Annotated in this window: 111 protein-coding genes and 1 pseudogene (1 of these 112 only partly in view); 76 read left to right on the top strand and 36 right to left on the bottom strand. The window is 71.7% G+C overall.

Going from position 1 to position 111,407, the window contains the following annotated elements:
* From coaE to ACI2L3_RS18710, 4 genes and pseudogenes are all read left to right on the top strand, one after another.
* A protein-coding gene (gene coaE / locus ACI2L3_RS18725; protein WP_404753445.1) for a dephospho-CoA kinase crosses the window boundary here: on the top strand, positions 1-267 show its final stretch. The gene continues 336 nt to the left of window position 1, outside the view; only the last 267 of its 603 coding nucleotides appear in the window; its start codon lies beyond the left edge, outside the window; it ends in the stop codon at positions 265-267.
* A gap of 162 nt (positions 268-429) precedes the next feature.
* Positions 430-816, top strand: coding sequence for a tetratricopeptide repeat protein (locus ACI2L3_RS18720; RefSeq protein WP_404753444.1), 387 nt, complete (start codon positions 430-432; stop codon positions 814-816).
* A gap of 95 nt (positions 817-911) precedes the next feature.
* Positions 912-1,746, top strand: a pseudogene (locus ACI2L3_RS18715) (SDR family oxidoreductase).
* Positions 1,743-2,822 (top strand): class I mannose-6-phosphate isomerase, encoded by a 1,080-nt coding sequence (locus tag ACI2L3_RS18710; RefSeq protein ID WP_404753443.1) that lies wholly within the window; start codon positions 1,743-1,745, stop codon positions 2,820-2,822. Before ACI2L3_RS18715 ends, ACI2L3_RS18710 begins: the two are co-directional and overlap by 4 nt.
* Here the strand turns inward: ACI2L3_RS18710 and ACI2L3_RS18705 are convergent.
* On the bottom strand, positions 2,777-3,058 hold the full coding sequence (locus ACI2L3_RS18705) for a DUF6343 family protein (protein ID WP_404753690.1): 282 nt from the start codon (positions 3,056-3,058) through the stop codon (positions 2,777-2,779). The genes ACI2L3_RS18710 and ACI2L3_RS18705 overlap by 46 nt on opposite strands.
* Before the next feature lie 129 nt (positions 3,059-3,187).
* On the opposite strand from ACI2L3_RS18705, the gene ACI2L3_RS18700 reads away from it, so the two are divergent.
* The 3 genes from ACI2L3_RS18700 to ACI2L3_RS18690 all read left to right on the top strand — a co-directional run bounded on the left by ACI2L3_RS18700 (position 3,188) and on the right by ACI2L3_RS18690 (position 5,415).
* On the top strand, positions 3,188-4,105 hold the full coding sequence (locus ACI2L3_RS18700) for an acyltransferase domain-containing protein (RefSeq protein WP_404753689.1): 918 nt from the start codon (positions 3,188-3,190) through the stop codon (positions 4,103-4,105).
* 43 nt (positions 4,106-4,148) lie between these two features.
* On the top strand, positions 4,149-4,853 hold the full coding sequence (locus tag ACI2L3_RS18695; protein WP_404753442.1) for a class I SAM-dependent methyltransferase: 705 nt from the start codon (positions 4,149-4,151) through the stop codon (positions 4,851-4,853).
* Between the two features lie 106 nt (positions 4,854-4,959).
* Complete coding sequence (locus ACI2L3_RS18690) at positions 4,960-5,415, top strand: DoxX family protein (RefSeq protein WP_404753441.1); 456 nt, start codon at positions 4,960-4,962, stop codon at positions 5,413-5,415.
* A gap of 37 nt (positions 5,416-5,452) precedes the next feature.
* Here the strand turns inward: ACI2L3_RS18690 and ACI2L3_RS18685 are convergent, their stop codons facing one another.
* On the bottom strand, positions 5,453-5,881 hold the full coding sequence (locus tag ACI2L3_RS18685; protein ID WP_404753440.1) for an RNA-binding S4 domain-containing protein: 429 nt from the start codon (positions 5,879-5,881) through the stop codon (positions 5,453-5,455).
* Between the two features lie 142 nt (positions 5,882-6,023).
* Here ACI2L3_RS18685 and ACI2L3_RS18680 point away from each other — a divergent pair, with 142 nt between their 5' ends.
* The 5 genes from ACI2L3_RS18680 (at position 6,024) to ACI2L3_RS18660 (ending at position 11,994) form a co-directional block, all read left to right on the top strand.
* Positions 6,024-7,385 carry a M20/M25/M40 family metallo-hydrolase gene (locus ACI2L3_RS18680; RefSeq protein ID WP_404753439.1) on the top strand — a complete coding sequence of 454 codons (1,362 nt, stop codon included), beginning with the start codon at positions 6,024-6,026 and terminating at the stop codon, positions 7,383-7,385.
* A 2-nt stretch (positions 7,386-7,387) separates the two neighbouring features.
* A complete protein-coding gene (locus ACI2L3_RS18675) occupies positions 7,388-8,926 on the top strand; it encodes a YfcC family protein (RefSeq protein ID WP_404753688.1) in 1,539 nt (512 codons plus the stop codon).
* 75 nt (positions 8,927-9,001) lie between these two features.
* Positions 9,002-9,745: a uracil-DNA glycosylase gene (locus ACI2L3_RS18670; protein ID WP_404753438.1), complete on the top strand. Its 744-nt coding sequence runs from the start codon at positions 9,002-9,004 to the stop codon at positions 9,743-9,745.
* Positions 9,746-9,769: 24 nt separating this feature from the next.
* Complete coding sequence (gene pip / locus ACI2L3_RS18665) at positions 9,770-10,723, top strand: prolyl aminopeptidase (RefSeq protein WP_404753437.1); 954 nt, start codon at positions 9,770-9,772, stop codon at positions 10,721-10,723.
* A gap of 257 nt (positions 10,724-10,980) precedes the next feature.
* Positions 10,981-11,994: a glycoside hydrolase family 6 protein gene (locus ACI2L3_RS18660; RefSeq protein ID WP_404753436.1), complete on the top strand. Its 1,014-nt coding sequence runs from the start codon at positions 10,981-10,983 to the stop codon at positions 11,992-11,994.
* 268 nt (positions 11,995-12,262) lie between these two features.
* Here ACI2L3_RS18660 and ACI2L3_RS18655 read toward each other — a convergent pair whose 3' ends face one another.
* Genes ACI2L3_RS18655 through ACI2L3_RS18640 form a run of 4 tightly spaced genes read right to left on the bottom strand, consistent with a single transcriptional unit; the run spans position 12,263 to position 16,102 of the window.
* Positions 12,263-12,718, bottom strand: coding sequence for a RidA family protein (locus tag ACI2L3_RS18655; RefSeq protein ID WP_404753435.1), 456 nt, complete (start codon positions 12,716-12,718; stop codon positions 12,263-12,265).
* A 46-nt stretch (positions 12,719-12,764) separates the two neighbouring features.
* Positions 12,765-13,829, bottom strand: coding sequence for a hypothetical protein (locus tag ACI2L3_RS18650; protein ID WP_404753434.1), 1,065 nt, complete (start codon positions 13,827-13,829; stop codon positions 12,765-12,767).
* Complete coding sequence (locus ACI2L3_RS18645; RefSeq protein WP_404753433.1) at positions 13,826-15,109, bottom strand: MFS transporter; 1,284 nt, start codon at positions 15,107-15,109, stop codon at positions 13,826-13,828. The genes ACI2L3_RS18650 and ACI2L3_RS18645 overlap by 4 nt, the downstream gene beginning before the upstream one ends.
* Before the next feature lie 15 nt (positions 15,110-15,124).
* Positions 15,125-16,102, bottom strand: a complete 978-nt coding sequence (locus ACI2L3_RS18640; RefSeq protein WP_404753432.1) for a metallophosphoesterase family protein — start codon at positions 16,100-16,102, stop codon at positions 15,125-15,127.
* Positions 16,103-16,395: 293 nt separating this feature from the next.
* Here ACI2L3_RS18640 and ACI2L3_RS18635 point away from each other — a divergent pair, with 293 nt between their 5' ends.
* Positions 16,396-19,419, top strand: a complete 3,024-nt coding sequence (locus ACI2L3_RS18635; RefSeq protein ID WP_404753687.1) for a DEAD/DEAH box helicase — start codon at positions 16,396-16,398, stop codon at positions 19,417-19,419.
* Entirely contained in the window at positions 19,416-20,807 is a 1,392-nt protein-coding gene (locus tag ACI2L3_RS18630; protein WP_404753431.1) for an SWIM zinc finger family protein, read from the top strand. The genes ACI2L3_RS18635 and ACI2L3_RS18630 overlap by 4 nt, the downstream gene beginning before the upstream one ends.
* 16 nt (positions 20,808-20,823) lie before the next feature.
* On the opposite strand, the gene ACI2L3_RS18625 is transcribed toward ACI2L3_RS18630, so the two are convergent.
* Entirely contained in the window at positions 20,824-21,411 is a 588-nt protein-coding gene (locus tag ACI2L3_RS18625) for a DUF4291 domain-containing protein (RefSeq protein WP_404753430.1), read from the bottom strand.
* A 95-nt stretch (positions 21,412-21,506) separates the two neighbouring features.
* On the opposite strand from ACI2L3_RS18625, the gene ACI2L3_RS18620 reads away from it, so the two are divergent.
* Positions 21,507-21,944, top strand: a complete 438-nt coding sequence (locus tag ACI2L3_RS18620) for a hypothetical protein (RefSeq protein WP_404753429.1) — start codon at positions 21,507-21,509, stop codon at positions 21,942-21,944.
* A gap of 43 nt (positions 21,945-21,987) precedes the next feature.
* On the opposite strand, the gene ACI2L3_RS18615 is transcribed toward ACI2L3_RS18620, so the two are convergent.
* From ACI2L3_RS18615 to ACI2L3_RS18605, 3 genes are all read right to left on the bottom strand, one after another.
* Entirely contained in the window at positions 21,988-22,479 is a 492-nt protein-coding gene (locus tag ACI2L3_RS18615) for a DUF3574 domain-containing protein (RefSeq protein ID WP_404753428.1), read from the bottom strand.
* 137 nt (positions 22,480-22,616) lie between these two features.
* Complete coding sequence (locus tag ACI2L3_RS18610) at positions 22,617-23,210, bottom strand: 2'-5' RNA ligase family protein (RefSeq protein WP_404753427.1); 594 nt, start codon at positions 23,208-23,210, stop codon at positions 22,617-22,619.
* On the bottom strand, positions 23,207-23,752 hold the full coding sequence (locus ACI2L3_RS18605; RefSeq protein ID WP_404753426.1) for an FABP family protein: 546 nt from the start codon (positions 23,750-23,752) through the stop codon (positions 23,207-23,209). The genes ACI2L3_RS18610 and ACI2L3_RS18605 overlap by 4 nt, the downstream gene beginning before the upstream one ends.
* Positions 23,753-23,924: 172 nt before the next feature.
* Between ACI2L3_RS18605 and ACI2L3_RS18600 the strand changes: the two genes are divergently transcribed.
* On the top strand, positions 23,925-24,980 hold the full coding sequence (locus tag ACI2L3_RS18600; RefSeq protein WP_404753686.1) for a phosphatidylinositol-specific phospholipase C domain-containing protein: 1,056 nt from the start codon (positions 23,925-23,927) through the stop codon (positions 24,978-24,980).
* Between the two features lie 39 nt (positions 24,981-25,019).
* Here the strand turns inward: ACI2L3_RS18600 and ACI2L3_RS18595 are convergent, their stop codons facing one another.
* Positions 25,020-26,024 carry an endonuclease/exonuclease/phosphatase family protein gene (locus ACI2L3_RS18595; RefSeq protein WP_404753425.1) on the bottom strand — a complete coding sequence of 335 codons (1,005 nt, stop codon included), beginning with the start codon at positions 26,022-26,024 and terminating at the stop codon, positions 25,020-25,022.
* Between the two features lie 117 nt (positions 26,025-26,141).
* Between ACI2L3_RS18595 and ACI2L3_RS18590 the strand changes: the two genes are divergently transcribed.
* The 3 genes from ACI2L3_RS18590 to ACI2L3_RS18580 all read left to right on the top strand — a co-directional run bounded on the left by ACI2L3_RS18590 (position 26,142) and on the right by ACI2L3_RS18580 (position 28,746).
* A complete protein-coding gene (locus ACI2L3_RS18590) occupies positions 26,142-27,569 on the top strand; it encodes an amidohydrolase (RefSeq protein ID WP_404753424.1) in 1,428 nt (475 codons plus the stop codon).
* 119 nt (positions 27,570-27,688) lie between these two features.
* Positions 27,689-28,372, top strand: coding sequence for a DUF899 domain-containing protein (locus ACI2L3_RS18585; RefSeq protein ID WP_404753423.1), 684 nt, complete (start codon positions 27,689-27,691; stop codon positions 28,370-28,372).
* Positions 28,373-28,554: 182 nt separating this feature from the next.
* Positions 28,555-28,746 carry a hypothetical protein gene (locus ACI2L3_RS18580; protein WP_404753422.1) on the top strand — a complete coding sequence of 64 codons (192 nt, stop codon included), beginning with the start codon at positions 28,555-28,557 and terminating at the stop codon, positions 28,744-28,746.
* Positions 28,747-28,778: 32 nt separating this feature from the next.
* Here the strand turns inward: ACI2L3_RS18580 and ACI2L3_RS18575 are convergent, their stop codons facing one another.
* On the bottom strand, positions 28,779-29,198 hold the full coding sequence (locus ACI2L3_RS18575) for a hypothetical protein (protein WP_404753421.1): 420 nt from the start codon (positions 29,196-29,198) through the stop codon (positions 28,779-28,781).
* 147 nt (positions 29,199-29,345) lie between these two features.
* Positions 29,346-29,825: an ATP-binding protein gene (locus ACI2L3_RS18570; protein WP_404753420.1), complete on the bottom strand. Its 480-nt coding sequence runs from the start codon at positions 29,823-29,825 to the stop codon at positions 29,346-29,348.
* Positions 29,826-29,983: 158 nt separating this feature from the next.
* Between ACI2L3_RS18570 and ACI2L3_RS18565 the strand changes: the two genes are divergently transcribed.
* The 3 genes from ACI2L3_RS18565 (at position 29,984) to ACI2L3_RS18555 (ending at position 32,004) form a co-directional block, all read left to right on the top strand.
* Positions 29,984-30,844, top strand: a complete 861-nt coding sequence (locus ACI2L3_RS18565) for a helix-turn-helix domain-containing protein (RefSeq protein ID WP_404753419.1) — start codon at positions 29,984-29,986, stop codon at positions 30,842-30,844.
* Between the two features lie 103 nt (positions 30,845-30,947).
* Entirely contained in the window at positions 30,948-31,163 is a 216-nt protein-coding gene (locus ACI2L3_RS18560) for a DUF397 domain-containing protein (protein ID WP_404753685.1), read from the top strand.
* Positions 31,164-31,206: 43 nt separating this feature from the next.
* A complete protein-coding gene (locus ACI2L3_RS18555) occupies positions 31,207-32,004 on the top strand; it encodes an SAM-dependent methyltransferase (protein WP_404753418.1) in 798 nt (265 codons plus the stop codon).
* 39 nt (positions 32,005-32,043) lie between these two features.
* On the opposite strand, the gene ACI2L3_RS18550 is transcribed toward ACI2L3_RS18555, so the two are convergent.
* Positions 32,044-32,523, bottom strand: coding sequence for a DUF1772 domain-containing protein (locus ACI2L3_RS18550; protein ID WP_404753417.1), 480 nt, complete (start codon positions 32,521-32,523; stop codon positions 32,044-32,046).
* A gap of 173 nt (positions 32,524-32,696) precedes the next feature.
* Positions 32,697-33,416: a DUF2293 domain-containing protein gene (locus ACI2L3_RS18545; RefSeq protein ID WP_404753416.1), complete on the bottom strand. Its 720-nt coding sequence runs from the start codon at positions 33,414-33,416 to the stop codon at positions 32,697-32,699.
* A gap of 76 nt (positions 33,417-33,492) precedes the next feature.
* Between ACI2L3_RS18545 and ACI2L3_RS18540 the strand changes: the two genes are divergently transcribed.
* The 3 genes from ACI2L3_RS18540 (at position 33,493) to ACI2L3_RS18530 (ending at position 35,169) form a co-directional block, all read left to right on the top strand.
* Entirely contained in the window at positions 33,493-34,125 is a 633-nt protein-coding gene (locus tag ACI2L3_RS18540; RefSeq protein ID WP_404753415.1) for a uridine kinase, read from the top strand.
* Positions 34,126-34,219: 94 nt separating this feature from the next.
* Complete coding sequence (locus ACI2L3_RS18535; protein ID WP_404753414.1) at positions 34,220-34,636, top strand: PPOX class F420-dependent oxidoreductase; 417 nt, start codon at positions 34,220-34,222, stop codon at positions 34,634-34,636.
* 113 nt (positions 34,637-34,749) lie between these two features.
* Positions 34,750-35,169, top strand: coding sequence for a CBS domain-containing protein (locus ACI2L3_RS18530; protein ID WP_404753413.1), 420 nt, complete (start codon positions 34,750-34,752; stop codon positions 35,167-35,169).
* Between the two features lie 30 nt (positions 35,170-35,199).
* Here ACI2L3_RS18530 and ACI2L3_RS18525 read toward each other — a convergent pair whose 3' ends face one another.
* A complete protein-coding gene (locus tag ACI2L3_RS18525) occupies positions 35,200-36,327 on the bottom strand; it encodes a magnesium and cobalt transport protein CorA (protein ID WP_404753684.1) in 1,128 nt (375 codons plus the stop codon).
* 164 nt (positions 36,328-36,491) lie between these two features.
* On the opposite strand from ACI2L3_RS18525, the gene ACI2L3_RS18520 reads away from it, so the two are divergent.
* Positions 36,492-37,340 carry a methyltransferase domain-containing protein gene (locus ACI2L3_RS18520; protein ID WP_404753412.1) on the top strand — a complete coding sequence of 283 codons (849 nt, stop codon included), beginning with the start codon at positions 36,492-36,494 and terminating at the stop codon, positions 37,338-37,340.
* Between the two features lie 71 nt (positions 37,341-37,411).
* Here the strand turns inward: ACI2L3_RS18520 and ACI2L3_RS18515 are convergent, their stop codons facing one another.
* Complete coding sequence (locus ACI2L3_RS18515; RefSeq protein WP_404753411.1) at positions 37,412-38,332, bottom strand: carbohydrate kinase family protein; 921 nt, start codon at positions 38,330-38,332, stop codon at positions 37,412-37,414.
* A 14-nt stretch (positions 38,333-38,346) separates the two neighbouring features.
* A complete protein-coding gene (locus ACI2L3_RS18510) occupies positions 38,347-39,252 on the bottom strand; it encodes a pseudouridine-5'-phosphate glycosidase (protein ID WP_404753410.1) in 906 nt (301 codons plus the stop codon).
* A 106-nt stretch (positions 39,253-39,358) separates the two neighbouring features.
* On the opposite strand from ACI2L3_RS18510, the gene ACI2L3_RS18505 reads away from it, so the two are divergent.
* The gene (locus ACI2L3_RS18505; protein ID WP_389712630.1) at positions 39,359-39,724 is read left to right on the top strand and encodes a cupin domain-containing protein; all 366 of its coding nucleotides are present in this window, start codon (positions 39,359-39,361) and stop codon (positions 39,722-39,724) included.
* A 22-nt stretch (positions 39,725-39,746) separates the two neighbouring features.
* On the opposite strand, the gene ACI2L3_RS18500 is transcribed toward ACI2L3_RS18505, so the two are convergent.
* The 3 genes from ACI2L3_RS18500 to ACI2L3_RS18490 all read right to left on the bottom strand — a co-directional run bounded on the left by ACI2L3_RS18500 (position 39,747) and on the right by ACI2L3_RS18490 (position 42,581).
* Complete coding sequence (locus tag ACI2L3_RS18500) at positions 39,747-41,009, bottom strand: MFS transporter (protein WP_404753409.1); 1,263 nt, start codon at positions 41,007-41,009, stop codon at positions 39,747-39,749.
* A 66-nt stretch (positions 41,010-41,075) separates the two neighbouring features.
* Complete coding sequence (locus ACI2L3_RS18495; RefSeq protein ID WP_404753408.1) at positions 41,076-41,630, bottom strand: methylated-DNA--[protein]-cysteine S-methyltransferase; 555 nt, start codon at positions 41,628-41,630, stop codon at positions 41,076-41,078.
* A 54-nt stretch (positions 41,631-41,684) separates the two neighbouring features.
* Complete coding sequence (locus ACI2L3_RS18490; protein ID WP_404753407.1) at positions 41,685-42,581, bottom strand: glycerophosphodiester phosphodiesterase; 897 nt, start codon at positions 42,579-42,581, stop codon at positions 41,685-41,687.
* Positions 42,582-42,855: 274 nt separating this feature from the next.
* On the opposite strand from ACI2L3_RS18490, the gene ACI2L3_RS18485 reads away from it, so the two are divergent.
* From ACI2L3_RS18485 to ACI2L3_RS18460, 6 genes are all read left to right on the top strand, one after another.
* Positions 42,856-43,740, top strand: coding sequence for an MHYT domain-containing protein (locus ACI2L3_RS18485; RefSeq protein WP_404753406.1), 885 nt, complete (start codon positions 42,856-42,858; stop codon positions 43,738-43,740).
* 84 nt (positions 43,741-43,824) lie between these two features.
* Entirely contained in the window at positions 43,825-45,969 is a 2,145-nt protein-coding gene (gene uvrB, locus ACI2L3_RS18480) for an excinuclease ABC subunit UvrB (protein WP_404753405.1), read from the top strand.
* A 155-nt stretch (positions 45,970-46,124) separates the two neighbouring features.
* Positions 46,125-46,703: a TerD family protein gene (locus tag ACI2L3_RS18475; RefSeq protein ID WP_398307474.1), complete on the top strand. Its 579-nt coding sequence runs from the start codon at positions 46,125-46,127 to the stop codon at positions 46,701-46,703.
* Between the two features lie 51 nt (positions 46,704-46,754).
* Positions 46,755-48,839, top strand: a complete 2,085-nt coding sequence (locus ACI2L3_RS18470; RefSeq protein WP_404753404.1) for a TerD family protein — start codon at positions 46,755-46,757, stop codon at positions 48,837-48,839.
* A 250-nt stretch (positions 48,840-49,089) separates the two neighbouring features.
* Complete coding sequence (locus ACI2L3_RS18465; protein ID WP_404753403.1) at positions 49,090-50,088, top strand: TerC family protein; 999 nt, start codon at positions 49,090-49,092, stop codon at positions 50,086-50,088.
* An 87-nt stretch (positions 50,089-50,175) separates the two neighbouring features.
* Entirely contained in the window at positions 50,176-51,276 is a 1,101-nt protein-coding gene (locus tag ACI2L3_RS18460; RefSeq protein ID WP_404753402.1) for a calcium:proton antiporter, read from the top strand.
* On the opposite strand, the gene ACI2L3_RS18455 is transcribed toward ACI2L3_RS18460, so the two are convergent.
* Entirely contained in the window at positions 51,266-52,534 is a 1,269-nt protein-coding gene (locus tag ACI2L3_RS18455) for an MFS transporter (RefSeq protein WP_404753683.1), read from the bottom strand. The two genes, ACI2L3_RS18460 and ACI2L3_RS18455, sit on opposite strands and share 11 nt — an antisense overlap.
* 153 nt (positions 52,535-52,687) lie before the next feature.
* On the opposite strand from ACI2L3_RS18455, the gene aroQ reads away from it, so the two are divergent.
* Complete coding sequence (gene aroQ / locus ACI2L3_RS18450) at positions 52,688-53,152, top strand: type II 3-dehydroquinate dehydratase (protein WP_404753401.1); 465 nt, start codon at positions 52,688-52,690, stop codon at positions 53,150-53,152.
* A 21-nt stretch (positions 53,153-53,173) separates the two neighbouring features.
* Here the strand turns inward: aroQ and ACI2L3_RS18445 are convergent, their stop codons facing one another.
* Both ACI2L3_RS18445 and ACI2L3_RS18440 read right to left on the bottom strand, forming a co-directional pair.
* Positions 53,174-53,830, bottom strand: a complete 657-nt coding sequence (locus tag ACI2L3_RS18445; RefSeq protein ID WP_404753400.1) for an MBL fold metallo-hydrolase — start codon at positions 53,828-53,830, stop codon at positions 53,174-53,176.
* 10 nt (positions 53,831-53,840) lie between these two features.
* Complete coding sequence (locus ACI2L3_RS18440; RefSeq protein WP_404753399.1) at positions 53,841-54,524, bottom strand: maleylpyruvate isomerase family mycothiol-dependent enzyme; 684 nt, start codon at positions 54,522-54,524, stop codon at positions 53,841-53,843.
* Between the two features lie 229 nt (positions 54,525-54,753).
* Between ACI2L3_RS18440 and uvrA the strand changes: the two genes are divergently transcribed.
* Entirely contained in the window at positions 54,754-57,831 is a 3,078-nt protein-coding gene (gene uvrA, locus ACI2L3_RS18435) for an excinuclease ABC subunit UvrA (RefSeq protein WP_404753398.1), read from the top strand.
* Between the two features lie 151 nt (positions 57,832-57,982).
* Complete coding sequence (locus ACI2L3_RS18430; RefSeq protein WP_404753397.1) at positions 57,983-58,834, top strand: crotonase/enoyl-CoA hydratase family protein; 852 nt, start codon at positions 57,983-57,985, stop codon at positions 58,832-58,834.
* Here ACI2L3_RS18430 and ACI2L3_RS18425 read toward each other — a convergent pair.
* Positions 58,782-59,711: a carbohydrate kinase gene (locus ACI2L3_RS18425; protein ID WP_404753396.1), complete on the bottom strand. Its 930-nt coding sequence runs from the start codon at positions 59,709-59,711 to the stop codon at positions 58,782-58,784. The two genes, ACI2L3_RS18430 and ACI2L3_RS18425, sit on opposite strands and share 53 nt — an antisense overlap.
* 176 nt (positions 59,712-59,887) lie before the next feature.
* On the opposite strand from ACI2L3_RS18425, the gene ACI2L3_RS18420 reads away from it, so the two are divergent.
* Positions 59,888-60,313 carry a Rieske 2Fe-2S domain-containing protein gene (locus ACI2L3_RS18420; protein ID WP_404753395.1) on the top strand — a complete coding sequence of 142 codons (426 nt, stop codon included), beginning with the start codon at positions 59,888-59,890 and terminating at the stop codon, positions 60,311-60,313.
* 13 nt (positions 60,314-60,326) lie between these two features.
* Here the strand turns inward: ACI2L3_RS18420 and ACI2L3_RS18415 are convergent, their stop codons facing one another.
* Positions 60,327-61,334 carry a hypothetical protein gene (locus tag ACI2L3_RS18415; RefSeq protein ID WP_404753394.1) on the bottom strand — a complete coding sequence of 336 codons (1,008 nt, stop codon included), beginning with the start codon at positions 61,332-61,334 and terminating at the stop codon, positions 60,327-60,329.
* Between the two features lie 226 nt (positions 61,335-61,560).
* On the opposite strand from ACI2L3_RS18415, the gene ACI2L3_RS18410 reads away from it, so the two are divergent.
* The 14 genes from ACI2L3_RS18410 (at position 61,561) to ACI2L3_RS18345 (ending at position 77,786) form a co-directional block, all read left to right on the top strand.
* On the top strand, positions 61,561-62,202 hold the full coding sequence (locus ACI2L3_RS18410; RefSeq protein ID WP_404753393.1) for a papain-like cysteine protease family protein: 642 nt from the start codon (positions 61,561-61,563) through the stop codon (positions 62,200-62,202).
* Positions 62,203-62,207: 5 nt separating this feature from the next.
* Positions 62,208-63,059, top strand: coding sequence for a hypothetical protein (locus ACI2L3_RS18405; RefSeq protein WP_404753392.1), 852 nt, complete (start codon positions 62,208-62,210; stop codon positions 63,057-63,059).
* A gap of 98 nt (positions 63,060-63,157) precedes the next feature.
* Positions 63,158-65,182, top strand: coding sequence for an excinuclease ABC subunit UvrC (gene uvrC / locus ACI2L3_RS18400; RefSeq protein ID WP_404753391.1), 2,025 nt, complete (start codon positions 63,158-63,160; stop codon positions 65,180-65,182).
* Positions 65,179-66,114: an RNase adapter RapZ gene (gene rapZ, locus ACI2L3_RS18395; RefSeq protein WP_404753390.1), complete on the top strand. Its 936-nt coding sequence runs from the start codon at positions 65,179-65,181 to the stop codon at positions 66,112-66,114. The genes uvrC and rapZ overlap by 4 nt, the downstream gene beginning before the upstream one ends.
* The gene (yvcK, locus tag ACI2L3_RS18390; protein ID WP_404753389.1) at positions 66,111-67,133 is read left to right on the top strand and encodes a uridine diphosphate-N-acetylglucosamine-binding protein YvcK; all 1,023 of its coding nucleotides are present in this window, start codon (positions 66,111-66,113) and stop codon (positions 67,131-67,133) included. The genes rapZ and yvcK overlap by 4 nt, the downstream gene beginning before the upstream one ends.
* On the top strand, positions 67,124-68,128 hold the full coding sequence (gene whiA, locus ACI2L3_RS18385) for a DNA-binding protein WhiA (protein WP_362995491.1): 1,005 nt from the start codon (positions 67,124-67,126) through the stop codon (positions 68,126-68,128). Before yvcK ends, whiA begins: the two co-directional genes overlap by 10 nt.
* A 169-nt stretch (positions 68,129-68,297) precedes the next feature.
* On the top strand, positions 68,298-71,255 hold the full coding sequence (locus tag ACI2L3_RS18380) for a M14 family zinc carboxypeptidase (RefSeq protein WP_404753388.1): 2,958 nt from the start codon (positions 68,298-68,300) through the stop codon (positions 71,253-71,255).
* Between the two features lie 189 nt (positions 71,256-71,444).
* Positions 71,445-72,455 (top strand): type I glyceraldehyde-3-phosphate dehydrogenase, encoded by a 1,011-nt coding sequence (gap, locus tag ACI2L3_RS18375; protein WP_404753387.1) that lies wholly within the window; start codon positions 71,445-71,447, stop codon positions 72,453-72,455.
* A 106-nt stretch (positions 72,456-72,561) separates the two neighbouring features.
* Positions 72,562-73,773 (top strand): phosphoglycerate kinase, encoded by a 1,212-nt coding sequence (locus tag ACI2L3_RS18370; protein ID WP_404753386.1) that lies wholly within the window; start codon positions 72,562-72,564, stop codon positions 73,771-73,773.
* Between the two features lie 6 nt (positions 73,774-73,779).
* Positions 73,780-74,556 carry a triose-phosphate isomerase gene (gene tpiA, locus ACI2L3_RS18365; protein ID WP_404753385.1) on the top strand — a complete coding sequence of 259 codons (777 nt, stop codon included), beginning with the start codon at positions 73,780-73,782 and terminating at the stop codon, positions 74,554-74,556.
* 101 nt (positions 74,557-74,657) lie between these two features.
* A complete protein-coding gene (gene secG / locus ACI2L3_RS18360) occupies positions 74,658-74,888 on the top strand; it encodes a preprotein translocase subunit SecG (RefSeq protein ID WP_055702100.1) in 231 nt (76 codons plus the stop codon).
* A 159-nt stretch (positions 74,889-75,047) separates the two neighbouring features.
* Positions 75,048-75,383 carry an RNA polymerase-binding protein RbpA gene (locus tag ACI2L3_RS18355; protein WP_003957010.1) on the top strand — a complete coding sequence of 112 codons (336 nt, stop codon included), beginning with the start codon at positions 75,048-75,050 and terminating at the stop codon, positions 75,381-75,383.
* Positions 75,384-75,551: 168 nt separating this feature from the next.
* Positions 75,552-77,204 carry a glucose-6-phosphate isomerase gene (pgi, locus tag ACI2L3_RS18350; RefSeq protein ID WP_404753384.1) on the top strand — a complete coding sequence of 551 codons (1,653 nt, stop codon included), beginning with the start codon at positions 75,552-75,554 and terminating at the stop codon, positions 77,202-77,204.
* A 318-nt stretch (positions 77,205-77,522) separates the two neighbouring features.
* Complete coding sequence (locus ACI2L3_RS18345; RefSeq protein ID WP_404753682.1) at positions 77,523-77,786, top strand: DUF2087 domain-containing protein; 264 nt, start codon at positions 77,523-77,525, stop codon at positions 77,784-77,786.
* Between the two features lie 52 nt (positions 77,787-77,838).
* On the opposite strand, the gene pgl is transcribed toward ACI2L3_RS18345, so the two are convergent.
* The 5 genes from pgl to tkt are packed head-to-tail and all read right to left on the bottom strand — an operon-like array spanning position 77,839 to position 84,431.
* Positions 77,839-78,618 (bottom strand): 6-phosphogluconolactonase, encoded by a 780-nt coding sequence (gene pgl / locus ACI2L3_RS18340; RefSeq protein ID WP_404753383.1) that lies wholly within the window; start codon positions 78,616-78,618, stop codon positions 77,839-77,841.
* Positions 78,615-79,664: a glucose-6-phosphate dehydrogenase assembly protein OpcA gene (gene opcA, locus ACI2L3_RS18335; RefSeq protein ID WP_404753382.1), complete on the bottom strand. Its 1,050-nt coding sequence runs from the start codon at positions 79,662-79,664 to the stop codon at positions 78,615-78,617. The genes pgl and opcA overlap by 4 nt, the downstream gene beginning before the upstream one ends.
* Positions 79,661-81,184 carry a glucose-6-phosphate dehydrogenase gene (gene zwf, locus ACI2L3_RS18330; RefSeq protein ID WP_404753381.1) on the bottom strand — a complete coding sequence of 508 codons (1,524 nt, stop codon included), beginning with the start codon at positions 81,182-81,184 and terminating at the stop codon, positions 79,661-79,663. Before zwf ends, opcA begins: the two co-directional genes overlap by 4 nt.
* Before the next feature lie 6 nt (positions 81,185-81,190).
* On the bottom strand, positions 81,191-82,309 hold the full coding sequence (tal, locus tag ACI2L3_RS18325) for a transaldolase (RefSeq protein ID WP_404753380.1): 1,119 nt from the start codon (positions 82,307-82,309) through the stop codon (positions 81,191-81,193).
* A 34-nt stretch (positions 82,310-82,343) separates the two neighbouring features.
* Positions 82,344-84,431 carry a transketolase gene (gene tkt / locus ACI2L3_RS18320; RefSeq protein ID WP_404753379.1) on the bottom strand — a complete coding sequence of 696 codons (2,088 nt, stop codon included), beginning with the start codon at positions 84,429-84,431 and terminating at the stop codon, positions 82,344-82,346.
* Between the two features lie 419 nt (positions 84,432-84,850).
* Here tkt and ACI2L3_RS18315 point away from each other — a divergent pair, with 419 nt between their 5' ends.
* From ACI2L3_RS18315 to ACI2L3_RS18305, 3 genes are all read left to right on the top strand, one after another.
* A complete protein-coding gene (locus ACI2L3_RS18315) occupies positions 84,851-85,804 on the top strand; it encodes a heme o synthase (RefSeq protein ID WP_404753681.1) in 954 nt (317 codons plus the stop codon).
* A gap of 78 nt (positions 85,805-85,882) precedes the next feature.
* Positions 85,883-86,230 (top strand): hypothetical protein, encoded by a 348-nt coding sequence (locus tag ACI2L3_RS18310; RefSeq protein WP_362995471.1) that lies wholly within the window; start codon positions 85,883-85,885, stop codon positions 86,228-86,230.
* A 101-nt stretch (positions 86,231-86,331) separates the two neighbouring features.
* Complete coding sequence (locus tag ACI2L3_RS18305) at positions 86,332-87,411, top strand: amidohydrolase family protein (protein ID WP_404753378.1); 1,080 nt, start codon at positions 86,332-86,334, stop codon at positions 87,409-87,411.
* A 10-nt stretch (positions 87,412-87,421) separates the two neighbouring features.
* Here the strand turns inward: ACI2L3_RS18305 and ACI2L3_RS18300 are convergent, their stop codons facing one another.
* The 3 genes from ACI2L3_RS18300 to ACI2L3_RS18290 all read right to left on the bottom strand — a co-directional run bounded on the left by ACI2L3_RS18300 (position 87,422) and on the right by ACI2L3_RS18290 (position 90,195).
* The gene (locus tag ACI2L3_RS18300; RefSeq protein WP_404753377.1) at positions 87,422-88,429 is read right to left on the bottom strand and encodes a heme A synthase; all 1,008 of its coding nucleotides are present in this window, start codon (positions 88,427-88,429) and stop codon (positions 87,422-87,424) included.
* 75 nt (positions 88,430-88,504) lie between these two features.
* A complete protein-coding gene (locus ACI2L3_RS18295) occupies positions 88,505-89,275 on the bottom strand; it encodes an ABC transporter permease (RefSeq protein WP_404753376.1) in 771 nt (256 codons plus the stop codon).
* Positions 89,272-90,195 (bottom strand): ABC transporter ATP-binding protein, encoded by a 924-nt coding sequence (locus ACI2L3_RS18290; protein ID WP_404753375.1) that lies wholly within the window; start codon positions 90,193-90,195, stop codon positions 89,272-89,274. Before ACI2L3_RS18290 ends, ACI2L3_RS18295 begins: the two co-directional genes overlap by 4 nt.
* Before the next feature lie 172 nt (positions 90,196-90,367).
* On the opposite strand from ACI2L3_RS18290, the gene ACI2L3_RS18285 reads away from it, so the two are divergent.
* The 10 genes from ACI2L3_RS18285 (at position 90,368) to ACI2L3_RS18240 (ending at position 97,950) form a co-directional block, all read left to right on the top strand.
* Complete coding sequence (locus tag ACI2L3_RS18285) at positions 90,368-91,114, top strand: helix-turn-helix transcriptional regulator (protein WP_404753374.1); 747 nt, start codon at positions 90,368-90,370, stop codon at positions 91,112-91,114.
* Positions 91,111-92,532, top strand: coding sequence for a Fe-S cluster assembly protein SufB (sufB, locus tag ACI2L3_RS18280; RefSeq protein ID WP_404753373.1), 1,422 nt, complete (start codon positions 91,111-91,113; stop codon positions 92,530-92,532). Before ACI2L3_RS18285 ends, sufB begins: the two co-directional genes overlap by 4 nt.
* 62 nt (positions 92,533-92,594) lie before the next feature.
* On the top strand, positions 92,595-93,776 hold the full coding sequence (gene sufD / locus ACI2L3_RS18275) for a Fe-S cluster assembly protein SufD (protein ID WP_404753372.1): 1,182 nt from the start codon (positions 92,595-92,597) through the stop codon (positions 93,774-93,776).
* The gene (locus tag ACI2L3_RS18270) at positions 93,773-94,117 is read left to right on the top strand and encodes a bifunctional 3-phenylpropionate/cinnamic acid dioxygenase ferredoxin subunit (RefSeq protein WP_404753371.1); all 345 of its coding nucleotides are present in this window, start codon (positions 93,773-93,775) and stop codon (positions 94,115-94,117) included. Before sufD ends, ACI2L3_RS18270 begins: the two co-directional genes overlap by 4 nt.
* Positions 94,118-94,124: 7 nt before the next feature.
* The gene (gene sufC / locus ACI2L3_RS18265; RefSeq protein WP_362995453.1) at positions 94,125-94,889 is read left to right on the top strand and encodes a Fe-S cluster assembly ATPase SufC; all 765 of its coding nucleotides are present in this window, start codon (positions 94,125-94,127) and stop codon (positions 94,887-94,889) included.
* Entirely contained in the window at positions 94,886-96,154 is a 1,269-nt protein-coding gene (locus ACI2L3_RS18260) for a cysteine desulfurase (protein WP_404753370.1), read from the top strand. The genes sufC and ACI2L3_RS18260 overlap by 4 nt, the downstream gene beginning before the upstream one ends.
* A gap of 15 nt (positions 96,155-96,169) precedes the next feature.
* A complete protein-coding gene (gene sufU / locus ACI2L3_RS18255) occupies positions 96,170-96,643 on the top strand; it encodes a Fe-S cluster assembly sulfur transfer protein SufU (RefSeq protein ID WP_369212507.1) in 474 nt (157 codons plus the stop codon).
* On the top strand, positions 96,640-96,978 hold the full coding sequence (locus ACI2L3_RS18250; RefSeq protein WP_030358830.1) for a metal-sulfur cluster assembly factor: 339 nt from the start codon (positions 96,640-96,642) through the stop codon (positions 96,976-96,978). Before sufU ends, ACI2L3_RS18250 begins: the two co-directional genes overlap by 4 nt.
* Positions 96,979-97,084: 106 nt before the next feature.
* Entirely contained in the window at positions 97,085-97,405 is a 321-nt protein-coding gene (locus ACI2L3_RS18245) for a DMT family transporter (RefSeq protein ID WP_404753369.1), read from the top strand.
* Positions 97,405-97,950 carry a TetR/AcrR family transcriptional regulator gene (locus tag ACI2L3_RS18240; RefSeq protein WP_404753368.1) on the top strand — a complete coding sequence of 182 codons (546 nt, stop codon included), beginning with the start codon at positions 97,405-97,407 and terminating at the stop codon, positions 97,948-97,950. The genes ACI2L3_RS18245 and ACI2L3_RS18240 overlap by 1 nt, the downstream gene beginning before the upstream one ends.
* 14 nt (positions 97,951-97,964) lie before the next feature.
* Here the strand turns inward: ACI2L3_RS18240 and ACI2L3_RS18235 are convergent, their stop codons facing one another.
* Positions 97,965-98,855, bottom strand: coding sequence for a winged helix-turn-helix transcriptional regulator (locus tag ACI2L3_RS18235; protein WP_404753367.1), 891 nt, complete (start codon positions 98,853-98,855; stop codon positions 97,965-97,967).
* A gap of 64 nt (positions 98,856-98,919) precedes the next feature.
* On the opposite strand from ACI2L3_RS18235, the gene ACI2L3_RS18230 reads away from it, so the two are divergent.
* The 11 genes from ACI2L3_RS18230 (at position 98,920) to ACI2L3_RS18180 (ending at position 107,691) form a co-directional block, all read left to right on the top strand.
* Positions 98,920-100,158: an MFS transporter gene (locus ACI2L3_RS18230; protein WP_404753366.1), complete on the top strand. Its 1,239-nt coding sequence runs from the start codon at positions 98,920-98,922 to the stop codon at positions 100,156-100,158.
* A gap of 9 nt (positions 100,159-100,167) precedes the next feature.
* Positions 100,168-101,157 carry a 2,3,4,5-tetrahydropyridine-2,6-dicarboxylate N-succinyltransferase gene (gene dapD / locus ACI2L3_RS18225; RefSeq protein WP_404753365.1) on the top strand — a complete coding sequence of 330 codons (990 nt, stop codon included), beginning with the start codon at positions 100,168-100,170 and terminating at the stop codon, positions 101,155-101,157.
* 25 nt (positions 101,158-101,182) lie between these two features.
* Positions 101,183-101,791, top strand: a complete 609-nt coding sequence (locus ACI2L3_RS18220) for a hypothetical protein (RefSeq protein WP_404753364.1) — start codon at positions 101,183-101,185, stop codon at positions 101,789-101,791.
* Between the two features lie 164 nt (positions 101,792-101,955).
* Positions 101,956-102,516, top strand: a complete 561-nt coding sequence (locus ACI2L3_RS18215) for a SigE family RNA polymerase sigma factor (RefSeq protein ID WP_404753680.1) — start codon at positions 101,956-101,958, stop codon at positions 102,514-102,516.
* Entirely contained in the window at positions 102,513-103,739 is a 1,227-nt protein-coding gene (locus ACI2L3_RS18210) for a WD40 repeat domain-containing protein (protein ID WP_404753363.1), read from the top strand. Before ACI2L3_RS18215 ends, ACI2L3_RS18210 begins: the two co-directional genes overlap by 4 nt.
* A gap of 73 nt (positions 103,740-103,812) precedes the next feature.
* Positions 103,813-104,235: a phage holin family protein gene (locus tag ACI2L3_RS18205; protein WP_404753362.1), complete on the top strand. Its 423-nt coding sequence runs from the start codon at positions 103,813-103,815 to the stop codon at positions 104,233-104,235.
* The gene (locus ACI2L3_RS18200) at positions 104,232-104,801 is read left to right on the top strand and encodes a DUF3618 domain-containing protein (RefSeq protein ID WP_404753361.1); all 570 of its coding nucleotides are present in this window, start codon (positions 104,232-104,234) and stop codon (positions 104,799-104,801) included. The genes ACI2L3_RS18205 and ACI2L3_RS18200 overlap by 4 nt, the downstream gene beginning before the upstream one ends.
* On the top strand, positions 104,798-105,064 hold the full coding sequence (locus tag ACI2L3_RS18195) for a DUF4235 domain-containing protein (protein ID WP_404753360.1): 267 nt from the start codon (positions 104,798-104,800) through the stop codon (positions 105,062-105,064). Before ACI2L3_RS18200 ends, ACI2L3_RS18195 begins: the two co-directional genes overlap by 4 nt.
* A 135-nt stretch (positions 105,065-105,199) precedes the next feature.
* The gene (locus ACI2L3_RS18190; RefSeq protein ID WP_404753359.1) at positions 105,200-105,997 is read left to right on the top strand and encodes an SGNH/GDSL hydrolase family protein; all 798 of its coding nucleotides are present in this window, start codon (positions 105,200-105,202) and stop codon (positions 105,995-105,997) included.
* A 72-nt stretch (positions 105,998-106,069) separates the two neighbouring features.
* The gene (locus tag ACI2L3_RS18185; protein ID WP_404753358.1) at positions 106,070-106,756 is read left to right on the top strand and encodes an antibiotic biosynthesis monooxygenase; all 687 of its coding nucleotides are present in this window, start codon (positions 106,070-106,072) and stop codon (positions 106,754-106,756) included.
* Positions 106,757-106,854: 98 nt separating this feature from the next.
* Positions 106,855-107,691: an SRPBCC domain-containing protein gene (locus tag ACI2L3_RS18180; protein WP_404753357.1), complete on the top strand. Its 837-nt coding sequence runs from the start codon at positions 106,855-106,857 to the stop codon at positions 107,689-107,691.
* Positions 107,692-107,707: 16 nt separating this feature from the next.
* On the opposite strand, the gene ACI2L3_RS18175 is transcribed toward ACI2L3_RS18180, so the two are convergent.
* Positions 107,708-109,582, bottom strand: coding sequence for an endonuclease/exonuclease/phosphatase family protein (locus ACI2L3_RS18175; RefSeq protein ID WP_404753356.1), 1,875 nt, complete (start codon positions 109,580-109,582; stop codon positions 107,708-107,710).
* Between the two features lie 220 nt (positions 109,583-109,802).
* Here ACI2L3_RS18175 and ACI2L3_RS18170 point away from each other — a divergent pair, with 220 nt between their 5' ends.
* Positions 109,803-111,269 (top strand): hypothetical protein, encoded by a 1,467-nt coding sequence (locus ACI2L3_RS18170; RefSeq protein WP_404753355.1) that lies wholly within the window; start codon positions 109,803-109,805, stop codon positions 111,267-111,269.
* The last annotated feature ends 138 nt before the right edge of the window (positions 111,270-111,407 follow it).

The raw sequence follows: 111,407 nt of genomic DNA, 5'->3' as shown, positions 1-111,407 counted from the left end.
CCGCTGCTCGCCGAGAACGGCCTCGCGCAGCTGTACGACGTCGTGGTCGTCGTCGACGCGAGCCCCGAGACCCAGCTGGACCGCCTGGTGCGGCTGCGCGGCATGAGCGAGGCGGACGCCCGCGCGCGGATGGCCGCGCAGGCGACCCGCGAGAAGCGCCTCGAGATCGCGGACATCGTGATCGACAACGACGGCCCGCTGGACGGGCTCGCGGAGCGGGTCGGTGAGGTCTGGGCGGACCTCGCACGCAGGGCAAGCGCCCCCTGAGGGGCGCGGGGAACTGCGCGAGCAACCGAAACCGAGCCGCACCCGGCGACGAACCGCCGAGGGCAGACGCGTCCGCGTCACAAGGGCCCCTGGGGGCGATGGTGCGGAATAGGCAGGGGTGCGGCGGGCGTTGACGCGGGGGAGCGAGGGAAGGAGCCCGGCGTGCCCGAAATTACTCCGGAGACTCATGTCATAGATTTCCGTGCGGCGGAGCAGCTTCTCGCCGCCCGGGATCCGCGCGGCGCGGTGAAGCTGCTCGACACCGTCATCGCCGCCCACCCCGAGAACACGGCGGCGCGCCTGCTGCGGGCGCGCGCCTTCTTCGCCGCCGCGCAACTGCGGGCGGCGGAGCTGGAGTTCAGCATCGTCCTGGAGCGCGAGCCGGACAACGCGTTCGCGCACTTCGCGCTCGCCCGCACCTACGAGCGCGGCGCGCGCCCCGACCAGGCGCGGCGCCACTTCCGGCTCGCGGCCGCCCTCGACCCGCAGCCGGAGTATCTGGCGGCGGCCCGCTTCGACGGCGACGCCGGCCCGGGCGGCGAGAAGTAAGGCCTCGAGCCATGGCCCTCTCGAATGGCGGGGCGGCCACCGGCAGGTGAGCATGTGTGGTGCGCAGAGTTCCGGCCTCGACTACGGGAGCCCTCATGTCCCAGCCGCGCCAGCAGCAGAGCCCGCCCGGCGTCACGTCCGAGATGACCCCGCGGCCCGACCACGGCGAGCAGAGCTACCGCGGGTCGGGCCGCCTTGCCGGCAAGGCCGCGGTCATCACCGGCGGGGACAGCGGGATCGGCCGCGCCGTGGCGATCGCGTACGCCCGGGAGGGCGCGGACGTGCTGATCTCCTACCTCGACGAGCACGAGGACGCGGCGGAGACGCGGCGGTGGGTGGTGGAGGCGGGCCGCGAGTGTGTGCTGGTGCCCGGTGACGTGGCGGATCCCGCGCACTGCCGGTCGATCATCGACAAGGCGGTGGGGACGTTCGGCCGCGTGGACGTGCTGGTCAGCAACGCCGCGTTCCAGATGACCCGCGACTCCATCGAGGACGTCCCCGACGAGGAGTGGGACCGGACGCTCGCGATCAACCTCAGCGCCTTCTTCCATCTGACCAAGGCCGCCGTCCCGCACATGGGGCCGGGTTCGGTGATCATCGGGAGCACCTCGGTGAACTCCGACGCCCCGCCGCCGCAGCTGCTCCCGTACAACGTCACCAAGGCGGGCATCGCGAACATGGTCGGCTCGCTGTCGCAGATGCTCGGCGCGCGCGGCATCCGCGCCAGTGGCGCCGGGACCGATCTGGACGCCGCTCATTCCGGCGACCGTGCCGCCGGAGCAGGTGGAGAGCTTCGGTTCGCAGGTCCCGCTCGGGCGGCCGGGACAGCCGGCGGAGCTGGCGCCGGTCTACGTCATGCTCGCCTCGGACGAGGCCAGCTACGTCTCCGGGGCCCGTATCGCGGTCACGGGTGGGCAGCCGATCCTGTGAGCGGTCGCGGCACCGCCCTGTATCCGCTGCGGCTGACCGTGACGGCCAAGCCGCTGGTGTTCGGCGGCCAGGCCATCGCCCGGCGGCTGGGCAAGGCGGGCATCCCGGACTGGAGCGTCGCCGAGACCTGGGAGTGCAGCGATGTCGAGGGTGCCCAGGCTGTCGTGGTCGACGGGCCGCTGGCCGGCCGGTCGCTGCGTGAGGTGACCACCGACCATCCGCGGGAGTTGATGGGCGCGGGGTGGTCGGGACAGTGCTTCCCCGTGCTGACCAAGTTCATCGACGCCACCGGCTCCCTGCCGGTGCATCTGCACGCGGACGACGAGACCGCCCGCCGCCTGGAGGGCGAGCGCAACGGCAAGACCGAGGCGTGGCACATCCTCGACGCCGCCCCGGGAGCGACCGCCCTGTGCGGCGTCAAGCGCGGAGTGACCCGTGCGGAGCTGTTCGCGGCGCTGGAGGCGCAGGACTTCGACGCCGTGCTGCGCCGCCTGCCGGTGCGTGCGGGGGAGACCATCTATGTGCCGGGCGGCACGCTGCACAGCTTCGGTCCGGACACCCTCGTCTATGAGATCGAACAGACATCCGACATTCAGCAGCACGCGATGCACTGGGACATGACGGACGGCTCGCCCGTGAGCGACGAGGAGTTCGGCGCCAACCTCGACATGCTGATGCGGCAGGTGAAACCGGAGAACAGACCGGAGTTCACCCCCGGCCTGCGCGTCCCCGTCGGCGACGGCGTCGAGCGCGTCTTCCTGTGCGCCAGTTCCTACTTCGCCCTGGAACGCTGGAGCGCCGGAACCGCCGAGCCGCTGCGGCACTCCTTCGCCACCGCGCAGATCCTGACCAACGTCGGCGCTCCGGTACGCGTCCGGGCGGGCGCCTGGACCGGCGACCTCGGCCGGGCCGAAACGCTCCTGCTGCCCGCCGTCTGCGGCGACGTGGAGATCGGCGGGCCGGCCGACGTCCTGTTCGGCTACCTGCCCGACCTCGACCGCGACGTCCGCGCCCCGCTGCTCGAAGCCGGCTACCCCTTGCGTCTCATCGACTCCCTCGGCTCGGGCGGATCGTAGGGCGGGACGTCCTTGCCCGGCTGATAGTGCGCGCCCTGCCGCATGCGGTGCACGACCCACGCCAGATCGGCGGCGATCACCACCAGCAGCACCCCGCACGCCACCGCCCACCCGGTCCGCCCGGCGAGGGCGAAGGCCGCGGTGCCGAAGGCCGCCCACACGAGGCCCCATACGCTGAACCAGAAGCGCATCCGCAGCGGACTGCGCGCGGTCACCGGTTCACTGCCTGTGCGCATCATGAGTGGTCATCTCCTCCTTTCCAGGATAAAGAGGGTGGGAACGTGCTGGAAGCGCTCAGGGCCGATGAAACGCTCGCCGCCTGGCTCGAGGAGTTGGAGAGCGCGGGGGAGCCGCCGGCCGAGGCGGTGCTGCCGGACGCCGACGACCTGCCGGAGGTGCTCCTCGACCTCGCCGTGCCCCACGAGGACATCAACCCCCTCGTGGCGCTCCGCGGCCGGCTGTGGGCCGACCCGGAGGCGCGGTGGCTGCTCGACCGCTGCGTGGCCGCCGTCGTACGCGACCTGGGGACGGTGGGCGGCGGCGGCCGCCTCCGGGCGCTGTCCGAGGGGTGCGGGGAACTCGGGCGCTGCTTCTATGTGTACGTCTACGTGGCGGCGCTGGACCACGTGCGCGCGTACCACCGCGACCGCGGCATCCCCGCCGACGTCTCCCGCCGCACCCTCGCCGACCTCGGCCGCCATATGGCGGTGCACCGCAGGGCGCGCGGCAGCGGCGGCCTCCTCGTACCGGAGTGGCACGCCCTGCACTTCCGCGGCGAGCTCTACCAGTTGGGACGGCTGCAGTTCCAGCGTGCCGTGCTGGGCGAGCGCATGGGCGGCGCGACAGCCGCGGCCGGGCACCCGGCGGGCCCGGGCGACCCCTGCCTGAACCTCCACATCACCGACTTCCGGGGGCCGTTGACGCCCGAGGCCTGCGACCGGTCGACAGCCCTGGCGCGGGAGTTCTTCGCGCGCCACTTCCCGGAGGAGCGTTATGAGACAGCCGTCTGCCACTCCTGGCTGCTCGACCCGCAGCTGAGGGACCACCTGCCCGCGGATTCGAACATCGTCCGCTTCCAGCGGCGATTCCGCCTCGCCGACGGCTACGAACCGCAGCCGGCGGACGACGACCCCGTCGCCTTCGTCTTCGGCGACCGAGACCTCCCCGTGTCCGGACTGCCCAGGCGGACCAGGGTCGAGCGGGCCGTCGGCGACCATCTGCGGGCGGGCGGCCACTGGTACGGCGGGCATGGCTGGTTCCCGCTGGGGGCGGCCCGGCGGTGACAGCGTCCGGGAACGGCGCCGTACCGGGCTTCGTTGGCCGGGCATGAGCCTGCAGATGCGTGAGGGATACGAGGGAACGGGACCCGGCGCGATCACGCCGGACGGCTGCGCGGTCGAGCTGTACACGCGCCTGTCCGTCGGGGACGAGCCCGACGTCATCGAGGACGCCGTGCCGGCGGGGGCGCACATTCTGGAGCTGGGCTGCGGCGCGGGCCGGGTGACCCGCCCGCTCCTGGAGCGCGGCTTCCGGGTGACGGCCGTCGACGAGTCCCCCGAGATGCTGGAGAAGGTCGCCGCGCTCGACGGCGGGGTGCGGACCGTGCGGAACCCCATCGAGGAGCTCGACCTCGACGAGAAGTTCCCCGTGGTGATGCTCGCCTCGTTCCTCGTGCACAACGGCGACACGGCGGTGCGCCGCCGCATGCTGCGGGCCTGCCGCAAGCACGTCACGGACCAGGGCTGCGTACTGATCCAGCGCGAGGGCGCGGACTACCACACGAACCTTCCGAGGGAGCGCGTCGACCCGAGTGGCTACACGATCCGGATCCTCTCGGCGGAGCCCGTCGGAGACGGCGTGAACGAGGTGCGCGCGGAGTACGTCTTCCAGGACGCCGTATGGACCCAGACGTTCCGCGCCAGACCACTCACCCCGGAACAGTTCGAGGAGGCTCTCGCGGAGGCGGACCTTAAGGTCGACAAATACCTCACGGAGGACGGTACTTGGGTGCGGGCGGTGCCGGCCGGCTGATCCGGTTCGGCCGACGTCGCGCGGAGCGATGATTTTTCCGCGGACGGCCGGTCTGTATCGGTGACAGCGCAACGGCCCAAAGGCCCGGCTCACCGAGGAGACCACGATGTCCGTCAGCACCGTCCGCGCCACGTCCCCGGCCACCCCGACCGCTCCGACCGCTCCGACCGCCACAGCCCCGCGCGGCCGAGGCGCCCGTATCACCCTGCGCACGCTGCAGGTGCTGCTCGGGGTGTTCTTCGGTGTCGCCAGCGGCGCGCCCAAGCTGATCGCGCACCCGACCGCCGTCGAGTCCTTCGACAAGCTCGGCTGGGGCGCGCCGGGGATGTACACCATCGGGGCGCTGGAACTGCTCGGCGGAGTCGCGCTGCTGCTCCCGCTGCTCTCCTCGGTCGCCGCCACCGCGTTCATCGGGCTGATGATCGGCGCGTTCATCGTGTCCGTCACCGCGCTCGGCGGTGAGAACGCGGCCACGCCGCTGATCCTGATCCTGCCGCTGGCGTGGATCGCGTGGGCGCGGCGCGCCGAGACGACGAAGCTGGTCGCCCGCGTACGGCGGTGACGTGCGGCCCGTGTGTCGGGCACCGCTGCGGAGAAGCCTACTTCGGGGTGCGCAGGCGTTCCATCTCGCGGCGGTCCCGCTTCGTGGGGCGGCCGGTGCCGCGGTCGCGGATGACCGCGGGGGCGACCGCCTCGCGGGGCGGCGGGGGCGGTGAGTTGTCGACGTAGCACTCGACGGCGACGGGCGCCCCGACGCGCTTACGGATGAGGCGCTTCACGATCACGATCCGCTCCCGGTTGCCCGCCTGCCGCAGGCGCACCTCGTCGCCGACGTGCACGCCGTGCGAGGGCTTGACGCGCTCGCCGTTGACCCGGACGTGGCCGCCCTTGCACGCGGCGCCGCCGGCCGAGCGGGTCTTGACGAGGCGGACCGACCAGATCCAGCTGTCGACGCGCACCGAGCCCTCGCCCGCCGAGCCGCCGCCCGGCGAACCGCCGCCCCCTGAAGCTGAAGTCTCCGAAGCCATGTGTCGACCTTAGCCCCGCTCCGGGGCGGCCTGCCCGGCTCCCGGCGAGCCGTCCGGAAACCGCTGAACCCGGACGCCGATAATCCGGACTAATCGCGGTAATCGGACCGAACGCGACGTACGACTCCCAGGGGTGCTGCTCATGACGTCTATCGAAGCCACCGTCGACTCTCTGATGGGCGGGCTGCGGGCCGACCTCGAACGGCTCGCCTCGATCCCCTCGATCGCGTTCCCCGGATACCCGCCCGAACCGGTCGAGGAGGCGCACGCCTTGGTGGCCGCGCTGCTGCGGGACGCCGGTGTCCCGCGCGTGGAGCGGCTCGACCTGCCGGACACCGCACCCGTGGTCCTCGGTGAGATCCCGCCGCCCGAGCCCGGCGCGCCGACCGTCCTGCTCTACGCCCACTACGACGTGCAGCCCCCGGGCGACGTGTCGCTGTGGAAGTCGCCGCCCTTCGAACCGACCCCGGTCGAGGGCGGCCTGCGCGCCTGCGGCATCGCGGACGACAAGGCCAACGTCATCGCCCACCTCGGCATGGTGCGGGCCTACGGCGGCCGCCCGCCGGTCGGCGTCAAGCTCGTCATCGAGGGGCAGGAGGAGTACGGCAGCGCCTTCGAGAGCCATCCGCCCACCGACCCGGAGCGGTTCGCCTGCGACGCCATGGTGATCGCCGACCACGGCAACATCCGCCCCGGCACCCCCACCCTCGCCACCGGCCTGCGCGGCGCCTGCGAAGTGGTGGCCGAGGTCCGCACCCTCGACGAGCCGCGCCACAGCGGGGAGTTCGGCGGCGCGGCACCCGACGCGCTGCTCGTACTGCTCAAGGCGCTCGGCACCCTCCACGACGTGCACGGGGACGTCGCGGTCGAGGGGCTGCGACGCGAGGACTGGACCGGCACGACGTACACGGAGGAGGAGTTCCGCTCCCTGGCGGGCGTGCGCGAGGGCGTGCCGCTGATCGGCAGCGGCAGCCTCGGCGAGCGGTTGTGGAGCGGACCCGCGATCACCGTGATCGGCCTGGACGCGCCGAGCGTCGACCACGGAGTGTCCGCCGTCGTGCCCTACGCCAGGGCCAGGCTGAACCTGCGCTGCCACCCCCGGCAGGACCCGAGGGAGGCCCAGGGCCGGCTGGTCGCCCACCTGCGCTCGCTCAAACCCTTCGGCATCCCGCTCACCGTCAGGCCCGGCGCGGCAGGGCCCGGCTACGAGGCCGCCACCGGCGGTCCCGCCTACCGCGCCGCACGCACCGCGCTGAAGGAGGCCTGGGGCACGGAGGCCTCGTACGTCGCGACCGGCGGCTCCATCCCGCTGGTCAACGGCCTCGCCAAGGCGGCGCCCGGCGCGGAGGTGCTGCTCTTCGGCGCCCAGGACAGCATGTGCAACCTGCACGCGCCGAACGAACGCGTCCTCTTCTCGGAGCTGCGCAACACCGTCGTCGCGCTGTGCGCCTTCGTACGGGAGTACGCGGCGGACTTCCGGCGGGCCGGAGGCGGCGCCGCGTGAGCATGACCGACGCGCCGGTCGGCGGCGACCCGGCCGAAGGGCCCGCCGGCGGGCGGGGAGAGCGGAAGTTGACCTTCCCCAGCGCGCTGACCGTCCTCGCGGTCGTCACCGTCGCCGTCTGGCTGCTCGCCTTCCTCGTCCCGTCGGGGCAGTACGACCGCGACGGGTCCGGCGCGCCCGTCGAGGGCACCTACCACCGCGTCGACTCCGGACAGTCCTTCGTCGACCGCCTCAACGACCTCTTCCTGTCGCCCGTCAACGGCCTCTACGGCATCCAGGACGAGAAGACGTCGCTGGTCGCGCCCGACAACGTGGGCGCGCTGTACGGCAGTGCGGGCGTCTTCCTGTTCGTGCTGGCCATCGGGGCGTTCATCACCGTCGTCTTCGCGACCGGCGCCCTCGACCGCGGCATCGGGCGCCTCGCGCACCGGCTGCGCGAGCGCGGGGCGCTGCTCATCGCCGGCGTCATGGCCGTCTTCTCCGTGCTCGGCACGGTCGAGGGCTTCGCCGAGGAGACGCTCGGCTTCTACGGCCTGATCGTGCCGCTGATGCTCGCCCTCGGTTACGACCGCATGACCGCCGTCGGTGTGATCATCCTCGGCGCGGGGGTCGGCGTGCTCTGCTCGACCGTGAACCCGTTCGCGACGGGCGTCGCCTCCTCCGCGGCCGGCATCTCCCTCGGCGACGGGATCGTGCTGCGCTTCCTCATGTGGTGCGTCCTGACGGGGGTCACGGTCGCGTACGTGATCCGGTACGCGACGCGCGTACGGAGGGATCCGGGGCGCTCGCTCTCCGGGTTCCTGCCGGGTGACCGCGAGCAGTCCGCCACCGAGGCGGCGGAGGTACCGGGGCTGACCGGGCTGCACAAGGCCGTGCTCGTCACCACCGCGCTCGTCTTCGCCTTCATGATCTTCTCGGTGGTGCCCTGGGCCGGCGCGCTCACGGGCAGGGCCGACGCGGAGCCGTACGGCTTCGAACTCGGCTGGTCCTTCCCGCAGCTGGCGGCCCTGTTCCTGTGCGCGGCCGTGCTCGTCGGGCTCGTCGCGCGCATGGGGGAGCAGCGGCTCAGCTCGACGATCATCCAGGGCGCGGCCGACTTCGTCTCGCCCGCCCTGGTCATCCTGCTCGCCCGCGGCGTCACGACGATCATGAACAATTCGAAGATCACGGACACCGTGCTGCACTCCATCGAAGGGGTGGTGAAGGGGACGTCGTCCGGGCTCTTCGCCGTCATCGTCTTCCTCGTGAACCTGCCGCTCGCCTTCCTGATCCCCTCCACCTCGGGCCACGCCACGCTCGCCATGCCGATCCTCGCCCCGCTCGCCGACTTCGCCGGCGTCCCGCGCGCGGTCGTCGTCACGGCCTGGCAGGCCGCCAGCGGCTGGATGAACCTGTGGGTGCCGACGACGGCGGTGACCATCGGCGGGGTGGCGCTCGCGAAGGTCGGCTACGACAGGTACCTGCGGTTCGTGTGGCCGCTGCTCGCCGTGCTGGCCGTACTGATCTGCGTTTTCGTGGGGCTCGGTGCCGCGCTGACCTGAGCGTTCGCGGGTAGGGGCACCAAGAGCGGCCTCCGTACGGTGGAGGACGCGGAGAGCAGGGAGGACGTGGAGGAGATGAGGGACACCGAGGGCGTGGACGGGCTGAGCGAACTGGACCGGCGGATCACCGGATGCCGCGCCTGCCCCCGCCTCGTCGACTGGCGCGAGGAGGTCGCCCGCACCAAGCGCGCGGCCTTCGCCGACTGGACGTACTGGGGGCGCCCGGTGCCCGGCTTCGGCCCGCACGACGCCTCTCTCCTGATCGTCGGCCTCGCGCCCGCCGCGCACGGCGCCAACCGCACCGGGCGGATGTTCACCGGCGACCGATCGGGCGAGTTCCTCTACCCGGCGCTGTACGACGTCGGCCTCGCCTCCCGCCCCACCGCCGAGAGCGCCGACGACGGCCTGACGCTGTACGGCACCCGCATCACCTCGCCCGTGCACTGCGCCCCGCCCGCCAACAAGCCCACCGTCGAGGAGCGCGACACCTGCCGCGCCTGGCTGGTGAGCGAGCTGAAGCTGCTCGCGCCCACCCTCAGGGCGGTGGTCGTGCTCGGCGGCTTCGGCTGGCAGGCCGCGCTGCCCGCCTTCGCGGCGGCGGGCTGGCAGGTGCCGAAGCCGCGCCCGGCCTTCGGGCACGGGGCGCACGTGCGGCTCGCGAGCGGCCACCCGGAGCTGGAGCCGCTCGACGTCTTCGGCTGCTTTCACGTCAGCCAGCGCAACACGTTCACCGGACGCCTCACGCCCGCGATGCTGCGGGAGGTGCTGCGCTCGGCCGCCTTCGAGGCGGGCCTGCACCCGGACGGCCCGGCGGAGTGAGAGGGAAGCCTCTAGGCTGCCCCGATGGGCCTCTATCCGGACATCGAACCCCACGACCACGGCATGCTCGACGTCGGTGACGGAAACCGCGTGTACTGGGAGATCTGCGGCAATCCGCACGGCAAGCCGGCCGTGGTCCTGCACGGCGGCCCCGGCTCCGGCTGCACGCCCTTCTTCCGCCGCTGCTTCGACCCCGACGCGTACCGGATCGTCCTGCTCGACCAGCGCGGCGCCGGCCGGTCCACGCCGCCCGCGAGCGACCCGGCCACCGACATGGGCGTGAACACGATCAAGCACCTGATGGGCGACCTGGAGCTGCTCCGCCGCCACCTGGGCATCGAGCGGTGGCTCGTGTGGGGTGTCTCGTTCGGTTCCGTGCTGGGCCTGCGGTACGCGCAGACGTACCCCGACCGGGTCTCGGAACTGGTCCTCACGGGCGTCGCCACCGGCAGCCGCGCCGAGGTGCGGCTCATGACACGCGGGCTCGGACGGATCTTCCCCGAGGCGTGGCAGGCGTTCCGCGACGGGGTGCCGGAGGAGGAGCGGGACGGCGATCTGGCCGCCGCCTACAACCGGCTCCTGGAGTCGCCCGACCCCGCCGTCCGGGCCGCCGCCGCGCGCGCGTGGACGGACTGGGAGACGGCGTTCGTGCCCGCGCCGCCGAGGTCCGTCCCCCGCTACGAGGACCCGGAGTTCCGGTTCCGCTTCGCGCGCACCGTCACGCACTACTTCGCCAACGACCACTGGCTGGGCGGCGACGAGGTCGTCCTGCGCGACGCGCCCTCCCTCGCGGGCATCCCGGGCGTACTGGTCCAGGGCAGCCTGGACTTCGGCAACCTGCTGGGCATCCCGTGGCGGCTCCAGCAGGCGTGGCCCGGCAGCGAGCTCGTCCTCGTGGACGAGGCGGGGCACAACGCGGGGGCGCCGGGCATCGCGGAGGAGCTGGTGGCGGCGACGGACCGGTTCCGTCAACCCTGAGCCGTCCCACCGGACGCGTCGATCCCCGTCGGAGTGATATTCCGGGTGAACCGCCGGAGACCGGGCCCCGGCCGGGGCGCGTCGACCGCACACTCCGGGAAAGCGCCGAGCACCGCCGGCGCCGGACCAGCCCGGATCACAGGAGGCGCCCGGTGTCCCGACAGTCCTTCCGCCGTTTCCTTCGCTTCCTTCCGCACCCCCGACGCACACCCCGACCCGCACCCCGACGCACACGTCGACGCGCGCTGTCCCGAACGATGCTCGCCGCGGCCCTGCTCCTGGGCGCGGCGACGGCCGGCGGCGTGGCGGCGTACGGCGCGAACCCCGCACCCGCGAACCCCGCAGATCCCACGAACCCCGCAGATCCCGCGGACTCCGCAGACCCCGTGGACCCGGTCGAGCCTGTCTTCTGGGTCGACCCGTACAGCGCCGCCGCCCGCCAGGTCACGGAGTGGCAGGCGGCGGGCCGCACCGAGGACGCCCGCCTCATCGAACGCATCGCGGGGCGCCCCCAGGCCGTCTGGCTCACCGACGAGGAGCCCGGCGCGGTCGTGCGCACCCACGTCGAGGCGGCGGCGATGGCGGAGCGCACCGCGGTCCTCGTCGCCTATTTCGTCCCGCACCGCGACTGCGGCTCGTACTCCGCGGGCGGCGCCCGCGACGCCGCGCACTACCGCCGGTGGATCGACGACTTCGCCACCGGGCTCGGCACCCGGGGCGCGTACGTGATCCTGGAACCGGACGCCGTCGCCCAGCTGGTCGCGGGCTGCCCGGAAGCCGACGCCGACGAGCGGTACGAGCTGCTCGCCCACGCGGTCCAGCGCCTCAAGCGCCAGCCGAACACCAAGGTGTACGTCGACGCGGGGAACGCCTCCTGGATCCCCGACGAGCAGCGCCTGGTCGCCCCGCTGCGCCGCGCCGGGATCGCCGAGGCCGACGGCTTCGCGCTGAACGTGTCCAACCACCAGACGGACCAGGTGAGTTCGGAGTACGGCCGCCGGCTCGCCGCGGCGCTCGGCGGCGACAAGCACTTCGTCATCGACAGCAGCCGCAACGGCAACGGCCCCTACTCGGGCAGCAAGCCCTGGTGCAATCCGCCGGGCCGCGCCCTCGGCACACCGCCCACCGCCCGCACCGGCGACCCCGCGCTCGACGCCTACCTGTGGATCAAGCGGCCCGGCGAGTCCGACGGGACATGCCGGGGCGGGCCGAAGGCGGGCCAGTGGTGGCCGGAGTACGCACTGGACCTGGCGCGCCGGTCCCGCGGCTAGGGCCTGTCCGGCGGATCAGGTCGCGGTGGGGTGGCGGCCACCCGTCGGTGCAGGTGAGCGGGGTCTGGTGCGTCGAGATGCAAGGCGGAGGAGGGCGGCAACGCGATGGGGGTGCCCCCTGCTCGAGCGGAGCCGAGAGCTCGGGGGAGTTGACAACCGACGACAACGCCGCAGGGTTGGGGTCTCCCCTGCTCGAGCGAAGCCGAGAGCTTGGGGAAGTGGCAGACCCCGCGCCCCGCGACATGATTCGCCGGACAGGCCCTAGCGGCTACTCCGGGGTGCCCGAGCCGTCGGGGACGACCGCGGTGGCGGTGATCTCCACGAGCTGGCCGGGGTAGCCGAGGCACGACGTGCCGAGCAGCGTCGAGGTGTGCGGGCCCGCGTGCAGGTCGGTGACGCGGACGACCTCCCACGCCTCGCTGAGCGCCGCGGTCTCGTCGCTGACCACGTACACCGTGCTGGCCACCACCTGCGACAGATCGCTGCCCACCGCGCGCAGTGCCTCGTCGAGGTTGGCGATGACCTGCTCGGTCTGGCGTGCGATGTCGCCTTCCCCGACGAGGTTCCCCTCGGGGTCGAGCGGGACGGAGCCCGCCATGAAGGCGAGCCGGGTGCCGGCTTCGACGACGGCGGCGTGGGCGTAGCCGGGGGGCGGGAAGAGGGTGGGTACGACGGTGCGGGTGGGGGTGGGGGTGGGGGTGGAGGTGCGTTCCGAGGTGGTCATGCCGAGATCGTGCGTGAGGTGGGTCGCGTACGCATCCGAATTTCCCTCAGCGCACCGCCGCCGGTGAACTTCCGCCCCGTACGCGCAACACGGGCTTGCCCGAGCCGTTCGCCGGGGTGGACCAGATGTCCTGTCTGCGGCCGTCCTCGCCCGGCAGGGCGTATGCGAGGGTGTCGTCGTCCAGCCAGGCGGCCTGGTCGTCGACGTTGCGCCGCTCGGCGAGGGGGCGCTCGCGCATCGTCCGCAGGTCGAGGACGTACAGGCGCCACGGGTCCTTGGTCCCCTTCCGCACCCGCTTCTTGAAGGCGATGCGGGTGTCGTCGGGGGAGAGCGAGGGGCACTCGACGTTCGAACGCAGGGCGGTCGCCGCCCACTTCTTCATGTCGCCGCGCACGAGGTACGTCCTGCCCTTCGTCGAGACGGTCGCGTAGAAGACGTTGTCGTCCTTGGTGAAGGTGACGCCCCAGTAGTTGACGTCGGGGGAGTGGTAGCGGCGGCCGTCGAGGATGAGGGGGATCTCCTCCATGTTCTTGATCAGGTAGCCGGTGCGGGTGTCCAGGATGGAGGTGCGGGTGGAGAAGGACGAGCCCGCGTAGGAGTCGCCGGTGGCGAACATCGTCCAGGACAGCATCCGGCCCGACGCGGAGACGCGGGCGCGGTTGGGGATCCCGGTGAGTGCGATACGTCGCTTCTCGCGGAGCCGGCCGTCGAGTACGACGGCGTACGACTTGGGTGGGATGCCGGACCGACGCTGGAGACACAGGCCGGTGCCGGCGGCGGCGTAGAAGCGCTCGCAGGAGGGGCCGCCGGTGGTGCGGGCGGCCTTGCCGGGCGTGAGGGTGCGGCCGGGCGAGGAGATGCGGCCTGGAGAGGGGACGCGGGCGACCCGGCCCGCGCCCGCCTCCCCCTCCGTACTGCGGAAGTAGAGGTTCCCCCGGTCGAGGCCGAACTCCGAGGCTGCGTCGGCCGATTGGGCGTCCTGCGCCGCGTGCAGGGTGTAGGCGACGGCGACGCCCGCGAGGACTGCGGCGGCGAGGGCGACCGCGACGATACGGGAGCGCAGGGACGGCGGGGAGCTGGGGGAGCCCGGGGGGACGGCGGGCGCGGTCATGGGGACCTCTCGGTAGAGGACTTCGGCTCGGTGGGGGACGTCGGTTCGGTGCGGATGAGCAGCGCCGCCGCCCCCGCCACGGCCACGGTCAGTGCGACGACCGCGCAGGTCAGCGCCGTGCTGACGCCCCACAGCGTCCAGGCGGCGCCGAAGCCGACGGCGGCGACGAGCCGGGCGAGCGCCTGGCCGGTCTGGAGCACGGCCATGCCGCCGGCCCTGCGTTCCGGTGGCACCACGGGCGTGGCGAGGGCCATCAGTACGCCGTCGGTGGCCGCGTAGAAGACGCCGAGCAGCAGCAGTACGCCGATGAGGAGGGGCCAGCCGTCGGTGGGCGCGAGCAGGAGGACGTAACCGCCGAGCAGCGCCACGTGCCCCGCGAGGAACGGCGCGCGGCGCCCGGTGCGGTCGGCGAGCCGCCCGGCGGGGACGGCGAGCAGCAGGTAGACGGCGGCGGAACCCAGCGGCAGCAGCGGGAACCACGAGACCGCGAAGTCGAGCCGCCGCTGGAGGAGGAGGTACAGGAACGCGTCGCCGATGGTGGCCGCGCCGAGCAGCGCGGCGGCGCCGAGGACGCGGCGGAAGGCGGGGACGCGCAGCAGGTCCAGCGCCCTGCCCCCGCGGGCGGTCTTCGGGGCCGCCATCCCGACGGGTTGTGCCCGGCCGGGCACGAACGCGACCAGCATCAGCACCCCGAGCAGCCCGAAGCAGAAGCTGACCACGAACACGGCGTCGTACGCGTCGGCGGTCGCCCACAGCAGCGCGAACGCGGCGAGCGGCCCGAGCAGCGCGCCCGTCGTGTCCATCGCCCGGTGCACACCGAAGGCGCGGCCCAGCGCGTCGGGCGGGCTGCTCAGCGAGATGAGCGCGTCGCGCGGCGCGGTGCGCACGCCCTTGCCGACGCGGTCGGCGGCGAGCGCCGCGCCGATCCCGGCGGTGGCGCCGCCCGCGAGCAGCAGCCCGAGCCGGGAGAGGGCGGAGAGCGCGTAGCCGCTGCCCGCGACCAGCTTGTGCCGCCCGCCGCGGTCGGCGGCGTACCCGCCGGCCAGCCGCACCAGCGCGGTCACCCCGTTGTAGAGGCCGTCGAGGAAGCCGAACTGGAGCGGCGAGAGGCCGAGCTGGAGGACGAAGTAGAGCGGAAGGACGGCGGTGACCATCTCCGAGGAGATGTCCGTGACCAGGCTGACCGCGCCGAGTGCGAGGACGGGCCCGGCGACGCGGCCGCGCCGGGCCCCGGACTTCTCCGAGGCCTTGGCGACCGCGTCGGTGGAGGCGAGGTACATGGGGGCTCGCTCGTCTCAGCGGCAGCTGTAGGACGGGCTGGTGTCCTTCGTCGAGCCGTCCGTGGCGACGAGGTTCCAGGAGAACCCGCTGTCGGTGAAGTTCAGCTTGACGACGCCGAAGGCCTTGGTGATCCGCTTCTGGCTGTTGGGCTGGACCTCCTCGATGTCGTACGGGTTGGCGCCGCCCATGCCGCCGAGCAGTTCGACGATGCCGTCGGGATCCGCCTTGCCGTCGGCGTTCTGCGGGGCGAACCGCTCGTAGTGGTGGTCGTGGCCGTTCATGACCAGCTCGGCCTTGTTCTTCTGAAGCAGCTTCCAGACCGGGCGGCTCACCGGGTCGTTGCCATGCCCTCCGGAGGAGAAGAGGGGGTGGTGCCAGTACGCGGCCACGCACTTCTTGGAGTTGGCGGCGAGGTCGTCCTTGAGCCAGTCGATCTGCTCGTCGTCGAAGCTGTTGGAGTCGAGCGCGATGAAATGCCAGTTGCCCTGGTCGAAGCTGTAGTAGCTCTTGCCGTCGGGGTAGGCGACGGAACCGAAGTAGGACTTGTAGCCCGCGAGCGCGCCCGCCGGGTCGTAGGTCTCGTGGTTGCCGGGGACGGGGCGGGTCTTGCTCTTGAAGGCGCCCCAGGATTTGTCGTAGTAGTTCTTGAAGTCCTTCAGGCGCGCGTCGTCGTACTGGTTGTCGCCCATGGTCATGACGAAGGACGGATTGATCTGCTTGACCAGGGCCGCGGTCTTGGGGTGCTTGCAGCTGCCGCTGCTCGCGGTGCACTGCTCGGCGATGTCACCCGCGGCGACCGCCGTGAAGGCTCCCGCCCTCGGCGCCGCTGCGGGGGAGGCGTCGGCCTCTTCGGCGGGCGACCACAGCAGCACGCCGCCGACGAGGGCGAGCGAGGCGCCGGTGGCGATGGGGATGCCCCAACGGGCTTTGCCTGTACGGGAGTTGCGCGTCTCGCTCGTGCGGGAGTTCATGGCGCGGGGGGTGGGCGGCATGTCCGTCTCCTCGGTTGGCGTGGGGGTGCCGGGCCGTCTCGGGGAATCCTGGCGATGCGGCATGTGCGCGTCAATGACTCGGGGCGATAATTGTTAGGAAAGTTTCCTTCCAGTGTTGCTGGGCGGTGTGGTCCGGGTCCCCGGGAGGCGGGTGCTCCGGCGTTGTCAGTGGTCTCGCCTAGGGTGGCGAGCACGGTGACAGGTGGCGTGAGCAGGGGCTGCGGAGGGAGGTGGCGGTGGCGGTGGTGACGACGACGGGGGCGGATGCGGGCGGGTCGGCGGCGGATGCGGACGTGTCGGCGCACGGTCACGCTCTCCTCGTACGGTCCTGTGCCGCCGTCTTCCTGCCGGCGGAGGTGCCCCGGGAGGGCCGGATCGCCTTCTGGCGGCCGGACGGCGGCGAGCTTCCGGGGGAGGGCCTCGGTACGCGTGGCGGCCCCGGCACGCGTGGGGACCTGGTCGTCGCCCGCAAGCACGGCAAGGGTGCCCGCACCCGCACCGTTCCCGCCCTGTTCCTGCCGGTCCGCGACGCCGTGCCGCTGCTGCTCCGCGCCGCGCGCCCGCATCCCGCCGCGGCGTGCTGGGCCGCGGCCGCCCGGCACGCGCTGCACCTGGCGGCGCGGGGCAGGCTGCTGCCCGGCCTGACGCCGGGGGACATGGACGCGTGGCGGGCGGGGCCGCTGGACGAGGGGGACGTCGCCCACCTGCGGGCCATCGCCGCGGCGCTGCCCGCCGAGGCGCACGCGGTGCCGTCGGCGGAGACCGGTCCGGGCACGGGCCCGCTGCACCTGCCGCAGCCGTTCGCCCTGCTCAGAGCCTTCGTCGACGCGGTGATCGACGTCCTGCCGCGCACCCCCGCGGCCGCGCACGCGGTCGGCGCCCCCTTCGCCGCGCACGAGCCGCAGCACTTGCCGGGTGCCCGCGAGTGGGCCGCCGAGGTCGCGGCGGGGATGGACGCCGGGGTCCGGGTGTCGCTCCGCCTCGACCTGCGGGCCCATGAGGTGTTCGACGGGGGCGAGTACTCCACGGGCGGCACGGACGGCACGGATGGCACCGGAGGCGGAGCGGACGATTCCGGTGACGGGGCCGGCGACTCCCGAGGCGCGGCGGACGGATCCACCGTCGGCGGGCAGCGCTCCGCGCCCGCCGCCAGGGACGGCTCCGGCGCGGCGGTCCCCCGGGCCGACGTCGCCAGCCCGGCCGCCGCCATCGTCCAGGTGCACAGCCTCGCCGACCCGGCGCTCGTGACGGACGTGCCCGGCCTCTGGGCGGGGACCGACCACTTCGGGCCGCGCGCCCGCGTGGACACGCTGCTCGCGCTGCGCCGCGCCGCCCGCGTGTGGCCGCCGCTCGGCAGGCTCCTGGAGCGGCCGCGCCCCGACGTGCTGCCGCTGAGCGAGGAGGAGTTGTACGACCTCCTGGGCGCGGCGGCAGGACGGCTCGCCGCGGCCGGAGTCGCCGTCCACTGGCCCAGGGAGCTCACCCGCGGCCTCACCGCCACCGCTGTCGTCCGCCCGGCCCCCGGCACCGCCGCCGACAACTTCGACTTCTTCAAGACCGAGAAACTCCTCGAATTCCGCTGGCAGGTGGCGTTCGGTGACCAGGAGGAGCCGCTGACCGACGCGGAGCTCGACGTGCTGGCGGAGGCGCACCGCCCGGTCGTCCGCCTCCGCGACCAGTGGGTCGTCGTCGATCCCGACATGGTCCGCAAGGCGCGCAAGCGGGACCTCGGCCTGCTCGACCCGGTCGACGCCCTGTCCGTCGCCCTCACCGGCACGGCCGAGGTGGACGGCGAGCAGGTGCCCGCCGTCCCCGTCGGCGCGCTGGCGAGGCTGCGCGAGCGCGTGACGGACGACCTCGACGCCATCGCCCAGCCCCCGGGCCTGCACGCGACCCTGCGGGACTACCAACTGCGCGGCCTCGCTTGGCTCGACCGCATGACGTCGCTGGGCCTCGGCGGCTGCCTCGCCGACGACATGGGACTCGGCAAGACGATCACGCTGATCGCCCTCCACCTCCACCGCCGGCACCCCGCGCCGACACTCGTCGTCTGCCCCGCGTCGCTGCTCGGCAACTGGCAGCGGGAGATCGAGCGGTTCGCGCCCGGCGTGCCGGTGCGCCGCTTCCACGGAGCGGGCCGCACCCTCGACGGCCTGGACGCCGACGGCGGCTTCGTCCTCACCACGTACGGCACGATGCGCACCAGCGCGCCCGAACTGGCCGAGCAGGCCTGGGGCCTGGTCGTCGCGGACGAGGCGCAGCACGTCAAGAACCCGCACGCGGCGACCGCGAAGGCGCTGCGCACGATCCCCGCACAGGCCAGGGTCGCGCTCACCGGCACCCCCGTCGAGAACAACCTCTCCGAGCTCTGGGCCCTGCTCGACTGGACGACGCCGGGGCTGCTCGGCCCCCTGAAGGCGTTCCGCGCCCGCCACGCGCGCCTCGTGGAGGGCGGCGAGACGGCCGAGAACGACGAGGCGCTGGAGCGCCTGGCCCGCCTTGTCCGCCCCTTCCTCCTGCGCCGCAAGAAGTCGGATCCGGGCATCGCCCCGGAGCTGCCGCCGAAGACGGAGACCGACCACCCGGTCACCCTCACCCGCGAACAGACCTCCCTCTACGAGGCGGTGGTGCGCGAGACGATGGCCCGCATCGAGGCCTCGGACGGCATGGCGCGCCGCGGCCTGGTCATGAAGCTGCTGATGGCGCTCAAGCAGATCTGCAACCACCCGGCGCAGTACCTGAAGGACGGCACCCTCACGACACGCGCGGGCCGCCCGCGCTCGGGCAAGCTGGAGCTGCTCGACGAACTGCTCGACACGATCCTCGCCGAGTCGGAGAGCGCCGGCGCGGTCCTGATCTTCACGCAGTACGTGCAGATGGCCCGCCTCCTCGAAGCGCATCTGGCCGCCCGCGGCATCCCCAGCCAGCTGCTGCACGGCGGCACCCCGGTCGCGCGCCGCGAGGAGATGGTGGACCGCTTCCAGTCGGGCGAGGTCCCGGTCTTCCTGCTCTCCCTGAAGGCGGCGGGCACCGGCCTCAACCTGACCCGGGCGGGCCACGTGATCCACTACGACCGCTGGTGGAACCCGGCGGTGGAGGAGCAGGCCACCGACCGCGCGTACCGCATCGGCCAGACCCAGCCCGTCCAGGTCCACCGCCTGGTCACCGAGGGCACCGTCGAGGACCGCATCGCCGAACTCCTCGCGGCGAAGCAGGCGTTGGCGGACGCGGTGCTCGGCGACGGCGGCGAGGTCGCGCTCACGGAACTGTCCGACGCGGAGCTCGCGGACCTCGTGGCGCTGAGGAGGACGGCATGAGACCGCGCGGCGGACCGCCCGGACACGGCGGCGGCCTGGGCCGGGCCAGCGGAATGAGCGAGACGAGCCGCATGGGCAGCGGCCGCGTCTTCCCCGCCCTGCCCGCCCACCCCGACCCCGCCGCCCCCTTCGCCACCTCGTGGTGGGGCAACGCGTGGCTCGAAGCGCTGGAGGGCAGCGCGCTGGACCAGGCCCGCCTGGCCCGCGGCCGTGCGTACGCGCGCGAGGGCGCCGTCGACACCATCACCGTCGCGCCGGGCCGCATCGTCGCGTACGTCCACGGCAGCCGCCCCCGCCCCTACCGCGCGGAGATCCGCCTGCGGACCATGCTTCCCGAGCACTGGGACCGCTTCCTCGACGCCGTCGCCACCGACCCCGCGCGCATCGCGGCGCTGCTCGACAAGGAGATGCCGCACGCCCTGGCCGACGCGGCGGTCCGGGCGGACGTCCCCCTGCTCCCCGGCGCACGCGAACTGGCCCCGTCCTGCACCTGCCCCGACCGGGGCCACCCCTGCAAGCACGCGGCCGCCCTCGCCTACCAGACGGCCCGCCTCCTGGACGCGGACCCCTTCGTCCTCCTGCTGCTGCGCGGCGGCGAGGAACAGGACCTCCTGGACGAACTGTCGCGCAGGAACGCCCGCAGGGGTGCGGCCGAGGCGGCCCGAGCGGCGGACGACCTCCCGGCGGACCAGCAGGGGCAGTGGGAGCGGCACGCCGACGACCCGGCACCACGGCCACCGGGCGGCCCCGTCCTGCCCGGCGTCCCGGCCCGGGAGGCCCTGGCCACGGAGTACCGCTCCCCGCTCCCCGCCCCCCTCGCCCCACCGCCGCACCCGGGCGAGCCCCCGGTCCTCCCTTCCCTCCCCGGCGCGCCGGACCCGACGGCGCTGGAGTTCCTGGTGACGGACGCGGCGGCCCGCGCCCACGCGTTCCTCACGACGGGCGCGGACCCCTTCACGGCCGCGTCCCCCTGGCACGACGCGGTCCGCCTCGCGGCCTCGCACCCCGGCCTCACCGGCCGCCGCACCTTCAGCCGCCAGTTCGCCGCACTGGCCAGGTCCGTGGGGAGCACCCCCGCGGACCTCACGCGGGCGGCGGCGGCCTGGCGCCAGGGCGGCGAGGAGGGCCTGACGGTCCTGGAAACCCCCTGGGACCCCCCGGCGGGCCCCTTCGACCGAGCCCGCGGCGCCCTCGCCGCGGCGGACCTCCCCCGCATGACGATCCACCGCAACCACCTCACGGACGCGGCCGGCACCCTCCAGCTCCGCTTCGGCCGGGACGGCCGCTGGTACCCGTACCGCAGCGAGCCGGGCGCGGACGACTGGTGGCCGGAGGGGGAGGCGGACGTGGATCCGGTGGGGGCGCTGGCGGCGGTGACGGAGACGTAGGGCAGGCCGGGGCCCGTCACGGACGCAGATGCGCCAGAAGGTCGTCGTCCACCGGGTACGGGCGCTCCGCAGGCAGCAGCCGGGAAGCCGCCGCCAGATCGTTCCCGTCCCGTACGAGGGCGTGGATCTCCCGTACGCGGTCGGTGACGTCCGTGATCGAGACCGTCCACTCGTCCGCGTACCGGCGGGACGCCTCGCCGGACAGGCCGAGTTGGAGGGAGCGGTGGGGGAGCGGGTTGAGGTGGAGGTCGCGTTCGGGGTCCCACTGGACGCGGGCGGGGGTCCGGCGCAGGGCGCGTTTCCAGGTGGCCCGGTCGGGGTGGAGGCCGCGGACGTAGTGGGAGAGGCACGCGTTGCGCAGTGCCCAGTCGAAGCCCTCGCGGGTGATCTCGACCGCCAGGACGGTCTCCTGGCCCTCCTTCGTGGCCCAGCCGCAGCGGTACATCATCCACAGGAAGGACGGTTTGATCCACGTCATGCGGTCCCGCTTCCAGGCGGCGGGAAAGCGTCCGGTGCGGGCGGCGGGGACACCGAGCTGCGGGGAGTACGCCTGGTAGACGGTGATGGTGGATTCGGTGTGCAGGGCGCGGATCTGGCGGTTCATGATGGACCAGCGTGCAGTCGGCGGCGGCGGAGCGCCAGCGAATTGTCGGTGCGGGGCGCTACGGTGAGGGCCTCTCGTTCGGACAAGGAGGCCTGGTGGACGCTGAGTTGACGGCGCTGGCGGCGGCGGGCGCGACGGCGCTCGTGCAGCAGATGGTCACCGAGAGCTGGGCCCAGGCGCGGGACCGGGTCGCCCGGTTCTTCGCGCGGGGCAGCGGCGAGGAGGACGCCCTCGCGGGCGAGCTGGAAGAGGCGCGGATCGAAGTCGTCGCCGCGCGGGGCGCCGAGGACGAGGCGACCGCGGCCGACGTGCAGGCGGAGTGGCGTTCCCGGCTCCGCCGCAGACTCGCGGCGGATCCCGAGGCGGCCGCCGAACTGCGCGCGCTGCTCGACGAGTTGGCCCCGGATCCCGATCCGTCGGCGGGGCGGGGCAGCGTCACGTACAACACCGTCCACGGCGGCGTGCACTACGGCACGACGATCCAGTCGGGATCCATCGGCACCCAGCACATCCACGGCAGCGACAACCGCTGAAACGGCACCGGCGGCCCCGTCGGCCCACCGCCGCACGCGTCCGTCAGAAGTCGACCCGCGTGCGCTCGTCCAGCCGCGCCACCGAGTCCTGCGCGAACGCCTTCTCGTAGTCGCTGCGGATCTCCTCGATCTGCGTGTCCCGCCTGCGCGCCTCGGTCGTCGGATAGAGCAGGATCAGTTCGTACGAACGCTCCCGCTCGATCCTGCCGTTGGAGTCGCGCCACTGCCCGCGCCCGTCCTGGATCGTCAGCCCGTCCGGGAAGCCCGGCGTGACCTCCTTGTCGATGAAGGCCATGAACTGCTTGTCGGTCACCGCGGGCCCGCCGTCGGGCCGTTCCGTGCCGAAGAAGAGCCGCGTCTCGGTGTAGGGCTTGCCGCGGGCGACGGTCGACGCGGCGGCCGAACCGGCGCTGCGCGTCGGACCGTCGTCGTCCAGCGAGGCGTACGCGGCGGGCGCGCCGACGGCCAGCACGGTGGTGGCGACGGCGGCCACGGCGAGCCGGGTGCCGGAGACGCGGGGGAAGGTGAGGGCCACGGGGCGTTCCCTTTCCGGGGAGGGGCGATCGTCCATAACGGCGGCACACCGTAGCGGACCCCGCCCGTCCGGTGCCCTTCATCCGGCGGTATGGCCTGATTGGCTCCCACCGGTTTCACGCTCGCGTGGCACGCCCGTCACAGAGCTCCCGTAGCTCCCGGTCCGCCCGTCCCCAGCCGGTACGTCGTGAGATCCCGCCAGCCCTCGCCCGGACCGTCCGTCACGATCAGATGGACGGTGTCCACGTGGCTGACGACCGGCAGTGCGGGAGCGAGCGTCGTCTCCAGGGCGTCGTAGGCCGCTTCGTAGGTGGCCGGGCCCTCGTGGTTCGCGACGGTGAGGTGGGGGTCGAGGGGTGGGGTGAAGATGCCGCGGTAGGGGACGGCCTCGGGCCAGCGGGTCGTGAGGGCGCGGGTGAGGGCGCGTACGGGGGTGTCGGGGGCCGGCGGGAGGTAGAGGACGCCGGGGTAGCGGCGGAACTCCCCGAACGTGAGCGTGAAGGGGGCGTGGGCGGCGAAGACGTCCGCCAGGTCCGCGCGGGTGGTCGCGGTGAAGCGGGACTCGTTGAGGAACGGGTAGAGCACCGTCACGTGGGCCGGGAAGCCCGCCCGTACCAGCGGGTTCGCCTCGGGAACGCGGATGGTCAGGGCCGTGTCGCCGGGGAGGTCGGGCCAGCCGTCCCGCTCCGCTGTCCTCGTCGACCTGGCCCGTTCCCGTGCTTCCGTGCTCACCGCGCGCGGCGCAGGCGTGCCGAGAGGTGGTGCTGCAGGGGCTGGCCGACCGCCGCGAGGTCGTGGGTGAAGGTGAGGGTGCCGTCGTCGGTCAGGGCGTAGCGGCGGCGGGTGGCGGTGACCTCCTTGGCGGTGGGCGTGAGCGCCACGTCGTGGGTGGAGAGGTCGATCGTGCCGTCGGCCGCGTGGCCGACCGCGATCTCCGCGATGCCGGTGGGCTGGGTGACCAGCGCCTCCACCCGGCCGTCGGGCTGCAGCCGCCACCAGCCGCTCTCGCGGGCCGCGGGGCGCAGCGGCACGGCGTCGGCGTCGGCGTCGGTGTCGAGCAGCCAGGCCCGTGCCTCGTAACGGAGGAAGGGCCGGCCGTCGTGGCTGAAGGTCACTTCCTGCGCGTACGTGAAGTCCGCGGGGAGCGTCGGGTACTCGCCGTGCCCGCGGCCGCGCCACGTGCCGAGGAGGCCGAGCACGGGCCCGAGCAGCGCGTGCGCCTCGGCAGGGTCGAGGCTGTCGGGGTACGGGTGCTCCGGTGCGGGGTCGAACACGGTGGGGCTCCTGGGGGTGGTGGGGCGGGTGCCTGGGGAAGCTTAGGGGGCGCGCCCTTCGGAGGGCGGTGCGTGCTCCGCCGCCGTAACGTGCCGTCTTCCCCTGCGTCACCCAATTCCCGTACGTTGCCCCGGACTTGCCGACGTGCGGCTGGAGAGGGTGGTGGGCGTGATGGTGCGCAAGGGTGTGGGCGGGCTGCTGGTGGGGGCTCTGGTGTGCTGGGGCGTCCTCGGCGGAGCCGCGACCGGGGCCGGAGCCGCAGCCGGGACGGAAACCGCCGCCGACCCCTCCTACTCCGCCACCACCGGCGTCGGCGTCCACAACGCCTACGAAAAGGCCAAGTACCCGTACTTCGCCGACGCCCTCGACTCCGGTGCCGCGATGCTCGAACTCGACGTGTGGACCAACGCGTTCGGCAGCGGATGGCGGGTGTCGCACAACAACCCCGTCGGGAACGACAACAACTGCGAGAACGCGCAGAGCCCCGCCGAGCTGCGCACCAAGGCACGCAACCAGAGCCTCGCGGGATGCCTGAGGGACATGCGCAGCTGGCACGACGCGCACCCCGGCCACCGCCCGGTCCTCGTGAAGGTCGAGCTGAAGGACGGGTTCCAGGGCAGGCGGGGGCGCGGGCCCGCCGACCTCGACGCGCTGCTCACCTCCGTGCTCGGCGACGCCGTGTACCGCCCGGGGCAGCTCGCCGCCGGGCACGCCACCCTCGACGACGCCGTACGGGACAGGGGCTGGCCCGGACGCGCCGAGCTCGCGGGGAAGTTCGTGGTCGAACTGATCCCCGGCACCGTCGAGCGGGGCAACCCCGCCGACACCCTCTGGACCGACCGCGAGTACGCCACCCACCTGCGCGACCTCGCCGCCGCGGGCCGCCTCGGGGACGCCGCCGCCTTCCCCGCCGTGCTCGGCGCGGAAGCGGGCGATCCGCGCGGGCGGTACCAGGACGCGTCGATCAGGCCGTGGTTCGTGCTGTTCGACGGGGACGCCGCCGCGTACGCGGGCGGCGCCATCGACACCCGCTGGTACGCCGACCGGCGCTACCTCGTCGTCATGACCGACGCCCACAACGTCGCTCCCGCCATCGACGGGACGCGGCCGACCGAGGCCCAGGCCAGGGAGCGGGTCGCGCTGCTCGCGGGGAAGCACGCCAGCGTCGTGTCCGCCGACTGGTACCCGCTGCCCGGCGTCCTCTCGGCCGTGCTCCCGCGCGGCTGACCCGCCCGGGCCCGGGCCGAGTCCCGGGTCCGGGCTCGCTCAGGGCTGGATCCGTATCCACACCGGCGCGTGGTCCGACCCCGTCGCGTCCCTCCGTACCGCCGGATCGCCGTCCGCCACCGACGGCAGCGCGGCGGCCGCGGCGCCCGGCGCGCCCGTGCCCGCCGTCCGCACCTGGTCCAGGAGGCCCCGGCTCACCAGGACGTGGTCGATGAGTTCGCGGCGGCCCGCGTGGATGCGGGAGAAGCGCTGGTCGGGCGGGATCAGCGGGGCGACGTTCCACAGCCGTGCCGCGTCGCCCTTGTCCGGGCGGTCGAAGCCCGGTGTGCCGATCTCGGAGCCGGGCGGGCCGAGCGGGATCTGCGTCGTCGCGGCCCCGGCCTCGTCGTTGAGGTCCCCGAGCACGGCGACCCGGTGCTCCCGGCCGTCGCCGTGCAGCAGCCGGTCGGCGAGTGCGCGGACCGTGGTCGCCTCGGCGGCGCGGCGGTGCAGGGCGTAGGCCGCGTACCGGGCACGCTCACCCTCGTCGCGCGGCTGGAAACGGGCACCGGAAGCGCCGCCGGAAGCGCCGCCGGCAGAGCTACCGGGCGAGCCGCCGGGATAGGAGAGCAGCTTCGACTTGAGGTGGCAGACGACCGCGTCGAAGAAGAAGGCGCGCGTCGACACCGTCACCGCGAGGATCCCGCGCCCGGCGCGCGAGACCGTCCGGCCCGCGTCATCGGCCTGCACCGGCCGCACCGGTCCTGGGAAGGCGGCCTCGTCCGCGACGACGGAGACCGGGAAGCTGGTGAGAAAGCCGACCCGGATGCCCCGGTCGTCCGCATGCCGGGAGAGCGCGACGTGCCAGGTGCCCTCCAGCAGGCCCGCCAGGTCCTCCAGGGCGGCCGGGTCGCCGACCTCCTGCACGCCGAGGACGCTCGGCCGCAGCGCGGTGACCGTCGCCGCGAGCGAGGCCAGCTTCGCCTCGTACGTGATCTTGTCCTTGGGGCCGAACGCCCCGCCGGGGCGGTAGAGGTTCTCCAGGTTCCAGGTGCCGACGATCATGGCCGCCTCCCGTGTCGTTCTCCGTCCCCTCGGCCGGTCGGCGGGTGAGGCCAGCGTGCCCGCGAAACCGTCCCCGCGACAGGGCCGCCGGATGCGCACTCGCACTACCGTGAAGAGATGACGCCGCCTCCCGCGCCAGGACCCGCCGACCTCATCACCCACGACCCGGCCGACCTCGTCGTCACGGGCTGCACGGCACTGACCCACGACCCGCGGGGCGGGATCGTCTTCGTCGACGACGCCACGATCGTCGTACGGGACGGACTCATCGCCTCCGTCACGGCGGGCGGCCCGGAGCACATGACGGCCACCGGCCCGGAGCACAGCACCGCCGCCGGTATGGAGCACATCGACGGCCGCGGCACCGTCGCCCTCCCCGGACTCGTCAACTGCCACACGCACACACCGATGGTGGCCCTGCGCGGCCTCGCCGAGGACCTCCCCGCCCACGCGTGGTTCAACGACTGGATCTGGCCCGTCGAGTCCAACCTGACCGAGCGGATCGTCGGGCTCGGCGCGCGGCTCGCCTGCGCCGAGATGATCCGCGGCGGCGTCACCACCTTCGCCGACCACTACTTCGCCATGGACGCGGTCGCCGCCGCCACCGAGGAGAGCGGCCTGCGCGCCGTCCTCGGCCAGGCCTACTTCAGCTCGCAGGGCCCCGAAGGACGCGCCGCCTCCCTCGACTTCGCGCTCCGGCTGCGGGGCGCCGCCGACGGCCGCATCACCACCTGCCTCGCCCCGCACGCCCCCTACACCGTCGACGAACCCGACCTCGCCGCGACCGCCGCACTCGCCCGCGACCACGGCCTGCTCGTCCATATCCACGCCGCCGAGAACCGCGAGCAGACCGACAACAGCCTGGCCCGGCACGGCCGCACCCCCGTCGAGGTCCTGGAGCGCGCCGGACTCCTCGACGTCGACCTCCTCCTCGCCCACGCCACCGGCCTGGACACCGCCCGCGACCTCCCGGTGCTGCGCCGCGCCGCGGAACGCTCTGGCGGCCGCGTCGCCGTCGCCTCCGCACCCCGCGGCTACCTCAAGTTCGGCTGGGACACCACACCCGTACGGGCCCTGCGCGAGGCGGGCGTCCCGGTCGGCCTCGCCACGGACGGCGCCGCGTCCAACAACACCCTCGACGTGTGGGAGTCCATGACGCTGACCGCGCTCGTCCAGAAGTACGTGGAACGGGACCCCACCTGGCTCACCGCCCGCCAGGCCCTGGACCACGCCACCCTGCAGAGCGCGCGGGCCGTCGGGCTCGGCGACGACATCGGCAGCCTCGCCGAAGGGCGGCGTGCCGACCTCGTCCTCGTCGACGTGACCGGACCGCACACCCAGCCCGTGCACGACCTCGCGGCCACGCTCGTGCACAGTGCGCGCTCCGCCGACGTACGCACCACGATCGTGGCCGGCCGCGTCCTCATGCGCGACCGCGAGCTGCTCACCCTCGATGTGCCGAGCCTGGTGGGGGAGTTGAGCGCGCTGCTGCCGGAACTCGTCGACCGGAGCCACGGCAAGCGGATCCAGGAGTACGAGGGATGAGCGGTGGGGCGGGGAGCTGATGATTCTTTGGAACTTCTTCGCCCGCGAGCGATGAGTTCCGCGAACTCCGCAGGTCCACCCTTCGCAGACGTACGCCCGAAGGGTGGAGGAGACACACCATGGGACTTCCGGACATCGTCACGCGCGAGGAGTGGCTCGCCGCGCGTGAGGAGCTGCTGGCCAAGGAGAAGGCGGCCACCCGCGCGCGCGACGCGCTCAACGCCGAGCGGCGCCGGCTGCCGATGGTCGAGGTCGACAAGGAGTACTACTTCGACGGCTCCGACGGGAAGGCGACGCTGCTCGACCTCTTCGACGGCAGGGACCAACTGATCGTCTACCACTTCATGTTCGCCCCCGAATGGGACGCGGGCTGCCGCAGCTGCTCCGGCTTCCTCGATCAGCTCGGGCACCTCTCCCACCTGCGGGCCCGCGCCACCAACTTCGTCGCGGTGTCACGCGCGCCCTTCACCAAGCTGCTGACCTTCAAGGCCCGGATGGGCTGGACGGTGCCCTGGTACTCGACGAACGGCGGCGACTTCAACCACGACTTCCTGGCATCGTCCGTGGAGGAGCCCCACGACGTGCCCGCGATCAACTGCTTCCTGCGGTACGGGGACCGGGTCTTCCACACGTACGCGACGTTCGCCCGCGGCCTGGACGGCGTCGGCTCCACCACCAGCCTCCTCGACCTCACCGCGCTCGGCCGGCAGGAGGAGTGGGAGGAGCCCAAGGGGCGGGCGTCGGTGTTCGGGGCGCCCGCGGGCAGCGCGCGGGTGCGGTACCACGACGAGTACGAGGATTGAGCCGGTACCCCGGTACGACACCCGGGGAGAACCCGGAAAGAACCCGGGGAGAACCCTGGGAAATGCCCCTACTCCGTCTCAGTTGCGTCACGCCGCGCATCCGCGGGGCCGCCCCGCGCGTTCTCCTCAGTACAGAGTCCGTGGACCGCGGACGTGACGGAACGGCACGGGGGACAGGGATCATGATGAACGGACGAACGGTGTTGGAGCGGTTCCCCGCGGGCGGGCCGCGCGGATCATGGCCCGCGGAGGAATTCGCGCGGGCCCGACGGCAGGAAGGACAGCGCGCGGAGGTCGTGATGGACCTCGCGTCGGACGCCTTCCTGGTGATCGTGCGCGCGCCCGACGAGACCGCGGAGCTCGCCGCCGTCTGACGCGCGACCTCGGACCACAGTGGAGCCGGAGCTCACGCGCTGAGCGCCCGCGACCAGCCCGGCGTGGTCCCCGTGACCCGGCACAGCGCCAGATACAGCGGGATCGGCGGCGTGTAGGGGACGTCGTCCGCGGGACGGTTGATCAGGACAGGCCGACAGTCGGCGTCCCGCACCACCGCGCCCGCCGAGTAGGCGACGGGCGCGGGCCACTCCATGGCGACGTCGGAGTCCGCGGGCACGATCCACCACCAGCGCGCCCCGTCCTCGTACACACAGCCCACGCGAGGCAGTCTGGACATCAGCCGGGGGCCGAACGCCGCGGGCACCGCCACGGCGTCGCAGCCGAGCGGCTCGGTCATCCCCTCGGGGAGATCGAGCCGCAGGGGCGGTGGCGTCGGTCTCCCGGTGCGCTGCCGCCGTCGCGACAGACGGACCAAGGTGTTCAGATCCAACGGCCGCACCGTACCCGCGCTCACATGCCCCCCGCCCGTGTAACTGCCACGCTCGATCGATTCGTTCTCCGCGTACGCCGGTCCGCGCACACGCCGTTCCGTACAACCCGTTCCGTACAACCTGTTCCCGGCACACGCCGGCGTCGGTCAGGACGCCGACCGCGGCAACTCCGCCCACACCGTGAGCCCGAAACCGGGCCCCGCGTCGTGGACGCCCCACGCGCTGCTCACCGCATCGACAAGAAGCAGTCCCCTCCCGTGCTCCTCGTCGGCCCCCCTGTGCGCGGGGCGCGGCATCCCTGAACCGCACCCCTCGTCACGTACGGCTATTCGCAGCTTCTCCGGATCCGCGCAGAGCTCGCAGATGATCCGCCGGCTCGCGGTGTGCACCACGGCATTGGTGACCAGTTCGGAGAGAACGAGTGCCGCCGCGTCGCAGGCGTCGTCGTCACGCACCGCCCACCCGTCCAGCTGCGTGCGCATCAGGCGTCTGGCCTGTGCGACGGAGCCCGGACGCGGGGCGAGGGCGAAACTGACGCAGACCTCGGCGGCCTCGGGACACGCCTCGGCGAGATCGCCAAGTCGGCCTTCAGCGGCGTCGGTTCGTAACGGCGCGGGCGGAGTCACGTTCTCCACTATCGCCCCGCCCAGAACACCTTGGCAAGACCCACTCTGAAAAGTGCACAGTGGCGTGTTCCTCCGCGACGGCGCATGGCACACTGCTCGCTACAGCTCGCGGTGCGGTGTGAGTTGAAGCAACGCGGAGTCAGGTGGAGGTAGGAGACGTGAGCGAACCGCGGTCAGCCCCGACCGTCGGCCAGGTCGTTCTCGGTCGTCGCCTGCAGGATCTGCGCGAGAGCGCGGGCCTGAAACGCGAGGAGGCCGCGAAGATCCTCCGCGTCGCCCCCGCCACCGTCCGGCGCATGGAGACCGCCGAGGTCGCGCTGAAGATCCCGTATCTCCAGCTGCTCCTGAAGTCCTACGGCGTCGCGGACGACGAGGCCGACGCCTTCGTCACGCTCGCCGAGGAGGCCAACAGACCCGGCTGGTGGCAGCGGTTCCACGACATCCTGCCCGGCTGGTTCAGCATGTACGTCAGCCTGGAGGGCGCGGCGAGCCTCATCAGGTCGTACGAACCCCACTTCGTGCCGGGACTCCTGCAGACCGAGGAGTACGCGCGCGGCGTGATGCGGTCCGGCGCCATCGGCCAGACCAGGCCCGCGGACATCGAGCGGTACGTGGCGCTGCGCATGGAACGCCAGTCGCTGCTCACCCGTGAGGACGCGCCCCGGCTGTGGGTGGTGATGGACGAGACCGCGCTGCGCAGACCGGTCGGCGACGCCGAGGTGATGCGGAATCAGTTCGACCGGCTCCTCGAAGCCGCCGAGCTGCCCCATGTCACCTTGCAGGTCGCCGCCTTCGCGGCGGGGCCGCACCCCGGAACGTACGGACCGTTCGTGCTCTTCCGCTTCGCCATGGCGGAGCTGCCCGACATGGTCTACAGCGAGTACCTGACCGGCGCCGTCTACCTGGACGCGCGCAAAGAGGTGGCCACCCACCTGGAGGTCATGGACCGCATGGCGGCGCAGGCCGCCACCGCACAACGCACGAAGGAGATCCTCCGGGACCTCCGCAAGGAGCTGTGACATGGACCGACATCGAGCCGGAACGCGCCCCGCCGGTCCGCGTTCACCCGGAGCCCGCGACGACTCGCGCAGCGAGGTCAGGGAGTCCCGGATCTACAACGGCATGCCCGCCCGCGACCTGGGCACCGAGGGCTGGCACAAGCCCTGGAGCGGCGGCAACGGCGGCAACTGCCTGGAAGCCATGAAGCTGGCCGACGGGCGCGTCGCCGTGCGCCAGTCCGCCGACCCCGACGGCCCCGCGCTCATCTACACGCACGGGGAGATCACCGCGTTCATCCAGGGGGCCAAGGCGGGCGAAGCGGACTTCCTGCTGTCGTGACCGCCGTCCGCTCCGTGACCCGCCGTCGACGCATGGAGTCCGCATGACCGACCCGACGTACATCGACATCAGCAAGCCGCACCGCGCGCGGATGTACGACTGGTTCCTCGGGGGAAGAAACAACTACCAGGCGGACGAGGAGATGGGCCGGCGGCTGGTCGCCATGGACGGGCGGGGACGGACGACGGCGCTGGCCAACTGGGCGTTCATGCGGCGCGCCACGCGCTGGCTCGCGGCCCGGGGCGTACGGCAGTTCCTGGACATCGGCACCGGCATACCCACCGAGCCGAACCTCCACCAGATCGCTCAGGACGTCGCCCCGGACGCCCGGATCGTCTACTGCGACAACGACCCCGTCGTCCTCGCGCACTCCCAGGCGCTCCTGACATCGACACCGCAGGGCGTCACCGAGTACATCCGGGCCGACCTCCGCGAGCCGGAGAGGATCCTCGACGAGGCCGCGCGCGTCCTGGACCTCGACCGGCCCGTCGCCCTGTCGCTCGTCGCGCTGCTGCACTTCTTCGCGGCCGAGGACGGCGTGTACGACCTGGTGGACCGGTTGATGCGGGCCCTGCCGTCCGGCAGCCATCTGGTGCTGTCCCACGGCACGTCCGACTTCAGCCCGGCCACCACGAAGCAGTCCACGGAGCTGTACAAGGCCCGCGGCATGACCCTCGCGCTGCGCACCCGCGAGGAGGTGGAGCGCTTCTTCGAGGGGTACGAACTGGTGGACCCTGGCGTGGAGAACGTCGACCGGTGGAAGCCGGAGCCGGGGGAGTGGAGGCCGGCACCGGAGGAAGGACCCACGCCCGGTTACGGCGGGGTGGCGCGCAAGCCCTAGCGCCGGGTCGGATTGGGTGGGGGATCGGATCGGGTCACGTCACGTCAGGCCGAGGATGAAGCACGCCGTCGCGCCGAGCGCGGCGGCGCCGCGGACGTGGTTCCACGCCGTCCACTCTCTTACGTACGTACGCCAGTACGCGGCGCCCTCCGCGCTGTCCGGGTCGGCCTTGGCGAGGGCGTCGTTGCGGGGGATGTTCGCCACGACGGTCACTCCGAAGCAGCCGACCAGATACAGCGCGCTGCCGAGCAGCAGCTCGACCGTGCCGTCGTCCGGCCAGAGCACGAACGTCACGACGGCGAGCACCGCGCAGAGCCCCGTCGCCCCCAGGAATACGGCCATGAAGGCCGGGGCGACCGCGGTGACGTTGATCCGGTTCATCGCCGCGATGCCCTGAGCCGGGGGAAGTTCGGCGAGGCCCTTCATCACGAAGGTCGAGAACGCGGCGAAGACCCCGGCGGCCAGGCCGCAGGCGAGAGCCCCGAGCACGGTGAGTACGAAGTACGGTCCGTCGATCATGACAACTCCCGTGGTGACTGGGGCGGTTACGTCGGTGGAGACTACGTCGGCTGCGGGCGCGAGTGATCCTGCAGCGCGGCCTCGGCCCACCACAAGTCAATTCCCGTCGGCCCGCGGCCGCCATACGCGACGCTCGCGGGCGCATACGCCGCAGTCTCGGAACCGGGAAGGGGCTACGCGCCTGCCGCCCAGCGCGGGTCGGTCTCGTCCCGTGGCTCGCGCCACTCCCGTAACGTCGCCTCCACCGCGGCGCGGATCCGCCGCCGCGCCTCCCCGCGCGGCACCCCGCTCATCAGCAGCCGGTCGTACGGCGTCGCCGTGTGCCGCACCGCCGCCACGACCGCCGCCGTCACCGCCCCCTCCGACAGCGCCCGCCCCGCCGCGCTCCGTCCCACCCGGCCGCTGCCGCGCACCGACGCGTGGGCGGCGACGGCGCGGGCCCGGTCCGCCGGGCAGCCGGGAAAGATCCTGCGTATCTCCGCGGCGAACGCCTCCGTGAACCGCACGTCCTCCGCGGCCCGCCGCGCCGCGTCCCGCGCCCGCCGCCGCGCCCGGGCCTCCGCGTCCGCCAGGCAGCGCTCCTCGGCGCGCACGAGCGCGGCCTCCTCGACAAGGACGCCCTGCCGTTCGTAGCGGGCGCGGCGCCGGTGGAAGCGGACGACCACGGCCGAGAGGCCACTGCCCTCGCGGGCCCGGCGCGTGAGCGCCGTGTCGCCGCGCGGCAGGTACACGAGGTGCCCGAGGTCGGCGCAGTCCAGGCAGCGCGGCTCGCCGCCCTCCAGGACGAGCAGTGGAAGCGGCCCGGAGCGGCACTCCGCGCAGTGCTTGCGCCGCAGCGGCTGGAAGACCAGGAGGCCGGTGCGGGGGGAGGGGATGACCGGGGAGCTCGTCATGCCCCTTTCATCCCCGCGAGGGTTCTCCGTGAAGCGGCCCCTCCGGTGCCTGATCGGTACGGGGCATCATGGGCCCGTGCGACTCGAACCGATCACCTGGGAACGTCTGGCCGAGACCCTCGCCGACCGGCTGCTCGAGCTGAAGCCGGCCGACGGGGGTCCGTGGACGCGGGTGGCCTTCGACGGGGCGCCGGCCGGCGGTACCGGTGAACTGGCGCGCCTGGTGGGCGACGCGCTGCGTCCGCGGGGGCGGAGCGCGCTTGTGGTCGGCACGGAGGGCTTCCTGCGGCCCGCGTCGCTCCGGTACGAGTACGGTCACGAGGACGTGGAGGCGTACTACAGCGGGTGGTTCGACACCGGCGCGCTGTGGCGCGAGGTCCTCGGGCCGCTCGACCCCGGCGGCACGGGGCGGGCGCTGCCCGATCTGTGGGACCCGGCGACCGACCGCGCGACCCGCAGCCCGTACGTCGAACTCCCGCCCGGCGGGCTGCTGTTGCTGCACGGCCCGCTGCTCCTCGGCCACTGGTTCCCGTTCGACCTGACCGTGCACGTGCGGCTCTCGCCGGGCGCCCTGAGGCGGCGCACGCCGGAGGGCGAGCGCTGGACGCTGCCGGCCTTCGAGCGGTACGAGGCGGAGGTGGACCCCGCGGCCGCGGCCGACGTGGTGGTACGGGCGGACGACCCGCGGCATCCGGCCTGGAGCGGCTGAATCTCCAGTTGGCATTGCTACTGGTCTACTACCGGTCTACTACTGGTCGCCCCAAACCCTGTATATGCACGTGCATCTAGTTTAGGCTGCGGGCATGACAACGAACCAGAACGTGTCCGCGGTCTCCATCGGCGACTCCGTCCGCGCCCTCCTCGACGGCAAGAACTTCGCCAGTGTCGCGACCCTGGGCCCCGGCGGCGCGCCCCACAACTCGGTGGTGTGGATCAAGCGGGACGGCGACGCCGTGCTCTTCTCCGCCACCGCGGGGCGGCAGAAGGTCCGTAACCTCGAACGCGACCCGCGCATCAGCCTCTCGGTCTACGACCTCGCGAACCCGTACTCCTCGGCCGAGATCCGCGGGGTCGCCGAGATCCTGCCGGATGAGGGCAAGCGGCTCCCGTACGAGCTCTCCCACAAGTACCTCGGCATCGACCCGCCCGCGGAGAAGGACGACGAGGTCAGGGTCATCGTCCGGGTGACCCCGCGCAAGATCGTCACCTTCGCGCCCTGACCCTCGGGAGGGTTCCGGATGCGGGCCGCCGCGGGCGCCGCGAGAATGAGAGGCGCCGGGACCAGCCGCGCCTCCGCGCCGCTCCGGACACTGCCCGGCAACGGGAGGTAGTGATGACCACCGCCGGAGACATCATGCACCGGGGTGCCCAGTGGATCCCCAAGCACGAGACCCTGGACCGCGCCGCCCAGTTGATGCGCCGACTCGACGTGGGCGCGCTGCCCATCAGCGACGAGAACGAACGGCTCTGCGGCATTCTCACCGACCGCGACATCGTCGTCGGCTGTGTGGCCATGGGGCACGACCCGGCCCGCGTCACGGCGGGCGATCTGGCCAAGGGGACCCCGCGCTGGATCGACGCGGGCGCCGATGTCGGCGAGGTCCTGCGGGAGATGCAGGGCCACCAGATCCGCCGGCTGCCGGTGATCGAGAACAAGCGGCTCGTCGGCATGATCAGCGAGGCCGACCTGGCCACCCACCTCACCGACGACCAGCTCGCGGGCTGGGTCGAGAGCGTGTACGCCAAGGGGTGACCCGGGCGGTGCCCCGGGCGGCGTGCTGCCTCACAGCCAGCCGTTCCGCCGGAACCCCCGGTACAGCACCACACAGGCCGTCACGATCACGGACATGACGAGCGGGTAGCCGAACCGCCAGTGCAGTTCCGGCATGTGGTCGAAGTTCATGCCGTACATGCCGCAGACCATCGTCGGCACCGCGATGACCGCCGCCCAGGCGGTGATCTTCCGCATGTCCTCGTTCTGCGCGACCGTCACCTGCGCGAGATGGGCCTGGAGGATCGAGTTCAGCAATTCGTCGAACGCGGCGATCTGTTCGGTGGCCCGCTTCAGGTGGTCGTCGACGTCCCGGAAGTACGCCTGTATCTCCGGGGCGATGAGCCGCATCGGCTGGGTGGCGAGCACCTGGAGCGGGCGGCCGAGCGGCACCACCGCCCGCTTCAGTTCGAGCAGTTCGCGCTTGAGCTGGTAGATCCGGCCGGGGTCGGCCCGCGCGCCGTCCGGGGCGAAGACGTCCGTCTCGACCTGGTCGATGTCCGACTGCACCGCGTCCGTCGACGCGAGATAGTCGTCGACGACCTGGTCCGCGATGGCGTGCAGCACCGCGGCCGGGCCCTGGGCGAGCTGCTCGGGCGACGCCTCCAGCTCCTCGCGCAGCGGCCCGAGCGAGCCGTGCCTGCCGTGCCGGACCGTGATGACGAACTCGCGGCCCACGAAGACCATGATCTCGCCGGTGTCCACGACCTCGCTGGTCGCGGTCAGTTCCCCGTGTTCGACGTAGCAGACGGTCTTGAACACGGCGAACAGCGTCTGGTCGTACCGCTCCACCTTCGGGCGCTGGTGCGCGTGGACCGCGTCCTCCACCGCGAGGGGGTGCAGGCCGAAGAGGTCGGCGATGTCGGCGAACTCGTCCTCCGTCGGCTCGTGCAGCCCCAGCCAGACGAAGCCGTCCCCGGACTTGCGGATCCGCTCCACCGACTCGACCAGATCGCGGCCCTGCGGCTCGCGCACCCCGTCCCGGTACGTCACGCAGTTCACCACCGACGTGCCCAGCGGGGAGCGGGCCGGGTGGCTCAGGTCGACGCGGGCGCCGCGCCGGGCCAGGCGCGCGACCTTCCGCAGGCCGCCGACTCTGCGCAGGCCACCGACCTTGCGCAGGTTCCCGACCTTTCGCAGATTGCCTGCCATCGACATAGGGGCTCCTCGCAGTGACGACGTGGCGTGCCAGTCTGCCAGCACGGTCCGGCCGCCTGCCAAGGCCTGTGGGAACGGAGCACTCCGTTCCGGATTGCCCGGTTCTGCCTCCCGGGAGCAAGCGGGACAACTGGGATGATCACGACATGACGCAAATCGACGGTCATCTCCTCGATCCCCGGCAGTACGCCGGTCCCCGGCAGCTCTCCGACCACCGGCAGCTCCCCGACTCCCGGTCGTCCGGGGCACGCACGCGCCCCGACGCCTTCGCCGCCCTCTTCGACCCCACGACCTTCGGGCACGTCGAACGCCTCGGCATCGGCCCGGGCTGGCGCTGCTGGGAGGTCGGCGCGGGCGGCACCTCCGTGATCTCCTGGCTCGCCAGGCGGGTCGGCCCCACCGGTCGGGTCCTGGCGACCGACATCGACACGTCGTGGCAGACGCGGGCGGCGCGCTCGCCGCTCGAAGTGCGGATCCACGACGTCGCCGCGGACCCGCCGCCCGCCGGGGGCTTCGACCTCGTGCACGCGCGGCTCGTCCTGGCCGGCGTGTCCGACCGGGAGCGGGCCCTGGCGTCGATGCTCAGGGCGCTGCGGCCCGGCGGCAGGCTCCTCATCGAGGAGCCCGACCCGGCGCTCCAGCCGCTGGCCTGCCCCGACGAGCACGGCCCCGCCGAGGAGTTGGCGAACCGGCTGCGCCGCGCGCTGTGCGCCCTGCTCGCGGAGCGCGGCGCCGACGTCACGTACGGGCGCAGACTGCCCAGGCTGCTCCGCGAGGCGGGCCTGCGCGGGGTGGAGTCCGACGCGTACTTCCCGCTCGCCTCACCGGGCGGGGCGGCCCTGGAGACCGTCACGCTCCAACAGCTCCGCACCGAGCTGACCGCCGCGGGCCCGGCGACCGAGGAGGACATCGACCAGCACCTTTCGAACGTCGCGACGGGCGCCCTGGACGTGGCGGCCCCGCCGCTGATCTCGACGTGGGGGAGGAAGGCGTAACGGTTGCGGGCGGAGTGCGGGCGGAGTGCGGACCGGGCGGCTCACGGCTGCGGGGCGGAGCCGTTCGGATGTCACTTCGTCGATGCCGGGCCGGGCGGTCTGCCGCCGATGAGTTCCACGGCTCGCGCGCCCGCCCGGCAGCCCTCCGCCGCCGCCTCGCGCAGCCCCGCTCCACCGAGCCGCGCGGCGAGGAACGCGCCGGTGAACGCGTCGCCCGCCCCCGTGGAGTCGCACACGCGCGCGGGCACCGCGGGGCTACGGCCAAGGACCTGCCCGTCCCGCGCCACCAGCGCCCCCTCGGCGCCCAGCTTGACGACCACGGCCGGGAACCAGTGGCTCAGCTTCGACGCCGCGTCCGCCGGGTCGGGGAGGCCGGTGAGCAGCTCGGCCTCGTCCCGGCTCGGCAGCAGTACGGCCACCCCGTCCACCGCCGAGAGGAACCGGTCCACACCCGACTCCGCGAGGAACCCCGCCGACGCCGGGTCCACGCTCACCGGCACCCCACGCGCGCGTGCCGACGCCAGCGCCGCGCGGGCCGCGGCCCGGCCGGGCTCGGCGAAGAACAGGTAGCCGGACAGGTGCAGCAGGGCCACGCCGTCGAGGAGGGCGGGGGACCAGTCGGCGGGGGAGAGCCGCAGCGCGGCACCGCTGTCCGTGAGGAAGGTCCGCTCCGCCGCGGCGCCCCCGTCCACCAGACAGATCACCGTCCCTGTCGGCGCCTCCGCGTCGACGACGAGCCGGGGCCGCACCCCCGCGCGCGTGAGCGCGGCCTCGTGCCACGCCGCCGCGTCGGCGCCGACGCGCCCGAGGAGCCGTACGTCGGGATGGCCCCAGTGCGCCGCCCAGCAGGCCACGTTGGCGCCCGCGCCGCCCGGCACGGTGCGGATGGCGGCGGCCGTGTCGGTGCCGGGCGCCAAAGCCGTACGGTGCCGGGCCACGATGTCCGTGACGACGTCTCCGACGACCAGTAGCCCACCGGAGTCCGGAGGCACTGTCGCCCGCTCCCTCACCGCCCGGCCCAGGCCGCCGCGATCCGTCCCGCGAGCCGTACGTTGCCGCGGACGGCCGCGAGGTTGGCCTCCAGGGAGGCGCCCCCGGTGCGCCGCACCAGCTCACCCAGGAGGAACGGCGTGATCGCCTGTCCCGTGATGCCCCGCTCCTCGCACGCCTCCAGCGCCTCGGCGAGCACGCGCGCGTGGAGGGACGGATCGAGCTGCTCGTCGCGCGGCACCGGGTTGGCCACGAGCAGCGCCGACTCAGGACCCCCCAGGGCGTCCTGAGCCCGCATCACCTCGGCGACCTGCGCGGGCGTGTGCAGTGTCCACTCCACCGGGTGCCCGGAGTCGGCGAGGTAGAAGCCCGGGAAGCGGTCGGTCCCGAAGCCCGCCACCGCGACGCCCAGCGTCTCCAGGCGCTCCAGCGTGGCCGCCACGTCCAGTATCGACTTCACGCCCGCGCACACGACCGTGATCCGCGTACGCGCGAGCAGCCCCAGGTCGGCCGACTCGTCCTGCGACTGCGTCCACTGCCGGTGCACTCCGCCGAGCCCGCCCGTGGCGAACACGCGCAGTCCGGCGCGTGCGGCGAGCAGTGCTGTCGCCGACACCGTCGTCGCGCCGCTCGTGCCCGTCGCGGTGGCGAGGGGCAGATCGCGGTGGCCCAGCTTGCGGATGCCGTCCTCGTGCGCGACGCGGTCCAGCTGCCCCTTGTCCAGGCCGACCCGGGGGACCCCGTCCAGCACGGCGATCGTGGCGGGGACGGCGCCCTCGTCCCGTACGGTCGCTTCGAGCTCCTCGGCCACCTGGAGATTGCGCGGTCGTGGCAGTCCGTGCGCGATGATCGTGGACTCCAGGGCCACCACGGGGCGTCGCTCCGCGACAGCCGTCTGCACCTCGTCGGACACCACCAGCACGGGCCTGCCTCCTGCCTGTCGGGTCTCCCCTCATCCCTGGCGGGCGGCGCGTCCCGTCAAACCCCCGCCGGTGAGAGGGGATACGGCCCGGCTAGGGTGACCGGCCATGACCACGAATGATCAGACTGTTGCGTCTTTTGCCGTGCATATCCCGGATGTCGAGCTGGAGGCCGAGCCGCTGGACCCGGCGCAGATCGTCTCCGGAGACCCGGTGGTGACCGGCAAGGTGCTGTGGGAGTCCGCCGACGGCAAGCAGCTGCGCGGCATCTGGCAGATCACGCCGGGCGTGGTCACCGACACCGAGGCCAACGAGCTGTTCGTGGTCGTCAGCGGCCGCGCCACCGTCGAGGTCGAGGGCGGCGACACCCTGGAGATCGGCCCGGGCGACGCCGCCGTGCTGCGCGAGGGCGACCGCACCACCTGGACCGTGCACGAGACGCTGCGGAAGGCGTACCACATCACGCTCCCGTGACCGCCGGGCACGCGATGCGCGGTCAGGCCTTCTTGACCGCCCTGCGGAGGGCGAGCGCGGCCATCGGCAGCAGTACGCAGACGCCGGCGAGGTTGAGCCAGCCGTAGCTCGCCCGTGCCACGACGAGGCCGGCGGCGGCGCCGCCGATGCCCGCGGCCGCGTTCATCGTCAGGTCCGACAGGCCCTGCACGGCGGCCCGGGCGGGCTGCGGCACCGAGTCGGTGAGCAGCGCCGAACCGGCGACCAGGCCCGCGGACCAGCCGAGGCCCAGCAGGAAGAGGCCGGCGGCGGTCTGGCCGTGGCTGGGCCCCGCCGTGCCGGCGAGCAGCGCGGCACAGCACAGCAGCCCCACCGCGAGCCCGATCACGGAGAGCCGGCCGAACCGGTCGGCGAGCCAGCCCATCACCGGCGAGAACGCGTACATGCCCGCGATGTGGCCGCTGATGACCAGGCCGACCAGTTGCAGGCTCGCGCCGTGGTGTCCCAGGTCGACCGGGGTCATCACCATGATCGAGACCATCACGGTGTGCGACGCGGCCACCGTCACCAGGGCGAGCCGGGCCATGGGCGACGCGGCGACCGCGGCGATCCCGGCCTTCAGCGAGCGGCTCTGCGCGGTGCCGCTGTCCTGCGGGGCCAGCGCGCGGGCGGTGAGCAGCGGGTCGGGCCGCAGCAGCACCGCCACCACCAGCGCGGCGACCGCGAAGATCCCGGCGGCGAAGAGGAACGGTCCTGCCTCCTCGGGGATGGAGGTGTCCGTGAAGACCCGGCTCGCGGGCGCGGAGATGTTCGGGCCGAGCACGGAGCCGATCGTGGTGGCCCAGATGACGTGCGAGATCGCCCGGCCGCGCCGGTCGGGCTCGGCCAGGTCGGCCGCGGCGAACCGCGCCTGCAAGGTGGCCAGCGAACCCGCTCCGAAGGCCGCCATGCCGAGCAGCAGCAGGGCGAAGCTGTCGACGACCGAGGCGAGGACGACGAGCCCCGCGCCCAGCGCGCCGATCACATACGCGAGGACGAGCCCGGCACGCCGCCCGCGCGAGTTCATCAGCGCGGCGAGCGGCAGCGAAAGGAGGGCCGTGCCCGCCACGGAAGCGGTCGGCGCGAGTCCCGACAGCGCCTCCGTCCCGCTCACGTCGGTGGCCAGCATCGGAGCCAGGGCGATGCCGATCGGCACCCCGAGCCCGCCCAGGATCTGACTGGCGATCAGTACCGCGTTCGTACGGCGGCGGAGGGCGGCCAGCGCCTCCGGCCCGGGTATGTCAGGGGCGTCGAGGGTCGAAGTCACTGACGCAGTGTGCCAGGGCGCTCCCGTACCCGGAACGGGTAGTCGGCGGACCGGAGCGGCGAGGCGTCAGAACAGCGGCTGGGGCAGCACCCCCTCCAGGGCGAGCAGCTGCCGCTTGGTCTCCAGGCCGCCGCCGAAGCCGCCGATGCCGCCGTCGCTCTCCACCACCCGGTGGCACGGCACCACGACCGGCAGGGGGTTGGCGCCCATCGCGAGGCCCACGGCCTGCGCGGCGCCCGGCTGCCCGACCCGGCGGGCGAGGTCGCCGTACCCCACCACCGCGCCGTACGGCACGCCGGAGGCGAGCTCGCGCAGCACCTGGCGGTTGAAGCCGGAGATCAGCGACCAGTCGAGCGGCAGCTCGAAGTCGCTCCGGTCGCCCGCGAAGTAGGCCGCGAGCTGGCGTATCGCCTCGGCGAGCAGGGGCGAGTCCGGCGCGTGGACCGGCTCGGCGCCCAGTCGGGAGCCGAGCCGGTCCAGGGTCCTGTCGCGCACCGCCCCGGTGGCGTGGAAGGCCACGGTGACCAGCCCTTCGCCGGTCGCGGCGAGCAGCAGCGGACCGATGTCGCTGTCGACGACGGCCCACACGGCCGCACGCTGGTCCTGCGCATTGGCGTTCATGCCGACCACCGTACGGCCGGCCACTGACAACGCGGCTGCGAGCGGCTGCGGACGTCAGTCCTCGCGCAGCGCCTTGCGCACGACGTCCGGCTTGTTGGTGATGATGCCGTCCACGCCGAAGCCCGCCGCGCGGACCGCGTTCGGCGCGTCGTTGACGGTCCAGGTGAAGATCTCCAGCGGCTTGCCGTGCGGTCCCTTGAGCGCGTGGATCGCGGAGACGTAATCGGCCGAGATGGAGGTGTGCGTCGAGTTGATCTGGTCGGCGAACCGGGCGTAGGCGGGCAGGTCGGCGACGGCGGGGGTGCCGAGGAAGCCGGTCTTCACGTCGGGCCGCAGCTTGTGCACGGTCTTCACGCTGTCCGCGCTGAAACTCTGGATGACCAGCTTGCTCTTGACGTGGTGCTTGTCGAGCCAGCCCGCGTCGCGGAGGATCCGCAGGCCCTGCCTCTCGATGCCCGGGTACAGCTCGGGCTTCTTGAACTCGAAGACCAGCTTCTGGTGGTTCTGCGACACCCGCCGCATGTACTGCTTCAGGGTGGGCACCCGTTCACCGGCGTACTCCGGGCCGAACCAGCTGCCCGCGTCGAGTGTCGCTATCTCCGCGGCCGTGAAGTCCGCGACCTTCCACGGAGCGCGGTCGGGGAAGAGCTCCTCGACGTTCGTCGTCCGCTTGAGGGTGTCGTCGTGCATGATCACCAGCTCGCCGTCCTTGGTCCGCTGGACGTCGTTCTCGACCCACCGGAACCCCATCCGGCGGGCCTTGTCGATGGCCGCGAGGGTGTTCTCCGGGGCGTAGGCGGAGGCACCGCGGTGGGCGACGACCAGCGGCCTGTCGTGCCGGGCGGCAGCCGGTGCGGTGGGGGGCTGCGCGGTGGCGGTGGCGGCGGTGGGGAGGACGAGTGCACCGGCTCCCAGGAGGGCGACGGTGGTGGCGGCAGCACGTGCGTACACGGGTACTCCTCGCGTCGTGTGATCGCGGACCGGTCGAGAGTGACAGTCCTCTGCCAACGGGAAACAGGTGCAGGATGGCCACAGGTTGAACGGAGTCATCACCGACGAGGACCCCGCGCGTGGGGAAAGCGATTCTTTGCCGGAAAATCGTTCGTACGTCCCGGCGTGAGCTTTACTCTCTGCGTCAGCCGACGGTCTTTCATATGACCGACGGTAGGGGGTATATCGCACGTTTCATGGCATTTGGGCACGAAAAGCGGAAGGGCTACCGCGCATGCAGGGCACGGTCGACGGGTTCAGCTACGGAGTCGTCACACCGGTGGTGGCCTACCTCATGGCCTGCCTCGGGGGCGCGCTCGGCCTGCGCTGCACCACCAGATCGCTGCTCGTCGCGCACTCCTGGCGGCCCGGCTGGCTCGCGCTCGGCTCGGCCGCGATCGGCTCCGGCATCTGGACCATGCACTTCGTGGCGATGATGGGCTTCACCGTGGAGGAAGCCCCGATCCACTACGACAAGGCCCTGACCTTCGCGAGTCTCGCCGTCGCCATCGTCATGGTCGGCATCGGGATCTTCATCGTCGGCTACCGCGGCGCGACGGGCACCGCCCTCTTCACCGGCGGAACGATCACCGGCCTGGGCATCGCCACGATGCACTACCTCGGAATGGCCGGTATGCGTCTTCGCGGGACGCTGGAGTACGACACCCTGACCGTCGCTGCCTCCGTAGTGATCGCCATGGCCGCCGCGACCGCCGCGCTGTGGGCGGCGGGACAGGTCAGGGGAATCCTGTGGAGCCTCGGCGCCAGCCTCGTCATGGGCCTGGCCGTGAGCGGCATGCACTACATGGGGATGGCGGGGCTCAGCGTCCACCTGCACGACTCGGGCGCCACCCCGCCCGGCGACTCGTCCGCCGAGATCCTCGCGCCCATGATGATCGGGCCGCTCGCCTTCCTGCTCCTCGCGGGCGTCATCGTGATGTTCGATCCGCTCATGGTGATGGGCGGCCAGGCGGACGTCAGGAACCCGGCGAACGGCGGCCGCACCCGGCAGGCCTACCCCGTGCCGCGCTCGGGCGACCGGCACGTCCCGGCCGCCCGCCGCCGGACCCGGCCCAGGTCCCGCACCCGCCCCGGCTCCCGCACCCCGCAGAACTGGTGACCGGGCCGCGCCACCGGTGACCCCGGCCGCCGCCGGGCGGCTGATCCGCCCCGGTTGTCAGTGCTGGGTCGTACGGTTGATTCCATGCGGCCCGTATCCAAGATCGAACGCACGGTGGCACCTTTCGAGGTCGTCAGTCCGTACCAGCCCAGCGGTGACCAGCCGGCGGCCATCGCCGAGCTGGAACGACGCATTCGCGCAGGTGAGAAGGATGTCGTCCTCCTCGGCGCGACCGGCACCGGCAAGTCGGCCACCACCGCGTGGATGATCGAGAAGCTCCAGCGCCCCACCCTCGTCATGGCGCCGAACAAGACGCTGGCCGCCCAGCTGGCGAACGAGTTCCGCGAGCTGCTGCCGAACAACGCGGTGGAGTACTTCGTCTCGTACTACGACTACTACCAGCCCGAGGCGTACGTCCCGCAGTCGGACACCTACATCGAAAAGGACTCCTCGATCAACGAGGAGGTCGAGCGCCTGCGCCACTCCGCGACGAACTCGCTCCTCACCCGCCGCGACGTCGTCGTGGTCGCCTCCGTCTCCTGCATCTACGGCCTCGGCACACCGCAGGAGTACGTGGACCGCATGGTCCCGCTCAAGGTCGGCGACGAGATCGACCGCGACCAGCTCCTGCGCCGCTTCGTCGACATCCAGTACACGCGCAACGACCTGGCGTTCACCCGCGGCACCTTCCGCGTCCGCGGCGACACCATCGAGATCTTCCCGGTCTACGAAGAGCTGGCCGTCCGCATCGAGATGTTCGGCGACGAGATCGAGGCGCTCTCCACCCTGCACCCGCTCACCGGCGAGGTCATCAGCGACGACGAACACCTGTACGTCTTCCCGGCATCCCACTACGTAGCGGGACCCGAGCGCCTGGAGAAGGCGGTCAACGGCATCGAGAAGGAGCTCACCGAGCGCCTCGCCGAGCTGGAGAAGCAGGGCAAGATGCTGGAGGCCCAGCGCCTGCGCATGCGCACCACGTACGACCTGGAGATGCTCCGCCAGATCGGCTCCTGCTCCGGTGTCGAGAACTACTCGATGCACTTCGACGACCGCGCCCCCGGCACCGCCCCCAACACCCTCCTCGACTACTTCCCGGACGACTTCCTCCTCGTCCTGGACGAGTCGCACGTCACGGTCCCGCAGATCGGCGCGATGTACGAGGGCGACGCCTCCCGCAAGCGCACCCTCGTCGACCACGGCTTCCGGCTGCCCTCCGCACTCGACAACCGGCCGCTGAAGTGGGAGGAGTTCCTCGGCCGCATCGGCCAGACGGTCTACCTCTCGGCCACCCCGGGGAAGTACGAGCTCTCGCGCGGCGACGGCTTCGTCGAGCAGATCATCCGCCCCACCGGCCTCGTCGACCCCGAGGTCGTCGTCAAGCCCACCGAGGGCCAGATCGACGACCTGGTGCACGAGATCCGGCTGCGCACCGAGAAGGACGAGCGCGTCCTGGTCACCACGCTCACCAAGAAGATGGCCGAGGACCTCACCGACTACTTCCTGGAGCTGGGCATCCAGGTCCGCTACCTCCACAGCGACGTCGACACGCTGCGCCGCGTCGAGCTCCTGCGCGAGCTGCGCGCCGGTGAGTACGACGTCCTGGTCGGCATCAACCTCCTCCGTGAGGGCCTCGACCTGCCCGAGGTCTCCCTGGTGGCGATCCTCGACGCCGACAAGGAGGGCTTCCTGCGCTCCGGGACCTCCCTGATCCAGACCATCGGCCGCGCCGCGCGCAACGTCTCCGGCCAGGTCCACATGTACGCCGACAAGATCACCCCGGCCATGGAGAAGGCCATCGACGAGACCAACCGTCGCCGGGAGAAGCAGATCGCGTACAACACGGAGAGGGGCATCGACCCGCAGCCCCTCCGCAAGAAGATCAACGACATCGTGTCGGCGATCGCGCGCGAGGAGGTCGACACCGAACAGCTCCTCGGCTCCGACTACCGCAAGCCGAAGGCAGGCAAGGGCGCCAAGGCCCCGGTGCCCTCGCTCGGCGGCGAGGCGGCCGCACCCGCCAAGGCGAAGGCCAAGGGCAAGAAGGGCGCGGAGACGGTCCCGACCAACCGCCCCGCGGCCGAACTGGCCGAGCAGATCGAGGAGATGACCCAGCGCATGCGCGCGGCCGCCGCCGACCTGCAGTTCGAGATCGCCGCCCGGCTGCGCGACGAGGTGTCCGAGATGAAGAAGGAACTGCGTCAGATGAAGGAGGCGGGACAGGCCTAGAGACCCGCACGGGGGACGCGGGACGCCGTACTGGCCGGTCTGTTGCAAGACCGCCACAAAGTGCGGCCCGCCGTGCTGCTCCGCAGGTCGCACTGCATAGGGTGCTGGGCAACCGCAAGCGGCGGTTGCCCAGGCAGTTCGAGAGGGGACAGCGCGTGACGGTCAACATGACCAAGGGTCAGGCCATCAGCCTGCAGAAGGACGACGGGGGCGCCCTGTCCGCGGTGCGCATGGGGCTCGGGTGGCAGGCGGCCCCGCGCCGCGGCCTGTTCGGCTCGCGCACCCGTGAGGTCGACCTGGACGCCTCGGCGGTGCTGTTCGCGGACAAGCAGCCGGTGGACGTCGTGTTCTTCCGCCACCTCGTCAGCGACGACGGCTCGGTGCGGCACACCGGCGACAACCTCGTGGGCGGCGTCGGCCAGGGCGGGGACGACGAGGCGATCCTCGTCGACCTCCAGCGGGTCCCCGTCCACATCGACCAGATCGTCTTCACGGTGAACTCCTTCACCGGCCAGACCTTCCAGGAGGTGCAGAACGCGTTCTGCCGTCTGGTCGACGAGACCAACGGCCAGGAGCTCGCCCGCTACACCCTCGACGGCGGCGGCCAGTACACCGCGCAGATCATGGCGAAGGTCCACCGCGCGGGCGCGGGCTGGCAGATGACGGCCATCGGCAACCCCGCCAACGGCCGCACCTTCCAGGACCTGATGCCGTCGATCCTGCCGCATCTGTAAGCGCCATCCGTATGTGAGCACCATCCGTACGTACGAGGGGGAACGAACGCGATGACGGCCGAGCTGGTGCGGGGGCAGAACCACCCGCTTCCCGGGTCCCGCCTGGAGATCCGAGTATCGGCCGGCCGGCCGGTCGTGGCGGGCGCCACGCTCGGCGACGAGCAGGGCAGGGTCCGCGGCGTGGAGTGGGTGGCCCACCCGGGCTCGCCCACCCTGCCGGGCCTGGAGGTGTCCAAGCAGGCGGCGGCCGACCACCGCCTCGCCGTGGACCTCGACGCCCTGCCGGACACCGTCCACCGGGTCAGCGTCCTGCTGGCGCTGCCCGTCGGCGCCGGGTCCCCGGGCAGCTTCCGCGCTCTCGCGGCCCCCTTCGTGGCGGTCACCGCGCTCGACGGCACGGAGATCGCCAGCTACACCATCACCGACCTGGACGCCGAGTCCGCCGTCGTCGCCCTGGAGCTCTACCGACGCCAGGGCGCCTGGAAGGTCCGCGCCGTCGGCCAGGGGTACGCGGGGGGCCTCGCCGAGATGCTCACCGACCAGGGCCTGCCCCAGGCCCGCGAACTGGCGGCGTCGATCGACGCCGCCGTGGCGAGCGGCCTGGCCCGCTCGGTGGCGGTGCCTCCGCCGCGGCCCACCGATGACACCCGGGTGCGTACAGGGGCCCAGGGCCGGGCCGCCACGGACGCGGCCTCCGGGGTTCAGGGCCAAGCCCAAGCCGCCTCGGACGGGGTTTCCGGGTCCCAGGGCCGGGCCGCCACGGACGGGGGTTCCGGGTTGCAGGGCCAAGCCGCCCCGGACCCCGGGTCCCAGGGCCGGACCCCCGCGTCCCAGGACCGGCCCGCCCCCGCGCAGGGACAGCCCCCCCCCCCCCCCCCCCCCCCCCCCCCCCCCCCCGGGGGGCCCCCCCCCCCCCCCCCCCCCCCCCGGGGGGGGCGGCCGCCCCCCGCGCCTCCGTCGCCGCCGCCCGCCGTGCCGGCGGCGCAGGCCGGGCAGCCCGCTCAGCCCGTCGCCGGTGACGCCACCGGCTGGTCCCTGGAGGAGCGGCTCTACAACCAGGTGTGGGGCATGTTCGAGGACCTGGCCCGCACCACCGCGGCGTACCGCAGCGCCGTCGACTTCGCCGACTCCCGCATGGAGCAGGAGCTCGACAAGGTCCTCTCCGATCCGCGCAGCCGCATCGGCGGCCCGGGCGGCATCGGTGACGCCGCCCGGGAGACCGCCCGCGCCAGGCACGCCGACCTCGTCGGCCAGGCCAGGGCCGCCCTCGACCGCGACCTCGCCCAGCTCGCGGCCGAGGCCGACGTCGTCGAGCCCGCCCTGCCCCCGGCGTACGCGGCGTGGAGCAGCCCCGTCTGGCACGCCTACCGCGCCCCCATGGAGATCCCGATGGCGCTGCGCCTCGGCGATCTGCACCTGCCCGAGCGCGTCGACCTGCGCATCCCGCTGCTCGTCCGGCTGCCCCTGGAGCGGGGCATGTGGATCGACAGCGGCAAGGCCCTCACCAACCACGCCACCGACTCCGCCCAGCTGCGGCGGCTGGCCGTCGACACCGCGGTCGCGCACGCGGCCCGGCTGCTCGCGGCCTATCCGGCGAACGAGTTCCAGGTGCACGTCATCGACGCGGCGGGCGCCGCCGCGTCCGCGTTCGCGCCGCTCGTGACGGCCGGTGTGCTCGCCGGGCCCCCGGCGGCCGGGGCGGCGGGCGTCTCCGAGGTCCTCGCGCGGCTCACCCAGCGCGTCGACCTGGTGCAGATGGCGGTCCGCGGCGGCGCCGCCGACGCGCTGCCCCCGGACGTGGACACCGCCGAGCAGCTCCTGATCGTCAACGACTTCCCGCACGGTTTCGACGACCGTGCCGTGACCCGGCTGCGCTACCTCGCGGACGAGGGTCCGGCCGTCGGCGTGCACCTCATGATGGTCGCCGACCGGGAGGACGCCGCCGAGTACGGCCCGCTGCTCGACCCCCTGTGGCGTGCGCTGCTGCGGCTGACGCCGGTGCCGGACGACCACCTCGCCGACCCGTGGGTCGGTCACGCGTGGACGTACGACCCGCCGCTCGTCCCGCACGGCAGCCAGATCCTGCGGCGGCTCCTCGAGCAGGTCGCCACGGCCCGTCGCAACGGTGGGCGTTGACGGCAAAGCGACTTTTGTGCCCCACTGACCAGGCATTTTGGTTCCTGTTTGCCATCTCCTTTACCAACCCTTGGTGTTTCGCGTACTCTTCTACCAGCGGAGGGGAGTACTCCCGGCTGCGACGTACCCGTCAATACGGACCGCCATCGGTCCCGGGGCGTCGGCCCGATCCATGGCGATGACGCCTCGGGTGGAAGAGACCTCCGGCAGCGACGACGCTGATCAGTAGCCGTACGAAGCCGGAGGCGCAGTGGACGTTTCAATGACCATGTGGGTGACGACCGTTCTCGGTCTGTGTGCCCTCATCGCGGTCGACTTCTTCATCGGGCGCAAGCCCCATGACGTGTCGATCAAGGAAGCCGGAATCTGGACGGTCGTCTGGATCGTCCTCGCGGCGCTCTTCGGCCTCGGCCTGCTGATCGCGGGCGAGAGCCAGGCGTCCGGCGAGTTCTTCGCGGGCTTCATCACCGAGAAGTCGCTCTCCGTCGACAACCTCTTCGTCTTCATCCTGATCATGGCGAAGTTCTCGGTGCCGAGCCATCTCCAGCAGCGCGTGCTGCTGTTCGGTGTGCTGATAGCGCTGGTCCTGCGAGCGATCTTCATCGCCGCCGGCGCCGCGGTCATCGCCAACTTCTCGTGGGTCTTCTACATCTTCGGCGCGTTCCTGATCTACACCGCCTGGAAGCTCATCCAGGAGGCGCGTGCCGACGACGAGGAAGAGGACTGGGAGGAGAACCGCCTCCTGAAGTCCATCGAGAAGAAGTTCGGCGTCTCGGACCGGTACGAGGGCACGAAGCTGTTCATCAAGAAGAACGGCAAGAAGATCATGACGCCCCTCATGGTCGTCATGCTCGCCATCGGCACCACCGACGTGCTCTTCGCGATGGACTCCATCCCCGCGATCTTCGGCCTCACCCAGGACCCGTACATCGTCTTCACGGCCAACGCCTTCGCGCTGATGGGTCTGCGGCAGCTGTACTTCCTGATCGGCGGCCTGCTCAGGAAGCTGGTCCACCTCAGCTACGGCCTGTCGGTGATCCTCGGCTTCATCGGCGTGAAGCTCGTCCTGCACGCCCTGCACGAGAACGGCGTGCATGTCCCCGAGATCTCCATCCCGGTCTCGCTCGGCGTCATCTGCGGCGTCCTGGTGATCACGACGATCACCAGCCTCATCGCCTCCAAGAAGCAGGAGCGGCAGGCGGCGGCCGAGTCCGCGGACGACGCCCGGAAGGACAGCATCGAGGCCTGATCAAGGTCTGATGGTCGGTCCTCCCGCCCGGCACCGGGCGGGAGGCACCGAGTAGCGGCACCCAGGCGCCCGGGGCAGCATCGAGTCATGGTCACTCGGCTCCGGGCGCTCGGCATGCAGTGGACGGCCGTGGTGCCGGTCCTCGCGATCGTTCTCCTCGCCCTCACCTGGGGGCGGGACCTGCCCGGCGTCCTCGTCGCCGTGGTGACGCTGGTCCTCGCCGGGGCGGTGCTCGCCGCCGTCCACCACGCCGAGGTGATCGCGCACCGCGTCGGCGAACCCTTCGGCTCCCTCGTCCTCGCAGTCGCGGTGACGATCATCGAGGTGGCGCTCATCGTCACCCTCATGGCCGACGGCGGCGACAAAAGCTCCACACTCGCCCGCGACACCGTCTTCGCCGCCGTGATGATCACCTGCAACGGCATCGTCGGGCTCTGCCTCCTGGTCGGCGCGCTGCGCCACCGCACCGCCGTCTTCAACCCCGAGGGCACCGGCGCCGCCCTCGCGACCGTCGCCACCCTGGCCACGCTCTGCCTGGTCCTGCCGACGTTCACCACCACCAAGCAGGGCCCGGAGTTCTCCACGGCCCAGCTCACCTTCGCCGCGATCGCCTCGCTCGTCCTCTACGGCATCTTCGTCACCACCCAGACCGTGCGGCACCGCGAGTACTTCCTGCCCCTCACCGAGCAGGGCGAGGTCATCGACAGCGACGGCCACGGCAAAGGCCCCTCCTCGCGGGCGGCGCTGCTGAGCCTGGTGCTGCTCGCGCTGGCGCTGATCGGCGTGGTCGGCCTGGCCAAGGGCGTCTCGCCGACGATCGAGTCCGCCGTGGAGAGCGCCGGTATGCCGCACGCCGTCGTCGGCGTGATCATCGCGCTGCTCGTGCTGCTTCCGGAGACCATCGCGGCCGTGCGCGCCACCCGCCGCGACCGCGTCCAGACCAGCCTCAACCTTGCCCTCGGCTCGGCCATGGCCAGCATCGGGCTGACCATCCCGGCCGTGGCCGTCGCCTCCGTGTGGCTGTCGGGTCCGCTCGTGCTTGGGCTGAGCTCGACCCACATGGTGCTGCTCGCGCTCACCGTGATCGTCGGCACGCTCACGGTCGTGCCGGGCCGCGCCACGCCACTGCAGGGCGGCGTCCATCTCGTACTGTTCGCGGCGTTCCTGGAGCTCGCGGTCACCCCGTAGCGGTCGCCGGCTCGGCCTTCACGACCGGCCGGGTCTCCGGGAGCAGCGCGAAACAGCCGAGACTGAGCAGCGCGATGCCCGTCAGATACGCGGCCACACCCCACGGCTTCCCGTCCCCCTGCGCCGCCGCGGTCGCCACGATCGGGGTGAGCGCGCCGCCGAGCACCCCGGCGAGGTTGTAGCCGACCGCGGCGCCCGTGCAGCGCACCCGCGGCTCGTACAGCTCCGGCAGATACGCGCCGATCACCGCGAACATCGCGAGGAAGGCGAGCATCGCCACCAGGAACCCGGTGAACATCAGCAGCGGCTCCCCGGTCGAGAGCAGCGCAACCATCGGGAACATCCACAGGGCCGACGCGGCGCACCCGAGCAGGCACAGCGGCCGCCGCCCGTACCGGTCGCCGAGCATCGCGACCACCGGCGTCAGGGCGCCCTTCACGAGGACCGCCGCCATGATGCAGGCCAGCATGACCGTACGGCTGACGCCCAGCCGCTCCACGCCGTACGAGAGGGACCAGGTCGTGACGGCGTAGAAGACCGCGTACCCGACGGCGAGCGCGCCCGCCGTCAGGAGCAGCAGCCGCCAGTGTCCGCGCACCACTTCGGCGAGCGGCACGCGCGCGTGCTCGCGCAGGCGCAGGAAGTCCGGGCTCTCCGCGAGCGAGGAGCGCAGCGCGAGTCCCGCCGCCACGAGCAGCCCCGCCGCCCAGAACGGCACGCGCCACCCCCAGGCCGCGAACTGCGCGTCGGTGAGCGTCGCCGACAGCGCGAGCATGACGCCGTTGGCCAGCAGGAACCCGACCGCCGGGCCGACCTGCGGGAAGCTCGCCCACAGGCCGCGCCGCTCGGGCGGCGCGTGCTCCGCGGTCAGCAGCACGGCCCCGCCCCACTCGCCGCCGAGCCCGAGCCCTTGCACGAACCGCAGCACGAGGAGCAGCAGGGGAGCGGCGGCCCCGATCGACTCGTACGTGGGTACGCAGCCGACGGCGACCGTGGCGACTCCGGTGAGCAGCAGCGACACGATGAGCACCGGACGGCGGCCGTGCCGGTCGCCGATGTGCCCGAAGAGAACCGACCCGAGGGGGCGCGCGACGAACCCCACCCCGAAGGTGGCGAAGGCGGCGAGCGTGCCGGCGAGCGGGGAGAAGGTCGGGAAGAACAGCGGCCCCAGGACCAGGGCGGCGGCCGTCCCGTAGATGAAGAAGTCGTAGAACTCGATGGCGGTCCCGGCGAGCGAGGCGGCGGCGAGCCGGGGCAGTGACGGTGGAGCGGTTCGGTGCATGATGCGTCAACTACCCACAGTGACTACTGGTAACGCATGGCGACTGCCTCGTCTTGGGCGGGGACGCTACGGAGAGTGCCTCCACGAGGGGGCTGCTTCCGCGCGCGGGAGGCGTGATAGACCTCCCTCATGACGCGCAGCCTCGCCACCGCCCCGATCATGATCCTGAACGGCCCGAACCTGAACCTCCTGGGCCTCCGCCAGCCCGAGATCTACGGCACGGACACCCTCGCCGACGTCGAGGCGCTGTGTGCCAAGACGGCGGCCGCGCACGGCGGGACCGTGGATCTGCGACAGAGCAACCACGAGGGCGAGTTGGTCGACTGGATCCAGGAGGCGCGCGAGCACCACGTGGGCATCGTCATCAACCCCGCGGCCTACTCCCACACGTCCATCGCGATCCTGGACGCGCTCAACACCTGTGACACGTTGCCGGTGGTGGAGGTGCACATCTCCAACGTCCACCAGCGCGAGGTGTTCCGGCACCACAGCTACGTCTCGCAGCGCGCCGACGGTGTCATCGCGGGGTGCGGTGTGCAGGGGTACGCGTTCGCGGTGGAGCGGGTGGCGGCGCTGGTCGCCGCCCGCGCCTGACGCGTACGCGCACCCCTCGGTTCACCAGCCCCGCGCGCGCCACTCGGCGAGGTGCGGCCGCTCGGCGCCGAGCGTCGTGTCGCCGCCGTGGCCGGGATAGACCCACGTCTCGTCCGAGAGCGTCCCGAAGATCTTCGTCTCGACGTCGTCGATGAGGCTCGCGAAGGCCTTCGGGTCCTTCCACGTGTTGCCGACGCCGCCCGGGAAGAGGCAGTCGCCGGTGAACACGTGCGCGTGGCCGTGCGGGTCGTCGTAGACGAGGGCGATCGAGCCCGGGGTGTGGCCCACCAGGTGGCGCGCGGTCAGCGTGACGCGGCCGACCGTGACCGTGTCGCCGTCGTCGACCAGGACGTCGGTCGGGACGGGGATGCCCGCGGCGTCCTCGCGGCCCGCGTACGTCCGCGCGCGGGTCGCCGCGACGACGGCGGCGAGGGCCTGCCAGTGGTCGCCGTGCTGATGCGTGGTGACGACGGACGCGATGCCGTCGTCACCGATCAGCGTCAGCAGTGTCTCGGCGTCGTTCGCCGCGTCGATCAGCAGCTGCTCGCCGGTGGCCCGGCAGCGCAGCAGGTAGGCGTTGTTGTCCATCGGCCCGACCGCGACCTTCGAAATCATCAGGTCCGGCAGCTCGTGCACATCCGCGGGCCCGCCGACCTTCACCGCTCCGCTGTACGTCATGTGCGTCAGCCTATAGCGGGGGCAGGGCGGGCAGGAGGCCGCCTTCGGCCGTCAGTGCGGAGCCGTCGCGGCGGCCGGCGAGCCAGCCGACCAGGTCGGGCGCGGACCCGGAGACGGTGACTTCGGGGTCGCCCCGGCGGCCCGTGCTCCAGGTGTGCGTGCCGTTCGTGATCCAGGTGGGCGGGACGTCGGGGTTCCCCGAGAAACGAGCCGTCAGGAATGTGATCTCCCGCTGCACGAATTCCTCCGGCAGGTCCTCCAGCTCGTAGCCGATGCCGAGGTCGACGTGGTGCAGCTCGACCTCCACCCACCGCCGGAACGGCACCCGCGACGCGGAGTCGGTGACTCCGTTGCGCATCGTGATCGTGCGCGACCAGTCGGCGGGGACGGCGGCCTGCGCCTCGAAGCGGCCCGCGCTCTCCCGTACGTCGTCGAGCTGGGTGCTCAGCGGCCGCGGGGCGTCGCGCGCGATGTCCGCGTCCCGCGCCTCCGCGCTGACGTACATCGGGCGGCCGGCCAGCACGTTCACCAGGGCGTCCGCGTTCCGTGCGAGGTGGGCCAGGACGTGACCGCGGGTCCAGTCGGGGAGCCGCGACGGCTCGGCGGTCGAATCGTCGTTCAATTTCGCGGCTGCGCTGAGCAGCCGTTCGGTCGCGTCACGTACAGACGCCAGGTCGCGCACATGATCAATCATGCGGTCGACGATAGCTGCGCCACACGTTCGGGTGAAGGGCTCCGAAGCCGACCGGAATTCGAATGCGCGTGCTATATGGTCGGGAGAGGCATCGGGCATTCTTGAAGGTCCGGGTTTGTTGTGTACGTGGAACCAGGGAAGCAGCCCGGCGTTGTCAGTGGCTCGCCCTAGTCTGTGAACGACCGGGGTTCTGCCCCTGTCACCACTCTCAAGAAAGGTGCGGACCGGCGTGGCCGACCGTCTCATCGTCCGTGGCGCGCGCGAGCACAATCTCAAGAACGTCTCGCTCGACCTCCCGCGTGACTCCCTCATCGTCTTCACCGGACTCTCCGGGTCGGGCAAGTCCTCGCTCGCGTTCGACACGATCTTCGCCGAGGGCCAGCGGCGGTACGTCGAGTCGCTCTCCTCGTACGCCCGGCAGTTCCTCGGCCAGATGGACAAGCCCGACGTCGACTTCATCGAGGGCCTCTCCCCGGCGGTCTCCATCGACCAGAAGTCGACCTCGCGCAACCCGCGCTCGACGGTCGGCACGATCACCGAGGTCTACGACTACCTGCGCCTGCTCTTCGCGCGCATCGGCAAGCCGCACTGTCCCGAGTGCGGCCGCCCCATCTCCCGCCAGTCGCCGCAGGCCATCGTCGACAAGGTCCTTGAGCTGCCCGAGGGCAGCCGCTTCCAGGTCCTGTCGCCGCTGGTGCGCGAGCGCAAGGGCGAGTTCGTCGACCTCTTCGCCGACCTCCAGACGAAGGGGTACTCCCGCGCGCGGGTCGACGGGCAGACCATCCAGCTCTCCGAGCCGCCCACGCTGAAGAAGCAGGAGAAGCACACCATCGAGGTGGTCGTCGACCGCCTCACGGTGAAGGACTCCGCCAAGCGCCGCCTGACCGACTCCGTCGAGACGGCCCTCGGCCTCTCCGGCGGCATGGTCGTGCTCGACTTCGTCGACCTCCCCGAGGACGACCCCGAGCGCGAGCGGATGTACTCGGAGCACCTCTACTGCCCGTACGACGACCTGTCCTTCGAGGAGCTCGAGCCCCGCTCCTTCTCCTTCAACTCGCCCTTCGGCGCCTGCCCGGACTGCACCGGCATCGGCACGCGCATGGAGGTCGACCCCGAGCTGATCGTCCCCGACGAGGACAAGTCGCTCGACGAGGGCGCCATCCACCCCTGGTCGCACGGCCACACCAAGGAATACTTCGGCCGGCTCGTCGGCGCCCTCTCCGACGCCCTCGGCTTCGCCACCGACATGCCCTGGGCGGGCCTCCCGCAGCGCGCCAAGAAGGCCCTCCTTTACGGCCACAAGACGCAGATCGAGGTCCGCTACCGGAACCGGTACGGCCGCGAGCGGGTCTACACCACCGCCTTCGAAGGCGCCGTCCCCTTCGTCAAGCGCCGGCACAGCGAGGCCGAGAGCGACGCCAGCCGCGAGCGCTTCGAGGGGTACATGCGCGAGGTGCCCTGCCCCACCTGTGAGGGCACCCGCCTCAAGCCGATCGTCCTGGCCGTCACGGTCATGGGGAAGTCGATCGCCGAGGTCTCCGCGATGTCCATCAGCGACTGCGCGGACTTCCTCGCCGAGCTGAGGCTGGGCGCCCGCGACAAGAAGATCGCCGAGCGGGTCCTCAAGGAGGTCAACGAGCGGCTGCGCTTCCTGGTCGACGTCGGCCTGGACTACCTCTCGCTGAACCGTGCCGCGGGCACCCTCTCCGGAGGCGAGGCCCAGCGCATCCGCCTGGCCACCCAGATCGGCTCCGGCCTGGTGGGTGTCCTCTACGTACTGGACGAGCCGTCCATCGGCCTCCACCAGCGCGACAACCACCGCCTGATCGAGACCCTCGTCCGCCTGCGCGACATGGGCAACACGCTCATCGTCGTCGAGCACGACGAGGACACCATCAAGGTCGCCGACTGGGTCGTCGACATCGGCCCCGGCGCGGGCGAGCACGGCGGCAAGGTCGTGCACAGCGGCTCCATGAAGGAGCTCCTCGCCAACGACAAGTCGATCACCGGCCAGTACCTGTCGGGCAAGAAGGCCATCCCGGTGCCGGACGTGCGCCGCCCGGCCGACCCGTCCCGGCAGCTGACGGTGCACGGCGCTCGGGAGAACAACCTCCAGGACATCGACGTCTCCTTCCCGCTCGGCGTCCTCACGGCGGTCACCGGCGTCTCAGGCTCCGGCAAGTCGACGCTGGTCAACGACATCCTCTACACCCACCTCGCCCGCGAGCTGAACGGCGCAAGGACCGTCCCCGGCCGCCACACGCGCGTGGAGGGCGACGACCTCGTCGACAAGGTCGTCCACGTCGACCAGTCGCCGATCGGCCGCACCCCGCGGTCGAACCCGGCGACGTACACCGGAGTCTTCGACCACGTCCGCAAGCTCTTCGCCGAGACCATGGAGGCGAAGGTGCGGGGCTACCTCCCCGGGCGCTTCTCCTTCAACGTCAAGGGCGGCCGCTGCGAGAACTGCTCCGGTGACGGCACCATCAAGATCGAGATGAACTTCCTGCCGGACGTGTACGTCCCGTGCGAGGTCTGCCACGGAGCGCGGTACAACCGCGAGACGCTGGACGTCCACTACAAGGGCAAGTCCATCGCCGAGGTCCTCGACATGCCCATCGAGGAGGCGCTCGACTTCTTCGAGGCCGTGCCCGCCATCGCCCGCCACCTGCGCACGCTCAACGACGTGGGTCTCGGGTACGTCAGGCTGGGGCAGTCCGCTCCCACGCTCTCCGGAGGCGAGGCCCAGCGCGTGAAGCTGGCCTCCGAACTCCAGAAGCGCTCGACGGGACGGACCGTCTACGTGCTCGACGAGCCGACCACCGGTCTGCACTTCGAGGACATCAGCAAGCTGATCACGGTCCTCTCGGGCCTGGTCGACAAGGGCAACACGGTCATCGTCATCGAGCACAACCTCGACGTGATCAAGACCGCGGACTGGGTCGTCGACATGGGCCCCGAGGGGGGCAACGGCGGCGGTCTCGTCGTCGCCGAGGGCACCCCCGAGGAGGTCGCGGGAGTCCCGGCCAGCCACACCGGCAAGTTCCTGCGGGACATCATCTCGGCGGACCGGATCAGCGACGCGATGCCCTCGCAGGGACGCAGAGCCGGCAAGAAGGCCCCCGCCAAGAAGACCGCCGTCAAGAAGACCGCGGCCGCGAGCGCCACGGCCACGAGGAAGACGGCCACGGTCAAGACGGACACCGCCGCGAAGAAGGCGGCCGCTCCGAAGAAGGCGGCCACGGCCAAGAAGACCGCCGCCAAGAAGACGGTCGCCAAGAAGACGGCGCGGGCCCGCAAGGCCTGACCGCAATCGCCGGGACCGGCACGCCCCGACCGAAGCGCCCCGCCCCCACCAGGGGGCGGGGCGCTGCCGTGCCACCGCATCCCCGCACAGCGACGACCGGCGGCCCGAACACATCTTGTCGGGCGCCGCATTCCCGTGGTCGGCTTGCCTCATGCCCGTACGCAGCGAACGCGCAGGCCCCGTCACCACCATCGTGCTGTCCCGCCCCGCCGCGCGGAACGCCGTCGACGGCCCCACCGCCCGCGCCCTCGCCGATGCCTTCCGCGCCTTCGACGCCGACGAGGACGCCTCCGTCGCCGTGCTGTGGGGCGAGGGCGGCACGTTCTGCGCCGGCGCGGACCTCAAGGCCATCGGCACCCCCGACGGCAACGAGGTGTCCGAGGACGGTGACGGCCCCATGGGCCCCACCCGGATGATCCTGTCCAAGCCGGTGATCGCGGCGATCTCCGGTCACGCCGTCGCGGGAGGCCTCGAACTCGCCCTCTGGTGCGACCTGCGCGTCGCCGAGGAGGACGCCGTCCTCGGGGTGTTCTGCCGCCGCTGGGGTGTCCCGCTCATCGACGGGGGGACGGTGCGGCTGCCCCGCCTGATCGGGGAGGGCCGCGCCCTGGACCTCATCCTGACCGGCCGCCCCGTCGGCGCCGCGGAGGCGCTCGGCATGGGTCTGGTCAACCGGACCGTCCCCGTCGGCACCGCGCGCACCGCCGCCGAGCGCCTCGCCGCCGAGATCGCCGCGTTCCCGCAGACCTGCCTGCGGCGCGACCGGCTCTCCCTGCTCGAGCAGAGCGGGCTGCCCGAACGGGAGGCGATGGCGGGCGAGTTGCGCCACGGCCTGCACTCCCTGGCCGGGGCCGCCGAGGGAGCGGCGCGCTTCGCCGCGGGCGCGGGACGGCACGGGGTGTTCACCGACCGGCGGGGGAACTCCACGAGACCGGGCCCGACGGCGGACGTCAGGCCAGTTCCGCCGCGTACGGCGGCTCCGCCCCCGCCCGCGAGCAGGTGACGGCCGCCGCGCGCGCCGCGAACCGCAGAACGTCGGTCCAGGCCTCGGCGCCGAGACCGGCCAGCGCCTGCGGCGACAGCGCGTCCCGTACCGAAAGCCCGTGCAGCAGCGCCGCGTTGACGGTGTCGCCCGCGCCGATCGTGTCCACCACGTCGACCGTCTCGCCCGGCACGCGCAGCTCGGCACCGTCCCGCGTGTACAGCGACAGGCCGTCCCCGCCACGGGTGACGACCACGGCGGCGGGCCCCGAGGCCAGCCACTCGTGCGGGGTGCCGCCGAGCCAGTCGGCGTCCTCCTGCGACAGCTTGAGCAGCGCGACCGAGGGCAGCCAGCTGTTGAACCGCGCCCGGTAGGCGTCCGCGTCGGGGATCAGACCGGCCCGTACGTTGGGGTCCAGGGCGGTGAAGACGCCGCGCGCCGCCGCCCGGCGCAGCAGCTCCTCGTACGCGCTCGCGCCCGGCTCCAGGACGAGTGAGCAGGTGCCGAACGACATGGCCCGTACGCCGTCGGGGAGCCGGTCGGGCGCCTCGAAGAGCCGGTCGGCCGTGCCCTCGACGTAGAAGGAGTACCCGGCCGAGCCGTCCGCGCCGATCGAGGTGACGGCGAGCGACGTCGGTTCCGGGCCGCGCTGCACGGGCAGTCCGTCGGCGGCGACGTCGACACCGGCCGCCCGCAGACCGTCGAGCAGCGCCTCGCCGAACGCGTCCCGCGAGACGCGCGAGCAGAAGGCGACGGGCGAGCCGAGCCGGCCGAGCGCCACGGCGGTGTTGTACGGGCCGCCGCCGAGGCGCGGCGCGAGCGCGGGCAGCCCCGCCCCGCCGCTGTCCGTCCCCTGCGGTACGAGGTCGATCAGGGCCTCTCCTGCGACGACAATCACGGATGGTTCCTCTCGGGCGCTGGCTGGGCGTCTCGTCCGCTCAGGCTAGGCGGTGCGCGGGGAGGCGGAGGGAAGCGGGCGGCACTCGGGCAGGCCCGTGCCCGACACGGTCGCGGCGCGGTGCACCGGTATCGTCTGATCCGTCACCGATGACGCCCCTGACCTGTGGAGACACCATGTCCGGCACGCCCCCCGCCCGCCGCACCGTGCTGCGGGCCGCCGCTCTCGCCCCGGCCGTCGGACTCGGGCTGACCGCCTGCTCGTCCGGCGAGGGCTCGAACCGGTCGGCGCCCACCGCGCCGGTGGACCTCGGGAAGTCCGACGACGTGAAGGTGGGCGCCTCGAAGCTGTACACGGACCAGAACGTCGTGGTCAGCCGCATCTCCGACGGTGAGTACAAGGCGTACAGCACGATCTGCACCCACGCGCGCTGCCCGATCAAGAAGCTGGAGGGGCACAAGCTGATCTGCCAGTGCCACGGCAGCCAGTTCGACGCCACGAACGGCAAAGTGCTGAAGGAACCGGCCGTCGAGCCGCTCGTCGAACTGCCGGTGAAGGTGGAGAACGGCAAGCTCGTCGCGGGCCCGGAGAAGAAGGCCTAGGGCGACCGGCTCACTACTCCCAGTCCCAGGCGATCCCCAGGATCCCCGCCCGCACCTGCGGCTCGACCACGTGCACCGAGCGGTGGTTGCCGCTCAGCGTCAGCTCCTGGCGGCCGCCGCGCGGGGCCGCGGCGGAGTGCTGGGTGAAGCGGTGGCAGCGCACGGGCAGCGCGGCCTCGTCGTAGCGGATCTGCAGCGCGTACTGGCCGCCCGCGTAGGTGAAGCCGCGCAGGTACTCGGTGGCCGTCCCCGCGGTGCCGTCCTCGAAGCCGTAGCCGAACAGATGCGTGTCGCCGGCGCGCAGCCGCGCGTCGAAGAGCAGCTCGGCGACCAGCACCCCCGTCTCCTGATGCCACCGCACGCGCCCCGTGCGGCAGTTCTCCAGGGCGCGCACGCGCACGAGGTCGGGAGCGCACCCGGGGTCGCCGTGGTGAATGGCCACATAGCGGTCCACGCCGTCCCGGTGGGCGCGCACGATGTGCTGCGACTCGCGGCCGACCAGCTCGCGGTCCGCGCCGATCCGCACCCGCTCGTGGTGGCCGATGGTGTGCAGCCCGCCGTCGACCGGCGAACCGAGCTCGGCCAGGAGCGAGCGCAGCACGTCGGAGGCCTCCACCAGGGAGCGGTACGAGCGGGCGGCGGGCCGGGTGCGGTCGGCGCGCTCGGCCGGCCGGACCAGCAGCCGGATCAGTGACTCCTCCGGGAGCTGGAGGATCTCCTCCAGGGCGCGCACGGCGCGCAGCGACTCGGCGCGCTGCGGCCGCCGGGCGCCCTGCTGCCAGTAACTCAGACTGGTCACGCCGACGTTGACGCCGTGCCGGACCAGGTGGTGGCGTATGCGCTGCAGGGGCAGCCGCCGTACGGCGATCGCGGTGCGCAGCGCGAGGTGGAACGGGCCGGTGCGCAGGGCGGCCGCCAGCTCGGTCGGCTCCATCGCCTCCATCGGCTCCGCGGGCTCGTCGGCCGCCGTCCGTGCCGCGTCCGTGGGTGCGCCTTGTGCGAACCGGGTGCCGTGCCGCATGAGGGCCCCAATCTGTGAACGTTCACTTCAGCCGCCCGGCGTTCGCGCCGGTCGGAGCGGGCCCGCCAGGTCGGCGTACGACGTCCGTTCACATCCGTACGCCGCCGTTCACGGCCCAAGTAATTCCGCATTGAAGCGTGTTGACCTGCACCCGACAACACTTGATGCTCAATCGCAGCGTCCGGACGCGCTCCTCCAACCCCACATCCCGCTCGGGAGGAACGCGATGCGCCCATCGATCAGCAGGAGCAGCGGCACAGGCAGACGCAGACGTCTCTGCGCGCTCGCCGTCGTCGCCGCGGCGCTCCTGACCGCCCCCACGGCCACGGCCGCGGCGGCCCCCGCCCCCGTCACCTCCGCCGCGACCGCCGCCGACCCCTCCGTACTCGCCGCCAAGCGGCTGAACATCACCATGCAGGCACAGCAGAAGACCAACTGGTGCTGGGCCGCGGGCGGCAACACCATCGCGACCTTCATGGGCCGCAACTACAGCCAGAACCAGTTCTGCAACGCCGCCTTCGGGCGCAGCCAGAACACCGAGTGCCCCAACAACCAGGCCACGCTCGGCAACGTGCAGAGCGGCCTGCGCTGGGCGGGCATCAACCCCGGCTCGTACGTCACCGGCTGGCTGCGGTACGCGACCGTGCAGACCGAGATCAACGCGAACCGCCCGGTCGAGACCCGCATCCAGTGGTCCAACGGCGGCGGCCACATGCACGTCATCTACGGCTACGACGACGCGAGCAGCTGGGTCTACTGGGGCGACCCGTGGCCCTCCAGCGACCGCTACAACTGGGCCTCGCACGCCTGGTACGTCGACAACGACACCTTCTCCTGGACCCACTCGCTGTACCGGATCGGGGCGTGAGAGCGATGACCCGTCACCTTCCCCGCCACCTGGTCAGGGCCGCGCTCGCGGGCACGGCCGCCACCCTGCTCCTCGGCCTCGCGGCCCCCGAGGCCTCCGCCGGCCCCGACCCGGCGGCCCCCTCCGCCGCGGCCCGCGACGCGGCGCACCGGGCTGCCGCGGCGCCGAAGACCCTCGACACGCTCTCCCGCTTCTTCTCACGGGAAGGGGCGGTCACCAAGGCCGCGGCCGCCCCGCGGGTCGAGGGCCGGGCCGTGCCCGTGTACTACCTCTCCGCTGACTTCGTCGCGGGCAAGAAGGACGCGCCGATCGCCCGCATGGAGTTCCTCGCCAGCAAGGCGGTCTCCTCCGACGGCCAGGAAGCGTCCCTCTGGACCGTGCGGCGGGGCGGCTCATGGCAGGTCGTGAACATCGCCACCGGGGATGAGGAGACCCACTACGCGCGCGTGGGCGCGGAGAAGGCCCCCGGAGGCACCGTCTTCCACGAACCGCAGATCAACGCCTGGTACGTCAGGGACGACCGGGACGGCGACCACGCGCGCGTGCTGCCCCTCGACAAGGACGCGGTGCGTGCCGTGGGCGCCGGGGGGACCACGGTCGCCGCCTACCGCGAGCGCGTCCAGCGGGCGTACGGCGACAAGCTGCCCGGCTCCGCGTACGAGAAGTCGGGCAAGGCGGGCGGCTACGACACGGGGAAGCCCGCGCAGGCCCCCGCCGAGGCCCCCGCGCAAGCCTCCGGTCAGGACGACGGCCCGGTTACCGTCACCTCCTCGATAGCCGGCGCGGGCGCCCTGCTCGCCCTCGGCCTCTCCGGAGCGGCGCTCGTCCGGCGCCGCGCCGCCCGGCAGGAGGGCTGACCCTCAGGAGCGGCGGCCGGGCCCGCCGGCCGCCGCTCCGCACCGGTGGGCCCGGACGGCCACCCGCGCTGTCAGCCCCCGCCAGTAGGCTGTCCGACATGGCCGACCCTTCCAGCTACCGCCCCAAGCCGGGACAGATCCCCGACGCCCCGGGGGTCTACAAATTCCGCGACGAGCACCGCAGGGTGATCTACGTCGGGAAGGCCAAGAGCCTGCGTCAGCGCCTGGCCAACTACTTCCAGGACCTGGCCGGACTCCACCCGCGCACCCGCTCCATGGTGACGACGGCCGCCTCCGTCGAGTGGACCGTCGTCAACAACGAGGTCGAGGCGCTCCAGCTGGAGTACTCCTGGATCAAGGAGTTCGACCCCCGGTTCAACGTCAAGTACCGCGACGACAAGAGCTATCCGTACCTCGCGGTGACGATGAACGAGCAGTTCCCGCGCGTGCAGGTGATGCGCGGCGCAAAGAAGAAGGGCGTGCGCTACTTCGGTCCGTACGGCCACGCGTGGGCGATCCGCGACACCGTCGACCTGCTCCTGCGCGCCTTCCCGGTGCGTACGTGCTCCGCGGGTGTCTTCAAGAACGCCACCCGCACCGGCCGCCCCTGCCTCCTCGGCTACATCGGCAAGTGCTCGGCGCCCTGTGTGGAGCGCGTCACACCCGAGGTCCACCGCGAACTGGCCGAGGACTTCTGCGACTTCATGGCGGGCCGCACGGGCACGTACATCCGCCGTCTGGAACGGCAGATGGCGGACGCCGCCGAGGAGATGGAGTACGAGCGGGCGGCGCGCCTGCGCGACGACATCGACGCCCTGAAGAAGGCGATGGAGAAGAGCGCCGTCGTCCTCGCCGACGCCACGGACGCCGACCTCATCGCTCTCGCCGAGGACGAGCTCGAAGCCGCCGTGCAGATCTTCCACGTCCGCGGCGGCCGGGTCCGCGGACAGCGCGGCTGGGTCACCGACAAGGTCGAGGCCGTCACCAGCGGCGACCTCGTCGAGCACGCGCTCCAGCAGCTGTACGGGGAGGAGAGCGGCGACGCCGTGCCCAAGGAGGTGCTCGTCCCCGCGCTGCCCGACCCCATAGAGCCGGTCCAGGAGTGGCTGACGGAGCGCCGCGGGGCGAACGTCTCGCTGCGCATCCCGCAGCGCGGCGACAAGAAGGCCCTCATGGAGACCGTCGCGCGGAACGCGCAGCAGTCCCTCGTCCTGCACAAGACCAAGCGCGCCTCCGACCTCACCACGCGCTCGCGCGCCCTGGAGGAGATCGCCGCCGCCCTGGAGCTGGACAGCGCCCCCCTGCGCGTCGAGTGCTACGACATCTCGCACCTCCAGGGCGACGACGTGGTGGCGTCGATGGTGGTCTTCGAGGACGGCCTCGCGCGCAAGAGCGAGTACCGGCGCTTCCAGATCAAGGGCTTCGAGGGCCAGGACGACGTCCGCTCCATGCACGAGGTGATCACCCGCCGCTTCAAGCGGTACCTCGCCGAGAAGGAGAGGACGGGAGAGTGGGTGGACGAGGAGACCGGCGAGATCGCCGACCTCGGTCCGACCGAGGAGGACGGCCGCCCCAAGCGGTTCGCGTACCCTCCGCAGCTCGTCGTCGTGGACGGCGGCCAGCCGCAGGTCGCGGCCGCCAAGAGGGCCCTCGACGAGCTCGGCATCGACGACATCGCGGTCTGCGGCCTCGCCAAGCGCCTGGAGGAGGTCTGGGTCCCCGACGAGGACGACCCGGTGATCCTGCCGCGCACCAGCGAGGGTCTTTACCTCCTCCAGCGGGTACGTGACGAAGCCCACCGCTTCGCCATCACCTACCAGCGCAACAAGCGGTCCAAGCGCTTCCGGGCGGGCCCGCTGGACGCCGTGCCGGGCCTCGGTGACGCGCGCAAGCAGACGCTGATCAAGCACTTCGGTTCGGTGAAGAGGCTCCGATCCGCGACAATCGACCAGATCTGCGAGGTCCCGGGCGTGGGCCGCAAAACGGCCGAGGCCGTCCTCGCGGCCCTCGCCGGAGCGGTGCCCGCCGGCCCCGCCGTGAACACGGCGACCGGAGAGATCATGGAAGAGGAGGAGCCCGTGACCGCGGGCACCTCGGAGGAACGACGGGGGCAGGAGACATGAGCGAGCACGACGAAGGTGAAGAGCAAGTGAGTGCGAGCACGCCCATCGAGACGCCCGCGGTCCCCGACGCCGCGATCCCCGAGCTGGTGATCATCTCCGGGATGTCCGGCGCCGGACGCAGCACGGCGGCCAAGTGCCTGGAGGACCTCGGCTGGTTCGTGGTCGACAACCTGCCGCCCGCGCTGATCCCCACCATGGTGGAGCTCGGCGCCCGCTCGCAGGGCAACGTCGCCCGGATCGCGGTCGTCGTCGACGTCCGCGGCAGGCGCTTCTTCGACAACCTCCGCGAGTCCCTCGCCGAGCTGGAGTCGAAGAACGTCACCCGGCGCATCGTCTTCCTGGAGTCCTCCGACGAGGCCCTGGTCCGCCGCTTCGAGTCGGTCCGCCGCCCGCACCCGCTGCAGGGCGACGGCCGCATCGTCGACGGCATCGCGGCCGAGCGCGACCTCCTGCGCGAGCTGCGCGGCGACGCCGACCTGGTCATCGACACCTCCAGCCTGAACGTGCACGAGCTGCGCGCCAAGATGGACGCCTCCTTCGCGGGCGAGGAGGAGCCCGAGCTGCGGGCCACCGTCATGTCCTTCGGCTTCAAGTACGGCCTGCCGGTCGACGCCGACCTCGTCGTGGACATGCGCTTCCTGCCCAACCCGCACTGGGTCCCCGAGCTGCGCCAGTACACCGGCCAGAACGAGGAGGTCGCGGCGTACGTCTTCAACCAGCCCGGCGCCAAGGAGTTCCTCGACCGGTACGCCGAACTGCTCCAGCTCATCGCCGCGGGCTACCGCCGCGAGGGCAAGCGGTACGTCACGATCGCGGTCGGCTGCACCGGCGGCAAGCACCGCTCCGTCGCCATGTCGGAGAAGCTCGCGGCGCGCCTGGCGTCCGAGGGCGTGGAGACCGTCATCGTCCACCGGGACATGGGGCGCGAGTGAAGCCGACCCGCCGGACCGTCCGCCTGAGCCGACTGGGCCGCAAGCGGGGCACCCAGCCGAAGGTGGTCGCGCTCGGCGGGGGCATGGGCCTGTCCGCCTCGCTCGCCGCGCTGCGCCGCATCACCGGGGCCGGAGACCTCACCGCCGTCGTCACGGTCGCCGACGACGGCGGCTCCAGCGGCCGCCTGCGCGACGAGCTCGGTGTGCTGCCACCCGGTGACCTGCGCAAGGCCCTCGCGGCGCTGTGCGGCGACGACGACTGGGGCCAGACCTGGTCCCGCGTCATCCAGCACCGCTTCCAGTCCAAGGGCGACCTGCACGAGCACGCGGTCGGCAATCTGCTGATCGTCGCCCTGTGGGAGCAGCTCGGCGACCACGTGCAGGCCCTGGACCTGGTCGGCCGGCTGCTCGGCGCGCAGGGCCGGGTGCTGCCCATGTCGGCCGTGCCGCTGGAGCTCCAGGCCCTGGTCAAGGGCCACGACCCGGACCGGCCGGACGACGTGGACACGGTGCGGGGGCAGGCCACCGTCGCGCTCACGCCCGGCGAGGTCCAGTCCGTGCACGTCGTCCCGCACGACCCGCCGGCCGTCCCCGAGGCGGTCGCCGCCGTCCTCGACGCGGACTGGGTGGTGCTCGGTCCGGGCTCCTGGTTCTCCTCGGTGATCCCGCACCTCCTGGTGCCGGAACTGCTCGACGCGCTGACCGGGACGAAGGCCCGGAAGGTCCTCTCGCTCAACCTCGCGCCGCAACCGGGAGAAACCGAAGGGTTCTCTCCGCAGCGTCATTTGGAGGTTTTGGCCCGACACGCCCCTAAACTCGCCCTGGACGTGGTGCTGGCCGACGACGCCGCCGTGCCCGACCGTGAGTCGCTCACCGATGCCGCCAAGCGGCTCGGCGCCACGGTCGAGCTGGCGCCGGTGGCCCGGCCCGACGGGACTCCGAGGCACGACCCGGAGCTGCTGGCAGCCGCGTACGACCGTATTTTTCGGATGCATGGAAGGATCGGCCCATGGCGATGACGGCAGCGGTGAAGGACGAGATCTCCCGGCTCCCCGTCACCCGGACCTGCTGCAGAAAAGCAGAGGTCTCGGCGATCCTGCGGTTCGCGGGCGGCCTTCACCTGGTGAGCGGCCGCATCGTGATCGAGGCGGAGCTGGACACCGCGATGGCCGCCCGGCGGCTCAAGCGGGACATTCTGGAGATCTTCGGGCACAGCTCGGAGCTGATCGTGATGGCCCCCGGCGGCCTGCGGCGCGGCTCGCGTTACGTCGTCCGGGTGGTCGCGGGCGGCGATCAGCTGGCCCGCCAGACGGGCCTCGTGGACGGCCGTGGCCGGCCGATCCGGGGCCTGCCGCCGCAGGTGGTCTCGGGGGCCACCTGCGACGCCGAGGCGGCCTGGCGCGGCGCGTTCCTCGCCCACGGCTCGCTCACCGAGCCGGGCCGCTCCTCCTCCCTGGAGGTGACCTGCCCGGGCCCGGAGGCCGCGCTCGCGCTGGTCGGCGCCGCCCGCAGGCTGCAGATCGCCAGCAAGGCCCGCGAGGTGCGGGGCGTGGACCGCGTCGTCGTGCGCGACGGTGACGCGATCGGCGCGCTGCTCACCCGCCTCGGGGCGCACGAGTCGGTGCTCGCCTGGGAGGAGCGGCGGATGCGGCGCGAGGTGCGCGCCACCGCCAACCGCCTGGCCAACTTCGACGACGCGAACCTGCGCCGCTCGGCCCGCGCGGCCGTCGCCGCGGGCGCCCGGGTGCAGCGCGCCCTGGAGATCCTCGCCGACGAGGTGCCTGAGCACCTCGCGGCCGCCGGCCGGCTGCGCATGGAGCACAAGCAGGCGTCGCTGGAGGAGCTGGGCGCGCTCGCCGACCCGCCGCTGACCAAGGACGCCGTCGCCGGCCGCATCCGGCGGCTGCTCGCCATGGCCGACAAGCGGGCCCAGGACCTGGGCATCCCGGGCACGGAGTCCAGCCTCACCGAGGAGATCGCGGACAACATGCTCGCCGAGAACATGGCGGTCTGACCCCGCCCCGTACGTCTCCCGCGTGTCCTGAGCCGCTGGCGCCCCACCGGGCACCAGCGGCTTTCGCATGCCCGTCACGCTCGCCTTCACCCACCGTATTGACATGATCATGCACTGTCACGAGCCTGGCATCCGGCACAACAGTGCCGGACAACCGCAAGGGGGGCTCATGAGACGAAGAGCGAGCGCGAGATGGGTTCTCGCCGCGAGCGCACTGCTCGTCGGCGGACTCGTCACCGCCCCGCACGCCCAGGCCGACGGACCCGCGAAGGCCCCGGCCGCCGATGACCCGGCGGCCGTCAACGTCTACCGGGCCGAGGTCACCAAGAAGCAGATCCCGATCCTCGTCGAGGCGGGCCAGGACGCCCACGAACTCGCCGGACAGGCCGAGAACGGCACCGGCCGCGTCGAGCTGTATCTCACCGAGGGCCAGGCCAAGGCCATCGAGCGCAAGGGCATCGAGCTCAGCGAGCACAAGGTGTCGGCGGCGGCGCAGAAGCGCATCGAGGCCGCGGGGGACGGCGTCTACCGCCCGTACAGCGGAAAGGGCGGTCTCCAGGAGGAGATCGTCAGGACCGGGCAGGCCCACCCCGGCATCACCAAGGTCGTCTCCATCGGCAAGACCCTCCAGGGCAAGGACATCCTCGCCCTGAAGCTCTCCAAGAACGCCAAGAAGTCCGAGGACGGCTCCAAGCCGGCCACGCTCTACCTGTCCAACCAGCACGCGCGCGAGTGGATCACCCCCGAGATGACCCGCCGCCTGATGCACCACTACCTGGACAACTACGGCAAGGACAAGCGCATCACCAAGCTCGTGAACTCCACCGAGCTGTGGTTCGTGCTCTCCGCCAACCCCGACGGCTACGACTACACGCACGCCGCCGACGGCAACCGCCAGTGGCGCAAGAACCTCCGCGACATCAACGGCGACGGGAAGACCGCGCCGGGCGACGGCGTCGACCTCAACCGCAACTTCGCCTACAAGTGGGGCTACGACAACGAGGGCTCGTCCCCGGAGCCGTCCTCCGAGACCTACCGCGGCACAGGACCGATGTCCGAGCCCGAGACCAAGGCGCTCGACCGCTTCCAGAAGCGCATCGGCTTCACGTACAGCATCAACTACCACTCCGCGGCCGAACTGCTCCTCTACGGAGTGGGCTGGCAGGTCGCCACACCGACCCCGGACGACGTGCTCTACCGGGCGCTGAACGGCACCCCGGAGAAGCCCGCCGTCCCCGGCTACCACCCCCAGGTCTCCTCCGAGCTCTACACCACCAACGGCGAGGCGAACGGGCACGCGGGCAACATCAACGGCATCTCGATGTTCACCCCGGAGATGTCCACCTGCCAGACCGCGTCGAACGTGGACCCCAACGACGCCTGGAAGCCCCAGGACTGCGCGTCCATCTTCACCTTCCCCGACGACGAGAAGCTGATCCAGCAGGAGTTCGCCAAGAACGTCCCCTTCGCGCTCGCCGTAGCCGAGACGTCGCTCCACCCCGACCAGCCGGTCTCCGTCACCGACATCGAGGCCCCGGACTTCACCCCCGACACCTTCACCACGTCGTACGCGCGCGGCGGGGACCAGGAAGTGGCCGTCACCGCCCGCAAGTCGGTGCGCGACAAGGAGCTCAAGTACCGCGTCAACGGCGGCCGTACGCAGGAGGAGGAGCTGCGCGCCTGGAAGGGCGGCGAGACCTACGGCGGCGAGGACAACCTCCACTTCGACGAGTACCGCGCCGAGGTCGAGGACGCGCGCGCGGGCGACAAGGTCGAGGTGTGGTTCACCGGCCGGAACAAGAAGGGCCGCACCGAGAGCACCCACTTCACCTACACCGTCGCCGAACGCCCGAAGGCCAACACGCTCGTCGTCGCCGAAGAGGGCGCCACGGCCGGCCAGACCCAGAAGTACGTCGACGCGGTCAAGGCCAACGGCCGCTCGGCCACCGTCTGGGACGTCGCCAAGCAAGGCGTCCCGCACCCGCTCGGCGTCCTGTCGCACTTCTCCGCCGTCGTCCACTACACCGGCGACCCCGTCCCCGGCGCACCCACCCAGCTCGCCCTGCGCGACTACCTGAACGAGGGCGGCAAGCTCATCGAGTCCGGCGAGCGGGCCGGCGGCAACGTCGACCTCGGCGACGCCCTCACCGACGACTTCGCGCAGTACTACCTCGGCGCGTACGAACGCCTCTCCGCGCCCGGCGCCAACAGCTTCAAGGGCAGCGGCGCCCTCGACGGCGTGAGCACCCCGCTCGCCGCCGCCGACGCCAACCCGCTCGACAAGGCGGGCCGCTTCACCGTCACCTCCGACAGCCTGCCGCCCGAGAAGTTCCCGCAGTTCAAGAGCGCGGCCGCGGGCTCCTACCCCAACCTCCCCAACCCGTACGCGCCCTTCGCGGGCCAGGGCATGGCCTCGGCCACCCACGCCGACCAGGACTGGAAGCGGCTGACCCGCACCATCGACCTGACCGGCGTCACGGCCGCCGACCGGCCGGAGCTGCGGTTCGCGCTCAACTGGAACCTGGAGCCCGGCTACGACCACGGGCTGCTCGAGGCCCACACCGCGGGCGCCGACGACTGGACCACGCTGCCCGACAAGAACGGCAACACGTCCGCCACCGTCCCCGCCGAGTGCGCGGCCGGGTTCTTCGTCAACGGCCACCCGTTCCTGCGCCACTACCTGACGGTGGGCGCCGACACCTGCACGGCCTCCGGGACCAGCGGCTCCTGGAACAGCTTCACCGGCTCCTCCGGCGGCTGGAAGCCCGTCGCCTTCGACCTGAGCGCCTACGCGGGCAAGAAGGTCGAGGTGTCGCTCAGCGCCGTCACCGACCCCTCCAGCGGAGGCCGCGGCCTCTTCGCCGACAACGCGCAACTCGTCGTCGGCGGCACCGCCACGGAGACCGAGGGATTCGAGACGTCGCTCGGCTCCTGGAGCGTCGCGCCGGCCCCGGCCGGAAGCCCCAATATCACAGGCGACTGGGCGCGGACCGGGGAGCTCTACCGGTCCTTCGCGGCGGTCACAGCGCGTGACAGCGTCCTGCTCGGCTTCGGGTTCGAGCATGTGCCCGGAAAGGCCGAGAGGGCCGCTCTTATGGGCGCCTCCCTGGCACATCTGCGCAGCTGACAGTGCGTAATCGGGACCAAGGTCCCGGTGGCCCGTACCCCTACTGCGGGGTACGGGCCTTTGTGCCGCTTACGGCCCCTCTCGATGTCACCTCAGAGGCTTCAGAGAGGTAGGGTCGGAGGCGGTCGGGGACATCCCATACAACTCGCCGGCGTCTAAAACCGGCGTACCAACGAGGAGATCGGTTTCGTGACGATCCGCGTAGGCATCAACGGCTTTGGCCGCATCGGTCGCAACTACTTCCGCGCGCTGCTCGAGCAGGGTGCGGACATCGAAGTCGTGGCTGTCAACGACCTGGGTGACACCGCGACCACGGCCCACCTGCTGAAGTACGACACCATCCTGGGCCGCCTCAAGGCCGAGGTGTCGCACACCGAGGACACCATCACGGTCGACGGCCACACCATCAAGGTGCTGTCCGAGCGCAACCCCGCCGACATCCCGTGGGGCAAGCTGGGCGTCGACATCGTGATCGAGTCCACGGGCATCTTCACCAAGAAGGCCGACGCCGAGAAGCACATCGCCGGTGGCGCCAAGAAGGTCCTCATCTCGGCTCCGGCCAAGGACGAGGACATCACCATCGTGATGGGCGTCAACCAGGACAAGTACGACGCGGCCAACCACCACGTCATCTCCAACGCCTCCTGCACCACCAACTGTGTGGCGCCGATGGCCAAGGTTCTCGACGAGAACTTCGGCATCGTCAAGGGCCTGATGACGACGGTCCACGCGTACACCAACGACCAGCGCATCCTGGACTTCCCGCACAAGGACCTGCGCCGCGCCCGCGCCGCCGCCGAGAACATCATCCCGACCACCACCGGTGCCGCCAAGGCCACCGCGCTGGTCCTGCCGCAGCTCAAGGGCAAGCTCGACGGCATCGCGATGCGCGTCCCGGTCCCGACCGGCTCGGCCACCGACCTGGTCGTCGAGGTCTCCCGCGAGGTCACCAAGGACGAGGTCAACGCCGCGTTCAAGAAGGCCGCCGACGACGGCGACCTGAAGGGCTACCTCTTCTACACCGAGGACCCGATCGTGTCCTCCGACATCGTCAGCGACCCGGCCTCCTGCACCTTCGACTCGTCGATGACGATGGTCCAGGACGGCAAGTCGGTGAAGATCCTCGGCTGGTACGACAACGAGTGGGGTTACTCCAACCGTCTGGTCGACCTCACGGTCTTCGTCGGCGGTCAGCTCTGATCACCAGAGCAGGCACCTAGATGTGAGCACAGGGTTCGTCCCGCGCGATGATGCGCCGGACGGGCCCTGTTGCACGTCAGCGTCAGCCCTCCCAAGGAGTCCAGTAGTGAAGACGATCGACGAACTTCTCGCCGAAGGGGTCGACGGCAAGCGGGTCTTCGTCCGCGCCGACCTCAATGTGCCGCTCGACGGCGACACCATCACCGACGACGGCCGCATCCGCGCCGTCCTGCCGACCGTCAAGGCCCTCGCCGACGCGGGCGCCAAGGTCGTCGTGGCCTCGCACCTGGGCCGCCCCAAGGGCGCCCCGGACCCGGCCTTCTCGCTCGCCTCCGCGGCCGCCCGGCTGGGTGAACTGCTCCGTGCCGAGGTGGCGTTCGCGACCGACACGGTCGGCGAATCGGCCAAGTCGACGGTCGAGGGCCTCGCCGCCGGCCGGGTGGCCGTCATCGAGAACCTTCGCTTCAACGCCGGCGAGACCTCCAAGGACGACGCCGAGCGCGGCGAGTTCGCCGATCAGCTGGCCACCCTGGCGGATGTCTACGTGGGCGACGGTTTCGGCGCCGTGCACCGCAAGCACGCCTCCGTCTTCGACCTCCCCGCCAAGCTGCCGCACTACGCCGGGTACCTCATCGCCACCGAGGTCGGCGTCCTGAAGAAGCTCACCGACGACGTCAAGCGGCCCTACGCCGTGGTCCTCGGCGGCGCCAAGGTCTCCGACAAGCTCGGCGTGATCGAGCACCTCCTGGAGAAGGCCGACCGCATCCTCATCGGCGGCGGCATGGCCTACACCTTCCTCAAGGCCCAGGGCCACGAGGTCGGCATTTCCCTCCTCCAGGAGGACCAGATCCCCGAGGTCAAGAAGTACATGCAGCGCGCCGAGGAGAAGGGCGTCGAGTTCGTCTTCCCCGTCGACGTACTGGTCTCGTCCGACTTCCCCGACCTGAAGACCAAGGCCCCGGCCAACCCCACCACGGTCGCCGCCGACGCCATCCCGGCCGACCAGGAGGGTCTCGACATCGGCCCCGAGACCCGTAAGCTCTACGCCTCGAAGCTCTCCGACGCGGCCACCGTCTTCTGGAACGGCCCGATGGGCGTCTTCGAGCACCCCGACTACGCCGAGGGCACCAAGGCGGTCGCCCAGGCGCTCCTCGACTCCCCGGCCTTCACGGTCGTCGGCGGTGGCGACAGCGCCGCGGCCGTGCGGACGCTGGGCTTCGACGAGAACGCATTCGGCCACATTTCCACCGGTGGCGGCGCCTCCCTCGAATACCTCGAGGGCAAGACGCTCCCCGGCCTCGCGGCACTGGAGAACTGACACCTGATGACTACGCGTACCCCGCTGATGGCGGGCAACTGGAAGATGAACCTCAACCACCTCGAGGCCATCGCCCACGTCCAGAAGCTCGCCTTCGCCCTGGCGGACAAGGACTACGAGGCCTGCGAGGTCGCCGTCCTGCCGCCCTTCACGGACCTGCGCTCCGTGCAGACCCTCGTCGACGGCGACAAGCTCAAGATCAAGTACGGCGCCCAGGACATCTCGGCGCACGACTCCGGCGCCTACACCGGCGAGATCTCGGGCCCGATGCTGGCCAAGCTGAAGTGCACCTACGTCGCCGTGGGCCACTCCGAGCGCCGCCAGTACCACAACGAGACCGACCAGATCTGCAACGCCAAGGTGAAGGCCGCCTTCAAGCACGGCCTGACCCCGATCCTCTGCGTCGGCGAGGGCCTGGACATCCGCAAGGCCGGCCAGCAGGTCCAGTACACGCTGAACCAGCTCGACGGCGGCCTGAAGGACATCCCGGCCGAGCAGGCCGAGACCATCGTGATCGCCTACGAGCCGGTCTGGGCCATCGGCACCGGCGAGGTCGCGACCCCCGAGGACGCGCAGGAGGTCTGCGGCGCGATCCGCGGCCGCCTCGCCGAGCTGTACTCCCAGGAGCTCGCCGACAAGGTGCGCATCCAGTACGGCGGCTCCGTGAAGGCGAAGAACGTCGCCGACATCATGGCGCAGCCCGACGTGGACGGCGCGCTCGTGGGCGGCGCCGCGCTGGACTCCGACGAGTTCGTCAAGATCGTTCGCTTCGGCGACCAGTGAGTATGCGCTAGCGGCGTTACGTCGTACCCTGACGGGGGCCGAAGCCTGCCTTCGGCCCCCGTCGTCGTTACAGATCCGAGGAAGTTGGTCCAGCCGTGGTTATGGGGTTCTCGATCGCCCTCATCGTCTTCAGCCTGCTGATGATGCTGCTGGTGCTGATGCACAAGGGCAAGGGCGGCGGTCTCTCCGACATGTTCGGCGGCGGCATGCAGTCCTCCGTCGGCGGCTCCTCCGTCGCGGAGCGCAACCTCGACCGCATCACCGTCGTGGTCGGTCTGCTCTGGTTCGCCTGCATTGTCGCGCTCGGCCTGCTGATGAAGGCGAACAACTAGCGCCGCCCGCTGCTCGCTTGTCCGGTGCGGGCCCGCGTGCGCGGCTTATCATGGGGCTTGCGTCCGGGGGTGGGGTGTAACTCCCAACACTGGACGCGCGTTGGGCCTTACGTAAACTGAGGCGCCCGCAGCAGCACCATCACGCAGGGAGTTACGACCGTGGCAAGTGGCAACGCGATCCGAGGAAGTCGGGTCGGGGCGGGGCCGATGGGCGAGGCCGAGCGCGGTGAGTCCGCGCCGCGACTGCGCATCTCCTTCTGGTGCTCCAACGGGCACGAGACGCAGCCGAGCTTCGCCAGCGACGCGCAGGTCCCCGATACGTGGGACTGTCCCCGCTGCGGCTTTCCGGCAGGTCAGGACCGGGACAACCCACCGGACCCGCCGCGCACCGAGCCGTACAAGACGCACCTGGCGTACGTGCGGGAGCGGCGCAGCGACGCGGACGGGGAGGCGATCCTCGCGGAAGCACTCGCCAAACTGCGGGGCGAGATCTAGTACTTGGGAACCGGCCGGGCACCTAAAGGTGTCCGGCCGCTTCCTTTCTCCCGGCACGTGTGCGGACAGACAGTTTCGGACATCTCATCCCGCTCTCTGATCGATTAGGTTGGAGGATGCAGCGGGGCAATGGACGTACGCGCGTACGAGAGAAGGCTGAAGTCCGAGATGAACGCAGAAAGCCGCGCCAGGCTCGATCAGACTCCCGAATGGAAGGCGCTCGCCGAGCACCGTGAGCGGCTGGGGGAGGTGCAGCTGCGTGAGCTGTTCGCCGCGGATCCGGCGCGCGGCACGGCGTACACCCTTCAGGTCGGTGACCTGCACATCGACTATTCGAAGCACCTCGTCACCGCCGAGACGCTGACGCTGCTGCGCGAGCTCGCCGCCGCGACCGACGTCTTCGGCCTGCGGGACGCCATGTTCCGCGGCGAGAAGATCAACACGACCGAGGACCGCGCGGTCCTGCACACGGCGCTGCGCGCCCCGCGGGACGCGGTCATCGAGGTCGACGGCGAGAACGTCGTCCCGGCGGTGCACGCCGTCCTCGACAAGATGAGCGCCTTCTCGGAGAAGGTCCGCTCCGGCGAGTGGACCGGGCACACCGGCAAGCGCATCAAGAACGTCGTCAACATCGGCATCGGCGGCTCCGACCTCGGCCCCGCGATGGCGTACGAGGCGCTGCGCTCCTTCACCGACCGCGGCCTCACCGTCCGCTTCGTGTCGAACGTGGACGGCGCGGACCTGCACGAGGCCGTGCGGGACCTGGACGCCGCCGAGACGCTCTTCATCATCGCCTCGAAGACGTTCACCACCATCGAGACGATCACGAACGCCACGTCCGCGCGGGACTGGCTGCTGACCGAGCTGAAGGCCGGGCAGGACGCCGTCGCCAAGCACTTCGTGGCGCTGTCGACCAACGCCGAGAAGGTGTCGGAGTTCGGCATCGACACGGCCAACATGTTCGAGTTCTGGGACTGGGTCGGCGGCCGCTACTCGTACGACTCGGCGATCGGTCTCAGTCTGATGATCGCCATCGGGCCCGACCGCTTCCGCGAGATGCTCGACGGCTTCCACCTCGTCGACGAGCACTTCCGCACCGCGCCCGCCGAGTCCAACGTGCCGCTCCTCATGGGCCTGTTGGGCATCTGGTACGGCAACTTCCACGACGCGCAGTCGCACGCCGTCCTGCCGTACTCGCACTACCTCTCCAAGTTCACCGCGTACCTCCAGCAGCTGGACATGGAGTCCAACGGCAAGTACGTCGACCGGGACGGCAGGCAAGTCGACTGGCAGACGGGCCCGGTCGTCTGGGGCACGCCCGGCACCAACGGCCAGCACGCCTACTACCAACTCATCCACCAGGGCACCAAGTTGATCCCGGCGGACTTCATCGGCTTCGCCGAGCCGGTCGCCGACCTGCTGCCCGGCCTGGTCGCCCAGCACGACCTGCTGATGGCCAACTTCTTCGCGCAGACCCAGGCCCTTGCGTTCGGCAAGACGCCCGACGAGGTGCGCGCCGAGGGCGTCGCGGAGGAGCTGGTCCCGCACAAGACGTTCAAGGGCAACCACCCGACGACGACGATCCTCGCCAAGGAGCTGACCCCCTCGGTCCTCGGCCAGCTCATCGCGCTCTACGAGCACAAGGTGTTCGTGCAGGGCGCCGTGTGGAACATCGACTCCTTCGACCAGTGGGGCGTCGAGCTCGGCAAGGTGCTCGCCAAGCGCGTCGAGCCCGCGCTGACCGAGGGAGCCGAGGTGCCGGACCTCGACGGGTCGACGACGGCCCTGGTCGCCAAGTACCGGGACCTGCGCGGACGTTGAGTCTCACCATGAGTTAATCGGATGCGGGCGCCCCGCCCGGCGGGTGACACTGCTTCGGCTCTGTCACCCGCCGGGAGGGACCCCGTCATGGACCAGCTGCTCGCCGCGCTCGCCGACCCCGAGAGACTGAGGCTGTACGCGCGCGTGGTCCTCGGCGACCTGCCGCCCCGCGAGGCCGACTCCGCCGTCGCCCGCAAACACCTGGGACGCCTGCTCGCCACGGGGCTCGTGGAGCGGCTGCCCGACGGATCGCTGCGGGCCGACCCGCACGTCTTCCGGCGGGCCCCCGACCCCGTCGAGGCCCACGCCCACCCCACCGTGCCCCGCCGCCTCACCGGCTTCTTCGCGCACGGCCGCCTCACGACGATCCCCGTACGCCCCGTCGTGCGCCACGAACTCCTCGTGCATCTCACGGACACCCTGTTCGACGCCGACCGCTCCTACAGCGAGCGCGAGGTCAACGACGCGTTCCGCACGGTGCACGAGGACACCGCGGCGCTGCGGCGGTACTGCGTCACCGACGGCCTCCTCGTCCGCGACCAGGACGGCAGCAGCTACCGGCGCGTCCTCGCCGACGCCTGAGGGCCCCGCACCGGGTGGTGCGGGGCCCTCATACGCGTACGACGGGAGGCGGCTACGCCACGGCCGGCGGGTACAGCTCCGGCGGGAGCTGCGAGGCCGCCGCGGCGTCCAGGAGCCACAGCGTGCGCGAGCGGCCGTAGGCACCGGCCGCCGGGGCCTGCACCTCGCCCGCGCCGGACAGGGCGATGGCCGCGGCCCCCGCCTTGTCCTCGCCCGCCGCGAGCAGCCACACCTCGCGGGCCGCCCGGATCGCCGGGAGCGTGAGCGAGATACGGGTCGGCGGGGGCTTCGGCGCGCCGTGCACGCCGACCACCGAGCGCTCCGTCTCACGCACCGCGGGCAGCTCCGGGAAGAGCGACGCGACATGCGTGTCCGGGCCGACGCCGAGCATCAGGACGTCGAAGGTCGGCACGGGGCCGTGGTCCTCCGGGCCCGCCGCGGCGGCCAGTTCGGCGGCGTAGTGCTCCGCCGCCGCGTCCACCTCGTACGGACCGTCGGACGCGGGCATCGGGTGCACCCGGGCCGGGTTGACCGGCACCGAGTCGAGCAGCGCCTCCTTGGCCTGGGTGTAGTTGCGCTCCGGGTCGCCGTCCGGCAGGAAGCGCTCGTCGCCCCACCACAGGTCCAGGCGCGACCAGTCGACCGCGTCCTTCGCCGGGGACGAACCCAGCGCCGCGAGCAGGCCGTTGCCGTTGCGGCCGCCGGTGAGGACCACCGACGCGAAGCCGCGGGCGGCCTGCGCGTCGACGATCTTCGTGATGAGGCGGGCCGCCGCGGCCTGCGCCATCAGCTCCTTGTCGCGGTGGACGACGAGCTGCGGGGCCGCGCTCACTTCGCGGCCGCCTTCTTGGCGGCGGCCTTCTTCGCCGGCGCCTTCTTCGGCTCGGGAGCCGGCGCGGCATCACCGGAGTCCCTGGCCTCCTCGGCCGTCTCCGTCACCCGCTCCGCCGGTGTCACCACCAGCCGCTCCACGCCGTACTTCAGCGCGGAGGCGTAGGTGTCGTCCGGGTCCAGGCGCCGCAGCTCCTCGGCGATCAGCTCGGCCGTCTCGCGGCGCTTGAGCGCCACCGCGCGGTTGGGCTGGCCCTCGATGTGCAGCGTGGCGAGGGAGCCGTCGGCCCGGTCGAGCACGATGGGGCCGCAGTCGGTCTCCATGCGCACACCGGTCAGGCCGGGGCCCGGTGACAGCGCCCGCTTCACCGGTACGCCGAGCCGGTCCGCGAGCCACATGGCGAGCAGCTCGACGCTCGGGTTGAACTCCTCGCCGTCCACCTGCACCGACTCCACCTTGCAGGCGATCTGGTCCAGGGCCGCGGCGAGCATGGAGCGCCACGGGGTGATGCGGGTCCAGGCCAGGTCGGTGCTGCCGGGGTGGTAGGACTCGGCGCGGGCGGTCAGCTCCTGGATCGGGTCCTCGGCCGTGTACGAGTCCGTGACGCGGCGCTGTGCCAGGGCGCCGAGCGGGTCGTTGGCGGCGTCGCTCGGGGCGTTCACCGGCCACCAGACGACCACGGGGGCGTCGGGCAGCAGCAGCGGAAGCACGACCGACTGGGCGTGGTCGATGACCTCGCCGTACAGCCGCAGGACCACCGTCTCGCCGGTGCCCGCCTCCACGCCGACCCGCACCTCGGCGTCGAGCCGCGAGGTGGTGCGGTCACGGGGCGAGCGCGCGGCCCGCTTGATGACCACGAGGGTGCGCGAGGGGTGCTCGCGGGACGCTTCGTTGGCGGCCCTCAGGGAGTCGTAGGCGTTCTCCTCGTCGGTGACGATGACGAGGGTGAGGACCATGCCGACGGCCGGTGTGCCGATCGCCCTGCGGCCCTGCACGAGCGCCTTGTTGATCTTGCTGGACGTGGTGTCCGTAAGGTCGATCTTCATGGCCGACGCCAGCTCCGTCCGTCTCGTGCGAGCATTTCGTCCGCCTCGGTCGGGCCCCAGGTGCCGGCCGGGTACTGCGCGGGCTTGCCGTGCTTGTCCCAGTACTCCTCGATCGGGTCGAGGATGTTCCAGGACAGCTCGACCTCCTCCGTGCGCGGGAAGAGGTTGGCGTCGCCGAGCAGGACGTCGAGGATCAGGCGCTCGTACGCCTCCGGGCTCGACTCGGTGAAGGACTCGCCGTACGCGAAGTCCATCGACACGTCCCGGATCTCCATGGAGGTGCCGGGCACCTTCGAGCCGAACCGGACCGTGATGCCCTCGTCCGGCTGGACGCGGATGACGATCGCGTTGTGCCCGAGCTCCTCGGTGGCGGTGTGGTCGAAGGGGGAGTGGGGAGCGCGCTGGAAGACCACCGCGATCTCCGTGACCCGGCGGCCGAGCCGCTTGCCGGTGCGCAGGTAGAAGGGCACGCCCGCCCAGCGGCGGTTGTCCACCTCCAGCTTGATCGCGGCGTAGGTGTCGGTCTTCGACTTGGGGTCGATGCCGTCTTCCTGGAGGTAGCCGACGGCCTTCTCGCCGCCCTGCCACCCCGCGGCGTACTGGCCGCGGACCGTGTTCCTGCCGAGGTCCTTGGGCAGCCGGACGGCGCCGAGCACCTTCGCCTTCTCGGCGACCAGCGCGTCCGCCTCGAAGGAGGCGGGCTCCTCCATCGCGGTGAGCGCCATCAGCTGGAGCAGGTGGTTCTGGATGACGTCGCGGGCGGCGCCGATGCCGTCGTAGTAGCCGGCGCGGCCGCCGATGCCGATGTCCTCGGCCATCGTGATCTGGACGTGGTCGACGTACGACCGGTTCCAGATCGGCTCGAACATCTGGTTGGCGAAGCGCAGCGCCAGGATGTTCTGGACGGTCTCCTTGCCGAGGTAGTGGTCGATCCGGAACACCTGGTCCGGGGCGAACACCTCGTGCACGATCGCGTTCAGCTCCTGGGCGGACGCCAGGTCGTGGCCGAACGGCTTCTCGATGACCGCGCGGCGCCAGCAGCCCTCGGGGGCGTCCGCGAGCTCGTGCTTCTTCAGCTGCTGGACGACCTGCGGGAAGAACTTCGGCGGCACCGAGAGGTAGAACGCGAAGTTGCCGCCGGTGCCCTGCGCCTTGTCGAGCTCCTGGATGGTGGCCTTGAGCTGCTCGAAGGCGTCGTCGTCGTCGAAGTTGCCCTGGACGAAGCGCATGCCCTGGATGAGCTGCTGCCAGACCTCCTCACGGAACGGCGTGCGGGAGTGCTCCTTGACCGCGTCGTGGACGACCTGGGCGAAGTCCTCGTCCTCCCAGTCGCGGCGGGCGAAACCAATCAGGGAAAAGCCCGGCGGCAACAGGCCTCGGTTGGCGAGGTCGTAGACAGCGGGCATCAGCTTTTTACGGGACAAATCGCCCGTGACGCCAAAGATGACCAGGCCCGACGGCCCCGCGATACGCGGGAGCCGTCGGTCTGCGGCGTCACGCAGCGGATTGCTGCTTGACAAGGTGGGTCAGCCCTTCGCGGGAGCGAGGCGCTTGAGCTCGGCCTCAGTGGACTTGAGCAGGTCGGTCCAGGACGCCTCGAACTTCTCGACGCCCTCGTCCTCGAGCAGCTGCACGACCTCGTCGTACGAGATGCCGAGCTTCTCGATGGCGGCGATCTCGGCGCGGGCCTGGTCGTAGGTGCCCGCGATGGTGTTGCCGGTGATCTGGCCGTGGTCGCCGGTGGCTTCCAGGGTCGCCTCGGGCATCGTGTTCACCGTGTTGGGCGCGACGAGTTCGTCGACGTACAGGGTGTCCTTGTACGCCGGGTCCTTGACGCCGGTCGAGGCCCACAGCGGACGCTGCTTGTTGGCCTGCGCCTTGTCGAGCGCGGCCCAGCGGTCGGAGGAGAAGATCTCCTCGTACGCCTCGTAGGCGAGCCGGGCGTTGGCGAGCGCGGCCTTGCCCTTGAGGGACTTGGCCTCGTCCGTGCCGATGCCGTCCAGGCGCTTGTCGATCTCGGTGTCCACGCGGGACACGAAGAAGGACGCCACCGAGTGGATCTTGCTGAGGTCCAGGCCGCGCTCCTTGGCCTTCTCCAGGCCCGCGAGGTACGCGTCCATGACCATGCGGTAGCGCTCGAGCGAGAAGATCAGCGTGACGTTGACGCTGATGCCGAGGCCGATGACCTCGGTGATCGCCGGGATGCCGGCCTGGGTGGCCGGGATCTTGATGAGCGCGTTCGGGCGGTCCACCAGCCAGGCGAGCTGCTTGGCCTCGGCCGTCGTGGCCTTGGTGTTGTGCGCCAGGCGCGGGTCGACCTCGATGGACACGCGGCCGTCCTGGCCGCCCGTCGCGTCGAAGACCGGGCGCAGGATGTCGGCGGCGTCACGGACGTCCGCCGTCGTGATCATCCGGATGGCCTCTTCGACGGTGACCTCACGGGCGGCGAGGTCCGAGAGCTGCTGGTCGTAACCGTCGCCCTGCGAGATGGCCTTCTGGAAGATCGAGGGGTTGGTGGTGACGCCCACGACGTGCTGCTGGTCGATCAGTTCGGCGAGGTTGCCGGACGTGATCCGCTTGCGCGACAGGTCGTCCAGCCAGATCGCGACGCCTTCTTCGGAAAGGCGCTTGAGTGCGTCTGTCATGGAATTACATCTCCTACTTGGTCGTATATGGGCGTCAGCGCTGAGCGGCGGCGATCGATTCCCGCGCCGCCTCGGCCACCGCGTCGGCGGTGAAACCGAACTCGCGGAACAGCACCTTGGCGTCCGCCGAGGCACCGAAGTGCTCCAGCGAGACGATGCGTCCGGCGTCACCCACGAAGCGGTGCCAGGTGAGACCGATGCCGGCCTCGACCGCCACCCGAGCCTTCACCGACGGCGGCAGCACGCTGTCGCGGTACCCCTGGTCCTGCTCCTCGAACCACTCGACCGACGGCATCGAGACGACACGCGTCGGGACACCCGCGGCCTGCAGCTGCTCGCGCGCCTCGACGGCGAGCTGGACCTCGGAACCGGTGCCGATCAGCACGACCTCGGGCGAGCCGCCCTCGGCCTCGAAGAGGACGTAGCCGCCCTTGGCGGCGTCCTCGTTGCGCTCGTACGTCGGCACGCCCTGGCGGGTCAGCGCGAGGCCGTGCGGGGCGCCCTTGCCGAACTCCTTGGTCCAGCGCTTGAGGATCTCGCGCCACGCGATGGCGGTCTCGTTGGCGTCGGCCGGGCGCACGACGTTCAGGCCCGGGATGGCGCGCAGCGAGGCCAGATGCTCGACCGGCTGGTGGGTCGGGCCGTCCTCGCCGAGACCGATGGAGTCGTGCGTCCACACGTACGTCACCGGCAGGTGCATCAGCGCGGAAAGTCGGACGGCGTTGCGCATGTAGTCGGAGAACACCAGGAAGGTGCCGCCGTAGATGCGGGTGTTGCCGTGCAGCGCGATGCCGTTCATCTCCGCGGCCATGGAGTGCTCGCGGATGCCGTAGTGGATCGTGCGGCCGTACGGGTCGGCGCCCGGCAGCGGGTTGCCCGTGGGCAGGAACGACGACGTCTTGTCGATCGTCGTGTTGTTCGAGCCCGCGAGGTCGGCGGAGCCGCCCCACAGCTCGGGGATGACCGCGCCGAGCGCCTGGAGGACCTTGCCGGACGCGGCGCGCGTGGCGACGCCCTTGCCGGTCTCGAACTCCGGGAGCTTCTCCTCCCAGTCCTCGGGCAGCTCGCCCTTGGCGATGCGGTCGAACTCGGCGGCGCGCTCGGCGTTGGCGGTGCGCCAGGCGGCGAAGCCCTTCTCCCACTCGGCCTTGGCGTCGCGGCCCCGGTCGAGCGCCTTGCGGGTGTGCGCGAGGACCTCGTCGGAGACCTCGAAGGTCTGCTCGGGGTCGAAGCCCATGACGCGCTTGGTGGCGGCCACTTCCTCGTCACCGAGCGCCGAGCCGTGCGCGGCCTCGGTGTTCTGCGCGTTCGGGGCGGGCCAGGCGATGATCGAGCGCATCGCGATGAACGACGGGCGCTCCGTCTCGGCCTGGGCGGCCCGGATCGCGGCGTAGAGGGCGGCCGGGTCGAGGTCGCCGTTCTCCTTGGGCGCCACGCGCTGGACGTGCCAGCCGTACGCCTCGTACCGCTTGATGGTGTCCTCGGAGACCGCGGTCTCCGTGTCGCCCTCGATCGAGATGTGGTTGTCGTCCCACAGCAGGATCAGGTTGCCGAGCTTCTGGTGCCCGGCCATCGAGGACGCCTCCGCGGAGATGCCCTCCTGGAGGCAGCCGTCGCCGGCGATGGCGTAGATGTAGTGGTCGAACGGGGACGAGCCGGTGGCCGCCTCCGGGTCGAACAGGCCGCGCTCGTAGCGGGCGGCCATCGCCATGCCCACGGCGTTGGCGACGCCCTGGCCCAGCGGGCCCGTGGTCGTCTCCACGCCCACCGTGTGGCCGTACTCCGGGTGGCCCGGGGTCTTCGAGCCCCAGGTGCGGAAGGCCTTCAGGTCGTCCAGCTCCAGGCCGAAGCCGGCCAGGTAGAGCTGGATGTAGAGGGTCAGGGACGAGTGGCCCGCAGAGAGGACGAACCGGTCGCGGCCGGTCCAGTCGGCGTCCGCCGGATCGTGGCGCATCACCTTCTGGAAGAGGGTGTACGCGGCGGGCGCGAGGCTCATGGCCGTACCGGGATGGCCGTTGCCGACCTTCTGTACGGAATCCATGGCCAGGACGCGGGCGGTGTCAACGGCCCGCTGGTCCAGTTCGGTCCACTCGAGGTCTGTGGTGGTCGGCTTGGTGCTCACCCTGAGTCAGGGCTCCTCTCCACATGTCGAATGCCGGCGGCGTAGATCCCACCGGCCGATGTCGAGCCTACCGCTGCTAGAACGCTCATTTTTTCGAGTCATTCCAGACTGCCGTGACATGCGGGGATCCGCCTCTCGAAAGGAAAGCGGAGGTATTAGGCAAGTGAATATGGGCTCGCTCATATGTCCGCTCAAAAGGCCACCGGTATCGCCCATTTGTCCGCTCAATGAACGCCCGGTTCCGCTCATCTGACGGCCCCGCCCGCCACGGGCGCCGTCCGGCCGGCCGTCCAACACGACCCGACCCCCGCGAAGGGCGGGGTATGGGCAACGTCTACAGTGGCGTGGTACGCGCGGGCCTTTACCGGATCTTCATGTCTGAAGGTGCTGGTCGGCCTGCTGGGATGTCTCTGTCAGGGGTGTGCGTGACGGCCGTTGAATCCCGTCCAGCGGGGGTTACCGGGACGGACCTTAGCCCGAGCCATCGGCCGTTCGGGGCTCGTGTCAAGGCGTTCGTGGCGCTGACCAAGCCGCGGATCATCGAGCTTCTGCTCATCACCACCGTTCCGGTGATGTTCCTCGCCGAACAAGGAGTGCCCGACCTCTGGCTGGTCTTCGTGACCTGCCTGGGCGGCTACCTCTCCGCGGGGGGCGCCAACGCGCTCAACATGTATATCGACCGCGACATCGACGCGCTCATGGACCGCACGTCGCAGCGGCCACTGGTGACCGGCATGGTCAGCCCGCGCGAATGCCTCGTCTTCGGCATCACCCTCGCGATCGTCTCCACCCTGCTGTTCGGCTTCGCCGTCAACTGGCTCTCCGCCTGGCTCGCGCTCGGCGCGCTGCTCTTCTACGTGGTCGTCTACACGATGATCCTGAAGCGCCGCACCTCCCAGAACATCGTCTGGGGCGGTATCGCGGGCTGCCTGCCGGTCCTCATCGGCTGGTCCTCGGTCACCAACTCCATGTCGTGGGCGCCGGTCGTGCTCTTCCTCGTCATGTTCTTCTGGACGCCGCCGCACTACTGGCCGCTCTCCATGAAGGTCAAGGAGGACTACGCGCGCGTGGGCGTGCCGATGCTGCCGGTCATCGCCTCCAACAAGGTGGTCGCCCGCCAGATCGTCCTCTACTCCTGGGTGATGGTCGCCGTCTCGCTGCTGCTCCAGCCGCTCGGCTACACCGGCTGGTTCTACACCGCGGTCGCGCTGGTCACCGGCGGCTTCTGGCTCTGGGAGGCGCACGGGCTGCAGAGCCGCGCCAAGGCCGAGGTCACCGGCGGCAAGCTCAAGGAGATGCGGCTCTTCCACTGGTCCATCACGTACGTCTCGCTGCTGTTCGTCGCGGTGGCGGTGGACCCCTTCCTCCGGTAGGGGTACCGCCCGCCGCGTGGCCGATGCCACGTCGTCCGCCTGTCGCCAGCTGATCTACCCGTCGGTAGCATCCTGCTCATGGCAGACACGCAGCAGGTGGACGACAGTAAGCAGGCCGCTCGCGCCGAGCGCAGGGCCGCCAAGCTCGCCAAGGAGATCGGCACCTTCGCGCAGGCCCACGGCGGTGCCGAGGGACAGATCGCGTACATCGGCCACGAGGGCACCCGCATCGTCCTCGTCGGCGGCGACGGCAACTGGGGCGACCTGGTGGCGCCCACCTACGCCGTCGCGCAGAGCGCCGTCGAGAAGGCCGGAATCACCGTCCACGAGGAGTTCGACGGCGAATTCGCCGCCAAGGTGAAGACCGGCCCCTACGAATGGACGCGGATGGCGGGCATTCAGCTCGGCGGCCCGAAGAACGACTGACCGGGTTTCGCCCCGTGGGCGCGAGACCGGCCGAAAGCAACACCTGACACCCGGGTCACCCGTTAGGACCGTAGGAGCACGGTCCACCCACGGGAGCCCGGATGATCGAAACGCCGTCCCTGGTGGACCAGTACTGCCACGGCATCCTCCGTACGGAGCTGGGCCTCGGCACCTTCGAGGCCCACCTCGGCCGGGGTGGCGGGCCGCCCGCCCCCGGCACCACCTTCTTCGACACCCAGACCGGCTTCGCGGTGCGCCGCTGGTGTCCGCCGCTGCTCGGCCTGGAGCCGCACTGCCCGCCGGCCCGCTATCTCGCCCGCCGCCGCGACCTGGGCGTACTGGAGACGGGCCGCCGCCTGCTCCGGGGCAGCGGCATCACCACCTACCTCGTCGACACGGGGCTGCCGGGCGATCTGACGGGACCCGGCGAGATGGCCTCCACCGGCGCCGCCGACGCCCGCGAGATCGTCCGCCTGGAATTACTCGCCGAGCAGGTCGCGGACACCTCGGGCACCGTCGACTCGTTCCTGGCCAATCTCGCCGAGTCCGTGCACGCCGCCGCCGGGGGAGCCGTCGCCTTCACCTCGGTCGCGGGCGTACGGCACCCGCTCGCGCCGGGCGCGGAACCGCCGGGGCCCGGCGAGGTGCGGGGCTCGGCCGGGCGCTGGCTGGCGGGGCGGCAGGTGGGCGGGGCGCTGGCCGATCCGGTGCTGCTGCGGCACCTGCTGTGGATCGCGGTGGCCTCGGGCCGGCCGCTGCAGCTGCACGCGGGCGCGGGGGACCCGCAGACGTACTTCGGGGACTTCGCCCGCGCCACCGCGGGCCTCGGCACCGATCTGGTGCTGCTGCACGGCTATCCGTACCACCGCAGCGCCGCGCATCTGGCCGCCGTCTTCCCGCACGTGTACGCCGACCTCGGCCCCGCGCTCGTCCGCACCGGGGCCCGCGCGGCGGCCGTGCTTGCCGAGATCCTGGAACTGGCGCCCTTCGGGAAGCTGCTCTTCTCCAGCGGCGCGCACGGGCTTCCGGAGCTGCACGTCGTCGGGGCGCACCTGTTCAGGGAGGCCCTAGGACGGGTGCTCGGCACCTGGGTCGCGGAGGGCGCCTGGTCGCTCACCGACGCGCAGCGCGTGGCCGGGCTGATCGCGGCCGGCAACGCCCGGCGGATGTACGGGCTTTAGGGCACAAGTCCTAGACGGCCGAGAGCCGTGAGTCGTCCGCCTGGGTGGGCACGTCGGCCGTCGTGAGCGGCCGCTCCCGCAGGGAGAGCAGCACCCGCATCACGGCGATCCACACCAGGCAGGACCCGAGCATGTGCAGTCCGACCAGGATCTCCGGCAGGTCCGTGACGTACTGGACGTAACCGATCGCGCCCTGCGCGAGGAGGATCAGGAACAGGTCGCGGACGCGGGCCAGCGGACCCGGCGGGGCGTCCACCGCCTTCAGGACGAACCACAGGGCGAACGTCAGCGTCACGACGATCCAGGCGAGGACCGCGTGCAGCTTGCTGACCGCCTCCCAGTCGAAGCCCATCCGCGGGACGTCGCTGGAGTCGCCCGCGTGCGGCCCGGAACCCGTCACGACCGTGCCCACGGCGATCAGTACCACGGAGGCCGCGACCAGGCACCACACGAGCTGCACCACGGCCTTGCCGACCAGCGGACGCGGCTCGGCGTCGCCCTCGCGGGTGCGCTGCCACATCGTGATGGCGACCGCGATCAGGGCGGAGGAGAGCAGGAAGTGCGCCGCGACCGTCCACGGGTTCAGGCCGACCAGGACGACGATGCCGCCGAGCACGGCGTTGCCCATCACCAGCCAGAACTGCGTCCAGCCGAGCAGGGTGAGGCTGCGCCGCATCGGCTTCTGGGAGCGGGCCGTGATGATCGCCCAGCCGACGGCCGCGCACAGCACGTACGTCAGCATGCGGTTGCCGAACTCGATGACGCCGTGGAAGCCCATCTCGCTGGTCGCGGTCAGGGACTCCTCCGTGCACTTCGGCCAGGTCGGGCAGCCGAGGCCCGAACCGGTCAGCCGGACGGCGCCGCCCGTCACCACGATGACCACCGTCATGACGAGGGAGATCATGGCCGCCTGCTGGACGGTCCGCTGGGTGGGGGTCCAGCGCTCGGCGATGAAGGCGAGCGGGTTCCGCACGGCTTGAGCGATGTGGGCTCGGGTCACGTTTGGCACGCGCACCATCGTAGGGGGCCGCTTGTGCATGTCTTCACGAGGGGCAGGCGCGCGGCGACACCCACACGGAAAGTGCGCCGTGGGTCACTCCCAGCGGAAGAACTTCGCCGCCGCGCCGAGCCCGATCACGGACCAGATCGCGAGGATCCCCAGGTCCCCCCAGGGCATGCCCGCGCCGTGCCGCAGCACGTCGCGCAGCCCGTCCGAGAGCGCGGAGATGGGCAGCCAGCCGAGCACCGTCTGGGCCGCGTCGGGGAACTTGTCGAGGGGGACGATTACGCCGCCGCCCAGGAGCAGGAGCAGGAAGACGAGGTTCGCGGCGGCGAGCGTCGCCTCGGCCTTGAGCGTGCCCGCCATCAGCAGGCCGAGCCCGGAGAAGGCGGCGGTGCCGAGTACGAGGAGCAGCAGTACGGAGCCGGGGTTGCCGTGCGGCGACCAGCCGAGGGCGAACGCGATGACCGTGACGAGCACGATCTGCAGGACCTCGGTGACCAGCACGGAGAGGGTCTTGGCGGCCATCAGGCCCCAGCGGGGGAGCGGCGAGGCGCCGAGCCGCTTGAGCACGCCGTACCGGCGCTCGAAGCCGGTCGCGATGGCCTGGCCGGTGAAGGCCGTCGACATCACGGCGAGCGCGAGGATGCCGGGCGCGAGGAAGTCGACGGCCTCGCCCTCGCCCGTGTCGACGATGTCGACCGCGCTGAAGAGGACGAGCAGCAGGGTCGGGATGATGACCGTGAGGAGCAGCTGCTCGCCGTTGCGCAGCAGCATCTTCGTCTCCAGGACCGCCTGCGCCGCGATCATGCGGGCGAGGGGGGCGGCGCCCGGCTTCGGCGTGTACGTTCCGGCGGCGCTCATCCGCGCAGCTCCTTACCGGTCAGTTCCAAGAAGACGTCTTCGAGGGTGTGGCGTTCGACGGAGATCTTGCCCGGCATGACTCCGTGCTGGGCGCACCAGGAGGTGACGGTGGCGAGCAGCTGGGGGTCGACCGTGCCGCTGACGCGGTAGGAGCCGGGGGTGAGTTCGGCCGCGGCCGAGTCCGGCGGGAGCGCCTTGAGCAGGGAGGCGACGTCGAGGCCGGGGCGGCCGGTGAAGCGCAGGGTGTTCTCGGCGCCGCCGCGGCACAGCTCGTCGGGGCTGCCCTGGGCGATGACCTTGCCCGCGTCGACGATCGCGACGTCGTCGGAGAGCTCCTCGGCCTCGTCCATGTGGTGCGTGGTGAGAATGACGGCGACGCCGTCGCGGCGCAGGTCGCGGACGAGCTCCCAGGTGGCGCGGCGCGCCTGCGGGTCGAGGCCCGCGGTCGGCTCGTCGAGGAAGACCAGTTCGGGCCTGCCGACCACGGCCATGGCGAGCGCGAGGCGCTGCTGCTGGCCGCCGGAGAGCCGCCGGTAGGTGGTGCGGCCGCAGCTGCCGAGGCCGAGCCGTTCGATGAGCGAGTCCACGTCGAGGGGGTGCGCGTGCAGCTTGGCCACGTGGCGGAGCATTTCGTCGGCGCGGGCGCCGGAGTAGACGCCGCCGGACTGGAGCATCACGCCGATGCGGGGCCGCAGCGCTTCGGCGTCGCGCGCCGGGTCGAGGCCGAGGACGCGGACGGTGCCGGAGTCCGGCTTCCGGTAGCCCTCGCAGGTCTCGATGGTGGTGGTCTTGCCCGCGCCGTTGGGGCCGAGGACGGCGGTGATGCCCGCCCCGGCCGTCAGGTCGAGACCGTCGACCGCGGTCTTGGTTCCGTACCGCTTGACCAGACGCTCGATCTGGAGGACGGGCTCGTTTCGCATGGTGAGCCAGTCTAGGGACGCGGGGAAGCCCGCGGGCGGGCGGGCCCTTCGGGCCGATCGGGCAGTGATCATTTCCGCAGGTCAGCTTAGGTATGCCTAAGTGATGCAGCGCACCGCGCGGTGATCACGACGCGGGTTGTCAGGCTCTGAGGAATTACGCAACAATGGCGTTGTGAAAAACGTTGGCGAGGCTCCGCAGGAGGAACTCGCGACCGGGGAGCGGTCCACCCGCAACCGTGTCGCGCGCTCCATCCTGGACCACGGCCCGTCCACCGTCGCCGATCTCGCGAAGCGCCTCGGCCTCACCCAGGCGGCAGTCCGCAGACACCTGGACGCCCTCGTCCACGAGAACGTCGTGGAGCCCCGTGAACAGCGGGTCTACGGCGCGCGGACCCGCGGCAGGCCCGCCAAGGTGTTCGCCCTGACCGACTGCGGGCGCGACGCCTTCGACCAGTCGTACGACAAGCTGGCCGCGGACGCGCTCCGGTGGATCACCGAGCGCCACGGCGAAGCAGCCGTCGTGGACTTCGCCCGGGCGAGGATCACCGCCCAGGCCGAGACGTACAAGAAGGCGATGGACGCCGCGCCGCCCGAACAGCGCACCGAGGCTCTTGCCAAGGCATTGACCGCCGACGGGTACGCTGCTACGGCGCGCAGCGCACCGGTCGGCGAGCAGCTCTGCCAGCACCACTGCCCGGTCGCCCACGTCGCCGAACAGTTTCCGCAGCTGTGCGAGGCGGAGACGGAAATCTTCTCCACGCTGCTCGGCACGCATGTGCAGCGCCTCGCCACCATCGCCCACGGAGACGGCGTCTGCACGACGTTCATTCCGCGCAGCGGCGGCGGCGACAGCGGCAGCAGCACCACACGGACCACCCCATCAGCATCAGCAAGCACGGCCGGGAGGAACCCCGCATGACGCTCCCCACGGAGACTGCTCACCCCGAGCTCGAGGGTCTGGGCACTTACGAATACGGCTGGGCCGACTCCGACGTCGCCGGTGCCTCTGCCAAGCGCGGCATCAACGAGGACGTCGTCCGCGACATCTCGGCGAAGAAGAACGAGCCGGAGTGGATGACCAAGCTCCGCCTCAAGGGCCTGCGCCTCTTCGACAAGAAGCCCATGCCGAACTGGGGCTCGGACCTCTCCGGCATCGACTTCGACAACATCAAGTACTTCGTGCGCTCCACGGAGAAGCAGGCGGAGTCCTGGGAGGACCTGCCCGAGGACATCAAGAACACGTACGACAAGCTCGGCATCCCCGAGGCGGAGAAGCAGCGCCTCGTCGCCGGTGTCGCGGCCCAGTACGAGTCCGAGGTCGTCTACCACCAGATCCGCGAGGACCTGGAGGAGCAGGGCGTCATCTTCCTGGACACCGACACGGCGCTGAAGGAGCACCCGGAGCTCTTCAAGGAGTACTTCGGAACCGTCATCCCCGTCGGTGACAACAAGTTCGCCTCGCTGAACAGCGCCGTCTGGTCCGGTGGCTCGTTCATCTACGTCCCCAAGGGCGTGCACGTCGAGATCCCGCTCCAGGCCTACTTCCGCATCAACACGGAGAACATGGGCCAGTTCGAGCGGACCCTGATCATCGTGGACGAGGACGCGTACGTTCACTACGTAGAGGGCTGCACCGCGCCGATCTACAAGTCGGACTCGCTGCACTCCGCCGTCGTCGAGATCATCGTCAAGAAGGGCGGCCGCTGCCGCTACACGACGATCCAGAACTGGTCGAACAACGTCTACAACCTGGTCACCAAGCGCGCCGTGGCGTACGAGGGCGCGACCATGGAGTGGATCGACGGCAACATCGGCTCCAAGGTCACGATGAAGTACCCCGCCGTCTACCTCATGGGCGAGCACGCCAAGGGCGAGACGCTGTCCATCGCCTTCGCGGGCGAGGGCCAGCACCAGGACGCCGGCTCCAAGATGGTCCACATGGCGCCGAACACGTCCTCCAACATCGTCTCCAAGTCGGTGGCGCGCGGCGGCGGTCGTACGTCGTACCGCGGCCTCGTCGAGATCGGTGAGGGCGCTGCCGGATCGAAGTCGAACGTGCTGTGCGACGCGCTGCTCGTCGACACGATCTCCCGCTCGGACACCTACCCCTACGTCGACGTCCGCGAGGACGACGTGTCGATGGGTCACGAGGCGACGGTCTCCAAGGTCTCCGACGACCAGCTCTTCTACCTGATGAGCCGCGGCATGACGGAGTTCGAGGCCATGGCGATGATCGTGCGCGGCTTCGTCGAGCCCATCGCCAAGGAGCTGCCCATGGAGTACGCCCTGGAGCTGAACCGGCTGATCGAGCTGCAGATGGAGGGTTCGGTCGGTTAAGACCGGACACCGTCCCCGCAGCGACTGACTTCTTTACGCAGAGAGAGAGCACGACGACAGCCATGGCTGAGGCTCAGAACATCCCGGTCGGGTCGACGACCGCCGGATCCATCGCGGTGGCCGCCGAGTCCACCGTCGCCACCCGCATGAGCGCGCCCCCGTCCTACGACGTGGCGGACTTCCCGGTCCCCCACGGCCGCGAGGAGGAGTGGCGGTTCACCCCGCTGGAGCGGCTGCGCGGGCTGCACGACGGCACCGCAGTGGCGAGCGGCGGCATCCGCGTCGAGGTGAGCGCCCCCGAGGGCGTCACCCAGGAGACCGTCGGCCGGGACGACGCGCGCGTCGGCAAGGCGGGCAAGCCCGTCGACCGCATCGCCGCCCAGGCGTACTCGTCCTTCGAGAAGGCCTCGGTCGTGACCGTCCCCAAGGAGACGGTGCTCACCGAGCCGATCCGGATCGCCGTGCACGGCGAGGGCGGCACCGCCTTCGCGCACCAGGTGATCGAGCTGGGTGCCTTCGCCGAGGCCCTGGTCGTCATCGACCACACCGGTGACGCCGTGCTCGCCGCCAACGTCGACTTCGTCGTCGGCGACGGCGCCAAGCTCACCGTCGTCTCCGTCCAGGACTGGGACGACAAGGCGGTGCACGTCGCCCAGCACAACGCGCTGATCGGCCGCGACGCCTCCTTCAAGTCCGTCGTCGTCACCTTCGGCGGCGACCTGGTCCGGCTGCACCCGCGCGTCAGCTACGCGGGCCCCGGCGGCGAGGCCGAGCTCTTCGGCCTGTACGTCACGGACGCCGGCCAGCACCAGGAGCACCGCCTCCTGGTCGACCACAACACCCCGCACTGCAAGTCGAACGTCGTCTACAAGGGCGCGCTCCAGGGCGACGACGCGCACGCCGTGTGGATCGGTGACGTCCTCATCGAGGCCGCCGCCGAGGGCACCGACACGTACGAGATGAACCGCAACCTCGTGCTGACCGACGGCGCCCGGGTCGACTCGGTGCCGAACCTCGAGATCGAGACCGGCGAGATCGTCGGCGCGGGCCACGCCTCGGCGACCGGCCGCTTCGACGACGAGCAGCTCTTCTACCTCCAGTCGCGCGGCATCTCCGAGGAGGACGCGCGCCGCCTGGTCGTCCGCGGCTTCTTCGCCGAGCTGGTCCAGCAGATCGGCCTGCCGGACGTCGAGGAGCGCCTCATCGCGAAGATCGAAGAGGAGCTGGAGGCGACGGTCGCATGACCATCGACGACGCCCGATTCGTTCGGGCCTGCGGGCTGGGCGAGCTGGAGGAGGACACCCCGAAGCGGGTGGAACTCGACGGCACGCCGGTCTCGGTCGTCCACACCGAGGGCGAGGTGTTCGCGATCCACGACATCTGCTCGCACGCGAACGTCTCCCTCTCCGAGGGCGAGGTGGAGGACTGCCAGATCGAGTGCTGGCTGCACGGCTCCAGCTTCGACCTCCGCACCGGCAAGCCGTCCGGCCTCCCCGCGACGCGCCCCGTCCCCGTATACCCCGTAAAGATCGAAGGGGGCGATGTGCTCGTTGACGTACACGCCTCCCTTTCCCAGGAGTCCTGAGGCACCCATGGCAACGCTTGAAATCAAGGACCTGCACGTCACCGTCGAGGCCGACAACTCCACCAAGGAGATCCTCAAGGGCGTCGACCTGACCGTTAAGCAGGGCGAGACCCACGCCATCATGGGCCCGAACGGCTCCGGCAAGTCGACGCTCGCCTACTCGGTCGCGGGTCACCCCAAGTACACGATCACCCAGGGCAGCGTGACCCTCGACGGCGAGGACGTCCTCGAGATGTCCGTCGACGAGCGCGCCCGCGCCGGCATGTTCCTCGCCATGCAGTACCCGGTCGAGGTCCCCGGCGTCTCGGTCTCCAACTTCCTGCGTACGTCGGCGACGGCGATCCGCGGCGAGGCCCCCAAGCTGCGCACCTGGGTGAAGGAGGTCAAGTCCGCGATGGAGCAGCTCCAGATGGACCCGGCCTTCGCCGAGCGCAACGTGAACGAGGGCTTCTCCGGCGGTGAGAAGAAGCGCCACGAGATCCTCCAGATGGAGCTCCTCAAGCCGAAGATCGCGATCCTCGACGAGACGGACTCCGGTCTGGACGTCGACGCGCTGCGCCAGGTCTCGGACGGCGTCAACCGCGTCCGTGAGACCGGCGAGGTCGGCACCCTGCTGATCACGCACTACACGCGCATCCTGCGCTACATCAAGCCTGACTTCGTGCACGTCTTCGCGAACGGCCGGATCGCCGAGTCCGGCGGCGCCGAGCTCGCCGACAAGCTCGAGGCCGAGGGCTACGAGGCCTACACGAAGGGTGGCGCATCCGCGTGACAGTGGCCCACCAGGGGCTTTCCGGCCTCCTCGACACCGAGGCGATCCGCAAGGACTTCCCGATCCTGGATCGCACGATCCACGACGGCAAGAAGCTCGTGTACCTGGACAACGCGGCGACGTCGCAGACGCCGCGCCAGGTCCTCGACGTACTGAACGAGTACTACGAGCAGCACAACGCCAACGTTCACCGCGGCGTGCACGTCCTCGCCGAGGAGGCCACGGCGCTCTACGAAGGCGCTCGTGACAAGGTCGCGGAGTTCATCAACGCGCCCAGCCGTGACGAGGTCATCTTCACCAAGAACGCCTCCGAATCGCTCAACCTCGTGGCGAACATGCTGGGCTGGGCCGACGAGCCCTACCGCGTGGACCACGAGACCGAGATCGTCATCACGGAGATGGAGCACCACTCCAACATCGTGCCGTGGCAGCTGCTCTCGCAGCGCACCGGCGCGAAGCTGAAGTGGTTCGGTCTCACGGACGACGGCCGGCTCGACCTCTCCAACATGGACGAGGTCATCACCGAGAAGACGAAGATCGTCTCCTTCGTGCTCGTGTCGAACATCCTGGGCACGCACAACCCGGTCGAGGCCATCGTGCGCCGCGCCCAGGAGGTCGGCGCGCTCGTCCTCATCGACGCCTCGCAGGCCGCCCCGCACATGCCGCTGGACGTGCAGGCGCTGCAGGCCGACTTCGTGGCCTTCACCGGCCACAAGATGTGCGGCCCGACGGGCATCGGTGTGCTGTGGGGACGCCAGGAGCTCCTGGAGGACCTGCCGCCGTTCCTCGGTGGCGGCGAGATGATCGAGACCGTGTCGATGCACTCGTCGACGTACGCTCCCGCGCCGCACAAGTTCGAGGCGGGTACGCCCCCGGTCTCCCAGGCCGTCGGCCTGGGCGCGGCCGTGGACTACCTCTCGGCCATCGGCATGGACAAGATCGCCGCGCACGAGCACGCGATCACCGAGTACGCGGTCAAGCGCCTCCTGGAAGTCCCGGACCTCCGCATCATCGGTCCGACGACGGCCGAGGAGCGCGGTGCCGCGATCTCCTTCACGCTCGGTGACATCCACCCGCACGACGTGGGCCAGGTGCTCGACGAGCAGGGCATCGCGGTCCGTGTGGGCCACCACTGCGCACGCCCCGTCTGCCTCCGCTACGGAATTCCTGCGACCACGCGAGCGTCGTTCTATCTGTACTCCACGCCCGGCGAGATCGACGCTCTCGTCGACGGCCTGGAGCACGTACGGAACTTCTTCGGCTGAGGGGCTGACCGGGACGTGAAGCTGGATTCGATGTACCAGGAAGTCATCCTGGACCACTACAAGCACCCGCACGGGCGTGGTCTGCGCGATGGCGACGCCGAGGTGCACCACGTCAACCCGACGTGCGGCGACGAGATCACGCTGCGCGTCAAGTACGACGGGTCGACGATCGCCGACGTGTCGTACGAGGGCCAGGGCTGCTCCATCAGCCAGGCCAGCGCGTCCGTCCTGAACGACCTGCTGGTCGGCAAGGAACTCGCCGAGGCGCAGAAGATCCAGGCGGTGTTCCTGGAGCTGATGCAGTCCAAGGGCAAGCTGGAGCCCGACGACGCGATGGAGGAGGTCCTGGAGGACGCGGTCGCGTTCGCCGGTGTCTCCAAGTACCCCGCGCGCGTCAAGTGTGCTCTGCTGAGCTGGATGGCGTGGAAGGACGCGACGGCCCAGGCACTGGGCGAGACCGACGGGGCCGCTGAAAGGAAGACGGCATGAGCGAGAACGAGACACTCACGACGAAGCCCGCTTCGGAGGAAGAGGTCCGCGAGGCGCTGTACGACGTCGTCGACCCCGAGCTGGGCATCGACGTCGTCAACCTGGGCCTCATCTACGGCGTGCACATCGACGACGCCAACATCGCCACGATCGACATGACGCTGACGTCCGCGGCCTGCCCGCTGACCGACGTCATCGAGGACCAGGCGAAGTCGGCGACCGAGGGCATCGTGAACGAGCTCCGGATCAACTGGGTCTGGATGCCGCCGTGGGGTCCTGACAAGATCACGGACGATGGGCGCGAGCAGTTGCGGGCGCTCGGGTTCAACGTCTGACAGGCAGGTCCTCGTAAGGCCCTCCACGCCACCGGCGCGGGGGGCCTTACGCATGCTCCGGTCCGTTTGCGTACGCCCGTACGCATCGATATGTACACTCGTACGCATGGGATACGCACTGCTGGCCGCGGCCATCGCGGCGGAGGTGGCCGGGACGACGGCCATGAAGTACAGCGAGGGCTTCAGCCGGCTGGTGCCCTCGCTCATCACGGTCGCGGGCTATCTGCTCGCCTTCACCCTGCTCGCGCAGACGCTCAAGACGCTCTCCGTGGGGACCGCCTACGCGATCTGGGCCGGCATCGGCACCGCCGCCGTCGCCGCGATCGGCATGATCTTCCTGGGGGAGTCGGCCAACATGGTCAAGATCGCCGGCATCCTCCTGGTGATCGCGGGTGTCGTCGTGCTCAATCTCGGCGGGGCGCACTGATGCCCCGCCGCTACGACCCGGAGCGCCGCCAGCGCATCATCGACGCCGCGATCCGTGTGGTGGGCGAGAAGGGGATCGGCGGGCTCAGTCACCGCTCGGTCGCCGCCGAGGCCGATGTGCCGCTCGGCTCCACGACGTACCACTTCAAGACGCTCGACGAGCTGCTGGTCGCCGCGTTGCGGCAGAGCAACGAGAGCTTCACCAAGGTGATGGCCGCCAGTGACGCCTTCGAGGACCCGTCGGCCGACCTCGCCGGACAGCTCGCCCGGCTGCTCGGCGAGTGGTTCGCGGGGGAGCGGTCCGGGGTGGAGCTGGAGTACGAGCTCTACCTCGCGGCCCTGCGCAGGCCGGCGCTGCGCCCCGTGGCCGCGGAGTGGTGCCAGGGGCTCACCGAGGTGATCGGGCGGCGCACGGATCCGGTGACGGCACGGGCGCTCGTCGCCCTGCTGGACGGGGTCTCCTTGCAGGTGCTGCTCACGGGCGGCGAGTACGACGAGGCGTACACGCGGGAGATGCTCGGGCGGTTGGTGCCGTCGGGGGCCTGAGCGGAGCCGGGGGCTCAGGAGGCCGGTGGCGTCAGGGACTTGATCGCGGTGAGGGCCGCCGTGACGCTCGCCGTGACGTCCTTGACCGGGTACTGGACGTGCCGGATGACCCGGTCGGCGTCCACCACCAGCGTCAGCCGCTTCATCCGGCTCACGCCCGCCGCGCGGAACGTCGGCAGGCGCAGGGCCGCCGTGAGGGCCAGCTCGGCGTCCGAGAGGAGCGGGAAGCGGAGGCGCTCCTTCTCGGCGAACGCCCGCTGTTCGTCGGGGCGTTGGGACGAGACGCCGTGCACCGTCGCGCCCGCCGCGGTGAACTCCGCGAGCTGGTCGCGGTACGTGCAGGACTCCAGCGTGCAGCCGCGCGCGCCGGGGATGCCGGCCCAGCCGGGCGGATACGCGTCCGCGCGGGCGAACGCGCCGGGGAAGCAGTACAGGACCGTGTACGGGGTGTCGGCGGCCACCGGGTCGCGCGACTCCCCGTCGTGGCCCACGAGCCGGAGCTCCGGCACACGTGTGCCGAGCAGTTCATGGACCCGCCGCGCCTCCAGGGACGCATCCGTCGCCGTCGCCATCGTCTCTCCGTCTCCCAGTACCCAGGTGTCGCCCCAGTCCTGGAGGGCGACCAGGACGGGCAGCAGCGCGCGGCCGCGCGGTGTCAGGCGGTACTCGTGGCGCACCGGGCGGTCCTGGTACGGGACGCGGGCCAGCACGTCGGCCGCCACGAGGAGGCGCAGCCGCTCGGTCAGCACCTTGCGGGACATGCCCAGTTCGCGCTGCAGCTCGTCGAAGCGGTGCACCCCGCGGGCCGTGTCCCGCACGATCAGCAGGGTCCACCAGTCGCCGACGACGTCCAGGGCCTGCGCGATGGCGCAGTGGTCGTCGTCGAGCCGGGTCCGTTGCGCCATGACGCCCATGCTGACATAGTCCGTTCCCAAAAGGAACTGACTCATCGAGCCGGCGGGGGCCGACATGCGGGGGCTGCGTGACGTACCGAGGACCGTCTGGCTGCTCGCGGCGGGCCAGTTCTTCAACATGGTCGTCGCCTTCACCTTCGTCTACTTCTTCGTCTACCTGACGGACGGGCGCGACCTCTCGGTCGCCCGGGCCGGCCTGATCAGCGGCATCGGCGGCGCAGGCATGGTCGCGGGCAACTTCACCGGCGGCTGGTTCGGCGACAGATACGGCCACCGCCGCGTCCTGCTCGCCGGATCGCTGATCAGTGGCTTGGGCGTGCTCGCACTGCCCGTCCTGCCGGTCGCGCTCCTGTACGTCGTGCCGACGCTCAGCCAGTACGCGGGCGGCTGCGCGCGTGCCGCCAACGGCGCCCTCGTCGCCGTCACCGTGCCCAAGGGCGGGCGCCGCCAGGCCTTCGCCGTGACACGGTTCGCGGCCAACGCGGGCTTCACCGTCGGGCCCCCGCTGGGCGCGCTGCTGATCGCCCACGTCTCGTACGGATGTCTCTTCGTGGTCGACGGGATCGGCACGCTGGTCTTCGCGGCGTATGCCTGGCGGGTCCTGCCCGCGCACGGGGCGGCGCGCGCCAGCACGGCGGCGGGGCCCGGGCCGGGTGTCTTCGCCGCCCTTCGGCAGCGCCCCACCGTCCTCGTCCTCCTCGGAGCCATCCTCGTCACCGACCTCGTCTACCGCCAGCAGTACTCGACCCTCCCCGTCGACCTCGACCGGCACGGTCTCGGCACCGGCGTCTACGGCTGGCTCCTCGCGGTCAACGGCGGCGTCATCCTGCTCCTCGAACTCCCCGCCACCCTCGCCCTGCGCGGCCGCGCGCCGCTGCGGATCATCGGGGCCGGACTGCTGCTCGTCGGCGCGGGCTACGCCGTACTGGCCGTCGGCACCGGCGTCGCCACCGCCGCGGCCATGATGCTGCTGCTCACCGCGGGCGAGATCCTCTACAAGACCCCGGCCACGGCGTACGTCGCCGACCACGCGCCCGCACACGTGCAGGGCCGCTTCCAGAGCCTGTACTCCGGCGTCTCGGTCAGCGGCGTCGTCCTGTCGGCACCGCTCGGCGGCGCGCTGTACACGGTGGCGCCGGGCCTGCTGTGGCCGGTCTGCGCGGTGCTCGCGGGGGTGGCGGGGTGCGTGGTCCTCGCGGCGGGGAGGGGGCGGAGCCGGGAGCGGGCCGCCGTCGTCGCCGCGGGCAGCCCGGACCCTGAGACCGGTTCGCCCGCACGCAGTGCCTCCGGTTAGGTTTCACCCATGACCGACACGAATGTTTCCCGCACCACCGGCGCCGTCGCGGCGGGCCTCGCCACCGTCGCCGCCGACGGCACCGTTCTCGACACCTGGTTCCCCGCTCCCGAGCTCGTCGGCGAGCCCGGCCCGGCCGGCAGTGAGCGGCTGACCGCCGAGCGCGCCGTGGAGCTGCTCGGTGAGGGCGCCGCCAAGGCCATCGGCCCTGACGCCCGTCGGGGCGTGGAGATCATCGCCGTACGTACGGTCATCGCGTCCCTCGACGACAAGCCGCTGGACGCCCACGACGTCTACCTGCGTCTGCACCTGCTCTCGCACCGCCTGGTCAAGCCGCACGGCGTGAACCTGGACGGCCAGTTCGCCTTCCTCGCCAACGTCGCCTGGACCTCGCTCGGCCCGGTCGCCGTCGACGACGTCGAGAAGGTCCGGCTGAACGCCCGCGCCGAGGGCCTGCACCTCGCCGTGACGTCCATCGACAAGTTCCCGCGCATGACCGACTACGTCACGCCGAAGGGCGTCCGCATCGCCGACGCCGACCGGGTCCGCCTCGGCGCGCACCTCGCCGCGGGCACGACCGTCATGCACGAGGGCTTCGTCAACTTCAACGCGGGGACCCTGGGCACCTCCATGGTCGAGGGCCGGATCTCCGCCGGCGTCGTCGTCGGTGACGGCTCCGACATCGGTGGCGGCGCCTCCACGATGGGCACGCTCTCCGGCGGCGGCAACGTCCGCATCGTCATCGGCGAGCGCTGCCTCGTCGGCGCCGAGGCCGGGGTCGGCATCGCGCTGGGCGACGAGTGCGTCGTCGAGGCCGGGCTGTACGTCACCGCGGGCACCCGCGTCACCATGCCCGACGGACAGATCGTCAAGGCCCGCGAACTCTCCGGCGCCTCGAACATCCTCTTCCGCCGCAACTCGGTCACCGGCGCCGTCGAGGCCCGCCCGAACAACGCGGTGTGGGGCGGTCTGAACGACGTGCTGCACAGCCACAACTGACGTACGCGTCACAAGGGGGGACGACATGAACAGAACGGGTGCGCGGGCGCTGGCCCTCGGTGCCGTATCCGTGCTCGGCCTGGTGGCCGGGTGCGGGCAGGGCGTGGGGCAGCCCCGCGACGACGTCCGCGGTGGCGGGCACGAGGTGAGCCGGGCGGCGGCCGGCGACCACAGCCACCCGCTGCGCAAGAGCGACATCCCCTGGAGCGGCAGCCCCAGCCCGTTCAACGCGCAGGTCAAGCTCGCCGACGGGCGGCGCGTGGCCATGCACTACATGCGGGGCAAGGGGCTCTTCGTGCAGGACTACAGCCCCCGCGCCAAGGGCTGGTCCAAGCCGGCCGTCGTGTACAGGACCAAGACCGACGCCTGTCAGGGCATCACCCTCAAGGCCAAGGACGGCACCGTCGCGGCCTTCGGTGACTTCGCACGGTACTGCGCGGACGGCGAACCGCCGACCGAGTCGGTCGCCGCGGTGACCGTCGGGCGGCTGACCAAGTGGGACAAGCACCTCACGACGGACTTCGACGGCTGGGAGAAGATCGTCGTCGCCCCCGGAGGCAAGAAGGTCACCTTCAGCCGGGGCAGTAACACGCTGCGCTGGACCAGGGCCGCCGGGTTCCCGGCCGCCCGCTGAGGCGTTACGACCGGAGCGGCCACCCCTCGACGGAGAGGGGTGGCCGCTCCGTTTTCTCTTTCGGTGAGGATTTTTCTTTCGGTGAGGAGGCATAGCGGGGGCTGCCCGGACCCGTCCTCATCCATGCGGGAGGGCAACAGGCCCACCAGGGAGCGAAGGTGACGATGGATGCGCAGGAGCAGGACCGTTTCCGGGAGTTCGTGGAGACCAGATCGTCGGCGCTGCTGAAGACCGCCGTACTGCTCAGCGGGGGCGACCGGCACGCGGGTGAGGACCTGCTGCAGAACGCGCTCGTCAAGGCGGCGGGGCGGTGGCAGCGGATCGACGAGCCGGAGGCGTACGTCCGGCGGATCCTGTACCGGCAGCAGGTCAGCCGGTGGCGGCTGAAGTGGCCCCGGCGCGAACAGGCCGTCGCCGAGCCGCCGGAGCGCGCCGCGTCCGGCGACGGCACATCCGCCGCAGAGCTGCGGATCGTGATGCGCGGGGCGCTGGCCAAGCTCACCGCACGCCAGCGCACCGTGCTCGTACTGCGCTACTTCGAGGACCTCCCGGAGGCCGAGGTCGCCGCCGTCCTCGGCTGCTCCGTCGGCACCGTGCGCAGCACGACGCACCGCTCCCTCGCCCGGCTGCGGGGCCTCGCGCCCGAGCTGGCACGGCTCGACGGGCCGGACGACCGGCCCACGACCGCGTCCCCCGACTTCTCGCCGATGGAGGTACGACCGTGAAGGTGACAGATCTGGTCCGTGAGTCGCTGCGGGAGCAGGCGGACCAAGGGAGCTTCGTGCCGGGGGACTTCGCCGACCGGGTGCTGGCCGTGCGCAGGCGGCGCAGGACCCGGACGATCGTGGGCGCCTCACTCGCGGTGGTGACGGCCACCGTCGTGGCGGTGGCGGTACCGGCCATCGGCCCGGACTCCGAGGACGGGGGCCCGCGCCCGGCCAGTGAGCTGCGGAGCGGCGACGTCCTGGCGCACCCGGGCCAGACACCGCCCCGCGAGCTGATCGCCGCGGGCGACACGGCGCTCGCCGCGTACAGCACGAACAAGCGCGTCAAGCAGCCCGACGGCGACGCCGTCATCACCCGCACCTACCGGCTCCTCGACCAGAAGACCGGCACCTACCGCGCGGCCCCCCGCTGGTCGTGGCTCGACGTCGCGCCCGGCATGCGGACCGCCGCCGTCCTGGAGCGCGGCCTGCCCACGAAGCGGATCGGTCTGCTGAACCTGATCACGGGCAAGGTCGAGCGGTGGATCCCGGTGGACCGCGGGGTCGGCGGCGTCGAGTTCTCGCCCGACGGCAGGAAGCTCGTCGCGACGACGTACGCGGACGACCCGGACCGGCTCGACAAGGGCCGGCCGATGAGCGACGGCAAGCACACGGAGCCGGGCCCCGCCGCCCCGACCAGGACCGGCTTCTACGTCCTCGACGTGGCCTCCGGGAAGGGAAGCTGGGGCGAGGTGAAGACGAAGGCCGGCAGTTTCGGTCTCGAGGACATCAACACCCGCCAGGACTTCGCCTTCAGCCATGACGGCTCCCTGGTCTACACGGGCCTCACCCACGCGCCGCACCAGCAGTACTACGACTTCGAGGGCCGCAAGCGGAGCACCCCCGCGAAGGAGAAGCATCTGCACTGGTTCGTGGACGCCGGGCTCTCCCCGAACGGGAGGCTCGCCGCCGGTGACTTCGTGGGCGGTGGCGATACCACCGCCACCGAGGTCAACGACGCCCTCACCGGCAAGCGCGTCGCGAAGATCCCCGGCCAGCAGCTCCTCGCCTGGGCCGACGACAAGCGGCTCATCGCCTGGGACATCGCGCCCGGCACGAGCGAGTACCGCAACCGGCTCGTCCTCGTCACCATCGGAAGCAAGAAGACCGTCCCCCTCAGCGGCTACCGCTCCTCGAAGGCCGATGCCGTCGGGCGCTGGAACCCGGTCTTCGCCCGACGCTGACCTGCCGTGTGCGGGGATAGCGTCGCCCGGTCCGGGTACTCGGGCCTCCCAGCCAGAAGGGAGGCGAACCCCCGTGACCGGGACCATGGGCGAGCAGCCGACGCGCGACCACCCGCAGCACTCGGTGGGAGAGCTCGTCGAGCGGGCCACCGCACAGCTTTCGGAACTCGTACGTCAGGAGATGCGGCTCGCCGGCCAGGAGATGGCCGAGAAGGGAAAGCGCGCGGGCCGCGGTGGAGGGCTCCTCGGAGCGGCCGGCGCGGTCTCCTACATCGGGCTCATGGCGCTGGCGGCCACGGCGGCCGCGGCGCTCTCACTGACCATGCCCGTCTGGGCCGCCGCCCTCATCGTCACCGGCGTGCTGTTCGCCGTGGCCGGGGTGCTCGCCGCGCTGGGGCGCAAGCAACTGGCCCGCGCGGTACCCCCCGTGCCGCAGGAGGCGATGGACAGCGTCAGGGCGGATGTCGACGAGATCAAGGAAAGGGCCCACCGATGACGGACACCCCGAAGGACTCCACCAGCACGGGTGCGAAGGGGCCGGACGAACTGCGCCGGCAGATCGACGAGACCCGCAGCAACCTGGGCGAGACCGTCGAGGAGCTGGCGGCGAAGGCGGACGTGAAGACCCGCGCCCGGGAACGGGCCGCGGTGGTCAAGGGACAGGTACGAGGAACGGCGGCACAGGTGAAGGACAAGGTGACGGAACAGGCGGCGCGCGCCAAGGGCAAGGCCGCCGACGAGGCGGGACACGCCAAGACCGTGACGGCCGAGAGCGCGGCACGCGCCAAGGACAAGGCTGTCGAGAGCGCGGCCCGCGCCAAGGGCGCCGTGCTCGAAGGCAAGGCGCGCGCGGAACAGTACCCCGCCGTGGCCCAGGCCGAGGAGAAGGTGGCCGAGGTCGCGCGCCGCGTGCAGGACGGCACGCCCGAGCCCGTACGGGCCGTCGCGAACGGCGTCGTGGAGACCGGCCGCCGTCGCCCGGGGGCGTTCGCCGCGGCGGGCGCGGGCCTCCTGCTCGCCTACGTGGTGCTGCGCCGCCGCAAGGGGGCGGGCCGGTCATGAGCGGGATCCAGGTCCTCTACAAGCCGCTCGGTCTGGCCTTCGGCATGGCCGGCGGTGCGCTCGCGGGCGCGCTGTTCAACCGCACCTGGAAGGCGGTGGCGGGCCAGGACGACGCGCCGGACGCGCACGACGAAGAACGCGACTGGGGCGAGATCCTCGCCGCGGCCGCGCTCCAGGGCGCGATCTTCGCCGTGGTCAGGGCCGCGGTGGACCGCGGCGGCGCGATCGGCGTGCGGCGTGTGACGGGACGCTGGCCGGGCTGACACCCACGCCGACGAGGCCTGCGCCGCACGGCTCGCACCCCCGCACGGCTCGTCCGGGCGGCCGTCGACACGTACGGCCGCCCGGACACCGGGGCCCGCGTTGACGGGGCCCGGCGCGCGGAGCAAGCTCGGCGCATGGCCACGACGCAGCACCATCCTTACGCGCGTTACGTCGCGATCGGCGACAGCCAGACCGAGGGGCTCGGGGACGGCGACGAGGAGCGCGGCTACCGCGGCTGGGCCGACCGGCTCGCCGAGATCCTGGCCGCCGGGCACCCCGACTTCACATACGCCAACCTCGCCGTGCGCGGCCGTCCGACGGCGCGGATCAAGGCGGAGCAACTGGCTCCCGCCCTCGCCCTGAAGCCGGACCTCGTGACCGTCATGGCGGGCATGAACGACCTGGTGCGGCCGGGCTTCGACGCCGGGCGCGTCGCCGCCGACATCGAGGAGATGTTCACCCGGCTCACCGCCGCGGGCGCGCGGGTGGCCACCGTGACCTTCCCGGACATCGGGCGCGTCGCCCCGATCGCGCGGCGCGCGCTGCCCCGTGTCCTGGAGCTCAACGCCCGGATCCGCGCGGCCGCCGACCGCCACGGTGTGCTCGTGTTCGACACGTTCCCGCACCGCATCACCACCGATCCGCGGCTGTGGAGCAGGGACCGCCTGCACGCGAGCCCGCTCGGCCACGCCCGGATCGCCGCGGGCATGGCGGACGTGCTCGGCGTCGCCGGGCAGGAGAGCTGGCTGCGCCCGCTGCCGCCGCTGGCCCCGGTGTCCGTGCTCGGGGCGGTGACGGCGGAGGCGCGCTGGTTCGCCGGGTTCATGGGGCCGTGGCTGTGGCGGCGGGTGCGGGGGCGTTCGTCGGGCGACGGGCGGGAGGCGAAGCGGCCGGTGCCGGCGGAGGTGTCGGTACGCGACGGAGGGGCTTGACTTCAAGTTTGGTTGAGGTTGGAGCGTTGTCCTCGACAGCGACAGCGACAGCGACCGAACGGATGGCCTGCCATGCCTACGACCTCCAGCATCACCGGCACCACCAGCACCGGAACCCTCCCCGACCCCACCCGCCCCGACGGCGGCCTCACCTTCATCAGTACGTGGAGCACCGGCTCGCCCGAGCGGCAGCGGGCCACCCTGGACGCCATCGCGAAGGCCTGGGAGACCCGGCCCTGGCCGCACGAGGGCCTCCTCTCGTACACCGTGTACGCGGGCTCCGACGGCTCCACGGTCCTGCACCACTCGCAGTGGCGCGACGAGGCGGCCTACCAAGAATTCTTCGCGAGCGCTGGGAACGGCAGGGACGCCAGGAACGCCGAGATCGACGCGGCCGTCCCGGGCATCGAGCGGCTCGGCCTGAACAAGACGCGGCTGTACCGCAGCTGGAGCGACGGGCGCGGGCGCGAGGGGCGCGAGCCCGGCGCGATCGTGATCGCGCAGGCCGACTTCGAAGGCCCCGACGCCGACCGGCAGCGCGCCTGGGCGGACGGGATGATCGACGCCCTGGACGACGGATCCGGCGGCGCTCCCGGTCTGTACGCCGCGCACTTCCACGTCAGCACGGACGGCAGGCGGGTCCTCACCTACGCCGAGTGGGAGAGCGAGCAGGCCCACATCGACGCGCTCGCCCCGGCGGGCGACGGGGCGGTGGCCCGGTACCGGTTCGCGTACGGCTTCGTACCGAGCAAGGCGTAGTTTCCCGGCACCCTCCCGCCGACGGCTCCGCCCCGCCTGGACAGTGCGGGGCGGCGGCGGGAACGTGGGTCCATGCTGGAGGCACCCAGGAGGCCGTCATGAGCGGCGACGGCAGGCCGGGCCGGGGCGGCAGGCCGGGCAGGCGCAGGTCCGGCAGGGCGAGGGCCGACAGCGGCAGGCCCGCAGGTACCGCAGGGGCGGCCGGCGCGGGCAAGGCGTTCGAGATCGTCCGCGAGCTGGAGGTCGAGGGTTCACCGGCCCGGCTCTGGGCCGCCCTCACCACCGGCACCGGCGGCTGGCTGTGGCCCATGGAGTACGAGCCGCGCGAGGGCGGCGCCGCCCCCTCCGGCGGCACCGTCACCCGCTGGGACCCGCCGCACCGCCTCACCGCCCGCGTCGAGGACCCGGACCGCGTGCCGGGCCAGAGCCTCGACCAGCTCGACCACCTCATCGAGCCGCGCGACGGCGGGCGCCGCTCCTGGCTGCGCCACGTCCACAGCGGCATCTTCACCGGCGACTGGGACGCGCAGTACGACGGAGCCGTCCGGCACACCGACTTCCATCTGCACACCCTGGGCCAGTACATGGCGTACTTCGAGGGCCGCCCCGTCACCTTCTCCGCCGTCAAGGGCCCGCCCGCCGCCGGCGCCCCGGACGCCTTCGTCAGGCTCACCCGCGCCCTCGGCCTGCCCGACGACGCGATGGACGGGGCCCGCGTCCGCGTCCAGGCCCCCGGCGGCGAACTCGACGCAGTCATCGACTTCCGCAGCCCCTACTTCATCGGCCTGCGCGCGGACGAGACGCTGCACCGCCTCTTCGGCCGCAACCACTTCGGCGCCCGGGTCGGCGTCAGCGTCCACGACTTCGGCGCGCACGCGGACGCCAAGGGCACCGAACTGGCCTGGCAGGACTGGCTGGACCACCTCTACGGCTGACGGGCCGCCCGCGGTGTCACGGCCGGAAGCGCAGCACCTGCGGATCGTGATCGCTGTTCTGCTCCGCGAACTCCGCGTTGATGTGCACGCTGTCGTAGCTGAAGTCGTCCGCGTCGCCCACCCCCGGACTGGTCAGGATCTGGTCGAGGACCTGCGAGTTGCCCTGGTAGACGTACGAGTAACGCTCGCTCCTGGGCAGCGACTTGACGGCCGCACGCAGCGCGCCCCCGTCCGTCAGCGCCTTGGTGGTCGCCGAGAACTCGAAGTCGTTGATGTCCCCGAGCACGACCACGTCCGCGTCCCGCCGGACCTCGCGGATGTCCTTCACGAAGCCGTTCACGGCCTGCGCCTGCTTGAGCCGCTTGGCCTCGGAGGAGCGCACCGGCGGCTGGTGGTGCGAGGTCAGCCCCTCGTCGCCGCCCTTCGACCCGAAGTGGTTGGCGATCACGAAGACCGTGCGGCCGCGGAAGACGAACTCACCGGCCAGCGGCTTGCGGCTGTCCGACCACGCGTCGTTCAACGGGTCGATCCGGCCGGGGGAGTGGCTGAGCGCGGCCCGGCCCTTCTCCCGTACGACCTCCGTGGGCGTCGTAGCGTCGCCGGGCGCGCGCTCGGTGAAGGAGACGCGCTCCGGGTTGTGGAGGAAGACCTGGCGGATGTTGCCGCCGGGCTCGCCGCCGTCCTTGTTGTTCTGCGGGGCGACGGAGTGCCACGCGTAGCGCGGCCCGCCCGCGGCGACGATCGCGTCCGTGAACTTCTTCAGGGTGGCGTCCGCGGACACCGTCCCGTCGTTCTTCGCGCCGTTGTCGTCCTGGATCTCCTCCAGGGCGAGGATGTCGGGCGAGGCGAGGTTCGAGACGACGGCCGCGGCCAGCGCGTCGAACTTCTGCTGCGGGTCGCCCGGGTCGAGGTTCTCGACGTTGTACGTGGCCACGGCGAGCTCACCCTTGGCCTGCCGCCGCGTCTTCTCACGCGCGAGGCCCTGGTCGGCGACGCCGCCGAGCTCGCGCGCGACCAGCGTGTAGCCGCCGAACTGGTTGAAGTCCAGGGGCCCTTCGGCGCCGCCGCGCAGCACGTCACCGACGTTCGCCTTGGGGAAGGGCTTCTCGGAGACGGGCGCGAGCTGCTGGATCTGCAGCCGCCCGCCGTTCTGCGCGTCGTACGAGCCGTAGACGGTGCCGCCGCGCCGGTTCCGGTTCTCGTGCTTCTTCACCGTGACCCACAGCTCGTTGTACGCGTCGGTCGCGCCGACCACGCGCGAGGTGCCGACCCGCACGTTCATGCCCTCCAGGGACTCGTACAGGTCCAGGGCGTACGAACGGGGCTTCAGCGGCAGCGCGTTGACGCTGCCGCCCTGCGCGGGGTCACCGGCCGGGGCGTACGCGGCGGGAACCGACTTCGCGCCGATCGTGACGGGCGCGGGCAGCGGGTTGCCGGACGACTCCACGGTCACCGTCGGCTTCGTGATCTGGGTGAGGGACTGGTTGCCGGATCCGGCGCCCCCGGGCACGTACTCCGAGACCGTCCCGGAGACCCGCACCGCGTCGCCCGCCTTCACGGTGAGAGCCGCCGAGCCGGTGAAGACGAAGACTGCCTCGCTGGTGGCCGGGTTCTTGTCGGCGTCACCGTCGGCGGACTGGATCCAGAAGCCCTTGGAGCCGTACCCGCGGACCCCGGTCACGATGCCCTCGACGTCCGTGACCTGCTGTCCCGCCAGCGGGGAGACACGGGTGGTGCCCTGGATGTCGTGGACGCGGACCTCGTCGGCGGACGCGGCGGAGGAGGAGGCGGCGAGCAGACCGGCGGCGAGCGCGGTGGCGACGACGGTGCTGACGGCGGCGGATCTCAGAGCGCGGGGCTTCGGTATGTGCGGCGTCGGTATGTGCGGCATCAGGGAACTCCGGATGAGGGAAGGGAGCGCCCGAACGGGTGCTCTACGCGCGTCAATCTCTTGCCTGACCAGGGGAGTTGTCAAGGTTCTCCGGGGGGCCTTTCCCTGTACGTCTTCTGACAGGGACATGAACCGGGCGGCATGGTGCCAAATCCGTCTAGGCTTGCGCCTTGCCGATCCGTACCTTCGGCGCCCCGCACCCTCGGAGGAGAACCAGCCGATGTCCGTAAGCCCCGCCACCCTGCCGCCGGTGCTGCTGCACTCCGAAGCGGAACTCGCGCGGGCCGCGCTCGCCTCACCGCTGCTGTCCCGCGCCGTCCGGCTCGCCCGCTGGGCGGGACCCGGCACCCGGGTCGGCGCGGGCGGCGAGCTCGTCGACGCCCAGCTCCCGGCCGCCGCTGCCGAGCTGGACCTGGCGGCGGAGGGCATCGACGAGGCGGACGCCGCCGCGTACGCGAGCGAGGCGTGGCGGGTCGCCGTGGACACCGGCCTCATCGAGGTCACGGACGCCGAGGAAGAGGGCGCGGAAGGCACCGTCACCCAGGGCGAGGATCTCGCGCTGCTCTCCGCGGGCAGCCCGCAGGACGTCCTCGGCATCTGGCTCGGCGCCCTCGACACCGTGTACGCGGACGCCACCGTGCCCGACATGGAGAACCTCCTCGACGTCCTGGAGGAGAACGGCGAGGTCGACTTCGACGAGCTCGGCTGGGACCCGCAGGCCGAGGCCGACTTCCTCGACGGCGTCCTCGGCAACCTCTACCTGCTCACGGTGGGCGACGCCGCGGCCGGCGAGGACCCCGTGCCGCTGCCCGCGCTCGCCGCCTCGATGCTCGTCCCCGACGACATGGGCGAGCCCACGGACGACGTCCTGGAGCAGGTGTCGGACGCGATGATGAAGCTCGACGACCAGTTCCGGCTCTTCGAACCGCTCGGGCTCGTCGAGTACCAGCCGGTCGACGAGGCGCTCATGGCCGACATCGACGACGACACCGCGGAGGCACCGGCCCCCGTCGACGACGAGGACGTCAGCCGCTACGGCATGGTCCGGCTCACCCCCCTCGGCCTGTACGGCGTCCGCGCCCGCATGCTGGAGGCCGGCGTCGACGCGCCCGCCGTCGGCGACCTCGCGGACAAGGGCGCCGACGCGCTGCTCGACGGCACCTCCACCTTCCCGCAGCACGCCGCGCAGGCCGAGATCGAGCAGTGGCTCGCCCGGCACGAACCCCTCGACGCCGCACGGCAGTTGCTCGCCGCGGCGCGCGGCGGCGACGAGGGCGCGCCGCTGCGCAGGCTCCGCTGCCAGCAGGCGCTCTCCCTGGTCGGGAACGAGGCGGAGCCGGCGCTCCGCGAGGTCCTCGACGACCCGGAGCTCGGCGGCCTCGCCCGGGTGTGGCTCGCCGAGCACGGCGCCGCGGACGTGCCCGCGCCGTCGGAGGCGCTCATCTTCTGGCTGACCATCGACACGCTCGCCGCGCAGCTCGCCGCCGAGGGCAACTCGGACGAGCTCCAGGGCCTGGTCGAGGGCCTCGCGGAGCAGCACAGCGGGTTCTTCGCCACGGCGTGGCGCGTCGAGCACCCCGCCACGGCCGACGTCCTCGACGCGATGGGCCGCCTGCACCCCGACAAGAAGGTGGCGAAGGAGGCCCGCAAGGCGGCGTTCAAGGCGAGGTCGCAGCAGGGGCTCTGAGCCGGTTTCGCTGTGCCGTGGGGGGGGGGGGGGGGGGGGGGGCGCCCCCCCCCGCCCCCCCCCCCCCCGCCCCCCCGCCGCGGGGGGGGGGGGGGATAAGACACCCCCACCCACAAAACACACCCCACGAGCGCCGCT

Source organism: Streptomyces sp. NPDC029674 (assembly GCF_044903205.1).
In the GTDB taxonomy this organism is placed as follows: Bacteria; Actinomycetota; Actinomycetes; order Streptomycetales; family Streptomycetaceae; genus Streptomyces.
This window is presented reverse-complemented; position numbering and strand designations above follow the sequence as displayed.

What these genes read in the sequence shown, in the direction of transcription:
- dapD (WP_404753365.1), top strand. Translation starts at nt 100,168, where the DNA reads ATGACCGACACGAATGTTTCCCGCACCACCGGCGCCGTCGCGGCGGGC.
- ACI2L3_RS18470 (WP_404753404.1), top strand. Translation starts at nt 46,755, where the DNA reads ATGACGGCCGAGCTGGTGCGGGGGCAGAACCACCCGCTTCCCGGGTCC.
- ACI2L3_RS18240 (WP_404753368.1), top strand. Translation starts at nt 97,405, where the DNA reads ATGCCCCGCCGCTACGACCCGGAGCGCCGCCAGCGCATCATCGACGCC.
- uvrB (WP_404753405.1), top strand. Translation starts at nt 43,825, where the DNA reads ATGCGGCCCGTATCCAAGATCGAACGCACGGTGGCACCTTTCGAGGTC.
- ACI2L3_RS18235 (WP_404753367.1), bottom strand. Translation starts at nt 98,855, where the DNA reads ATGGCGCAACGGACCCGGCTCGACGACGACCACTGCGCCATCGCGCAG.
- pip (WP_404753437.1), top strand. Translation starts at nt 9,770, where the DNA reads ATGGGCCTCTATCCGGACATCGAACCCCACGACCACGGCATGCTCGAC.
- ACI2L3_RS18520 (WP_404753412.1), top strand. Translation starts at nt 36,492, where the DNA reads ATGACGCAAATCGACGGTCATCTCCTCGATCCCCGGCAGTACGCCGGT.
- sufD (WP_404753372.1), top strand. Translation starts at nt 92,595, where the DNA reads ATGGCTGAGGCTCAGAACATCCCGGTCGGGTCGACGACCGCCGGATCC.
- ACI2L3_RS18430 (WP_404753397.1), top strand. Translation starts at nt 57,983, where the DNA reads ATGCCCGTACGCAGCGAACGCGCAGGCCCCGTCACCACCATCGTGCTG.
- ACI2L3_RS18505 (WP_389712630.1), top strand. Translation starts at nt 39,359, where the DNA reads ATGACCACGAATGATCAGACTGTTGCGTCTTTTGCCGTGCATATCCCG.
- secG (WP_055702100.1), top strand. Translation starts at nt 74,658, where the DNA reads ATGGGGTTCTCGATCGCCCTCATCGTCTTCAGCCTGCTGATGATGCTG.
- ACI2L3_RS18310 (WP_362995471.1), top strand. Translation starts at nt 85,883, where the DNA reads ATGGCAGACACGCAGCAGGTGGACGACAGTAAGCAGGCCGCTCGCGCC.
- ACI2L3_RS18305 (WP_404753378.1), top strand. Translation starts at nt 86,332, where the DNA reads ATGATCGAAACGCCGTCCCTGGTGGACCAGTACTGCCACGGCATCCTC.
- ACI2L3_RS18580 (WP_404753422.1), top strand. Translation starts at nt 28,555, where the DNA reads ATGATGAACGGACGAACGGTGTTGGAGCGGTTCCCCGCGGGCGGGCCG.
- ACI2L3_RS18190 (WP_404753359.1), top strand. Translation starts at nt 105,200, where the DNA reads ATGGCCACGACGCAGCACCATCCTTACGCGCGTTACGTCGCGATCGGC.
- sufC (WP_362995453.1), top strand. Translation starts at nt 94,125, where the DNA reads ATGGCAACGCTTGAAATCAAGGACCTGCACGTCACCGTCGAGGCCGAC.
- ACI2L3_RS18200 (WP_404753361.1), top strand. Translation starts at nt 104,232, where the DNA reads ATGACGGACACCCCGAAGGACTCCACCAGCACGGGTGCGAAGGGGCCG.
- ACI2L3_RS18650 (WP_404753434.1), bottom strand. Translation starts at nt 13,829, where the DNA reads ATGACCGCGCCCGCCGTCCCCCCGGGCTCCCCCAGCTCCCCGCCGTCC.
- ACI2L3_RS18270 (WP_404753371.1), top strand. Translation starts at nt 93,773, where the DNA reads ATGACCATCGACGACGCCCGATTCGTTCGGGCCTGCGGGCTGGGCGAG.
- ACI2L3_RS18460 (WP_404753402.1), top strand. Translation starts at nt 50,176, where the DNA reads ATGGTCACTCGGCTCCGGGCGCTCGGCATGCAGTGGACGGCCGTGGTG.
- ACI2L3_RS18220 (WP_404753364.1), top strand. Translation starts at nt 101,183, where the DNA reads ATGAACAGAACGGGTGCGCGGGCGCTGGCCCTCGGTGCCGTATCCGTG.
- ACI2L3_RS18405 (WP_404753392.1), top strand. Translation starts at nt 62,208, where the DNA reads ATGACCCGTCACCTTCCCCGCCACCTGGTCAGGGCCGCGCTCGCGGGC.
- ACI2L3_RS18600 (WP_404753686.1), top strand. Translation starts at nt 23,925, where the DNA reads ATGGTGCGCAAGGGTGTGGGCGGGCTGCTGGTGGGGGCTCTGGTGTGC.
- ACI2L3_RS18195 (WP_404753360.1), top strand. Translation starts at nt 104,798, where the DNA reads ATGAGCGGGATCCAGGTCCTCTACAAGCCGCTCGGTCTGGCCTTCGGC.
- ACI2L3_RS18420 (WP_404753395.1), top strand. Translation starts at nt 59,888, where the DNA reads ATGTCCGGCACGCCCCCCGCCCGCCGCACCGTGCTGCGGGCCGCCGCT.
- ACI2L3_RS18495 (WP_404753408.1), bottom strand. Translation starts at nt 41,630, where the DNA reads ATGAACGCCAATGCGCAGGACCAGCGTGCGGCCGTGTGGGCCGTCGTC.
- ACI2L3_RS18675 (WP_404753688.1), top strand. Translation starts at nt 7,388, where the DNA reads ATGACCGACGCGCCGGTCGGCGGCGACCCGGCCGAAGGGCCCGCCGGC.
- sufB (WP_404753373.1), top strand. Translation starts at nt 91,111, where the DNA reads ATGACGCTCCCCACGGAGACTGCTCACCCCGAGCTCGAGGGTCTGGGC.
- ACI2L3_RS18170 (WP_404753355.1), top strand. Translation starts at nt 109,803, where the DNA reads ATGTCCGTAAGCCCCGCCACCCTGCCGCCGGTGCTGCTGCACTCCGAA.
- ACI2L3_RS18545 (WP_404753416.1), bottom strand. Translation starts at nt 33,416, where the DNA reads ATGACGAGCTCCCCGGTCATCCCCTCCCCCCGCACCGGCCTCCTGGTC.
- ACI2L3_RS18440 (WP_404753399.1), bottom strand. Translation starts at nt 54,524, where the DNA reads ATGATTGATCATGTGCGCGACCTGGCGTCTGTACGTGACGCGACCGAA.
- ACI2L3_RS18690 (WP_404753441.1), top strand. Translation starts at nt 4,960, where the DNA reads ATGTCCGTCAGCACCGTCCGCGCCACGTCCCCGGCCACCCCGACCGCT.
- ACI2L3_RS18660 (WP_404753436.1), top strand. Translation starts at nt 10,981, where the DNA reads ATGCTCGCCGCGGCCCTGCTCCTGGGCGCGGCGACGGCCGGCGGCGTG.
- ACI2L3_RS18550 (WP_404753417.1), bottom strand. Translation starts at nt 32,523, where the DNA reads ATGATCGACGGACCGTACTTCGTACTCACCGTGCTCGGGGCTCTCGCC.
- ACI2L3_RS18485 (WP_404753406.1), top strand. Translation starts at nt 42,856, where the DNA reads ATGCAGGGCACGGTCGACGGGTTCAGCTACGGAGTCGTCACACCGGTG.
- ACI2L3_RS18705 (WP_404753690.1), bottom strand. Translation starts at nt 3,058, where the DNA reads ATGCGCACAGGCAGTGAACCGGTGACCGCGCGCAGTCCGCTGCGGATG.
- ACI2L3_RS18645 (WP_404753433.1), bottom strand. Translation starts at nt 15,109, where the DNA reads ATGTACCTCGCCTCCACCGACGCGGTCGCCAAGGCCTCGGAGAAGTCC.
- aroQ (WP_404753401.1), top strand. Translation starts at nt 52,688, where the DNA reads ATGACGCGCAGCCTCGCCACCGCCCCGATCATGATCCTGAACGGCCCG.
- ACI2L3_RS18590 (WP_404753424.1), top strand. Translation starts at nt 26,142, where the DNA reads ATGACGCCGCCTCCCGCGCCAGGACCCGCCGACCTCATCACCCACGAC.
- uvrC (WP_404753391.1), top strand. Translation starts at nt 63,158, where the DNA reads ATGGCCGACCCTTCCAGCTACCGCCCCAAGCCGGGACAGATCCCCGAC.
- ACI2L3_RS18640 (WP_404753432.1), bottom strand. Translation starts at nt 16,102, where the DNA reads ATGCCGCCCACCCCCCGCGCCATGAACTCCCGCACGAGCGAGACGCGC.
- ACI2L3_RS18380 (WP_404753388.1), top strand. Translation starts at nt 68,298, where the DNA reads ATGAGACGAAGAGCGAGCGCGAGATGGGTTCTCGCCGCGAGCGCACTG.
- ACI2L3_RS18655 (WP_404753435.1), bottom strand. Translation starts at nt 12,718, where the DNA reads ATGACCACCTCGGAACGCACCTCCACCCCCACCCCCACCCCCACCCGC.
- ACI2L3_RS18230 (WP_404753366.1), top strand. Translation starts at nt 98,920, where the DNA reads ATGCGGGGGCTGCGTGACGTACCGAGGACCGTCTGGCTGCTCGCGGCG.
- ACI2L3_RS18245 (WP_404753369.1), top strand. Translation starts at nt 97,085, where the DNA reads ATGGGATACGCACTGCTGGCCGCGGCCATCGCGGCGGAGGTGGCCGGG.
- ACI2L3_RS18250 (WP_030358830.1), top strand. Translation starts at nt 96,640, where the DNA reads ATGAGCGAGAACGAGACACTCACGACGAAGCCCGCTTCGGAGGAAGAG.
- ACI2L3_RS18685 (WP_404753440.1), bottom strand. Translation starts at nt 5,881, where the DNA reads ATGGCTTCGGAGACTTCAGCTTCAGGGGGCGGCGGTTCGCCGGGCGGC.
- tal (WP_404753380.1), bottom strand. Translation starts at nt 82,309, where the DNA reads ATGACAGACGCACTCAAGCGCCTTTCCGAAGAAGGCGTCGCGATCTGG.
- ACI2L3_RS18295 (WP_404753376.1), bottom strand. Translation starts at nt 89,275, where the DNA reads ATGAGCGCCGCCGGAACGTACACGCCGAAGCCGGGCGCCGCCCCCCTC.
- ACI2L3_RS18530 (WP_404753413.1), top strand. Translation starts at nt 34,750, where the DNA reads ATGACCACCGCCGGAGACATCATGCACCGGGGTGCCCAGTGGATCCCC.
- ACI2L3_RS18180 (WP_404753357.1), top strand. Translation starts at nt 106,855, where the DNA reads ATGAGCGGCGACGGCAGGCCGGGCCGGGGCGGCAGGCCGGGCAGGCGC.
- pgi (WP_404753384.1), top strand. Translation starts at nt 75,552, where the DNA reads ATGAACGCAGAAAGCCGCGCCAGGCTCGATCAGACTCCCGAATGGAAG.
- ACI2L3_RS18555 (WP_404753418.1), top strand. Translation starts at nt 31,207, where the DNA reads ATGACCGACCCGACGTACATCGACATCAGCAAGCCGCACCGCGCGCGG.
- ACI2L3_RS18670 (WP_404753438.1), top strand. Translation starts at nt 9,002, where the DNA reads ATGAGGGACACCGAGGGCGTGGACGGGCTGAGCGAACTGGACCGGCGG.
- ACI2L3_RS18680 (WP_404753439.1), top strand. Translation starts at nt 6,024, where the DNA reads ATGACGTCTATCGAAGCCACCGTCGACTCTCTGATGGGCGGGCTGCGG.
- ACI2L3_RS18445 (WP_404753400.1), bottom strand. Translation starts at nt 53,830, where the DNA reads ATGACGTACAGCGGAGCGGTGAAGGTCGGCGGGCCCGCGGATGTGCAC.
- whiA (WP_362995491.1), top strand. Translation starts at nt 67,124, where the DNA reads ATGGCGATGACGGCAGCGGTGAAGGACGAGATCTCCCGGCTCCCCGTC.
- tpiA (WP_404753385.1), top strand. Translation starts at nt 73,780, where the DNA reads ATGACTACGCGTACCCCGCTGATGGCGGGCAACTGGAAGATGAACCTC.
- ACI2L3_RS18290 (WP_404753375.1), bottom strand. Translation starts at nt 90,195, where the DNA reads ATGCGAAACGAGCCCGTCCTCCAGATCGAGCGTCTGGTCAAGCGGTAC.
- rapZ (WP_404753390.1), top strand. Translation starts at nt 65,179, where the DNA reads ATGAGCGAGCACGACGAAGGTGAAGAGCAAGTGAGTGCGAGCACGCCC.
- opcA (WP_404753382.1), bottom strand. Translation starts at nt 79,664, where the DNA reads ATGAAGATCGACCTTACGGACACCACGTCCAGCAAGATCAACAAGGCG.
- ACI2L3_RS18595 (WP_404753425.1), bottom strand. Translation starts at nt 26,024, where the DNA reads ATGATCGTCGGCACCTGGAACCTGGAGAACCTCTACCGCCCCGGCGGG.
- ACI2L3_RS18625 (WP_404753430.1), bottom strand. Translation starts at nt 21,411, where the DNA reads ATGAACCGCCAGATCCGCGCCCTGCACACCGAATCCACCATCACCGTC.
- ACI2L3_RS18695 (WP_404753442.1), top strand. Translation starts at nt 4,149, where the DNA reads ATGAGCCTGCAGATGCGTGAGGGATACGAGGGAACGGGACCCGGCGCG.
- ACI2L3_RS18185 (WP_404753358.1), top strand. Translation starts at nt 106,070, where the DNA reads ATGCCTACGACCTCCAGCATCACCGGCACCACCAGCACCGGAACCCTC.
- ACI2L3_RS18535 (WP_404753414.1), top strand. Translation starts at nt 34,220, where the DNA reads ATGACAACGAACCAGAACGTGTCCGCGGTCTCCATCGGCGACTCCGTC.
- ACI2L3_RS18410 (WP_404753393.1), top strand. Translation starts at nt 61,561, where the DNA reads ATGCGCCCATCGATCAGCAGGAGCAGCGGCACAGGCAGACGCAGACGT.
- ACI2L3_RS18630 (WP_404753431.1), top strand. Translation starts at nt 19,416, where the DNA reads ATGAGACCGCGCGGCGGACCGCCCGGACACGGCGGCGGCCTGGGCCGG.
- ACI2L3_RS18560 (WP_404753685.1), top strand. Translation starts at nt 30,948, where the DNA reads ATGCCCGCCCGCGACCTGGGCACCGAGGGCTGGCACAAGCCCTGGAGC.
- ACI2L3_RS18175 (WP_404753356.1), bottom strand. Translation starts at nt 109,582, where the DNA reads ATGCCGCACATACCGACGCCGCACATACCGAAGCCCCGCGCTCTGAGA.
- ACI2L3_RS18585 (WP_404753423.1), top strand. Translation starts at nt 27,689, where the DNA reads ATGGGACTTCCGGACATCGTCACGCGCGAGGAGTGGCTCGCCGCGCGT.
- ACI2L3_RS18215 (WP_404753680.1), top strand. Translation starts at nt 101,956, where the DNA reads ATGGATGCGCAGGAGCAGGACCGTTTCCGGGAGTTCGTGGAGACCAGA.
- ACI2L3_RS18415 (WP_404753394.1), bottom strand. Translation starts at nt 61,334, where the DNA reads ATGCGGCACGGCACCCGGTTCGCACAAGGCGCACCCACGGACGCGGCA.
- ACI2L3_RS18300 (WP_404753377.1), bottom strand. Translation starts at nt 88,429, where the DNA reads ATGGTGCGCGTGCCAAACGTGACCCGAGCCCACATCGCTCAAGCCGTG.